We start from the raw sequence: 115,343 nt of genomic DNA, 5'->3' as shown, positions 1-115,343 counted from the left end.
GGTTTTGCAAACAAAGGTATTTTCTTTGTTGTATTTACCGTTTCATCACTAGTAGTACGTTTTATCGCTGGAAAATTTTCTGATCATTATGGAAGGACCAAGGTAATTGTTGTTGGGCTTTTTTTATTGTTTGCAGCTATGCTATGTATAGGGTATTTTAGCACAAAACTAGGCTTACTATTGGGAAGTATTGTTTACGGACTTTCCATGGGTATTGTTTCTCCCGCAGTAAATGCATGGGTCATAGATTTGAGTAAACCGGAACAAAAAGGAAGGGCAATTGCCACTATGTACATTGCTTTAGAGGCAGGAATTGGTCTGGGAGCATTGTTATCTGGCTGGTATTATCAAGAAACCATTTCGAAAATCCCAATTATTATGTACTATTGTGCGATATTTGCAATTCTTGGAATTGGCTACATTTTTCTTTTGGAAAGAAATTATTGGACAAATAATTAAAAAAATATTCCATTCCACATTGTCATTCGCTATCTTTAGTTGAATTTCAATGCATTATCTTTATACTAACTAATACAGCAGGCAAGTACTTTATGGCTAAATCACAACAGACGTATAGCAAATCAGAAAGAGAGAAAAAGCGTTTAAAGAAGAGAGAAGAAAAACAAAAAAAGAAAGAAGCCAGAAAAGCTGAAGCAAAGGAAAGTGGCAAATCTGGAATTCAATTTGCGTACGTGGACTATAATGGAAACTTAACAGATACTCCACCAGACCCTTCACAAAAAATGGCTGTTGAAGCCGAGAGTATTACCTTAGGAATCCCCAAAAAAGAAGAAGGAGACGAAGAGGAATTTGACCCAGTTAGAAACGGAAAGGTTTCGTTCTTTGATACTTCCAAAGGATTTGGGTTTATAATAGATACTGAAACACAGGAAAAATATTTTTGCCATGTAAGTGGTCTAATAGATGAGATTTTTGAAAATGACAAGGTGTCCTTTGAACTTGAAAAGGGCATGAAAGGCATGAATGCCGTTCGCGTTAAGAAAATTTAATACCCAATACTTTTAGTATATCCAATATTTTGACTAGTTCAAGACATCAAATCGATGTGTATATTTTACGGTGAGGATTTGATTGTTCAAGTTATCTAGAACATTGTCGTCTTTTACAATATTAAATACAACAAATAACCCTGTATTTGCATTTTGCAGCCATCCAAAACGAGCATTTACAGATGTTATCTCGTTAACATTATTTCTCTGGATTAAACTTTGCAGGAACATTCTTGGTGTAAAGGAATAGGATAGACGAAGCCCTCCAACCAAAGCGGTCAAGTTGCCAGTATCCAATTGAATATCACTATGACTAAATGTCAATGATGTATTAAACCGGTCACCAAGCCTGTATTTTGCAGTGCCACTATTGGTAATTCTGTGTCCATTAAAATAACCACCAATAATGGTTCTTGTATCAAAAGAAAATGCATTGTTGGGATTTGTAATTACAATAAGCTGTAACTCTTCATTTTTATAATTACCAGCAGGGACGGTTACATTCGAAATAGCAAAATTTTGTAATACCCGTTCACTGGTAAAGTTGATTCCAGTATGTACTTCAAAGCCACTTTTAAATTCCCAATGATTATCAACATGTAAAAAGCCTGTAATAAGCTCATCATCAAAATTCCAATATCCGCGATATGATACATGTGGGCGTATCTCTAAAAGATTACCCATGTTTTTTACCCTATGTGCTTTAAGAATCAGGAACTCAGGTTTACGAAAGGCACTGCGCTGTAAAAAGCCAACTTCGGGGTTAAACCCTTCGCCCACTTCGGTATAACCGGCTCTAAGGTCCCAGCCATTCCAATTATAGTTACCAAGAATTTTAAAGGCATGGTCATTACTTTCAATACCAGGGGTAACACTTTTGGCAACAAAACCGTTGACCTCTGCCTTATTTCCAATTCCCCATTTTCCATCCATGGCATAAACCCGGTTATAATCATCCTCCATATTGCCAAGTCCAGCCCGGTTAATAAAGATTCCTCCCAAAGAAGAACGCGTTCCCTGAAAATCATGATTGACCCGAGCAACGGAAAAATTATTTTTTTCAATTGCAGTTCCATTAACATCATCAGTAAACATGCTTAATAGCCCTACATTGGTTTGACCAACTTTTCCAGATAGTCTAGCTCCTCCAATTATAGGCACTAAACTCCCATCATCTCCAATGCCGATTCTACGGCTAAAAAAAAGGTCAACTTCTCCAGGGCTACCCACGCTAAATTGACCGGCATTTTCCAAAAAGAAGGCTCGCTTTTCTGGAAAAAAGAGATTAAAACGATCCAAGTTTACTTGTTGGTCATCTACCTCAACTTGTGCAAAGTCAGTGTTATATGTTAAATCTAATGTTAGACTTGGAGTAATGCTGTACTTGATATCGGCCCCAACTTCAAAATTGGTATCTGTTTCGTTGGGTGATACAGATTTATCATTCACAAATTGCCCTAGAACATATGGAATAAGTTTTAAATTTCCGGGGTTCTTAAGATTCAGCCCGGTAAGTTTTCCAGCAAGTGATAATCGTTTCATGTCAAAACCCAAAGGAAGAGATGTCCAATATGCTGTTTCAGTGTTCTTACTAATGTTCCGTCTAAAGTTGAGCCCCCATATTTTGTTTTTTCCTGAAGCAAAGCGAAGTGACCTAAAAGGAATGGCAAACTCTGCGCTCCAGCCATAATCTCCTAATTGTGATTTAACTTTCCATGTGGCATCCCAGTTCAAGTTGGTGCCACCAATAACACCACCTTGCTGCCTGTTGGTATTAAAATTACCTTTCCCTTCATTATCAATTTGGGCATCATACTCCATTCCTTGGGCATTTGTGCCAAAAAGAAATCCATTTTGTTGATCATGGTAGGTATCAATTATAAAAAGGAAACTATCCTCGTCATTTAAGTCAGCATCGCGACGAGAATCAGAAACTACAATGCTCCTTGCATCTTTATCATAACACACTACGGACACATAGAAAGTATTTGCCGTATACGCAATTCGGATAGCCGTTTTTTCAGAAACAGCTTGCCCATAATTGGGTCTCAACTGAACCAAATTTTCAATAGCGGGAATATTTTTCCAAATAGGATCATTTAAAACTTCTCCGTCTATAGTGGGTTCCTGCACCAGTTCTGTGGCCATGTATTGGGGGGTAATTTTTGTTGGATCTTTGGATGGGGTCTGCGCTAAAAGTATTTGGACGTTGCATATAGCAAAAAGCACAAAGAACTTGCCAAGTATTTTTTTCATAAAATGAATTACGTTGAACGTTAAATATACTTGATTAATGGGAAATTTTAGCTGGATTCTGTAATTTGTATAATCACCATAGTTTATTGGATATGAAGACACTAAGTAAAATCACAATTATAGTTTTGGCAATAGCTTTATTGTCCTGTGCATCACATTCAAAAAGTAGTGCCACTGTGGCAGAAGTTGATGCATTACAGAAATTGGTTGCAGAAAAGACTTTTATAATCAAGGCCAATTGGGCCATGCCAATGGCAACAGGTAGCCTTAATAGAATTGCCAATACCGGATTGATTCCACCTGGAAGCACTGCAAATAGGATAGATATCACTGGAAATGGAAGTTACCTAAGAGTTTTAGGAGATAGTGTTGCCGCCGATTTACCATATTTTGGAGAAAGACAAATGGGAGGAGGGTATACTAATGATACAGGAATTAAATTTGAAGGTGTTCCTCAAGAACTTACGTTCATTCCTGATGACAAATCTAAAGGGTATACGGTTAACTTTAACATTTCCAAGGGCACAGAAACCTATCAGGTTTCTGCAAAGTTGTTTCCCAATCGTACCAGCTTAATAAATATTATTAGCTCTCAAAGAACCTCTATAAGGTATGATGGAAGGGTAGATAAATATACGAGAGAAGAATAATCCCATTTATCATTCCTTAGTTCAAATTTTGCTTCAGTTTTATGATATGCTGAAAATGAAGAATTCATTCATCAATCTAAATTACTTGAAATGCAGTAGTTTGGTAAACGATTTTGATGTCAACTTTTCGTCTTTTGTTTTTGTGATATTTGACCCATTATTTTTCCGTATTTTCGACAATTGTGACCCTGAAACTTATTAAATAATGAAAGAACCGAAAATGGTTGGTCGTAGAAGCTTTATCAAACAATCAGGCTTCCTACTTTCCAGCGCGCTTATACCTTTAAATGGTTATTCCATGGCAATTATGAAGAAGTATAAGTACAAAATGGGTCTTCAACTGTTCACCATTCGTGATGCCATGAAAAATGACCCAATAGGCAGCTTAAAAACTGTTGCATCTTTGGGGTATCAAGATTTGGAAATCTATGGCTATGATGTGGACAAGGGAACCTATTATGGGTACAAAGCATCAGATTTTAAAACCATTCTTGATGATTTGGGTCTCAGCGCATCAAGTGGTCATTATGGTTTTTCGGATTATTTTGACAAATCTGAGGATCAACTTAAACAATATGTGGATCAGTGTATTGAAGGGTCACATGCGTTGGGTAAAAGTTACATTACTTGGCCTTGGTTGGCCCCGGAGCAACGGACGATTGAAAAATTTAAGTTGTTAACGGATAAGTTGAACAGGATAGGGGAGCAGGTAAATGATTCAGGGTTAGGCTTTGCCTACCATAACCACGGTTTTGAATTTATTGATCACAACGGAAAAAATGGATATGATATCATTCTTAGCGAAACGGATCCTAATTTTGTCAAGCTTCAATTGGATTTATATTGGGTAAAACACTCCTCTAAATTAAGTCCTAAGGAATTGATTGCCAAACAACCCAATAGATTTGTAATGTGGCACATCAAAGATATGGACAAGGTTTCAAGGGATTATTCGGAGCTTGGTAATGGTTCTATAGATTACAAAACAATGCTGGCAAATATTGATCAATCCGGGTTGCAATTCTACTATTTAGAGCAAGGAGGCAATTTTGCAGTAAATTCCATGCAGAGCATTACAGATAGTGCTACCTATTTCAAAAAACACCTTCAAAAATATTTATAGCATAGTAGAAATAAGAAAAATAAAGATGTTAAAGAAAATCACTTTTATATTGATCCTTGCCACATTGATTTTTTCGTGTAAAGGAAAGACGGAAACCAAAGAAAAGGTTGGTGAAGATCAGATGAAACAACCACAAACAAATCTACCATTAGAAAAACTCAATCTTCCAGAAGGTTTTAAAATTGATGTATTTGCAGAAGGCATTGATGGCGCAAGATCTATGGCCATGGGTGATAACGGAACTCTTTTTGTGGGCACTCGCAATGAAAAAACAGTGTATGCACTTCAAGATTTGGATGGGGATTTTAGAGCAGAAAAAATAATGGCATTGGATACGACTTTGGAAGTCCCCAATGGTGTTGCCTTTAAAGACGGAGCACTATATGTGGCAGAAGTGGGCAGATTGCTTAAATATTCAAATATTGAAGATCAGTTAACAAATCCACCACAACCAGAGGTGATTTATGACGATTATCCAACGGAGTTTCACCATGGATGGAAATACATTGCCTTTGGGCCTGATGATAAATTATATGTACCGGTTGGCGCTCCTTGCAATATTTGTGACAGTACGACCGTAGACGAAAGATATGCCACAATTACCCGTATGAATGCCGATGGTAGTAATAGGGAAATTTATGCAAGAGGAGTTCGAAATTCTGTGGGCTTTACTTGGCACCCTGAAACTAATGAGATGTGGTTTACGGATAACGGAAGAGACTTAATGGGAGATGACACCCCACCTTGTGAGTTCAATAGGGTTACTGAAGCAGGACAGCATTTTGGATACCCTTTTTGCCATGGTGGAACTGTGAAAGACCCAGAATTTGGCAATCAATTTCCTTGCTCGGATTTTGTTTCACCAGTACAAGCTATGGGGGCACATGTGGCGCCATTAGGAGTCAAATTTTATACAGGAAATATGTTCCCTGAAAAATATAATGGGCAGGCTTTTATAGCGGAACATGGTTCTTGGAACCGTTCCTCTAAAGTAGGTTATAAGATTTCATTGGTTAAATTACAGGATAACCAGGCCGTGGCTTATGAAACTTTTATTGATGGATGGCTTGATGTAGAAAAACAAGAAGCCTTTGGACGCCCCGTAGATGTGCTCTTTTTAGAAGATGGTTCCCTTTTGATTTCTGATGATTTAGGGGATGTCATTTACAGGGTTTCTTATACAGGTACCTAGTCTCATGATAGTTTTGTTGACCTTTTATTAATAGCAACTAAGACAATGACATTTTCAATGCCCGTTTCTCTTTTTCCAGATAAGTCCATGGACAAATCCAGCCATGTAAACAATTGCTGCTGCTAGTGCCATTGCAATATATTGTAGTTGAATTACAGTGATAAGTGTAGTCATTTATTTACTTTTTAAAGCAAAATATCCTAAAATGATTTAACGTAACACTTCTAATTGACGAATACATGTTTTGACTTGAGCAATTCAAGTGCAGATTTTATATACAAGTCTTTAAAATCCTCAAAATGGTCTTAATGATGTGTAGAATACCTTTGAATATTTTTTTCTTTACAATTAAAAAGGGAAAAGGTGTGAAACTAAAGGAGAACAGTTTTACCTGTTCGGAACGATTCATCCGCGGCCAAAACAATATTTAGACTGTTAATGGCATCTTCAAGATGCTGCGATAAATCTAAATCTTCTTCAATAGCTTTTAATAAGTACTCTTGTTCCAGTTGGCAAAGTTCATCGTGCGAGGGTTCATTTTTAATAGGAATCAATTCATCCTTTTTAAGGAAATCTCCATTTTCATTAATATCACTATAATGTATGTGCAGCGCCCCGGTCTGTGTATGCTCATCAATATTTTGTGATTCGCTATCTGTTTTTTCCGCAATACTCACACTTCCTTTTGGCCCCATGACATCTTTCACAAAAAAAGCAGTTTCACTGATCATAGGCCCCCAGCCAGCTTCGTACCAACCTACAGATCCATCATCAAAGGTTACTTGCAATTGTCCGTAATTGTACATTTGGGCATCAATTTCATCAGATAATCTGGCGCCTATGCCACTGACTTTAATGGGTTTTGCCTGGGTCATTAGACACATGATATCCACATAATGCACACCACAATCCACAATGGGCGACATGGATTTCATTAGATTCTTATGAGTTTCCCATTGAACACCACAACTTTGCTGATTAAGGTTCATGCGCATCACTAAAGGTTTTCCTAAATTCTGGGCAAGGGAGACAAATTTTTTCCAAGCCGGATGTACCCTTAAAATGTAGCCCACCACCAATTTCAAGTTATTGTCCTTCGCCAATTGAACTAGTTCCTTAGAATCCTTAACATTGGTGGCAATAGGTTTTTCAACAAACACATGTGCCTTAGCCTCTAAACTTTTTTTTACGTATTCCGCATGAGTTTCAGGATAGGTGTTGATGGACACGATATCGGGTTGCGTCGCTTCTAATGCCTCATCAAAATCAGAATAGGTAGGTAGTCCGCCCAATTCTTCAGATAAGCTATTTCTACTCCCAGGACTACGGCTTACTAATCCTACAATTTGAAACTGCTCAAGTTTATGATATGCCCTCGCATGGGAGGTACCCATATTTCCACACCCTACTACCAAAACCTTGTACATGACCATCTATTTTGAAGTTATTGTTCTTCAATATTAGGAATTGTACGGTTAATAATGAAAAACTCCTCAAAAACTAAGGATAAAGTAACATTTATAACAGGAGGTAAGGGAAATCTTGACTATTCTATTGAAGTGTTTTCCTCCAGAAAATCAATTACAGTTTCTCCTTTTAAGTCGGAAAGAGTACTTTGAGAAACTTCTCCTGCTCCTAAAAATCGATAACGTATCCCAGCAATTCTACCTATGCTTTCATTATAACTTCCAGAAAAAAGTTGCTCACCTTCCACAAATACATTGAGCTGTTTATTTTTGACATACAGCTTAATGTCTTTTGCTTGTGTTAAATCAACTCCCAATCCTGATAAATCAGTTTCTTTTCCATTTAAATAGGTGTCATTCAGCATTACATATAAATCCGAGGCACAGCCGGGGATGGAAAATGATACTACCATGGCACCTTTTGTCCCTAAAATGATGATATAGGCTTTTTGACATACCGCCCATTTATCTCGATATGTATTTTGAATGGTGGATTGAAGCACAAAATTATCTCCAGGAATTGGGTCAAAATCCTTTACCATGTGGAAAGTGGAAGAGAAGGGTTCTTCTACATCCGCAATCTCGGTTACTATATTAGATGGGAAAGAGAGTTTTCCATCATAGATGGCACCGGATTCAACGTATTTTGGAATTGGTCTATAATCTAGGGTGCCCAACCATCCTTCCGTTTTGATGAATAGATCATGTTGTTTGATGACGTTGCCATCAACTAAAAGCTTGGCTCTAAAATACCCTGGAAAATAGTATTGACCGGTAGCCTGTGTTTGATCAGGGTTTAAATCAATGGTTTTAGTGGGATCCCAATACTGTTGAATATGAATACTGTCCGATTTGATGTACGCTAAATCTAGATTAAAAATAACTGAGTTAGGTAACCCTTTTGCAATGGGTCTGCTTTCAAAAACTATTTTGGAAACATCTATTTGGTCAGAATCGTCCATTGGGCCCTTTAGGGAGAAAAATGAAATAAAGATAACCGTCATCACCGAGGCACTCAACATGATTACCCCCAAATTGGCGCCAATCATTTTTGAAACACGGGAAGTCTTTTTTATGGACGTTTTGCCCTTAAAATCTCTCCAATTTTCAAAACCGGCAAATTGGGCAAGGGTATTCAAGGTGGTAATGCTGGGGGCACTTTGGTAATGAATACGACCCCAAACCCTTTTTAAGGTAACAGGACTCAAAAGCACTTTGGTCTGTTGTTGTATACGCTCGCTCAATTCAATAAATACATCATTGTGCCATGCATCTGAAGGACCCCATTCAAGGGTTTCCTCAATGCGCAACAAACATTTTTTGACCAATTGGTGTTCCGAATACATCTTCTGGATTTGTAAAACAAAGATCACAAAAAAAACGTAGCCTGAATGGGAATGAATCAACTTGAACCAACTTGTTTTTGGATTTTGCCTCGCTTGTTGGAGTTTCGGTATATCAAAAAATATGTAGTCATGAACAAAACAGTTAATTTATCCATTCTTTTTCTCTTCAATCTATTCTTCTCTTTCAGTCAAGATGTTATTTCCTTGGACACGGTTCATCTAAAAATGAATACTTCATCATACATCTTTGAAGATTTCAAAGGACATAAGACCATCTATTTTAAGGGAGGAACAATAGGTTTGAAAGACATATCCTTTTTAAACGGAACCATCGAGTATGATATCTATTTAACCAAAGACCGTGGATTCCCTGGGGTTTATTTTAGAATTAATGGCGATGATTCTGAGCAATTTTACATTCGCCCGCATCAATCTGGAAATCCAGATGCCAACCAAGCGACTCCGGTAACTAATGGACTTGCCAATTGGCAGTTTTACTTTGGCTCTAAATATTCCTTTCCCCATAACTATAACTTTGATAGCTGGACGCATGTAAAAATTATTGTAAAAGGTCGTCAGGCACAAGTGTTTTTGGATTATTCAGAAACACCCCATCTTTCTTGGCAGTTGTTTCATGAGCCCAAAGCAGGAGGCATTAGTTTTTCTGGCGGACTTTTTCGTGGTTTTCACATAGCCAACATTAAGATCAACCAACAAACCCCGATTATTCAAAATTTTAATCCGGGAACTAGGAAACCCATTGAAAATGTTATAGGGGAATGGACGGTATCCAGCAAGTTTGAAGAAAAAGAATTGGAGAACCCACAAACGATAAGTTCTTTGATATCACGCCTTAAATGGAATAAAAAAATCTACGTTGAGGAGGGAGTGGCCTCAAACATTGCACGAGCAATAAAAATTGATGGAGATGTTCCTGGAAATACGGTTTTTGCAAGATTGACCATAACATCGGACAAAGATCAGATCAAACTTTTCGATTTTGGCTATAGTGATAGAGCAATAGTCTTTTTGAACAATAAACCTATTTACAAAGGAACCAATCGCTTTCGAAGTAGGGACTATAGATATTTGGGAACCATTGGCCTTTTTGATGCAGTTTATCTTGATTTGAAGAAAGGAAAGAACGACCTGTTTATTGCAGTATCCGAGGACTTTGGCGGCTGGTTGGTCACCGGAAGATTTGCGAACCCCGAGGGTCTTAAAATCAAGTAATACAAAATAAAAAAAACGAACAATCATGATAAAGAATAGCATATTGCTTTGCATCTATTTTATAGGAATTACAAGCTTTACTTTAAACGCACAAGATATGCTGGTGGCTACCAAGGTAAGTCCTAAGGCTTCTGTTATGCAACGTATAGGAACCACAGATGTCACCGTTACGTACCATAGTCCATCTGCAAAAAAAAGGAAAATATTTGGAGGAATCGTACCGTATGATTTTGTTGTCGATGGTATTGAATATCCTTGGAGGGCAGGTTCCAATCAGAATACTACCATAGAGTTCACCCACAATGTAAAAGTACAGGGGCAACCACTTTCCAAAGGTAAATACGGATTGCACATTTTTGTAAAGGAAAAGAAATGGACGTTTATCTTTTCCAATACATCTGATAGCTGGGGCAGTTTTAGTTATAAAAAAGAGGAAGATGCCCTTCGCGTGACCGCTGTACCTGAACAGGATGCATATCAGGAATGGCTCAACTACCAATTTGTAACCCGTAAACCAGAATCGGCCATTTTGGAGTTACAATGGTCACATATAAAATGTGGTATTAAAATAGAAGTAGATGTAACATCGAATGCGCTATCGGATTTAAAGGCCAAAGAGGAAAAAACGGTTGATGATTATATCAAAATAGCCCAATTGACTGTCGAAAAAGACCCTGCTAATATTGATGAGGCATTGCAGTATGTTGAAAAGTCAATAACATTGAACAAGGAGTTTCGTAATGTGATGTTGAAATCTAATTTGTTGGCCAAAAAGGGAATGGTCAAGGAAAGTGAACAAAACAAGGAACAGGCATTGACTCTGGGCGAAGGCTTTCCATATCATTATTATTACCCTTTGAGCTTTATGCTTCTGGACGGTAATAAATCCAAGACTTTCAAAATTCTTTCAACAATGCTCAAAAAGGACCCTGACAATTGGATCACAAACTTGGCCATGGGAGAATATTATATCAAAGAGGAGAATCAAGAAAAGGCCACTTTCCATTTTGGAAAGGCCTATGAACATGCTGGGGAAAGATCTAAACCGTACACACGCTATATGTTTCTTTCAAACAAATTGGTTTTAGAACAAAATTAACTTCACAGGGATACAGCTATGAACATAGACAGGTTGATTTAAGCATGCAATAAAGTTATTTTAGTATTCATATAGACTGATTTCAAGAATTTGATTGAACTTCCTTTTGGAACATTCTGCGTTTCCCTAGAAAAGAAATCATATTTTTTGTTACATTAGAAGGGGACACAAAACCTCTTCTGAACATTAGCCTTACCAGATATATGAAGCAAAAACTAACTTTACTGTTCTTATTTTTTTCATTGACTTTAGCCTCCCAGACGAACAAAACCTATCGTATTGGGATCCTTGTTGATAAAATAAATCCAGAGCTATCACCATTGCTCGAAAAATTAAAATCCGAGATTGTGGCTGTGGTAGGAGAGGATGCGAATATTTTCTTTCCTAAAGAGAATATTTTGGTCAATAATTTCGATTTAACCAAAGCAAAACAGAACTACGATAAGCTAATTACTAATGATACGGACATTATACTTGCCTTTGGTATAGTCAATAATCAAATCATTAGCCCTGTAAAGACGCATAAAAAACCAACGATTCTGTTTGGAGCTGTAAACAGGGACCTTCATAAGCTTGATTTCACCAATACAACATCAGGCATTGAAAACTTTACATATTTGGTAGAGTCGGAATCTTATGAGGAGGATTTGAAAAAATTCAAGGAGCTTACCAATTTTGAAAACGTTGGTATAGTAATAGATGCTCCATTTTTGGAAGTTTTACCTCTTAAGGAGACTTTTGACAGGGAAATTGGAGCTCTTGGCTCTGAGTATAAATTGATACCATTTACCACTGTTCAGGATATCACTTCAAATCTGGACGGTGTTGATGCCGTATACATAGCTGGAGGCTTTTTCTTGAGCAAGGATGAGAAAAAGCAATTGGCAGATTATTTTATCGAAGCTAAACTTCCCTCTTTTACTGTTAATGGTACAGAAGATGTAGCGGATGGTATACTGGCAACATACCAGTCCGATGATAATCTTGACCAATTTTTCAGGCGTATTGCCCTATCGATTGAAGCATATGTTTCTGGTACACCGTTATCTGAACTTTCTGTTTACATAGACTATACGCCAAGATTGACTATGAACTATAATACGGCGGAGATTATTGGAGTGCCTATCAAATATAGTCTGGTAGGGCAAACAGATTTTGTTGGTGAGTTCAAAAATGTAGTTTCAGAAAAAGATTATGACCTTTTAACGGCTATCAATGATGCCTTAGAGAACAACCTATCCCTTAGTTCCAATAAGAAGGATGTGGAATTGGCAGTACAGGATATAAAATCGGCCAATAGTAATTATCTGCCCAGTTTGACTGCTGCTGGTACGGCCACCTATGTTGATCCTGATGCTGCTGAAGGAAGTGCAGGTCAAAACCCAGAATTCTCTACGGGAGGGAACATCACCTTAAGCCAAACTTTGTTCTCTGAAGCGGCCAATGCTAATATTTCTATACAAAAGAATCTTCAAAAAGCACAAGAGGCAAACTTTAACGCCACAGAACTGGACTTGATTTTTGATGTTTCAAACGCTTATTTCAATGCCCTTATTTTAAAGGTCAACACACAGATCCAATCCAGAAATGTGGACTTGACCAAACGAAACCTGGAAATCGCAAAGCAAAATTTTGAAGCTGGTCAATCGGGAAAATCTGATATGCTTCGATTTCGAAGTGAGATGGCGCAGAACACGCAATCTATGGTAGAAGCTGTAAATCAATTGGAACAGGTTTTTTTGGTGCTTAACCAGCTACTGAACAACCCGGTGGACTTAGAAATAGATGTGGAAGACGTACAGTTCAACGAAGGTATTTTTAAACAATACAATTATGAAGAGTTTTTTGAGCTGTTGGACAATCCAACATTAAGGGAACCGTTTATCGATTTTCTAATAGAGGAGGCTAATAAGAATTCCCCAGAACTGCAATCGTTGAATTATAACCTTCTGGCCACGGAACGGAATATTAAACTCAATAGTTATGGTAGATTCCTACCAACTTTGGCGTTACAAGGTCAATACAACTCTACGTTTAGCAGGTCTGGTGCAGGAAGTACTCCACCGCAGGGCGTTACATTACTGGACAATACATACAATGCAGGTTTTAATTTATCCATTCCCATTGTAAATCAAAATCTATCCAATATCAACCGTCAAACCGCAATAATCCAAAAAGAGCAATTGGAGATCAATAAAGATAATGTGGCATTGGGAATTGAAGTTAACATACGAAATTCTATTTATAACCTTATCAATCAAGTTTCCAACATCCAGCTTTCAACAATATCGGAAGAAACGGCCCAAGAGGCTTTGGAGCTAACTCAAGCCTCGTATTCAAGTGGAGCTGTTAACATTGTACAATTATTGGATGCGCAGAACAACTTTTTGAATGCACAATTGGCAAGGGCCAATGCAACCTATAACTATTTGATCAACTCACTTCAGGTAGAGCGCTTTTTAGGTACTTATTTCCTATTGAATTCAGAAGAAAAAAATAATGAGTTTAGGCAAAGGTTCTTTGAATATTTAAACACTAGAAATTAACTGACAAAAACACTTAGAGATGAGATTCATATTAAAATTAAGTTTGTCCAGTTTGTTTGCAGGATTGCTTTTATCCTGCGGAGGCGAGCAAAAAAAGGAAGAAAAGTTCTTACGACCGGTCAAATATGAAGAAGTAGGATTTCTGGGTGGCGAAAGGGTCAGAATCTTCAGTGGAACCGCACGTACCGATAAAATCATCAATTTAAGTTTCAGAAGCTCCGGTATTATCACCCAATTTGACATGAAACTTGGGCAAAAAGTAAAAAAGGGGCAATTGCTGGGAAAATTGGATAATGTGCAGGCCAGACTAGCCTATGAACAATCCGTTACACAATTGAACAGTGCGGCATCACAAATGAATACCAGCAAATTGAATCTAAATAGGATTCGTTCTTTATATGAAAAAGGAAGCACATCGTTAAGTGATTTTGAGGCAGCGAAGAACTCGTTCAAAAATGCAGAAGAAAGCTATAAATCAGCAAAAAGAGGTGTGGAAATTCAACAAGACCAAATAAACTACGGTTACATTTATGCCCCTGAGGATGGCATCGTTGCATCCATCTCAGCAGAGGTAGATGAAAATATTCAAGCTGGCCAGGCCGTGGCCATTCTTAATTCAGGAACCGATATGGAAATTTCACTGGGTCTGCCTGAAAGTGTCATCAATGGAGTGCAAGAAGGAATGGAGGTTGCAGTGGATTTTTCTTCAATACCGGACCAAACTTTCAAGGCTAAGGTTACGGAGGTAGCTCCGGCCGTAGATTCAAATACCGCTACATATCCCGTAAGAGCTACTGTTGTTGACCCAAGCGAAGCAATTAAAAGTGGTATGGCCGCTAATGTGGCTTTTGACTTTGGTAACCATGAACTAAATGAAAATAGGTTAGTGGTACCTACCCATGCGGTTGGCGAGGATAGTAATGGAAGGTTCGTGTTTTTGATTGAGGAGAGCGGAGATATGACCAAAGTAAAAAAACATCCCGTTGTGATTGGCAATCTATCGGTTGATGGTTTTGAAATAACCACTGGATTGACCAAAGGACAAAAGATTGCCACAGCTGGCCTGCAGACCCTTTTAGATGGCCAAGAGGTAAAATTGCAATAGTGTCCTAACTAAAACCAACCTATGAATTTAGCTAAGTTTTCCATTGAAAAGAACAGGATAACCTTTATGGTGCTGGCAACAATTGTTTTACTGGGAATCTCCATGTATTTTGGGTTGTCCAGGGATAGTATGCCGCCATATACAATACGAGTGGCAACCGTGGTTTCCTCATTTCCGGGGGCCAGTCCTGAACGTGTTGAACAATTGGTCACAGATAAAATTGAAAAAGTGGCCCAGGAACTTCCAGAACTCGATGAGGTCACCAGCACATCAAGAACAGGACTTTCTGTTGTTAGCGTTACCCTAAAAGATGAAGTGCCCAAAGGAAAAATGCAGGCCGTTTGGGATCGGTTGCGTAGAAAACTCGATGCTATTCAAGGACTGCCCAATGGGGTAAAGCCAAATTTGAATGATGATGGGGTTGGGGACGTATATGGAATTGTAGTAGGCTTGACCTCAGATGGGTATTCGTATTCAGAAATGAAAGAATATGCGGATGACATCAAGGATGAGCTTATAAAATTACCTGATGCTGCCAAGGTAGAATTGGGAGGAGTTCAGGAAGAACGGGTTTTTGTGGAATTCGACAATACGAGACTTAAGGAATATGGACTTTCCGCATCCAAACTACAACAGAGTATATCCGTTACCAATATTCTCAATTCAGGAGGTCAGGTAAACGTTGGCGACGAAAGAATCATACTGGAGCCTACAGGAAATTTTGACTCTGTAGAAGCAATCAGAGATATGTTGATAACAGTTGGAGATGGTACCCAATTGGTAAAACTAGGCGATATTACGACTGTTTCCAAAGGTTATATTGACCCTCCCAAACAAATTGTAAGCATCAATGGTAGAGATGCTATTTCGTTACATGTTAATTTGAAAGAAAACAAGAATATTGTGGCACTTGGGGAAGCCGTAAATGGAGTTATGGATAGCTGGGAAAAGCAACTTCCTGTTGGATTGGAATTAACCCGTGTTTCTTCTTTGGACACTTATATAGATGTAAAAGTAAGCGACTTTATCGTAAACCTCTTGCAATCCATTAGCATTGTGTTGCTTGTAATGCTTGTTTTTTTAGGGTTCCGCACAGGGTTTGTCATTGCCAGTCTTATCCCAATTGTTACCATAATGACGTTGATGATTATGGGCCTAATGAATATTGGACTTAACCAAGTTACTCTGGCTGCTTTGATCATGGCCTTGGGTATGTTGGTGGATAATGCCATTGTAGTTGCTGAGACTATCATGGTTAAATTGGAACAAGGTGTTGAAAAAAAGAAAGCGGCAATAGAGGCATTTTCAGAATTGTGGATGCCCTTGCTCATATCAACACTTACCACTTCTGCAGCCTTTTTGGCCTTTTATTTGTCACCCACTACAATGGGCGATATTGTTGGGCCAATTTTCGTGGTGATTACAATTGCACTGACATCTTCATGGATCATTGCCCTTACCGTGATTACCATGTTTTGCTATCTGTTCCTCAAAGTCGCTCCTAAAGGAGAGAAAAAGCCAAGTCTGGTTGATAGAATCATCAACGCATGTAAAAGCTATTATAAAAATTTAATTCTGATGGCCTTGGCAAACAAGTACAAGGTCATCATTGCCATATTCATTGCCTTTTTTATATCACTATATGGTTTTACCAAAATTCCATTTATCTTTTTTCCGGATAGTGACCGAAATATGATCACCATCGATATCAATCTACCAGAAGGCAATAAGATTGAACGCACAACCGAAGTGGTTCAAAGGATCGAGCAATTTATGACCGATTCGCTCAAAACCAATACTGATCGAAGTTTAGGTGTGGTCGATTGGTCTTCCTATATCGGTGAAGGGCCAGAATCTTATGATCTTGGATATTCTCCAGATGAGGCCAACTCCAACTATGCACATATATTGGTCAACACGTCCTCCTTCAATGAAAACAATTTGATGATTGAGAAATTGGACAGATTTACCTTCAATAGTTTTGCCAATGCCGACATCAAAGTAGGAGCGTTGGGAGCCGGTGGTGGCGGAGTACCAATAGAAATAAAAGTTTCAGGTAGTGACCCAGATGAACTATCTAAAATTTCTGAGCGGATAAAACTTAAGCTCGCAAGCATTGTTGGGACCAAAAATGTAAAGGATGATTGGGGTCCGAAGAGCAAAAAATTTCTAATTGAAATTGACCAGAATAGAGCACAAACCGCAGGAGTGACCAGTGAAGACATTGCCACTTCACTTCAAACCGTTTTAGATGGATTTCAAACTGGGGAATACCGGGAAGAAGATAAATCGATACCCATTATTATGCGCAGTGATGCATCACAGCAGCAGTCTCTGGCATCATTGGAAACTTTGAATGTGTATTCGCAAAATTCCGGGAAGACGGTTCCATTGTTGCAAGTGGCATCCATTGTTCCAGCTTGGCAGTATTCCAAAATAAAGCGATTGGACTTACGCCGTACCATAAACATAAACAGTGAATTGCGTGAAGGAGCCAATGCCTCGGCCATTACGGCAGAAATTACCCCATGGTTAGAGCAAGAATCTGCTAGCTGGTCAGATCTCTATTCCTATAAATTTGGAGGGGACGCCGAAAGTACAGCGGAAAGCATGGGCTCTGTAATTGGTTTTCTACCCATATCAGGCTTCATTATTGTTTTGCTATTGATCATTCAATTCAATTCCTTTAGAAAAATGACCATGGTGGTATTGACCATCCCCTTGGCCGTGATCGGGGTTGTTATAGGTTTGTTGGTGTTTCAGGAGGCATTTGGTTTTATGCCATTTTTAGGTGTTATTTCTTTGGCTGGAATCGTAATTAACAATGCCATTGTGCTTATTGACCGAATGGAAATTGAACAGCGGGACTTGGGCCGAACCGAGCAGGATGCCGTCATCGGGGCTTGTCTGCAAAGATTCAGGCCTATTTTGTTGGCCACCTTTACTACAGTATTGGGATTGATTCCGCTTTACCTTAGTGGAGGCGAAATGTGGGAAGGGATGGCTGTCAGCATCATGATCGGATTGCTATTTGGAACCATAATTACCCTATTGTTCATACCAGCTTTGTACAGTGCGCTCTTTAGGGTAAGTTATAAGGAATATAAGTTTAATGAGGCTTTATTGGATGAGTAGTTCATTTGCTATGGGACATAACCTAAAACGCTACCTGAATCTACTATGGCAGTCCATAATCTTTTGGAGTGCTGCTTTAGCCTGTTTTGCCATATTTCGATATTTTGGGCTGGATGAGGAAAACGGGATTACCGTAATGGATGATATAGCTGGGCCGATTGGCTTTTTAAAACCCTTGGCATCCTTTAGTGCCATGGGAGCTGTATTGGGAATGCTTTACGCTTCCATAGATTTTTTATTTGACAAACTTGTTTCAAAACGATTAAGTCTAGGTCTTATGTTGATTGTAAAGACCTTTACGGAATTTGTCTTCACTATTGCAGTCCTCAGCATCACTGCAACCATAGTTTCCAAGGTGTTCCCTTCTATTCAAATTGATGTTGAACTGGGCTGGTGGCTACGAGAAAAAGTGGTCTGGAGCTTGCTTTTTTACATATTGATTGCATCTCTTGTTTTTTCCACTTTAAAAATCGCGGTGGAGCGATTTGGGAGTGGTGTTTTTCTAAAAATGTTAAGAGGTGCCTATAGCAATCCGAAGGAAGAGGACCGTATTTTTATGTTTTTGGATTTAAAAAATTCCACTGCAATAGCGGAACAGTTGGGTCACCATAAGTACAGTCAGTTTATACAAGATTGTTTTTTCGACCTTAATGAAGTGGTGCTAAAATATGAAGCAGAGATTTACCAATACGTTGGGGACGAAGCGGTTTTAAGCTGGTCTTACAAAAGAGGATTGTCCAACAGTAATTGTATAGAGATTTTTTTTGCTTTTGAAGTAAAACGAGCGTCGAGAAACACTTATTATTTGGGAAAATATGGAGTCTTTCCAGAATTTAAGGCCGGAATGCACGGCGGTACATTAATGGCTGCCGAAGTAGGTTTTATAAAGAAAGAATTAGCATACCATGGAGATGTCATCAATACATCGGCACGAATTCAGGCAGAGTGTAATAAACACAACGTGAACTTTTTATTGTCCGAAAAGCTGTTGAAAGATTTGGCAGTAAAAGAAACTTTCTCATCCAAACCCATCGGTGAGGTACTGTTGAAAGGAAAAAAGAAAGAAATTAAGATTTATTCCATCGCGCACTATGGTTAAAGAGCTTTACCGTTACAGATTTGAAATTTTCTTTTTTAGCCAGATCACAATTCTGTTTGGTTCTCTAATTTTTCCTCCTATATTTTTCGAGGCAATTCTGGCTCCGTTGTTTTTTGTTGTAAATCTAGCCGCCGGGATAGTATTGATTTCCAAAAGAAAAAAGCTGACATGGTTTTTCACGGTTCTCTTGGCCGTCACCTTGTTTGCATTTGGTTCAACATTGCTCGAAAAACATGAGACCAAGGTCTATGATTATTTACAAGTGGCCGCTTTTTTCCTATTCTATATTGTGGTGACCTTAGAGATCATAACACAGGTATGGTCCATCAAAAAAATCAATAAAAATGTGATTTTAGGTTTGATAAGTGGTTATATCTCATTGGGTTTTTTGGGTTTCTTTATTTGCTTGAGTATTGAAATGACCTATCCAGAATCCTTCCAAGGTTTGTTTCTTATTGAAAACGGACCAGAGCAACTCACAGAGAGACTACTTTATTATAGTTTTATAACCATTCTTACTATTGGCTATGGAGATATTTTACCCATAACCACACTTGCTCAAAAGGCGGCTGTTCTAATTGGGTTGATGGGACAGTTTTATTTGGTTATCATAACTGCTGCTGTGGTTGGTAAATATATAAGCCAACGTAATGGACGGGAATCCGACAATACTTAAGAGTCCGAAAAAACATTTTAATCCCAGAATAAAGAAGGTTAAGAACTCAGGAGCAATTCATGCTTTTTCCATTTTGGGTAACATTGCATCGTTTTTGTTGTGAAACCGTTCCATGTTGGATAGGATGTTGTTAAGTAATTGCAGCACCTCATTTATATAAGCACCTTTGTTCAACATTACACATTCGGCTTTTAAGGAAGCAGTAGCATCTGTTATCTCAGCTCTAGAGGGGAGTCCCTTTTTTGCGAAATTCTCTAAGACTTGTGTTGCCCAGACTACTGGAACGTGAGCGGCTTCGCATATGGCCAATATCTCCTCCTGAACTTTTCCAATAGAATCCCATCCGGTTTCTACGGCCAAATCGCCCCTAGCTATCATTACACCAATGTATTTCACTTGCATCGCGGTAAGAAGTATTTCTGTCAAATTATCAAATGCAGCTTTTGTCTCTATTTTTAAAATGATGCTCAATTTGTTGGTTACGCCCAATTTTTCAAGTTCTGTCAACAATTCCTCAACGTCTTTTTTGGAATTCACAAAGGAAAAATTTACAATATCTGCATGCTTTGCTATAAACTCCAAATCCACTTTGTCCTTAGCGGTTAGCCCACTAATATTCAAATTTGTATTTGGAAAGTTCATTCCTTTCTCAGCCTTAAGTTTAGACCCTTTTTCTTTTGCTCGAGTTATACGCACTTCAAAACGGTCATTGAATACGTTTTCTATACGACCTTCAATTTTCCCATCATCAAACAGAACCTCCTCATCCTTTTTTATGCCATCAAAAACTTCTGGTAATTGGCAAGAAATATTTGCACTTTCAACTAGTTTCCCATCCTCATCAAATTTGGCAGGATTGCCTTCAACATCCGCTTTGGTTATGGTTAGTAGATCACCAGTTCTAAGTACAATATATTGCTCAATTTGAGGAAGTTCACCTACCTCAACATCCTCTAACGCACCATTTTTACTTCGGATGATAGTCCCAGTTCCGATGTATGAAGTTTCGTAGCAATGAGCATGGACTTGGAGCCCATCCGTTTTTACAATTTTTATTCGCCTTAATTTGTTTCGTGTGTCCGTTAGCCTCAATTCATCTCCCAGATTCAATTTTTTGAGCCATTCCAAAGTAACGGGTACGGTATTGGGCTCAGAATCTTCTGTAATTTCTGGCACGAAAATGAGTTCGGCAGGACTTATGATGTTCCCAGAATCATCACGATCTGGTGCGAACTTTCTAACCTTTGGTCCAGGTGTAATGCTCCCTGTCCTTATTTTAGGGCCAGCAAGGTCCATTGCAATTTTAATCTGTTTCCCATATGCCTTAGAAGCTTTTTTAATATTGGCGATGATCTTCCCCCAAATTTCCGGATCATCATGGGCGCAATTGATTCGTGCACAATTCATACCATTGCTCACCATGTCAGATACCATTTTGTAATCATAAGCCGCTTCTGTGGGTTGGGTTACCATGATTCGAACCCTTCGTCCCTTGGAACGATAACCTAGAAGTTCTTTTGTGTTTCGGGTCAATAACCTTTTGCCATTCTTTATGGAAAGACCAGCCTTGCCATTTGAAGTAGGGGGCTCGCCAAGCAAACTATATAAAATATACCTTGTCTTCAACAAGCTAGATTTTAGATGCCCTCCAGCTTTTGAGAGTCGAGTTAGCGCAATATTTTTTAATCTTTTTTGGGTAGTTCTTAAATCAAATGCTCTAAATGTGGTATAGTGTACAAGATTTCTAGCGCTTTTTACGTATACCGGGTTTACCCGTTCCAAAAAACCTTTATAATTTGGTTCTGATTTGTGAATAGCTTCTAAGATGGCTTCAATCTGGGAGATTATCTCGTTTATTTTTTCTGTTTTTATTTCCATTTATCAAGATTGAAAGAGTAAAATCCTTGTTACGTATAAAAATACATTCTATTTATAGATTCCTTCTATTTGGAATAGCACCAGTATACATAAACCTATTCAACAAAACATGACGTTTGTCATGTTTTGGGTTTCTTTTAAATCGGAAATTCCCAGTCAAGTTATAAACCCTAAATATTTCAACCTTGATGGAATTTTTCTACAAAAATTTTGTAAATTCAAACAAATCATCACAATCTTCAACCTCCAGCCAAATGAAACGTATAAGAATATGTTCGTTTTTGGTTTTGTTTACAGTACTTGCTGCACATGCGCAAGTCAAGGTTGATGCAGAATTACGACCTCGTTTTGAGTTTCGACACGGTTTTCAATCGCTTTTCCCCGATAATGCTGATCCTTCCGCTTTTGTCTCACAGCGTACACGATTAAATGCGGGCTATAAAAATGAATATTTGAATTTCTATTTGAGTGTCCAGGATATTCGGGTATGGGAGATGTCCCACAATTGAATCGGGCTGATCGTAATGGATTTGGCGTACACCAAGCTTGGGGTGAATTATTGTTTTCTCCAGAATTTTCAGTAAAAATGGGAAGACAAGTGCTCAACTATGATGACCAACGAATTTTTGGCGGTGTGGCTTGGGCACAGCAAGCTAGAAGCCATGATGCAGCGGTGTTGAAATACAAAAAAGATGACTTTGGTTTTCATTTGGGGGCAGCTTTCAATCAAGATGGCGAAGCCAACCTAAATAATATACTCACAACCAATACCTATAAGAGCATACAATATGGGTGGTTTCATCAAGACTGGGAAGGGGTATCTGCCAGTTTTCTTTTCTTGAACAATGGGCTACAATTTATTGATGCTCTAAACACAGATAACAGTGAAACAAGATTCAGTCAGACTATCGGAACTCATCTTAAAAGCTCCGAAGAAAAGCTGGGTTGGAGGGCCAGCCTCTATTATCAATTTGGAAAAGATGTTGGCAACAATGACCTAAGTGCTTATTTACTGGCACTGGAAGCTAGTTATAAAGTGGAGCCTAAATGGTCTTTGATTCTTGGGGGTGAACTGATAAGTGGCAATGATAATGGAGCACCATCCAACGGTGAAAATAAGGCCTTTACACCATTTTACGGAACCAACCATAAGTTCAACGGACTCATGGATTACTTTTATGTAGGCAACCACGCCGGTAATGTGGGACTTTTGGATGTATATGTAGGTTCTGTAATTGGATTAGGAGAAAAGACCTCCCTCAGTGGACGTATCCATAATTTTTCTGCTGCTGCTGATTTAGTAACAACCGATTCCAAACAGTTGGGGGTAGAAGCAGATTTCGTCCTCAACTATAATTTCAAAAAGGATGTCAACATCAAAGCCGGATATTCCCATTTATTTGCTTCCGAAGGAATGGAATTCCTAAAGAACAATTTTGACGATAACACCAATTATTGGGGTTGGGTCATGGTGACCATCAAACCGACGTTATTTCAAACAAATCTTGAACAGTAGCCATGCCGATAAAAAGTTATTTAGTACATCCATCAGAAGGAAAAAAAGATCAACTGGCACAAAAACTGTCCAATATGGAGCATTGTGAAGTATTACCTGCAGAAAACGAAGAAGTATTGATCTTGGTCACCGAGACGAACTCAAAACAGGAGGAGGAAATACTTAAGGAAAATTTAGAACAAATAAGTGATATAAAGTTGATGGCCATGGTGTCAGGCTTTGACACTCCAAAAAATACATAGTATGTATCAATCCGTACACACCAATAGGCGCGATTTTATTAAAAAAATGGCCATGTTGTCGGCAATGACAGCTGCCGCTAGCATGTTCCCGGGAATCATCTTTGCCAAGGAACAAGAAAAAGGAATACCAGCTGGAGCCAACCTTGACTGGAAGAAAGCACCTTGCCGTTTCTGTGGTGTAGGCTGCGGTGTGCTCATTGGAACTGAAAATGGAAAAGCAATAGCCGTAAAAGGCGACCCAAAATCACCAGTGAACAAAGGGTTATGCTGTGTAAAGGGCTACCATTCCATTATGGCGATGTATGGGAAGGACCGATTGACAAAACCTTTGGTCAAAAAGAATGGAAGGTACGTACAAACTTCAATGAAAGAAGCATTGGATTTGGTCGCTTCCAAAATGCAAGAAACCATCAAAGACCATGGCAAGGATGCAGTATCCATTTATGGATCTGGTCAGTGGACCATACCAGATGGTTATGTAGCATCAAAACTTTTTAAAGGATGTATCGGAACTAATAATGTTGAAGCCAATGCCCGTTTATGTATGGCAACAGCGGTTACCGGTTTTTTGACCTCCTTCGGATTGGATGAACCCATGGGCTGCTATGAGGATATTGATCATGCCGATACTTTTGTCTTGTGGGGCAATAATATGGCTGAAATGCATCCGGTCTTGTTCTCCAGACTATTGGACCAACGCTTAAAGCGAGGCGTAAAAATCATTGATTTCGCTACACGAACTACAAGAACCAGCATGGCTGCGGATAAGTCCATCATTTTTAATCCGCAGACCGATCTGGCGGTAGCTAATGCTATCTGTTACGAGATCATCAACAATGGTTGGATGAACAAAGCCTTTGTGGAAGAACATTGCAATTTCAGCAAAGGTTTGACCAATATGGGATATGGTCTTGAAGACAATTATAAATTCACGGACAAACCAGAATCCATAAGTTTTGAAGATTACAAAGCATTTTTAGAGGATTATACCCCTGAAAAAGTTTCCAAACTAACAGGAGTTTCAGTAAAAGACATCAAATACCTAGCAGCGCACTTTGGTAATCCCAACAAGAAGGTGATGTCCTTTTGGTGTATGGGAATGAACCAACATTCCAGAGGTACCTGGGTAAACAATTTGGTGTACAATATCCATTTGCTTACAGGAAAAATTTCAAGTCCCGGTAATAGTCCTTTCTCTTTAACAGGCCAACCCAGTGCCTGCGGAACGGTGCGGGAAGTGGGAACTTTGACCCATAAACTACCTCACGGAGTAGTTATGAATAAAGAGCATCGAGAGTTTGCTGCTAAAATCTGGGACGTTCCTGTTGAAAATATTCCATCAAAACCCACTTACCATACTGTAGAAATGTTCCGGGCTTTGGATCGAGGCGATATCCGATTTATGTGGATTCAGGTCACAAATCCCATGGTGACCATGCCCAAACTGAAAAGATACCGTGATGGTGCCAAAAAGGAAGGCCGTTTTATTGTGGTTTCAGACATCTATCCAACTCCAACAACCGATATAGCAGATGTAATTCTACCCTCGGCCATGTGGGTGGAACGAGAAGGTATGTATGGCAATTCGGAACGCCGCACTCAATATTTTGAGCAAATGGTGGAGCCACCCGGTGAAGCCATGAGTGATACCATGCAACTCATTGAAGTGGCAAAACGCATGGGTTACGAAAAACAATTCTATTATAAGGACGAAACCCATATTGAGGAAATTTATACCGAATACAGAAGACATCACGACAACAAAAAGCACAATATGGCCCCTCTGGAAGTGCTGAAATCCCAATCTGGTGCCATGTGGCCGTATGTGGATGGAAAGGAGACCAAATGGCGCTTCAATGCTAAATACGACCCCGCTTGTTCCAATGGAAAGGACTTCCATTTTTATGGAAAGAAAGACGGAAAGGCAATTATTTGGCAACGGCCATACGAACCCGCTGCGGAAGAACCAGATACAGAATTCCCATATTGGTTGGGCACAGGTAGGGTAGTGGAGCATTGGCATACAGGATCTATGACAAGACGGATTCCTGTGTTGCATCAAGCCATGCCACACGCCTATGTAGAATTGCACCCAGATGATGCTAAACGAATGCAGATTCGTACAGGTGACAACGTAAAGCTCACTACGCGAAGAGGTGAAATTACCCTGCCCGCTTCGGTCAATGAAAGGGGCGTACCAGCACCCATGCAGGTGTTTGTGCCCTTTTTTGATGAAAATATGCTCATCAATGATATCACCTTGGATTCATTCTGTCCCATTTCCAAAGAACCGGACTATAAAAAATGTGCTGTAAAAGTTGAAAAAGCCTAGGATGAAAAAAAGAGTCGGCATCTTATTGGTTTTTGCCCTTTTGTTCATTGGGTTTTTGGCAAACTGGACCTATAGCTACTATCAAGGTCTGGAAGAAGCCTACATTCCCATTCATGAGGCTAGTGATATACTTGTTATTCCTTCTGAGAAAAAAGTTTTTGAACGATCTGGGTATGCCTTGGATTATCTCAACATGCCTGTGGATGAAAACCACCAAAGAACTTTGGATACCTATTATAATAATAGGGCATATCCCGGAGCACCTCCCAGTATTCCACATCCAGTGAAGGAAAAACTGGGAATGGGAAGTAATATTTGTTTGCAATGTCATCAAAATGGAGGCTTTGTGGAAAAGTTCAATGCCTACGCACCGGTTACGCCCCATCCTGAAATGATCAATTGCAAGCAGTGCCATGTAGAACAACAAACGAAATCCACCTTTGTGGCTACCAATTTTTATAAGAAACCAGCCCCCGAAGTAGGAGTCAATAATGCTTTGCCGGGAAGTCCCCCGGCCATTCCACATCAATTGCAGATGCGGGAGAACTGCCTTTCATGCCATGCAGGACCTGCAGCCGTAAAAGAACTTTGGATAGATCATCCCGAACGTATCAACTGTAGACAATGTCATGTGCCTAAAGCGCAAGAAGTACAAAATGTAGAACTGTTCGTAAGGGCCAACACCAATTTAAAATGAAGATGCTTAGAATAGTTTTTAGCTTGGTTATACTCTGTGGCATGTTTTCATGTAAGCACAAAGAAGGTGAATACCATAGTTTGAAAGAAAAAATAGTGGAAGAGGGCAAACACTATCAGGACCCTGGAATTTCTTCCGAAGCATATATGGGTGACATCAAAACCGTGGAAATAACGGAGGGAGTACGTACCTTTTTGATTCCAGAGCGCAAAAGTCAGATAAAATCGTATGCCTGTACCGAATGTCATTCCAAATCCGTGGAACAGTTACAGAAGGAATCTTGGGAACAAAAAGACCTCTGGGAACATAAGGCCCATTGGGATATCAAAGTGAATCACGCTAATGAAAATGCGATGAACTGTGCTACCTGTCACAATAACAATGACATGGACAATCTACATAGTTTAACCGGCAATACCATTGATTTTAACCAGAGCTATCAATTGTGTGCACAATGCCATAGTGCTCAATTTGAAGATTGGAAAGGCGGCGCCCACGGTAAGAATATTGGCGGTTGGGCAAAACCAAGGGCAGCAATGACCTGTGTAAATTGTCATAATCCGCATGAGCCGCAGATCGCCTCAAAATGGCCGGCACGGTTCAATACGGAAAAAGTAAAAGAAAGAAAATAGCCATTCAAAAACTATATCATGGGAGATAAAAAGAAATGGTTTCAATTGGATTTAGGCCTCAACAAAAAACAAGTTGTGGCCGGTAGCTGTGGATGCGGTAAAACAAGTGGCGGTTGTGGCTCCCATGCTCCGGAACCTCCAAAAAATGAACACACTATATCTGCCGAAGAGTTTGACACTGCTGTGGAGCAAGAACTTATGGAAGAAACCATGGTAGGGCAGACCCGTAAAGACGGTTTTCAACAGGTTTTCGATGTGAAAATGGATAGGAGGACCGCCTTTCGAAAGCTCACGGCAAGTCTGTTGGTGGGCGCAGGGGCCGTACACACTTCGTGCAGCGTAACCGCCGGGGAAGAAGCCAAAGAAAAAGCACAAATAGATTGGGAGGAACAGTTTAAGGGCAACTACAAACTGATGACCCAGGAAGAAAAACAGGCCACCGTAGATCGTTTGGTACGATCGTACCAACTGCGGAAAAAGGAAAATATTAAGATGTCCGCTACGGATGCATCAAAAGATGTACTCTTTGGCTATGCCTTTAATATTTCCAAATGCCAGGGATATATGGATTGTGTGAGTGCCTGTGTAGAGGAAAACAACCAGGACCGCAATTCGCAGATGCAATATATCCGCATTCATGAAATGAAGGATGGTGAAGGTTTTAAATTCAACGAAGCGGACGATAATTATTACCACGAAGTACCTGCAGAGGGGCATTTTTATATGGGAACACAGTGTTTTCATTGCGATAATCCTCCCTGTGTGAATGTCTGTCCGGTCCAGGCCACATGGCGTGAAGAAGATGGCCTAGTGGTGGTGGATTACGATTGGTGCATTGGATGTCGCTATTGTATGGCGGCCTGCCCATACGACGGCCGACGCTTTAACTGGAGCAAACCGGAGGTGCCTGAGGATGAGATCAATAAAAACCAACATTATTTGGGGAACCGATTACGTAAAAAAGGGGTGATGGAAAAATGTACCTTCTGTGTGCAGCGCTCCAGAGCAGGTAAGGACCCTGCCTGTGTTGAAGCCTGTCCGACCGGAGCTAGAATCTTTGGCAACTTGTTGGATCCCGATAGTACGATCCGATGGGTATTGGAGAACAAGCAAGTATTTCGCTTAAAAGAAGACTTGGGAACCGAGCCCAAGTTCTGGTATTTTATGGATTAAGAATGATGTACTAAGTAATATATGGATGAAAGGTGTCATTCCGAATGAGGAACGAAGAGGAATCTCAATATTAAAAGATTTCTCGTAGCTCTCCCGACGGTTATCGGGATTGCTCTTTCGAAATGACAAATAAAAGCTTGCAGGGTTTCAACCTTTAATAAAAAACAAAATGAATGGGAACATTTAGGGCATTTCGACATATGGTGAAGGACAGTTTGGATTACATCACCCATGGATCCAAAACCTACCATATTTGGATGATATTTTTAACCGTGATCATGCTCATTGGTATGTATTGCTATTCCATTCAGTTGGATGAAGGCCTGAGCGTAACCGGAATGACCGATCGCGTAAGCTGGGGGCTTTACATTTCCAATTTTACCTTTTTGGTGGGGGTGGCCGCCGCTGCCGTAATGCTGGTGATGCCCACCTATGTCCTAAAGGACATTGACTTTAAACAGGCGGTCTTAATCGGGGAAGGATTGGCCGTAGCAGCCCTTGTCATGTGCTTGGCCTTTGTGGTGGCCGATATGGGAGGCCCTTCGGTATTGTGGCATATGATTCCGGGGATTGGGGTCTTTAACTTTCCCAACTCCATGCTGGCGTGGGACGTTATTGTGCTCAATGGTTACCTCTTTATCAACATCACCATTCCGTTGTACATTCTCTTTCGGCATTATCAAGGAAAAGAGGCGCAGTCCAAAATATATATTCCCGGGTCGATCATATCCGTGCTTTGGGCCGTTGCCATTCATTTGGTCACCGCGTTTTTGTACCAAGGACTTCAGGCACGTCCGTTTTGGAACAATGCCCTTTTGGGTCCCCGGTTTTTGGCATCGGCCTTTGCCGCTGGTCCTGCATTGATCATTTTGGTATTGGCCGCTATCCGAAAGTTTTCAGAATTTAAAATAGAGGATAAGACCATCAGTAAAATAGCCATGATCGTCACCGTGGCGGCACAGATCAATTTGATCATGCTCATCTCAGAACTCTTTAAGGAGTTTTATGCGCCTACGCACCATAGTGAAAGTGCCTATTACCTGTTTTTTGGGTTGGAAGGAAAATCGGCTCTCTTGCCTTGGATATGGACCTCCATACCCTTGAATATTTTGGCGACCGTACTATTGACATTCCATAAACTTCGCAATAACTTTAAGGTCTTGTATTTCTGTTGTTTTATCCTCTTTGTGGCCATTTGGATAGAAAAAGGATTCGGCTTGATCGTTCCTGGCTTTATCCCTGGTCCCTATGGAAAAATAGCGGAATACACCCCCACTTGGATTGAAATCTGGGTAACTTTGGGCATATGGGCCATGGGAGCCTTTGTCTTTACCATGTTGGCAAAAACCTCGATTGGTATAGAACTGGGCAAGTTGCGTTATAAGAAAAAGAAAGTACTGGAATCAGAAACAGCTTAATTAAGGTGAGTTTGATTTAAGAAAACAATTGTCAGGTCGAGCGCAGTCGAGACCTAGTGAAATAGTTCAATTTTAAAAGACCTCTCGACTCCGCTCGAGGAGACATTCAATAAGAAATAAAAAAAAATAAACTAATGAAAATAAGAATCAAAGGGAATTCCGTCCGATATCGACTTACACGGAGCGAGGTGGAAACTTTTTGCAATACAGGCCATTTTGCCGAAACTACGGAGTTCAACGGCCGAACCTTTACCTATGCCGTAAAGGTATCGGACACCAAGGCGCATATGGATGCCGAATTTGTGGACGATACCATTACCTTGATCGTGCCCGCAACAACCTGCAAAGGTTGGTACGAGAACGAAGTGGTAGGTTTTGAGCACACCCTGACTCTGAACAATGGCAATGAGCTGTTCTTGTTGGTGGAAAAAGACTTTATCTGCATGGACCGCACCACGGAAGACCAATCTGACAACTACCCCAACCCAAGGGCAATGTAACCGTGGCAGCCATTAAGATCCTTGTTGCCGGAATAGGAGGGGTGGGAGGCTTTTTTGGAGGCCTGCTCGCCAAACAATTTGAGGACAGCAAAGCTGTGGAGGTCCATTTTTTGGCACGAGGGGCGCATTTAGAGCACATCCAAAAATCAGGATTACAGGTTATTGAGGGTGACGAGCGGTTTACGGCCACTCCCACATTGGCCACGGACGATGCCCACCAAATTGGCGAGGCAGACTATATAATAGTCTGTACCAAAAGTTATGACTTGGAGCAGACCATACAGCAATTGACACCCTGCATTGGTCCACAAACGGTGATCTTGCCCCTGCTCAATGGGGTGGACTGCAGGGAGCGTATCCAAAAACTGTTGCCCAACAACTTGGTGTGCGATGGCTGTGTGTACATTATTGCCCGATTGTCTCGACCGGGGGTAGTGGAGAATTTGGGAAACATTAAAAAACTTTTTTTTGGGGTGGAAGGCCTTTCCGATGCCCGATTGGAGGTCTTGGAAAAGCTGTTCCAAGAGGCTGGGGTAGAGGTGACCCTGACCCCGCATATTGAAAAGGCAATCTGGGAAAAGTTTGTCTTTATCTCGGTAACGGCCACGGCCACCACCTATTTTGATGAACCCGTAGGCCCCATAGTTGCAGACACCGATAAACGAAACACCGTGATCGCCCTGGTAAACGAAGTGGCCCAGATTGCAAAGCAAAAAGGCATTGTAATCTTCAAAAATATGGCCGAACAGGTGCTTGCCAAACTGGAAAGTTTACCGCATGCGGCAACCTCTTCGTTACATTCTGATGTTACCAACAAAAAGGCAAATACCGAGGTACAGGCCTTGGTGGGTTATGTGGTAACAGCAGCACAACACTTTAGTGTTAAGGCACCTACCTACCAGCAATTGTTTGCCAAGATTCAAACTGAAACTAGAGGTTCTTAATAATTTTGATGAAAATTTATTTAAATTTAAAAGTTAGGTAAATTTACCTAACTTATGTATATTTGGCTGAATATTTCATGTTTTTAATATGTAAATCAACCTAAAAATGAATGAAGATTCTGATTTTATTGAAGCGTTTAACCGATTGATTGAGCCTTTGCACATCAATGATGATGTGGGTGAAGAACCTTTTAGTGTGCTTTTCAATAAAAGAATTAAAGAATTGGGGATTACACAAAGTAGAGCAGAAGCTATGCTTGGCATTGAAAAGAAAAGTTTAAATAGCATTTTAAATAGAGAAGCTAAACGGGTAGATATTATCACAATAATTAAGCTTGCTCAATTTCTAAATTTGCCAGTTGACGATTTTGTGAAAGTTTATCTTCAAGAATTGCCCTCTGAACAAATTGGGGACTTGGAAAAAGCAAAACGCAATAACTTTATCGTCCAAAACTTTGATTTACCACAACTCCACAAATCAAAGTTTATTTCTTCAAAAACCGATTATGACAACATTGAGAATAGAATAACAAGTTTTTTTGGTTTAGAATCAATTTATGATTTTGCAAAAGAAATTGTTACCCCTGCTTTTAGTAGGACAAAAAGAAGCGCAAGCGACCTAATGCGAGAATTTTGGGTGCAATCGGCACTTTCGCAGTTTAAACTTTTAGAGAACCCTAATGAATATCAAAGAGAAAAATTAATCGATTTAATCCCAAAGATTAGGCCATATACTAGAAATGTAAAAAAAGGTCTGGTCACAGTAGTAAAAGCTCTGTTTTCAATTGGTGTTACGGTAATATACCAAGAATCATTGCCTAACATCTCAGTTAGAGGAGCAACTTTTGTGGTTAATGGGAAGCCTTGTATTGTTATAAATGATTTGTATAAGAGGTATCCCACGTTGTGGTTTTCATTAATGCACGAATTACACCATGTCCTTTATGATTTTGCTGAAATAGAACAAGTAAAATATCATTTAACAGGCGAACCTGATTTATGGCTAAAAGAAGAAAAGGCAAATGATTTTGCTCGAGAATATCTTTTCAGTCATAAAAGGTCAAAATACATTGAACCATTTATCAATGAATCCGTATTGGTCAGGGAGTATGCAGAAAAATCTCAGGTTCACCCCAGTATAATCTATAATTTTTATATGTACGATAATAACAACTGGGCTAAATTCAAAAACATGATGCCTGACATAAGTCTGGCAATAGATAATCTAAATGTCAATATTTGGCGGAGTGAATCTGTGGAAGAAACCGTTGAAAAATTGAAAACAGAAATTTTTAATGTCTAAGATGTATGAGTGATAAAAAGAAAAAACAAGAAAAAGAGTCTGAAAAACTTTCTGAACAACAGGAAATGGAGCGAATGATGCTTATATCCAAAGCTGATGACGTGGTTGGAGAGCAATTGTCCATTGATATAGATGGCTCGATTCAGACTGAAGATGAGCTTAAAAAGTTCGCTTTAGGTGATATTGACGACCCCGAAAGAAAGTACGATGTTTATTATAAGGGTATTGGTAAATTATTAAAGAAACACTTACCTGAAGGAAAGGAGTATAAAAAAGCACGAGACTATATCTTTGAAGAAAAGAACACTTATTTGACCAGAGGCCATAGAATTGATGAGAGAGGCATTCGAGGAGCAGATAGCAGAATGGGTTTTATAGAAGATGCTGAAAAAATATTGGAAATAGTTACTACTTGGATTATTAATAAGGGTAGTATGGTGGATTTATATACAACATTGAGAGATTTGAATGTTCACATGGGCTATGGTAAACCCGACCATGAATAATTAAAAATGCTTTTATAGTGGCTGGAAGTAAAATGTTTGAGTCGTTGGCCCGAACAGTTGTGTAATATATGTTAGATTCAAGAGGAAGAAACTACAACTTCCTCACCACAGCACTGGTCAACCCAGTTAATTCTTTAATGGTGTCATCGTCATAACCTTTGGCCTTCATCTTTTTAGCAATCTCCAATTTGTTTTGCTTAATGGCCCTTTTCTTTTCCGTATCGATCTTCCATTGTTCCAGTTCCTTTTTTTCGGGTCCCATAATCTCAAACAGTCCAGATTTTCTGAGTTTGTCCATGATTCCCTTGTCAGCAAAGCTGGTATAGCCGTCTTCGGTAATGATCAGGTGGTCCACCACTTCAATATTGATCAGCTTGCCCACCTTTGCATACGGTCGGTAAACTCATGATCTCCTTTAGAGGTATCTACTGAGCCACTGGGGTGGTTGTGCACCAAGATCACCTTTACGGCCAGTTTGTAAATGGCCATACGGAAAACATCTGGCGGGTTGGCATTTACCCGGTTTACCGCACCAAGGCCTATCAGCTCAATAAAAAGAACCTTATTCTTATTGTCTAAGCCCACCACCCAAAAATGTTCTTGGTTGCGGCGGATCTTGTTTTCGCGCAGCAATATCTGCTGCATTACAAAGTAGATATCAACAGAATTTAAGACCTTAATTTTCTGTTCTTTGGTAAGACGGACGTTCATATTTCAAATATACAATTTGTGGGCAATAGGGTAGTGGCGACCAAAATAAAATATGACTTTTATGGAGTTGGTCATTTTTTTCCAATAAGTTAAAGTTCTGTGGGTTCTTTGTACTAAAATTTTATCTATGTTTATTGTTGCCTAAATGTAGACATGATCAAAGGGATCTGGGAGTGATAAACTGTTCTTTTAGGCAGTTGCAATGTCCTTATTAGGATGCTATTCAACAAATACCCAATAATTCTTGGCATTTAATACAATGTATTAATCAGAAATAAATATGCAGAACGATCAATTAACAATTGTTGCCAAAATTTGGGCAAAAGAAGGAAAAAGAGATTTCATAAAATCTGAACTCATAAAATTAATTGCCATTACCAAGGCAGAGGAAGGTTGTATCAATTATGATTTGCACGAGGACAATGAAGACCCAAATGTGTTTCTTTTTTATGAAAATTGGACAAGTAGGGAGCTGTGGCAACAACATATGAAGGCCAAACACCTGGAGGAGTATATGGAAGCTACGGAAGGGGCTGTGGAGAAGTTTACTTTGAACGAAATGACGATAGTAGATAACGTATGAATTTTGAGCTAAACAAGGCGATTTCAGTTTTGGAACGTACGCCTTCCACCTTGATCAGTTTGTTGAATGATTTACCAAAGGAATGGACTCAGGAGAACGAAGGGGATTCTACTTGGAGTCCCTTTGATGTTGTTGGACATCTGATTCACGGTGAAAAAACCGATTGGATGGTTAGAACAGAAATAATTTTGGGAGATAGCCCCAATAAAGAGTTTGAACCATTTGATAGGTTTGCCCAATTTGAAAATTCCAAAGGCAAAACACTTAAAGTGTTACTTGAACAGTTTAAGGAGTTAAGAGCAGAAAACCTTAAAACCCTTCGTGTAAAAAATATCTCTGCAGCTGATTATTCGCGTAAAGGAATACACCCAGAATTTGGTGCTATTACGCTCAGCCAACTGCTATCCGCATGGGTGGTCCATGATTTGGGGCATATTGCCCAAATCTCTAGGGTTATGGCCAAACAATATAAGGAAGAGGTAGGCCCATGGCCCAAATATCTTACCATTTTAAATTCTACCCCAAAGGAGTAGGTAATGCGATTAAAAGAGGAGGTACTAAAGTAGCTCGCTATCCATTATTCCAAACTTTGGAAGTGCCAGTTATGGCCGAAACTTCATAGAATTGTTCCTTGATGCCGTTAGGGCCAAGTGTTATGGTGGCAAAGCCATTGAGCACCCTAAACTCCAACAATTTAGTGGGGGGAATGCTATTTGGCATTGGCGTTTGGGAAAAATAGTCTATCTCTGGATTGGTCTTGCCACCGGTGTGCAACGATGTTCCTTTTCCAAATGGTATGGCGCCATGCCCTACACAACGAAGTTTGGGGCTTTCACCCGACGGACATCTATATTTGCCCGCCACAGATTGGTCGTTATACACAATACCATTATGGATATGGCCGTAGTACCAGTAATCCGGAGCGCGCCCAAGAGCATTAATCACTTGGGTGAATAATGGCTTTTTAATGTTGGTACCATCATAGGTTGGTGGGGTAAGGTCTTTTCCATCGGCGGTCATACCCGTATGGTGCGTCATTAAGATGATTTTTTGCGAAGTACCAATGTTCAAACTTTTGATGAAGTTTATTTGATGGGTATCGTATAAAGCACCATCCATATACATTTTACTGCTATCATAAAAGGCTGTGTCCAACCCTATAATGACCCAATTACCAAAGGTAATGGCAAAATAGCTAGTGTTGTTCTGCTCTTTAAGGAACAGGGGGTTTGCCAATGCAACATCAAAATATCCGTTGGCCCCATCATACATTTCATGGTTGGAGTTAAGCGTGAAATTTGCCTTTTTGCTTCTGGGGAAGTGTTTTAGAAGCTTGTTCATTTCTTCTTTGCCCAGGCCTGCGTAATAAACATCGCCAAGGTGGAGGGTTATGTCCGCTTTCTCTTCAGGGGGTAGATTTTTAATGGCATTGCCCACCAAAGAAGAGGGCGATGGAAATCCTTGATCATTATAGATTCCCGTACCCCAATCTCCCATAATTGCAATAGTAAGTTGGTCTTGACCCGTAATCTTGGTGGTCACGGGAGTTGTGCCAAATGTTGCATCAGCTTTTCTGTCCCATCTATAATACAGGTAATACACCAAGGATTCCGTCCAGTGATAGTCCAGCTGTGCGTATAGTGTTTCCAGATAGAGGGTGCCATCAGGAGCTACGACACCAGGGCCATTGGTTACGTTTTTCATCCAAATGTCCCAATCTGTTTTATGGATGTCGGTATTGGGCATTCCCATCCATTTTAGAATGTCCACAACACCCTTTGGAAATTGATGTAAAAGATAGAGTGCGGGGCCATATTCAAGATTACCATCCTGCGGTAGTGGTCTGTCTTTCATAAAATCTATAAATCGAATCTCACTTTCCTTAAGAAAGGTCCAATCGGATTGAAGCGGATTATTAGTAATTGGAGCTGTTCGATCTATGCTCAAAAGATCTTTGGTGAGCTGGTCAGATAATTCAGTAACGCTGGACATAAAGTGTTGTTAGGAGTTAATTGTCAGTAAGTTAACAATAATTACGAATTATCTCTTAAAATTGTAAGAAAAGTAATTATATTATACTTCGATTTCTGTTGAATTCTAAGCAAAATACTTTCTTAAGCCTTTTACCCTATATCTTGTGTGCTGATAAGATATTTATTATCTTGATAGTGAATCCAATAGCTCCAAATTTTTCAACAACTCCTCTTTAAATTGGCAGCGCTTTTTATTTCAGATAAAGAGGTGCTAAATGTCATGTTTTAAGAATAAAGAAATTGAGATTTTTATATCCTAAACACTAATGGTTATGAAAGTATACGATGACAAACACATAAAGAACATTGTATTTGTAGGTGCCCACAACAGCGGTAAGACTACTTTGGCCGAAACTATGCTTTTTGAGGCTGGCCTGATCAATAGGCGCGGTACCGTGGAAGGTAAGAATACCGTATCTGATTATCATGAAATAGAGCACCAGAGAGGTGCTTCTGTTTTTGCTACCCCATTGCACACCGAATGGCGCAATTATAAAATCAACATTATAGACACTCCGGGTCTAGATGATTTTATTGGCGAGATACTTTCTTCCATAAGGGTGGCTGATACCATTGTTTCCGTTGTAAATGCCCGTCATGGCGTGGAGATAGGCACGCAAATCATCTGGAACCATATTGACCATTACAATAAGCCCACATTATTTGTCGTAAACCAGATAGACCATAAAAGTGCCAATTTTGAGGATAGTTTTAAGGAAATCAAGGAATTGGTGGGCAATAATGCGGTGAAGATTCAATATCCCTTGGTCATTGATGGAGCGCAGTGCATTTTGGATGTATTGAAAATGAAACTATACAAGTTTCCTCCGCAAGGCGGAAAGCCCGAAAAATTGCCGATACCAGATGATCAAAAGGCACTGGCAGACCAGCTGCACAATGAACTGGTGGAAAAAGCAGCAGAGAACGATGAGGATTTAATGGAACTGTTCTTTGAAAAAGGTACCTTGAGCGAGGATGAAATGCGACAGGGCATAAAAGCAGGTATGTTGAACCATGAACTTTTTCCCGTTTTCTGCGTATCCGCACTTCAAGATATGGGCAGCGGCAGGTTAATGGGCTTTATTGACAATGTGGCCCCCGCCGCCGCGGATTTAAAACCTGAGCAGAGTTTAGAGGACAAAACCGTTTTACGTACTAAAGAGGCTCCAACGACCTTGTTTGTCTTTAAGACCGTACACATGCCCAACTTGGGGCAGCTGACATTCTTTAAAGTAAAATCTGGTGAGGTTAATGCCAATGATAAACTGGTGAATTCCAGAACTGGAGAGACCGAAATCCTGCACCAGCTTTTTATTATGGATGGAAAAAAGCGGGAACCCGTTTCAAAATTGATGGTAGGGGATATAGGAGCTACTTTAAAACTTAAATATACCGAGACCAATGATACATTGTACATGCAAGGACATCAGGTGACTATAAGGCCCATAATATATCCAGAATCCAGAACCAGTAAATCCGTAGTGGCATTAAAGCAGGCAGATGATGAAAAATTGAGTGATGCTTTGAAGAAAATCCATAGTCAAGACCCTACAGTGGTGATTACCTACTCCAAAGAACTGAAACAGCAGATTTTGGGCTGTCAGGGCGAATTGCACTTGGCTACTATTGGCTGGATTCTTGAAAATGGTTATGGGGTAAAAGCCAAATTTGAACAACCAAAAATTGCTTACAGGGAAACCATAAAACGTTCCTCAACGGCCAATTATCGTCATAAAAAGCAATCGGGCGGAGCAGGACAATTTGCCCAAGTGCACCTAAAAATAGAGCCTTGGTTTGAAGGCATGCCCGAACCCGAAGGGTTCAATATTAGGGGCAAGGAAGAGGTATCACTTCCCTGGGGTGGTAAACTACTTTTCTATAACTGTATTGTGGGAGGGGTGATAGACCTCCGGTATTTGCCTTCCATTAGAAAAGGGATTTTGGAGGTGATGGAATCGGGCCCACTAACGGGTTCTTACATACGGGATGTACGCGTCATGGTCTACGACGGCAGGATGCATTCCGTAGATTCGAATGACATTGCATTTAAAATTGCCGGCGCTCATGCCTTTAAGGCCGCATTTTTGAATGCCAAACCCAAGCTGTTGGAACCTATTTGTGAATTAACGGTAAAAGTGCCCGAAGAAATGGTGGGCAGTGTTATGACCGATCTGCAATCGCGTAGGTCAGTCATCCTAGGGATTGACAATGCAGACCGGTATCAAATTTTAAAATGTACCACACCAGAGGTGGAGCTTTATGGTTATTCTACCAATTTGCGCTCATTAACACAGGGCAAGGCTACTTTTAACTCGGTGTTCTCTTCTTTTGAAGCTGTTCCCGATAATATTCAGCAAAATTTGGTTAGAGCTTAACAGGGTAGAACTATATCCACAGAAGTAAAACTATATACCTTTTTAAAAAGGTAACAGATTACTTTTCGCTTCCCGAATGATTTTTTGTTCTGACGGAATTATCATTTCGACAGCTTTTGTAGGTTTCCAGCCCTTATTTAGCCCCAACTTTAAATAAAAAATCATGTTTAAAAAATATCGGGTGCTGAAATGGACATCCCTTTTTATTGTCAGTGTTATTGTTTTTGTGGTGTGCTTTTGGTTTTGGTTCAAAAGTTTGATACCACCATTTGATAAAGGCTTGGAGCTGACCCAAGTAAAAGACCTTCCCTACATATCGGAAAACATAGTTCCCCAAAGGGGAAAGATACTGGCTGTGGTAACAAGTACGGATATCATGGGAAACAGTGATAAAACTACGGGTTATGAACTTACCGAACTGGCGCGTGCCTATTACGTATTTAAAGCCAATGGTTTTGAAGTAGATATTGCAAGCCCATTGGGAGGGGAGCCGCCAGTGGTTATTGACGATGAAGACATGGGCGCTTTTGATCATGCATTTTTAAATGATTCGATTGCTCAGTATAAGACGAGCCACACCATTCCTATGAAGGATGTTGTTGCAGAAGATTATGAAGCTGTGTTTTTTGCGGGGGGTAAAGGGGCCATGTTCGATTTTCCCGATAATAAGGCCATTCAATCCTTGGTGAAAAACTATTACCAAACCAATAAGGTAATTGGAGCGGTTTGCCATGGGCCTTCAGCCTTGGTCAATATAACTTTGGACAATGGGCACCCACTTTTGAAAAACAAAACCGTCAGTGGATTTACCAACAAAGAGGAATTGCTCTTGATTTCCGACGCAAAAACAATATTCCCCTTTCTTCTTCAAGATAAGATGGTGGAACAAGGCGCCAATTTTAATGAGGGCGCTATGTATTTGGATAATATCAGCCATGATAATAATCTGATAACCGGACAAAACCCCTGGTCAACATGGAGTATGGCCGAAGGTATGATCAAACAAATGGGCTACACGCCAAAGCACCGGGAATTGACAGGCGAAGAAAATGCAATGAAAGTATTGTTGGCCTACCAGAAACATGGCAAGAAACAGGCCAAGCAAGTGATTGAGACCCTGCAAAAAGAAAAGAAAGCGATGGACAGAATATTATTGGCAAAGCATAGTGTAATGGCTGTAATGAAAGGTGAACTAAGTCACTTTCCCAATCTTATTGGTTTGGTCTCTTACGCCGAAAAGTGCGAGTCTAAAAGCGAAAAAATATAGGTAAATTTGAGAAAACAATTACTTGGGGCTTTCAGATATATTTCTTGTTATTGTTAGCAGTGCCGGCCTTTTACATGGAATAGCATTTGCTATCTATCTATGCTTTATTAAAAAGAAAAAAAAGCTCGCCAATTACTTATTGGCACTAATTCTGGTCTTTATGGCCTTTAGAATTGGCAAGTCTGTACTGTTGAATTTTGGCAACGACCTGGAACCACTGTTCATTTTTGCAGGCTTGGCTTTTCTGTTATTGATAGGCCCCTTAATACGATGGTATTACATGGCAATGACCCATGCAAGCTTTAAACTACCTCGTTATTATCTTTTGGAATTACTACCATTTTCCATCATCTTTTTGGGGAGCTTTTTTGTGACCAAAGATTGGTTCGAGACCAATAATCAACAGGTTGTTATCGTATTTGGAAGTATTCTTATTTTCATTTACCTCCATTTTGCTTTTTACATTTTTTTGGCTGCAAGCATGCTAAAAAAGACAAGGAAAAGCTATTCCAAAGAACCGCAGACAAAATCGCAAAGAGCAATATTTTCTTGGCTGAGTTTATTAATTGTTGGTTTTATTGTTATTTGGATATCCTACTTCTTGAATATTATAGAAGATACCGTTCCATATATCATTGGTCCTATAATGTATTCTGTAGTAGTATATTTTTTAAGCATTAAGGCGTTTCAACTTAAAGTAACCGATATTGATGGCAATACGTTCAAAAAGAATGATGATATGGCATTCTTCAACGAAATCTCTAAACTGATTGTAGAAGATAAGTTGGGCCTTGAACCAGATGTGTCCCTTTCCAGTGTTAGTAAGCTGATGGGTAAAAGCACTCAAAAGGTTTCTGAGGTAATTAATCAATATGCCAAGCGGAATTTTAATGATTTTGTAAATTTCCATAGGGTTCAAGAGGCAAAAAAAATGCTTTTGGATGATGAAAATGATAAGTACACCATATCAGCCATAGCTTTTGATTCTGGTTTTAGCAGTTTATCTTCATTCAATGGTGCTTTTAAGAAGTTCGAAGGGATAACCCCATCTGCTTTCAGGAAAAGTGTTCGCACATAAAACCAAATCATTTCGGTAAATAATTTTTGTAACTTACACAATGAAAACTCACTACTGCTAGCTATTTTGTCTTTAAAACCTATACGCCAATCTAAGTATTTTGCAGAGGATGTGCATAGTAAGCATACTTCTAAACCTACGCAAGAGGCAAAAATTGAAGATTCCCAACTTTGGCAAGAATTTCAATCCGGCAGTGAAGTTGCTTTTGCAAGAATATACAGAGATAATGTCTCTTTGCTTTACAATTATGGTTTGAAATTGGTGAAAGATAAAAACCTGATTAAAGATTGTATTCAAAACTTATTCATTGAAATATGGGATACCAAGCATAAGTTAAGTAGCGTGAAATCAATAAAATCTTACCTCTTTAAATCACTTAGAAGAAAATTGATTTCAGAAGTGGTATTAAGAAGAACTACTTTCAACGAAACAATAAAAGCCAGTACAACGCACAATATTGTCCATTCCATAGAACATAGTTTGGCTGAGAAACAAGCGTTTGACCAACAACAATTGAGACTGAAGGAAGCCATAAAAAAACTTACCGATAGGCAAAGAGAAGTAGTCTACCTAAAATACTACGCCCAACTTAGTTATGTTGAAATAGGCGAAATTATGTGTCTAAGCAAGAAGGGCACTTATAAATTGATGGGTAGGTCCATACATTTTCTTAGAAAACACATGGGGACTTTTACATTTTTGGCCCTATCTCTTATCCCTGATTAATCTTTACATAGTTTGGCAGGTCTTGTCTGGTATTATTTTTAAAATACCCCGATCTTGCCTATTTACTTATATTTTTTACTTTACATAATAGATTTTAATCAATTGAAAATCAAATTATTATATATTCTGTTTAAAAAAAGTGAATTTAACATGGGGTAAAAAATGGTTTTCTTCCTCTTATTAAGAAAATAGGGTTTCTGCCCTGTTACATATAGAGCTAAATGAAGTACGCCAATTATAAGGAAGAGGATTTTATAAAGGATGAGTATTTTCAAAAATGGGTTTTGAACCCGGATGAAATGACCGCAAATTTTTGGGATAATTGGGTTGCTTCAAATCCTGAAAAAAGAGAGATCATTCAAAATGCTTTGCGTTTTATACAATTAATGGACTTTGACATTCACGAACTTCCCGATGAAGATTTTGATGCCATGTGGCAAAATGTGATTCAACGCAGAAAAGGTGTAGAGAATAAAATTTATGGTGCCAAAAGGCCACACCGACTAAAAAGAAGCTATATCTTAAAAGTAGCAGCTCTTTTTGTTGGAATAGTAGGGATGGCTTATATAATATATCTAACAGGAGCACCTAATAACCGCGAGGATACAACTGTAGTTAGTGAACCAAGCATAACCTTGGAATTGGAAGATGGTACTATAAAAATACTGGATGATACATCTTCAGGAATCATTACCAACAATAAAGGGCATCAAATAGTAAATCAGAAGCAGAATACCTTGTTGTATGAGGCAGAAAGCATTGCTGCAACGGAGAATGTATCCTATAATCAATTGTCGGTTCCATATGGAAAGAAGTTTGAATTGATACTTTCTGACGGCTCACATGTCTTCCTAAATTCAGGATCCAAACTTAGATATCCAGTAGTTTTTTTAAGGGGAAAGCCAAGGGATGTTTATTTGGAAGGAGAGGCATATTTTTCTGTTGAAAAGGATAAAACTAGACCTTTTACTGTAATCACTGATGATATGAATACTAGTGTATATGGTACAGAGTTTAATGTTTCCAGCTACAAAAATGAAAACAACACTTCTACAGTGTTGGTTGAAGGTAGTGTTGGCGTGTATAAATCTAACAACGCGGAAGGTCAACAACCCATTACATTAACCTCTGGTGACCGTGCAGTTTTTAAAGAAGGCGCAATTGCTGTAGATCAGGTAAATGTATCTAAATACACCGCCTGGACAAAAGGAGAGCTATTTTTTGTGGATGATCGATTTGAGTTGATTTTAAAGGAATTGGAAAGGCACTTCAATGTAACTATTAACAATGATTTTCATCAACTGAATGATAAAAAGTTCACAGGAACTTTTTCGAAAGAATCTTTAGATCAAATTTTAAGGATATGCCAAGAACATACACCTTTTAGCTATATGGCAAACAACGATAGTATAACCATTGTAAACAACCAACAATGAAAAATAAATATAACCCAGCTTTCATATCATAGCTATGGAAGTAACCAAAACAAATAAAATATGAACTGAACACAACTGAAAACTAAAAATCGGAAAGTGTTCCAGCACTTTCCGATTACAAATTTGATCTAAGTCGTACGAATCAACAAAAATCAAAACAAAATTATGAAAAAACTAATGAACTCATTGGTTAGGTGTTCCAGCATCTTTCCAGAATTTGATTTAAAAATGAAATTTTTACTCTTGTTTTTCATGGTAGCCCTCTTCCAGTTAAAGGCAGAACCGGGGTATGCGCAAAAAATCAAGATTGATCTGAATATAAAAGACGGCTCTATATCCAAAATTATTGAGGAAATAGAATCAAAAACCGAATTCAAATTCTTCTACAGCAAAGAGGAATTGGATTTGGAACGCAAAGTTAGCATTCAAGTTAAAAAACAAGAAATCCGAAAGGTTCTTAAAAAACTGTTTCCCGATGGTAGCATCAAATACAAAATAATTGATCGCCAAATTGTATTAACATTAAATAGAGCAGATGCACCTATAGAAGAAACCTCTTTGGATGATATTATAATCCAGGAGTCTTTTAATATTTCAGGAAGAATCATCGATGAAATTGGAGAACCTCTACCAGGTGTAACAGTTCAAATTAAAGGTACTAACCAAGGTGTCATTTCCGATTTTGAAGGTAATTATTTATTACAGACAACTATTGATGCAGGGGATTATGTGCTTGTTTTCAGGTCGCTAGGCTTTACTACCCAAGAAGTTGCCATAACCCTTGGAACGCAAGCTGAAGTTGTAAGCAATGTTACCATGGGCACCGATATTCTGGGATTGGATCAGGTTGTAGTAACTGGAGTTGGAGCATTAACAGCTAAAAAACAAATAGGAAATACCATTTCTAGTGTCACTGGGGCTGAGATAGCTGAATCTGGAGCTGTTGATATTACAGGAGCGCTCTCTGGTAAATTGGCTGGGATTCAAGTATCACAAAACTCGGGAGATCCCGCTGGAGGTATTAGTGTTAGGTTAAGGAGTGCTAGTACGGTCAACGGAAGCTCTGATCCGTTGTATATTATTGATGGGGTAATAGTAAACAATAACTCCACTAACGTGCTGGATGTGACCAGTGTGGTCCAAAATCGCTTGTCGGACATTAATCCACAAGATATTGATAGGGTAGAAGTTATTAAAGGTGCGGCAGCTGCAGCAATATATGGATCACGAGCAAGTAATGGAGTAGTACAGATTTTTACAAAAAAAGGACGATCTGGAAAACCGGTAATTACGGTATCCTCCAGTGTAAATTTCAATTTCCTAAGAAAAAAACGGGATTTCAATGAAGAGCCATTGGATTGGACTTCTACAGACATTACAGTTCTTGATACGGAACCTGTTACGCGATATGATTATCAGGATATGGTTTTTCAGAATTCAGCTGGAACGGATAATTATGTTTCAATTTCTGGGGGAACCGAAAACACGGACTATTTTGCTTCACTCTCTTATTTGAAAAACGAAGGGATAATGAAATCCACCGATTATGAGAGAAAAGGGGGTAGAATAAGGGTTAATCAGAAAATCAATGACTGGGCATCAGCTTCAGCTGGTATGTATTTTTCTACAAGTCACAGTAATGATGTCCCCAATGGAGGATATGGATTTGGGGTCTTACAGACCATTTTGTTTACCAACAATAAAATTGACCCCGCTCCAGATGAGAACGGTAATTACCCACAAATGACCTTTTATCCAAACATTCTGGAATACATTGAAACATTTGATTTTCAGCAAAACAACAATAGGACAATCAGTGACCTTCAGATAAATTTATCCCCAACCAATAATCTAAAGATTAATTATACCCTAGGGTATGACAATGCAGAATCAAGAGGGACCAGATATGTTCCAATAGGAACTACCACGGTGCCATTGGGCAGTGCAAGTACCACTACTATAAGCGCAAAATTGTTCAATAGCGATTTGAATGCCTCTTTTGATAAAATGTTAAGTGAAAACTTAAAATCTACCACAACAGCTGGGTTTTCTTGGCAAGCTGATGAAAATATAGTTCGGTCCATTTCTGGCACTGGATTGGCATTGGGTGTTAAAACCACAAATGGGGCAGCTTCAATAACCACAAATGAAAGTAGGAGCGAGAGGACTTTTTGGGGAGGATTTTTACAGCAGACGTTTGGTCTAGACAATAAACTTTTCCTCACTGGTGCAATTCGGTTGGATGGATCTTCGGTATTTGGAAAGGATGAAAGAAATCAATTTTACCCCAAGGCAAGTACATCATATCTTCTTTCAGAAGAGGATTTTTGGCAAGAGAATATAGGTGATGTCATCAATAGTTTTAAACTTAGGGCAGCTTGGGGGCAGGCCGGTAACCTTACGGCTATTGGGCCTTTTGATAGGCTATCTAATTATGCAGCCATAAGTATTGATGGAAATTCAGGTTTGATAGCACCCACGCGACTAGGAAATGCCAATTTGAAACCTGAAAGACAAACCGAATTGGAGTTTGGAGTTGATATGGCCCTGTTTGATAATAGATTAGGACTTGAACTGACCTATTACTCGCAAGATATAGAAGATCTTTTGCTTGCACGTACACTATCTCCGAGTACAGGTGCCGGATCTAGAGTGGAAAATATAGGAACAATGACCAATAAAGGGTTTGAAGCGATGATAACAGCAACTCCAATTCAAACAAATAACTTTAGTTGGTCGATTACAGGAACCTATTCATCCAATAGAAATGAGGTAAATGATATTGCGGGTGAACAGTTTGGAATTGGAAATTTCAATTTTTCTGTTGCTAAAAATGGAGAACCTTTAGGTGTATTTTACCAAGGGTATTATGCCAGAAATCCTGACGGAAGCTTACTCTTGACTCCCGGTGGACTTCCACAAAGAGAAAAGGGTTCGGTGGATGCCAATGGTAATCCCGTGCCAGAAAGAGATGGTTCAGGACAGCCTAGTGGAGCTAACTTGAGCAAGGTTATTGGAGACCCCAATCCTGATTTTATAGCTTCATTGATCAACGAATTAAAGTACAAGGATTTTTCATTTAGAATGCAGTTGGACGCTGTTCAAGGCGTTGATATTTTAAGCTGGGACAAACGGATGTTCTATCGTTTTGGCGGTGGCCCTGCAACAGCAAGCGAATTACGAGGAGATGATGTTAGAGGAACAGGTAGGGCAAATTTTGGTATTGCTGAGGCCTACATTGAAGATGGTTCCTATGTTAAACTTCGCGAAATATCATTGGGATATTTGTTACGAGAACCGCTTAAAGGAGTAGAAAGTTTCAAATTCTCTTTAACGGGACGTAACCTATTCTCAATTGACAACTTTTCAAGCTATGACCCGGAAGTAAACATTGATGCACAAAGCAATGGATCACGGGGAGGTATTATGGGGCTGATTCCCATTCCAGCAACAATTAAGTTTGGTGTAACAGCTACATTTTAAATTAAAAAATTGAAAGATGAAAAATATAAAAATATACAGCATAATAACCATTTTTCTTATTATAAACAGCGTGTTTGTCGCATGTGATACAGAGTTTGAAAACCCTAATAATCCAACAGAGCAGGTTGTTTTGGAAACAAAAGATGGACTCTTTGCTTTGGCAACAGGAATAAGGCAATATTATTCGGTAAATGTATTGAGACAGGTAGTGGAAGCTCCAGGAATTACCACTAGAGAACTAGGGGTGACCAACACCTTTTTAAATATAAATGAACTGGCCAAGGGTGGAGCCGAATTACCACCAGAAAGCGGTGGTATTACCAACCCGTGGGTTAACCTTTTGAGAGCCAAAGGAATGGCCGAATCGTTAATTGAGGGAGCCAATACGGTGGAACTCACTGCTGGCACACGTAGTGGGCTTTTGGCCTATGGCCATTTGTTCAAAGCAATGTGTTTGGGAGCTATGATCCAGATGTTTGAACAAGCACCTATCAATAATTCCGCTGATGGAGAAGCTCCGTTTAGTGAACGTGCATTAGTGTTGGCAGAATGCATATCTCTTTTAGAAGGTGCACGTGATGTACTGGCAGCTACACCTATGTCTGATGAGTTTAAATCAACCGTTTTATGGGCAGATGTTAGCCTCCCAAAAACAATCAATGCCTTTTTATCAAGATATCAATTATGGTCAGGGAACTATTCAGAAGCAATTTCTGCTGCAGATGCAGTTCTTAATGACAGTGATGCTACCAATTCAATGTGGATTTATGATGCTAATAATCAAAACCCCATTTGGAATAGGACTGTTAATTCAACAGATTTAAAGCCTCAAACCAATTTTGGTCTACTAGGGACATTTGTTCCAGAGGCAGGCGATGGCCGTATAGCTTTTTATCTAGGTGCTGATGCTGGATTTGCCAATGCAGATGCTGGAGGCCAGGCAATTAGTGAAATGTTGGGTTTTGCAGCTACAGGCACAACCTCTGTTCCCATTTATCTCCCAGGTGAAATGATGTTGAACAAAGCAGAAGCTTATGCTAGGCAAGATCAATTGGACAATGCAGTTACTCAAATTGATTTGGTGCGGCAAAAGAATGATGACCCTCTTGGAGTCAATGCAAACCTGGCTGCATGGACTGGCAATGCATCAAGTCAAACAGAAATTTTGGATGAAATCTATAAGAACAGATCCATTGAACTGTTTCTCACTGGATTGCGATGGGGAGATAACAAACGGTTTTTTCCAAATTTCTCAGTTCCTGTAGAGGCCAATACAACCAATCAAAGGAACAGAGAGTTTTACCCATATCCAACAGTGGAAAGGGAAAACAATCCAAATACACCGGCAAATCCTTCCATTTAAAAAGGTTTTGAGTTGTTTAGTTATGTATGGGGGCGGCGGCGCGGTTGCCCCTATACTTTTAACAACTGACCTTCAATTCTAAAAAAAGAACAAAATGAATGTCTATACAGGTTTGGATGTTTTAGTTAAGGATAAAACACTTCAAAAAAAGTTTAATGGAAATGTGGCCTTGTTGTGCCATAATGGATCCATAGATCATACATATACGCATGCAGCAATAAGGTTTAAAGAAATGTTTGGGTCAAAGTTTATAAAATTATTTGGGCCGCAGCATGGTTTTTCTACAGATGTACAAGATAATATGGTTGAAACCGATCATGTCATACACCCATATTTTGGTATACCGGTATATTCCCTGTATTCTGAAACGCGTATACCCACTGATGAAATGTTAACAGAAATTGACCACTTTTTTGTTGATTTACAAGATGTTGGGTGTAGAATATACACCTATATTTATACACTTACCCTTTTGTTGGAAAAATGCTCCAATAAAGATATTCAAGTAGTTGTTCTAGATCGTCCAAATCCAATAAATGGCATTGATATGGAAGGTAATTTGGTAGAACCGGAATTTGAATCATTTGTTGGGCTGCATCCACTTCCTATTAGATATGCCATGACCATTGGTGAAGTTGCCCTGATGCATCAAAAACTATGGGTTAAGGAGAAAACAAAACTTGAAGTCATAAAAATGCAACACTGGAAAAGGGAAATGTACTATGAAGATACTGGGCTACCATGGTTCTTACCCTCACCTAATTTGGCAAGATCTGAAAGTACCATTACTTTTCCAGCAACTGTTTTTTTTGAGGGAACACTCTTAAGCGAAGGTAGAGGGACTTCACAACCTTTGGAAATTGTAGGACACCCCAAGATTGAACCTTTTTCCTTTTACATGGACTATTTAGTTCCAAGAATTAAGTCGTCAAAACTTGAAGGTTTTGTTTTAAGACCTATCACTTTTCTTCCCACTTTTCAAAAACATGGGAATACAGTTTGTGGAGGGGTTCAGATTCATGTGACCAATAAGGCACTGTTTAAACCATGGAGGGTAGGACAGTTCATTATGCGTGAGCTATACCATTTTTTAGGAGATGATTTCAAATGGAAAACACCCCCTTATGAATACAATTACACGCAAAACCCCATTGATATCATTAATGGTACTGACAAATTAAGGCACTGGATAGAGCACAATGAATCCGTAGAAGCCCTTGATTCCTTAGAAAATTTGGATGAATACAAACGAGCCTTTAATAGTATAAAAGTGTATTAAATTGCTTATTGATGAGAATGGTTTATTGAAAATCTCCTTGGCCCTAGATTGGAACACTATAATTAAAGCCACTTTGACTTTATATCTTTGTACCTTGTTCTTCCAATAGGAATAAGTTCCCCATTTTTTAGGACTGCCATGTATTTACTGCCGGATTTCACAACAATTTCGCTTACTTCGGACATTTTCACCAGGTATGATTTATGAATACGCTCAAAGGTATGTGATAACAGCTGTTCCAGCTTTTCGAGTGATTTATCGTGCAATTCTTTTTTTCCATCGTCTAAAAAAAGTTCCGTATACGTACCAGCCCCTTTTATGTAAAGTAAATCCTCAATAGGTATGAGCTGTATTCTATTCCTTTTCTTAATCGCTAAAAGTTTTATTTTATCGTTTTCTGTATTTTCTTTGGTAATGGTTCTATTTAAAGCCTGCTCTAATCGGGCTCTATTAAAAGGTTTGGGAACAAAATCTAAAACCCCATATTCAAATGCTGTAATTGCCTGATTTTTGTATGCAGAAATAACAATAGTGTGAAAAGATTTAGAAACTGCTGTTGCCAAAAGATCAAAACCATTGTCCCCGTTAAGGTTTAAATCTAAAAGAACAAGGTCCAGTTTGTTGTTCTCAATAAACAACAATGCTTCATGGAGTGTATTTATATGCTTTAGTGATTGTAAGGCGTTTCCAAAAATATCCCGGGTCATACGCTCTATTCTTTTGGCAATCCTCAATTCATCTTCAACAATTAAAATGTTCATCTCTTAAGAATATAGTTTTATAATACTTTTCCAACCGTGATGTACAGGTTCTGAAGTAAAATCCCATTGCTCATGGTAACTCTCTGTTAACCGCGCCTTTATGTATTTTAGTCCCGTACCTTCTTTATTGATATTTGCTTCTTGTCTTACGGCTGCAGCAAAAGTTAAAAATGTATAACTTTTGTAATCACTGTTGGATTCAAAAACAAGCTTAAATTTGATGCTGTTGTCATCTAGGGGCAAACTATGCGTAATACCATTTTCCAATAAAGTATGGAGAATTCCTGGGGGTATTTTTTGCTTATTATCTATGCCTTCTTCTTCCCAGTTATAGTTCACTTCTTTGCGGTACTCCATAATCTCCAAATGTGTACGGCAAAGTGCTATTTCCTGTTCTATGAGAATCAACGTTTTGTTTTCTATCTGATTTAAAAGATCAAATTCTTTGGCCAGAGCTTCTATGAACAAAACACCTTTTTTAGGGCTTTCCTCTATCCAATCTATTAATGAGGTAAGCGTGTTCATTATAAAATGGGGTTGAATATTCTTTTTAAGCAATTCTAAACGCAGGCGCGTGGATTGGAGCAAAGAATTTTCAAAGGCCAATCGTTGTTCTTTTATTCGTAAAGAAAGTAAATACAGCATGTTAAGCAGAATTAAACTAAAACCGATGAAAAGACTAAGATTAAATGAAACGGAATGACGAATGAATATGCAGAGAAGTAGGGTGAGAAGCACTAAAAAGGCCCCTTTGGCTTTTTTGTATACACCATAAACCGCTACACCCATAGAAAATATCAATAGGCTAAGCGCCATATTTAAGATGGTATAATCAAATAAATGGTGTTCAATAGAAAATATAAACAAAAGAATAATGGTGTAAATACCTAAGAAGAATTTCCGTTTGGGGTAGGGGAACTGCATGGAAAAATAAAGTGGTATTAAAAACGAAATACCGAACATTAGGCTGGTGATAACTTCTAAGCGGACAACATGCAAACTGTAATGGATTGGTATGGTTGTTCTCACAAAGTGGGTCATTGTTAAGCCAAAAAAGAGCAAACAACTGATGCTGAAAATAAGGGTGGGATACTCTTTCTTGTTTCCTAAGAATAGAAAAAGAAAATATATGGCGGCAATTAGAAAGGCACCTGCAAAAACATGCATATAGGAATTTTGAATGAGTCGGTCGTTAAGTAGATTATCATAATCATCAATCTTTAAATCGTAGTTGCCTATATGGTCCGGATAATAGTAATTGCTTAAGCGTAATGCCACTACATGCTCTCCTACATTGGTCAAGTAGGTAGGGACAATAAATGTGGTCCACAATTTACCTTCCGGAGACATCTCGGCTTCCTGCCCAGGGTTTCCATTCTTACCGATCGGAACCCCGTCCCAAAATACTTCATACTCACCATAGACCTCTAATCGGAGGCCATAGGGCTGTATTGCTTCTGGTGCCTTTATTATATCAACTTTGGTCCTAGACCAGAAAACCTGGCCATCTGGAACCAATGCCATACGTTTTTCCCAATACGGATCCTCCAGGTTTTTGGATGCCCACTCTTGCCGATCTCCTATTTTGAATACCGTCTGGTATTCTTGGAAAACGGGTTTTGAATTTTGAGAGCAAGAAGTTGCAAATAGCATGAAGCACACTAAAAGGAAATATGATGAAATTCTCAACTTCATTTTGATTTGGTTTTACCGATGCAAACTAACCATTATAAAATAGCTTCTTGGAGCAGTTCATAAGAGTATAGAGCTGTTGGCAAGATTTTGATTGAATACCAAGGGGAAAAATACATCTTTTGTATGATAATTGAGTATAACCTGAAGGGTTAAAAACCCATTGATAAGGAACAACTTAAATGATACTTTTTGGTTACCTGAAAATTTCAATTTTAACATGCAATCAGTAAAAAAGAAAACGAGAACCACCAAATTTTTAATTGTAACGACCCTTTTGTTGTATAATACAATTTTTGCTCAAGAAATTACGGAAAGTGATTTCAATTTTCCGCTTATAGAAGGGCCATACATGGGACAAGAACCACCTGGAATGATTGCAGAACCATTTGCACCGGGAATCATTTCCAAAGAAGGTTGGGAAATTGAGGGTGTCTTTGCTCCCGGCATGAAAGAATTTTATTTTACCACGCGCAATGGTAAAGGAGCTCCCATCACCGTTATTGGCTTTAGACAGCAGAACAATGTGTGGAAGAAATACATTGAATTCAAGCGTAATGGTGAAATTGGTTTTTCACCTGATGGTAAACGTATGCATATGGCAGAAGGGTACAAGGACCGTATTGGAGATGGTTGGTCAGAGCGTAAAAGTCTTGATCCCATGTTTGAACGTGAAGACTGGGGTATTATGCGCCTGACAGCATCAGCTAAAAGCACTTATGTTTTTGACGATTATAAAAGTGGAGACGTGATTCGCATATCCACAATCAAAAATGGAACGCGCCAAGCACCAAAAAAGATGGGACCAATGGTGAATACTGGTAAATGGACAGCCCATCCTTTTATCGCACCAGATGAAAGCTATCTTATTTGGGATAGCGAGCGAGAGGGTGGTTACGGAGGTTCCGATCTTTATATCAGTTTCCGCCAAAAAGACAATTCATGGGGTCCTGCCATTAACATGGGAGACAATGTAAACTCAGATAAATGGGATGCCTACGCCAGTGTTACCCCAGATGGAAAATACATACTCTTCAATAGGAACGTAGGTTCAGACAAGTATGAAAATGTAGATATATATTGGGTAGATGCCCAGATTATCGAGAACCTCAAACCCAGATAGGGACGCAACATATAGAAGATAATAGTTAACAAACATTTGTAAATAATAAAAATCATGAAAAACAAAACAACTATTAAAAAAAGCAGGGTTGTTTTATTTATATTAATAGGATTTATTTTTTCAGGAGTATATGCTCAAAAAATAGAATGGAAGGAAAAGGCAAAGCTTCCACAGCCTATGAGAGGAGCAGCAGTAAGCTGCAATAATAATATCTATTTTATGGAGGCACATTCTAAAGTTTCAGGAGTTTATGAATATAATATTGCTGAGGATACATGGAGGAAAACAACAAATATGATTACTCGAGGATGGAATGTGAATTTAGTGGAAATAGATGGATTAATTTATGCTATTGGAGGAGCAGGAGGACCAGAGGGACCACTAGACAGACTAGAAGCCTACAACCCTTTAAACAACACGTGGAAAGCATTGGCACCAATGCCAACAGGAAGACAACACAACACTTCATGCGTAGTTAATGATAAAATCTACGTTATGGGCGGTATAACTAAGTCTAGCAGGACGAATAAAATTGTAAAAACCGAAAATAACGAAGTTTATAATCCAAAATCAAACTCATGGCAAACCTTATCCCCTCTACCCATGCCTTATGGAGATCCAATAATTTCTGCTGTTGGGAATAATATTTATGTGCTTTGTGGCAATGCTTTATGGATGTATGATACACTTTCTGATACATGGGAAACAAAAAAGAATTGTCCTGTGTGGATTTCTATTTTGCTTGGGAGTGCGGTAATAAAGGATAGAATTATTTTTCCCGGTGGGCAGAATAAAGACGAAAAAGCTGTTTCGAGTGTATATATCTATGATACAACTAACGATACATGGATTAAATCAACCAATTTACCCAAACCAATACAAATAGGGGGTATTACCACATTCAATGATAAGATTTATATGATTGGAGGGAATGATACTGATTACAACAAGTATGATACTGTATACGCAGGAACATTGGTAGATTAAGAACCAGCAAATGACAAAGAAGTCTGTTATAAAAAGATAAAATTTTGATAATCAACTAAAAAAAAGAATTTGAAACAAGTAAAAATCGTATTTCTTTTAACTTTTCTATTTTGTTTTAGTACTCATTGTCAGGAAAGTGACAAATCTAAATCAACATCTTATACAATTGCCTATACTTCAAAGGGAGTAGCAAAAATTTATTCAAGCGATAAAGAAGGTAAATCAAATATTAAAAGTATAAATACGAAGGGTGATTACTTAGCGTTGTCTCCTGATGGAAAAACATTTGCTTTTCGAGTATATCATGATGACGGAAAGACTTGGTCTATTCATACAATGAACAGTGATGGTACAAATAGCAAACGATTAACTCATGCAAAAAACAAATGGGATAGTGCTCCTGAATGGACTCCCGATGGAAAAAAAATTGCTTTTGCAAGAGAATATAAAGATTCGGAAGACGTTTGGCAGGCAGAAATTTGGGTTATGAATCAAGATGGTAGCGAAAGGACTCAAATAGAATCACTGAAAGGCAGTAACCCTTATTTTACTCCAGATGGAAGAATAGTATTTACTTCAGAATACAAAGATAAAAAAGGTGAGATAAGCATAGCAGATATTGATGGTACCAACATTATCCATTTGACAGATAATGAAGCTGAAGAATGGCATCCTGAGGTTTCTACTGATGGTAAGCAAATCGTTTTCATGTCTAATAGAGATGGAAATTTTGAAATTTATGTGATGAATATTGATGGTTCTAATCAAAAACGATTAACATTTAATAATGTTGGTAATTGGCACCCATCCTGGTCCCCTGACGGTTCTAAAATAATTTTTTCATCAACCGACGATGATAAAAAATCACATATTTATATTATGAATAAGGATGGTTCTTCAGTAAAAAAGATTCTCTCTCATGGTAGAAAAGCGACATTTCTGCGTTAGCCAGGACCAAACAATGAAGCCCTACGATTTCACCTAATGACAAGCAAATAGCTTTTATTTTGATATGAACTGGAAATATGAAATCTATAGATGGGTCTAATCAAAAACGATTAGCAAATAATGATTTTGATGATTGGTATCCATCATGGCCCCCTAATGGTCCTCAACTAATTTTTTCATCACTTAGGGATGGAGAAAAAGGTATTTACATTATGAACAAGGATGGTTCTTCAGTAAAAAAAATATCTAATGCTACAAGTCCTGCATGGCTAAAAATAGTTAATGGACACCTCAAAAAATGAAGTTATCTCAACGCTTGGAAATTTCAAACGTAATAACCATTAAATAAAATAGAAAATGAGAACTACCCAATTTCTAATACTCATAATTTTTCTCTCGTGTAACACTGTCTTTGCACAACAAAATGGTCATCGCGCACCGGAAGCTACAGCTGCCGAAGTCAAAGGATCGTTCTGGGATATTCCTAAACTCACAAAAGCATACATGGAAGCAGCACCAATAGATAAAAATGATGGCATTCCCGTGGGAGAGTTAGGCGTTGATGGGGGGGATAAAGAGATGATTCTTAGGCTGGCTAGACACATTGCTATAAATCTATATGGTAATTATGACAGCTTTCTGATTGCTCATAAGGGAAAACTCTTGTTTGAATCTTATTATACACGTGGTCGCATCAACTTAGCTCATCCACAAGCATCCGCAACAAAAACGTATACAGGTCTTTTACTTGGCCGTGCAATCCAGCTAGGTTATTTAACTATGGCTGATTTGGACAAGCCTTTGGGCAGTTTCTTGAAAGATTTGGATCCGTCAAAATTTATTGAAGATGTGGAGAAAACAACATTACATCAGGCATTAACCATGACCACAGGTATTCACGTCAGCGATGAAAATCGTGAAAAAATGCAAAAAAATCCAGTAAAATTAAAAGGCCAGGGAGAAGTTCAAGCACTTTTTGAGTATAGTGACCCTATCACTCCAGAATCAAAGGTGTTTCGTTATAGTGCCGGACCTGCATTAGTGATGCAAGTAATTGATGCTGTCGTGCCTGGGACGGCTAAAGATTTTATAAAAAATGAATTTCTCGACAAAATGGGTATCGTTAACTATGATTGGCAGACTGCCCCTAGCGGACTACCGCAATCCGGGTGGAAAATAAGTATAACATCCCGAGATATGGTCAAAATTGGAATATTGGCCATGAATAAAGGTAAGTGGAAAGGTGAACAACTGATTCCGGAGGCATTTATTGCAAAAGCGACCAGCAAGCTTGTCGATACCGGTGATAATGCTGTCTACTATGGTGGTTCTATAGGCGTCTCTAATGAAGGATACGGTTATTTATGTTGGAACGCAGATCTGAAAGTTGGCAATAAAAGCTATTTCAGCACGTCAGCTCAAGGTGGTGGTGGCCAGTTCATCATTTTAATTAAAGACCTTGATCTGGTAGTTGTGACTACTGGTCATAATAATCGCTATCCCAGCACTCTGAGAATGACAGCAGAGGAAATTTTGCCAGCTTTTCTTAAGTGATAAAAATCAAAATTGGATTAATGAGAAGTATATATCTTATTTTAATGTTCATTGGGGCACTATTCTTAAATGCTTGCAATCCCAAAAAACAGAACTTGAAACATAGTAGAACGTCAACTAAAGCAAGCCCCTATCTTGGTCAAAAACCACCAGGCTTAATTCCAGAAGTTTTTGCTCCAGGAATTGTTTCTACAAAAGATTGGCAAACATTTGGTGTATTCACACCCGATCTAAAAGAATTTTATTTCATCAGAGAGGTTGGAGAAACTGATGAGGATAAAAAAATGGAATTTGTTGTTATTCAAAACAAGAATGACCAGTGGCACAAATCAGTAGTTTCACCAAGAGTGGGTGAACCTTTTATCTCTCCCGACGGGAAGACCATGCATTTGGGCACTAGATATAAGGAACGTACAGAAACTGGTGATTGGTCAGAGATAAAAAGCCTTGGCGCTCCATTTAAAGACTTCCCAATCATGCTACTTACAACTTCATCGAAAGGAACCTATGTTTTTGATTCAATGGGTGAAGGTCTCCTTCGTTATTCAAGATTAGTTGATGGAAAACGTAAGGAACCAAAACCGTTTGGTAAAGAAATTAATACCGGAAAATTTAATGCTCATCCATTCATTGCGCCAGATGAATCTTATCTTCTTTGGGATGGCAGAAGAGATAGCGGTTACGGTAAGGCTGATATTTATGTAAGTTTTAGACAGCTGGATGGTTCTTGGGGTGAAGCCATTAACCTGGGAGACAAAATCAACACCGAAACTTCAGAATTTGGTGCGATTGTTACTCCAGATGGAAAATATATAATCTTCAATAGAGATGTGGGTAAAATAAAACCAACAGATAAATACGAAGATGTCGATATATTCTGGGTAGATGCTCAAATTATTGAGAATCTTAGACCAAAGCAATAATTCATGTCAAAAGGTAGAAAATATGAAAACTATTAAATTATCATTATTGATTTGCCTTGTATCGTTAAGCACGGTATTTGCTCAAGAAAATAGCTCAGTAAAATTAGAACCGTCTAATTTAGTGTTGCCACGAATACAGGTAATTCCATTAAAGGATACGCAAGCTGATAGGCAATACGAGCTCTATATAAAGTTACCTGAAGGGTATTCGAAAGACACAAACCCCAAATACCCTGTGCTTTATACGACAGACGCCATGTGGCATCTCGAAATGCTGTCTGGTACTACAGAATACATGTTAGAAGATATTATTCTAGTTGGAATTTCCTGGCAATTAGATATCAATGAAGACCTAAAAAACGAAAGAGGAGCGCATGTGAGCAGGTTTCGTGATTACTCCATAAACAAACACAGCAATCCGGAAATTCAAAAAAAATTTCAATTAGGCCAAGCCAATAATCATCTGGATTTTTTTCGCAATGATGTCATTACCTATGTTGATAAAACGTACCGCACAGACCCAAACAATCGTACTTATTTTGGATACTCACTTGGGGGTTTATTTGGTGCTTACATATTACAGGCTAGACCGGATACCTTTAAAAACTATATTCTTGGAAGCCCTGCTTTGGAAGGTGATATTCCAATGCTCTCTAAACTTGACTCAAAGCCAATTACAAACCATAAGGTATCGAAAACGAACGTCTTTCTTTCATATGGTTCCTTAGAAAAGGAATTGGGAGAAAATGCTGGAGAATTTATAGCCATCCTAAAAAATAACAATGATGGGCATTTAGTGTTGCACCGTGAAGTGATTGAAGGTACCCATCAAACAGCCTTTCCCTTGACAGTTTTGCGCAGTGTGGTTTGGTTGTTACAGATCAAGGATTAATTCTATAATAGATTGGAATCAATTTGTACAACTTCATGTTTCATGTGGTTATAGTGTAGATTGAATAAAATCAATAGTTTAACTTATATATAAAACCCAAATACGTTCTTTATGAGCAATACTATGTCGTTCAGATAAAAAGTGATTGGACTATATTTTGAAAATAGTATTTTCAAAATCTGTTAACCATGGTATTCAACAACATTTTCTACTATTCCCGGAATATTATCATTCTGCTTTTTGCTATGGGCTTTGGGAGCTTTTTGGGCAATGCCCAAAAAAAGAACGAAGGCTTCCAATATCATATTCGAAAAACGGGTCAGCCAATTTTTATTGATGGGGTAGTGGACGAACAAGCCTGGCAGGAAACCGATGTGGCCGATGATTTTTTTATGGTTTTGCCCATGGATACAGGAAGGGCAAATGAAACTTCCGAGATAAGGATGACCTATGATGATAAAAATATTTACTTGGCCGCCATTTTTTTTAATAGCGTTCCCGATGAGTATTATGTAGAATCACTAAGGCGAGATTTTTCCTTTGGAAAAAATGACAATTTTTTATTATTCATAGACCCATTCAACAATCAGACTACAGGATTTTCTTTTGGCTCCAATGCTGCTGGAGCACAATGGGACGGTACCATGTACGGAGGAGGAAAAGTAGATTTGAATTGGGATACCAAATGGGTTTCCAAAGTCAAACAAGATCCAGATAAATGGGTGGTAGAAATGGCTATTCCCTTTAAATCCATTCGGTATAAGGGTGGCGTAACGGAATGGGGCATCAATTTTAGTAGGTTGGACCTCAAATCCAGTGAAAAATCCAGTTGGACACCCATACCTAGGCAATTCCCAACAGCATCCTTGGCCTATACTGGTGTTTTGATTTGGGATGCACCCCCGCCTGCGCCAAAAACTAATATTTCAGTAATCCCATATGTATTGGGAGGGTTTAACCAAGATTTTGATGAGAAAAATACCTTTCAAAAAAGGGTAGGGGGAGATGTAAAAATAAGTCTTAGTTCTTCCCTTAACCTAGATTTGACCGTTAATCCAGATTTTTCGCAGGTAGAGGTTGATCGCCAAGTCACCAATTTGGACAGATTTGAACTGTTTTTTCCTGAAAAAAGACAGTTTTTTTTAGAAAATGGAGATTTGTTCGCCAATTTTGGATATCCCACAATTCGCCCTTTTTTTTCCCGAAGAATTGGGTTGGGTGTACCCATACGGGCGGGAGCAAGATTAAGTGGTAATTTAAACGAAAAATGGCGTTTGGGTGTAATGGATATGCAAACCGCCAGTGTGGACAACATTGGACGCCCAAACCAGAATTTTGCCGTATTCTCCTTGCAACGTAAAGTGTTCAGTCGGTCCAGTATTGGGTTGATGTTTGTGGATAAGGAATCGCTTCGCTATCCTCAGGATACGGATTCTTTACGAACCTTATTTCCTAAGTTCAATCGTAATTTGGGTATAGAGTACAATTTGGCCTCTTCCAACAACCTATGGACTGGCAAGGCCTTTGTGCTCAAATCTTTTTCACCTAGCCAAATTAATGGAAATGGAGTAACACAAGCTGCTCATTTGGAATACAAAAGCCGCAAATGGAACTGGGGAATACAAGAACAATCAGTAGCTGATAATTATACGGCTGAAGTGGGGTTTGTACCTCGTAAGGATTATGTTAATATAAATTCTTTTGTAGGACGCACATTTTTTCCCAGAAATACGGAAAGTAAAGTGTTGAGTCATGGTCCAAAATTGATTAGTAGCTATTTTTTAAATAAAAGACTTGAACGGACCGATAATTTGAACGAACTGGAATACCTACTAAGTTTCAGAAACCGCAGCAGTTTTGAAATAGGCCTTGTGAATGAGTATGTTGAATTGTTGGCCCCTTTTGATCCTACACGATCAGGTAAGGATTCTTTGGCAACAGGCACCAAACACCATTGGAATGCCTTACGTTTTAGTTACAATTCTAAACCTCAAAGCATGTTCACATATACAGCAGGTGGACATTACGGTGGTTACTACTTGGGTGGTAAACGCATTAATTTAAATGGAGAGCTAGGATATCGCTTTCAACCCTATGTAAGTTTAAATGCAAATCTGAGCTATAACCATATAAGCTTACCTGCTCCCTGGAACGATACTGAATTTTGGTTGATAGGTTCTGAGGTAGATATCACCTTTACCAATAAATTGTTTTTTGCCACTTTGTTCCAGTATAATGAGCAATCAAAGAATTTCAATCTCAACTCCCGTTTTCAATGGAGGTACAAACCAGCTTCGGATTTGTTCTTGGTATATACAAATACCCAACTGTTAGATCCTAATATTGGAAAAAGTTGGTCCCTTACCTTAAAGTTCACACATTGGTTTAATTGGTAGCAACGCCAACAATTTTGAAAGTAAAGCATGGCTTTAAAATAAATTACTATTTGTACAAAACAAAAAATAGTGGTGCAAAGGAGTTTAGGGGAATTGATTTTAATCAAAAAAAGGTTATTTTGGGTTGTATCCAATAACAACCTATGCTATCTTTCGATTGGTCTTCTCTATTAATATTTAGTGGTGTTTTTAATACTGTTGTTGCAATTATTGTTTTAGTGGCAAAAAGAAATTTGAACAAACCAAAAACATCAATTTGGATTATACTTTTCTTAGTGTCGGTTGGGTTAATTCTCTTTGAAAGAATCTTAAGATTTTCAGGTTTGGAAACTAATTACCCTGAATTACTTTTTGCCACAAGTCCGTTGTTCTTTTTCATTCTTCCATTGCTATATATTTTTCAAAATAGATTGAACAATAAGAAAACCAATTGGCTCTATCATTTTATCATCCCCATTTTAATTTTTTTCATGCTTTTACCAACAATTAGAATGGACAGTGTGGATAAGCTAGCGATGTACAATAGGGAAGGAATAAATGATCCTGTGTGGATTGTTCTGATCTATTTTCTGTTTGCTACTTTTTATGCTATGAAAACATTTATGGTAAACAGGCAACATAAAGTTAATTTGTTGAGCACATTATCAAATAATGACGTTGAGCTTCAGTTGTTTTCAAATAAGTTGATATATTTTTCAAGCATTCTTATCATTGTTATTCCCATTTCATTATCCATCCAATATTTCAGTTTTGAGACTTTGATTATTGATAAGCTTCTTTTTATAATTTTTTCTTTAATACCTCATTTTGTACTCTTCTCCATGCTTAAGATGAGAACTTTCAGTATTACCAATGAGCTTAAAATTCAACCAAAACAGATTAGCGGTATTAATTTGGAAAAACTAGAAGTATTAAAATCTGAATTGACAACCTTCATGGTTAATAACCAACCCTATCTAAATCAATATTTAAACTTGCAAACCTTAGCAAATTTGATAAGCTGGAATAGATCTAATCTCTCTATGGTCATAAATAAAGGTTTTGGAAAAAATTTCTATGACTACATAAATGAATACCGTCTTGAAGTGGTAATGGAAAAATTGAAGGATGGGGCCCACAAAGAATATTCACTGGATTACATTGTTTGTGAATCTGGATTCAAAAACTATGTGTCTTTTTATAGGATCTTTAAAAGAATAGAGAAAAAATCTCCACAGGAGTATTTGAATCAATTAAAATAGCGTAAATGCATTACAGAAGATCCAATGTAATACATAAACATCTGGAATGATCAACAGTGTTTATAGGTTTGTGATAAATCAATTATGAACTTATGCGCTTATCTATTTTAACCTTACTATTGGTTATTAACTTCAATGGAGTTTACTCTCAAAATATCAATGGGAGTGTTTTAGATGAAATTAAACTACAAGCCAAAGAAACTCACTCCGATGCTGTGATCATAATCAAGGATGGTAAAATTGTATATGAAGATTATTTTGAAAAAAAAGAAAAACCAATATACATAGCTTCAGCTGGAAAATCATTGGTAAGTCTCGCCATAGGGAAACTTATGGATCATAAATTGATAGATTCCTTGGATCAACCGGTTTATTCGTTTTTTCCAGAATGGAAGCAAGGAAAGAAACAGCAGGTAACAATCCGCATGCTTTTAAATCATACTTCAGGCCTGCAAAACTATCCAAATGCAAGTATAGAATTAGAACCGGCACCTACTTACAAAGTAAAAAATGTAGTTAAGTTGGCACTTGCAGCCGAACTTTCTAGCGTGCCAGGTAAAAAATTTGATTATAATAACAAGGCCGTAGCTTTGTTAGGAGGTATTGTTGAAAAAACATCCGGTAAACGTTTTGATTATTTCTTTATTGATGAATTTTATAAGGCTATGAACATTGCAAACTATGGGTGGGTACAAGATGAATCTGGAAATCCAACGGCACATGGGGCTTTTGTCATCAAACCATCAGACTTTATAAAATTTGGTGAATTGATACTGAATAAAGGAATGTATAATAATAAACGTTTAATTAGCGAATCGTGGATTGAAGAATCCTTTAAGCAAGGGCAAGAGTTTGACCCAAGGTTCGGTCTACTTTGGTGGCGCTATTTAAAAAACAATACCGAAGATGTTGAGGTATATTATGCGGATGGGTACAGGGGTAATTATTTAGTAATCATACCCAACAAAGGAATCGTTGCTGTCCGATGCGCTGATCATGAAAACTTTAATTACCCTGCCGATTTCTTTACTGATTTTGTAAAATTGATAACTAAACTATAAATAATAATAATAACCTTGAATATGAAACATATTATATCAGTTCTGCTATTGACCTTTGTTCCTCTTTTGCTATCTGCCCAAGAAACCAATCCAAAAGAACATTCCTTTTTTACACCATTAATTGATAAAGAATGGACAGGTAATGGTATTTTGATGGGAAAGGATGCAACATTTATAATGAATTGGGAAAGATTATGGGAAGGAAAATTTATTAAACTTCAATTTCAGAATAATCAAAAATTAGAAGACAATAATGAGATTATATTTATGGCAACTGCTTATTATCAAATTGTGAATGAAATGGATGTTAGGGGGCATTGGTTTGACAGCAGAGGCATTTCTTTTCCGCTAAGGGGTACCATAGACAAAAACACAATGACCATTTTATGGGGAAATGAAGATACAGAGCAAGGTAAAACTGTATATCATCACCAAAGGGATAGTGACAATGTAACCGTTGAAGATTTCATTTTAAATAAAGGCGAATATTTTAAATTTGGTAGTGCAACCTATACCATAAATAAAGGTTAGGGAAAGTTATTGGTGTTATTGCGAACAATTGCCATCAACAATATCCTGTAGACTTGGATTGTACAAGTTATCACGGATGGAAAAATTATCCCCTATTTCATCATTGAAATCGATGGCAAGTTGTGTAATTCCGCATAGGTCGGTAAGGCTGGTGTTCTCTCTAATATTGATGTTGCCAGATGGTATGCTATAATTTATCAATGGATCCAAATTTGTTATGAGCGGACTGTCTGTAATGGCCAAATGATAATAGTTCCTACTATTATTTTTAAATTCTACTTTCTCTATTCCTTCCAATGACTTTAGCCCTTTGTTTCCGCTTAATCGTAACGCATCTGTTACTTCACGCAAGTTTTCAAGGCCAGTAAGGCTTTCCAATAAGGGACTCCCCGTTATTTCAAATGATCGTACTGACTCTAGACTGGTCAGATCACTTATTGATGTTAAATTGGGATTCCTGTCAAAATTTACGGAGCCTCCTATTTTTAAATTATCAAGACCCTTGGCGGATACCAATTGCTCGTTCTGAAAAATGTAAACACCTTGGGTAACGGAAACAAGATTTTCAAGCCCACTCAAATCGGAAATCTTGTCGTTATTGGAAATTTCTACTTCTGGAGTATACTTAAGGTTTCGTAAACCTTTAATGTCAACCAATCCATCATTAGCCGAAATAGTACATTCCTTTTGGGTTCCGGTCACATTAGATAAGCCATCTATATTCTGCAATTTTGAGTTATAGTTGATATAAATGTAATAAGGCCTCACAAATCCGGAGAGTCCATCAATATTGAGTAACTCTTGATTGTCAACAATCTTTATTTCAGTAAAAATCCAATGATCACTAATATTTTCCAATCCATTAAGGTTTTGGCATCTGGTTCTATAAACACTAAGATTGCCCCTGATATAGGATATTGAGGATAAAGGAGTCAAATCGTTAATATCGGTGAGGTTCAAGTTGGAACCTATGTAAATATCTCCTTCAATACGGTTATAGCCTTTTTCGCCAAACTCATCCAATTCCATTTGATTTTCAAATCTTATGTCATTTTCAAATACCTTGGTCAGAGTGGTCCAACTCAGTTCGGCAGAAGAAGAATTTCCATCCTCATCCGAAGCTGTTACCACTAAGGTATAATTGGTTAATCCCTTCAATTCTGGTAAAAGAAATTCCAAGTTTCTATGATCTTCGACAAGGATAGAACCGTTCAGAGCAACTTTATAAACTACTTCAGAGCTCTCTGGGTCTTTTGATTCAGTCCATTTTGCCCTTGAATAAGTATGATTCCCTGGGTCTACTTGCACATTAAAAGCCGAAGGAGTCCCGTTTTCCAAAGTCGTAAAACCAAACTCCTGGGATACTTCATTCCCTTCTGGGTCTGAAGCGACCACTTTCCCTTTATATTCACTAGCTTCATTAAGATTGGAAAAACTGTAGCTAAGTTCCCGCGTATTGTCCACCAGCTTTTCACCATCTAGGAACAGGTCATAAAATACGGTACTCCCTTCCGGGTCTGTTGATTTGGTCCAATTTAAATCCGCAGACTTTTGCTGTACACCCGAAATATTAATTGTAAAGCTGGAAGGCGCTTGGTTTTTTGCACTTACAGGTTCCTCATTCCCCGAATCGGAGCATGATAACAGTAGGGTAGAGGCGATTAAAAAAAGTTCGAATCCTCTTTTAAGGTTTACACTGTCCATTGGCTATTTGTTCTATGGTAGGGTTGTATTGATTGTTGACGATACGGTAAATGGCAGAAGGCACAAACCCTTGCATGGCATTGGTAAGGCCACAAAAATCAGAAAGTAGGGTATTGCTTCCAATACTCAGGGTAGCTCCAATCGTATGTAAATTTTCAAAAGCATTCAGGTTTGTAATTTTAGGATTGCTGGATATCTCAAGATTCCCGTATGTAATTTCCTCAAGAGCGGCCAATCCGTCTATATGCTCAAGTTCTGAGTTAGAACCAATAGCCAAAACACCACGTACTTTTATTAAGGAAGAAAACATATCAATATCAACAACTTTGGTATTCAGCACATAAAACCTTCCTACACTTTGTAAATTATGAAAAGCGTCTATGGTGTGGAGCTCAAAATTATCTTTAAATCTTAGGTCATCTTCTAAATTGATTAATTGCTGAAACCCACTTATTTGCTCTAGAATTACATTGTTGAAAAAATCAACACCGCCCGCTAGGCTTAGTTTATTAAAGCCTGAAACTTGGGTAACCTTATAATTGGATTTTATACTTAGATAGTTTCCAATGATTTCCAAATTGTCAAGATGCTCAATCAATTTTAGTTCGCTATTGGCATCCAGCTCAAAAGTGCCCAGCACTATCTTAAGATTATCTAATCCTTTCAGACTTTCTATTGAATAATTATTGTTGATTCTTAGGCTCTTTCCTATTTTTTCGATAGTAAGACCAGAAAGATCTATGAGATTTCGCATAAAATTGATATCAACATAACCATTGATTTCTTTAAGAGTACCCAGGGGTGACAAATCCGAAATATTGGAGGAACCACCTAAACCTGAAATACTAAGGTTCCCGGTAATTTGGACATAACCCTCACCCCCAAACTCCTCAATGGACCGTTGGGTAGACAACCTTACATCACCCTCGTAGATTCCGTTGGCAGTGGAAAAGGTAAAATCAAGGTTAGTTTGATTATCATTACTATCTGAGGCCACAATTTGCATAGTATATTCCGTAGCTGCTTTTAAACCCGAAACCTGAAAGGTTTCTCCTGCATGATCACTTCCCAATATTTCCCCCTCCAATGAAATTGTGTATTTTACTTCTTCCTCTTCAGGATCTATAGCTTTGGTCCATTTAATAACTGCAGAGACATTATCAGCGGTTATAGATACAAGCTCAAACGCCAAAGGAGCTTGGTTCGCTGTACTTGCAAAGGAAAACTGGGCCGATGTGATATTACCCTCCGTATCTTTGGCATCTACACGTCCAGAATAGGTGGTGGAAGCCTCTAACTCTGTAAACTCATAAGTACGAACTGATAGATCACTTTGCACCAGCTCATTTTCAAAATAAAGGTCATAGGTCACCGACTGATTCTGAGGGTCAAATGATTCGCTCCAACTTATATGAGCACTGTTATAATTTGAAGATTCAACTTTAACTTCAAAATTTGAAGGAACTTCCACAATAGTTGTAGGTTCGTTTTCTTGGGTATTTTCGCTGCAACCCAAAACGACCATAAAAAAAGCTAGATAAAATGGGATGAAATTTTTCCTTTGGATAATCACTAGTGCTGCGTTAGTTTGGTTAACAGGGTGCTAAAACCAACAATTAACCAGATAATTGCCAGTTTTAGCGTGTAATTTAGTTCTTGTCTTCTAAATTAAAAAATATATAAAAGGGTTTTCGTCAGTAGGTATTTTTTCTGGGTTACGTTACTTATTGGCACTTGTACTGTAATGTTCTTGTGTTATGTAATTTGAACTTTGGTACGGCCGAATGAAAAAGGTGTAGACCTTTTGAAGTAGGAGCGAGGTGGTGCACTGGCCAATTTTGTACCACATTTCCTTAAAAATTTCTTCTAAAAACTCCTTTAAGAAGGCAATGGAATACTGTTTTGCCAAACCGCAAACGAATCCTTCGAAGCTCTTTGAGCGGAGTAGGAGAGTGGGGGAGGTGAAAGTGTATGGAATGGGTTAAAACCTTTTTTGTGAATAAAAACTAAGAAAAAACACCCAAAATTGGAGAAAATCCCTAGAATTTCTAAGGTTTTTCTGCAACGATTTTTTGTTTTCATTTTATATATTGAAATGCTCCAAGTTATTGACTTCCTACTACTTAACTCCCCCGTAAAATCATCTGGTTTAGAAGAACTAGTAGCCAAACGATTGCAGTAGGCAATAAATAATCGATCATCCAATATTAGAACAAATGAAAACTTTTACATGCCTTTTTTTTATTTTATGTTGTATTAGTCTAGAAGGACAAACGATAGTTAAGTTTGAAAAACCAAATCAGGTTTATGACTTTGCTGAAGATTATCTATTAATGAAATTAATTGTCAAAAATGAGACTAAGGAAAAAATACTGCCATTCAGTTTGACAATATATACAGATGAAAAAAAGGATATATTGTTATACCCAAAAACTTCATCAAAAGGAATTGATATTATGATTAATGGTTCCAAGAATGAAGAAATTGTTCAGATTCCGATAAACAAGAAAGAAGCATCAAAAATTAATCATCTTACCTTGAGATTATCTCTAAATAACAAGAATCAAAATGTCAATCTAACAGAATCTACTCATACTATTGTTTTCAAAAAGCCTCGTGAAACTACATTTCAATTCAAAAAGATTCATGAAACCACTAGTATTAAAAGGCCTACTCAAGGCAAGCTTTATTTACCGTATACCGTTGAATCTTCCACTATTGCACCCAAAAAAAATGATAGTGTAAAGTTGATTATGAAAATTAACGGAATCAATAGTAAACTATTGGTCAGCCCCAAAACAGATACTATTCCAATTCGTGATATGACCACTAAGGGAAAATTCCTCATCAAATTTTTAAAGAATGAAGATACCTCTTTTGGACAATCAATGGATAGCTTATTAGAAAATGATAAAGTGGAACTAGAACTTATTGATGTGAAACATGCTTCTACAATAAAAGCGCATGTTTCAAAAGAACGAAAAACAAAAAAAATCAGTTTTAAGGATTCTATACTTACAACTTCATTTGGAAGTAATCGATATAATTTCTTTATAGGAACTAATTTCGACCTACGAGACAGATTTGAAGCAAATAGTTTTTACTCGGAAATTGATGTTTTCCTTCCGGATTTATCAAACAAAGGTGCGGGAAAAATAGGGATTAGAGCAGGCATTTACAAAAACAATAGTGTCTCAACACTTGCTGAATATGCCAGAAATGCTGAGGTTTTAGAAATTGTTGAAGGACAAACAACATCGGATACAATTGCATTTGAGAGAAATCGGGTAAGAAGCGTTCCGAATGTAAGCATTGAGAACCTGGGACTATACTTTCAGGCTTTCTTTACTTTAAAAGAAAAAAAGAATAAAAATTTTAATTTCAGATTAATGTTGGGAGGTCATGTAGAAGTTATCGAAAGGACGGAAACGACGAATTTGTCAAATGAAAACCTTTTTTCTTTTGGAACTGAAAAAATAGCTACAAGTTCGTTAATTCAAAACGATACTTTACAAGCTAAACTAGCCGCCTCAAGTACTAGAACCATTAAATTTTATGATAGTCACTATGGTATAACGTTACCAATGTTTTTTCAAAGCAAAGAAATTGAGGTTTTCCTTAATCCAATTTTAGGTATTGGAAATCCCGGTAATCGAGAACGTTTGAACACAACATCGGTAAAAACTTTTGGAGTTGCTCAATTTTATCTACTAGAAAGAAAATATGGAGTAAAATTAAGTGGAGATGTTCGTAAGTATTTTGCATCAGGCCAAACTCCAATTATTACAATAAGTCTATCAAAAACTATAAATCTTTCTAGTCTATTTAGCTCGAATAACTAAAGGTTGATTTATAAAAGTATAGTGGAATGGATTAAGTTTTGCGTAACTTTTTTGAAAATGAAGGTTTTTATGGAACCGATGACTAAATTAATTACCTTTTTCGTTGTTTAAGTAGATTGTGCGAGGCATTTAAACATAATGGCAAATTTATAGATACAAATGATAGACTGTGCGTAGCACACCGCTTAAAAAGTTTAATGACCCCAGCAGGATGTTTCTTTAGTAGTTCTACATATTCTGGGATATTTTACATAATAGAATTATAGCTTACGAATACGGCAAGGAAACAAACTTAATCAGCAATTTGCTTTGACATAAAATCGGTGTCGTTATAACGCTAAAGCATTAGAACTGATTTTATATCAAATAGCACAGCTATGCGCAAATTGCTACCCATAAGCATTTGTACTATAATGTTCTGCGTTATGTAACTTTGCTTTGGTAAAAGCGAAGTTCTTTAACCCAATTTTCTTTGATTTTTTTCTTTCTAAAAGTTTCTTTAAAAATGTAATGGAATACTCTTTTTGCCGAAAGGGCAGAGGAGTAGCGGCAAAATGTGTATGGAATGGGATTATTTCTTGCATGTTGAATAATTAACCCTCTTTTTGAAATCTATAATCTCATCTTTGAGTTTCTTATTCGCGTTTTCTATGAGCTCATTTTGAAGTTTCATAACTCTAAGTAAATCGTGAATGGCATTCAAATTATCTAATTGAGTGTAAACAACACGTTCTAAATCTGCTTTTGTATATCTTGAATTACCCATAAGTTATATGTTTTTAAGATTAAATATTCCGTTTTTCGGAACAAATATATCAAAAAACGGACAAAATAAAAATTAACTGTTTAGAAAATCGGAATAAACTGTCTTAATTTTTAGATTTATAATCTAAAAAACGGACAAAAATGACTGATTTAGGACTTTATTTATCAAGAAAATCTGTAAACAGGTCTGATGTATCTCGGAAAACTGGAATCAGTAAAACGAGATTGAGTGAATTGTCAAATAATAAAAGGACAAAACTTAGAGCTAGCGAATTGTATTTAATAGCATTGGCTATTGATGTAGAGCCTTGTGAAATATTTGAAGAAGTCTGCAAAGAATTAAAGCTTGTCGAGAAATAACTATGGATATTTTAATTGAAGATAAATTACAATTAAGTACTAACTTAAATGATACTTCTAGAAATATTCTAGGATGCGATATTTTTAGTGGGGCAGGAGGGATGAGTCTCGGTGCAGAGATGGCTGGAATTAATATTTCTTTTGCTGTTGAAAATGATAAATATGCAGCAGATACTTTTATTAGAAATCATCAATCATCAAAAGTTATAGTAGAGGACATAAGAAAAGTTAATCCAACAAAGTTAATTTCTAAAAACCCATTTGTTTTATTTGGAGGACCTCCTTGTCAAGGTTTTTCTTTATCCAATACTGTTACCAGAAATTCTAAAAACGAAAAGAATAGTTTATTTGAGGAGTTTTTAAGATTTATTGAGGAACTCGAACCTCAATGGTGTGTTTTCGAAAATGTTGAAGGTTTTAGAAGTTTTCAGAAAGGTAAAGTAGTCAATATTTTAAAGAAGCGACTTGAAGACTTAGGATATACTGTGAATTTTGATGTTTTATTGGCATCTGATTACGGTGTTCCTCAGGATAGAAAACGCTTTTTTATGGTTGGAAATAAAAAAGGAATAAAATTTAATTTTCCTGAACCGTTGACCAATAAGTTTACAGTCGCAGATGCAATATTGGATTTACCAAGTTTGCAAAATGGTGATTTTTTAGAATCGTTACCATATAAGAGTTTAGCAAATAATGAGTTTGCAGAAGCTATGAGAGCAAATTCTAACTTTTCAACACAAAACTATGTTTCAAAAAATAGAGATTATGTTTTAGAAAGGTATAGGCATATTAAACAAGGTCAAAACTGGAAGGCAATTCCAGACGAATTAATGAAAAATTATGCCGATAAAAATAATTGCCATTCAGGTATTTACAAACGTCTAGATTCGGAAAAACCATCTGTAGTAATTTCAAATTATAGAAAAAATATGTTAATACATCCTTTTGAAAATAGAGGTTTATCAGTGAGAGAAGCAGCTAGACTGCAAAGTTTTCCTGATGATTTTATATTTAAAGGAACATTAATGTATATGCAACAACAAATTGGTAATGCTGTTCCTCCGTTACTAGCAAAAGCTTTATTTGAACAAATTATTAAACAGTCAAATTAATATGGGGAAAACCAAAAATTTGAAATTTAATTTTGATATCAGTTCATATCGACTACTCGGTAGAGAATTAATTACAGATAGAATAACAGCTCTTTTTGAGATTGTTAAAAATAGTTATGATGCCAATGCAGAGAACGTATTTGTAGAATTTCACGATGTAAATACAAGAAAAGATATTAGTAAAATCATCATTTCGGATGATGGTATTGGTATGAGTTATTCCGATTTGCAGAATAAATGGATGGTAATTGGTACCATGAGTAAAAGAGAAACTAGGATGTCTCCCTCTCCTTACAATAGGAAATTAGTTGGTAAAAAAGGAATTGGCAGGTTTGCAGTTGATAAATTGGGTTCTCATGTGATATTAAAAACTACAGTTAAGGGGTCAAAAGTATTACATTGTTTAAAAACTGATTGGCGAGATTATGAAGAGTTAGAAAATCAACAACTTCAACTAAAGTTCGATGATGATAGCTTTCAATATTTCACAGATATAGAAAATGAATATTGGGAAGAAGAAGTTCCTCCAATTAAGCAAGGCACACGTATAGAAATATACAATGTTACTGACCCTTGGTCAGAGCTAGATGTAAAAAAAGCAACCAGTGAATTATCTAAATTAATTTCACCAATACAAACTTTTCAATATCCTTTTAACATATATATATCATCAAATGAGTACGACGATTTTCAAGATAGATTAGTTGAAAATAATTCTATAGGTTTTGCTTCTTTGGATACTGAAATTAGCTTTGATTTAAAAAAAGGAACTCAGCAAGTTCTCCATTTTGATGAAAATACAGGTAATCTGAATATAATAGATGTTCCTATTAGTGATTCTAATAATGGTGGCATGGGGCCAATTAAAATGCGATTATTCTATTTTAATCAAAATGACAAAAGGAGGTTTAAGAGAAGTTATGCTGGAGCAATAATAGATGGTGTAAAAATATATAGGGACGGTCTTATTACAACGCCTTTTGCAGAACATGCTATTGAAAGAGATAAAGAAAGAGATATTTTAGGAATAGATAAAAGACGATATTCTGGATTTTTCGATAAAATTAGTTCAAGAGATTTATTAGGTTTTGTAGAAATTTCTGATAGTCTAAATCCAATGATTATTGAAGCAACTAATAGACAAAATTTTGTAGATAATGACGAATATAGAGAGCTAAGAAACTTTATAATTAATCAAATTGAAGAGTTAGAAAAAAGACTTTCTGCACAAAAAAGAGAGGAGAGAGAGCAAACAAAATCTAATTTAAGAATTGCTCGCAACGACCTTAAAGAAACTAGTACAATAATAAAAGCAATTAAGAATATTGCAACGCCTGAAGTAAAATCAGAACTTGGATTAGTAGAAAGAAATGTTAGAGAAATTGAAGTTCAAATTAAAAGAGGTATCAATGAGTTCAATGAACTTGAAAAGGAACAAAATAAGCAAAGAGACCTATTCCTGAGTTTGATGTCTTTACAAGAATATGCAGCCGAAATATCTCATGTTGTAAGAACTGCTGTTGCAAATATTGCTGATAGTGCAAAGTTCTTTAATGTGTACTTTCCAAATCCAAAATATTCAGAACAATATTTACTACATGCTTCACATATTGAAGCAGAAATGAACAAACTCGCTTTAGCAATTGATTTTATGTTAAGTTATGCTAAATCGAATATTGGATTTAAAGAAATTGATTTAGGAGCTACTTTGGGTAATTTATTTAATAAAACTTATCGCGATAGGTTTATTAAAGCGGATATTCATTATACAATTGAAATTAGAGATTCTTTTGTATTCACTCATAATGTCAAGTTTTTTGAAGATATTTTTGAAAACTTAATTTCAAATTCTATGAAGGCCTTAAAGGCTGTTAAAGGACCAAAACATATAAAATGTTCTGGAAGTTTAAAAGGAGATATGTATGAAATTTTATTTTCTGATAATGGCCCTGGTATTCCTGAAAAACTAAGAAGAAAAGTTTTTAATATTTATTTTACTACAACAGAAGAAGATGGGGGAGCAGGCATGGGGCTTTATATTGTTCAAACTAGAATAAAAGCTATGAAGGGTACCGTATCGATAATTGATAGTGAATTTAAACCAAGTGGGACTACTTTAAAAATATGTTTACCTATAAAAAGTGATGAATAAAATGAAATCAAATATCGATATAGTAGTAATTCATGATAACGTCAAACGGGAATCTTATTTGATTACAGAACTACAAGAACAATATAATAATGTTAAGCTAATTGATGATGCAGATGATGGTATTGAATACATATCCCACAATTTTTCACATAAAACAATTGTAGTTTTAGATATGGATTTTGGAAATGGCACTAATGGGTTTGATGTGCTCAAGGCAATAAGACAATACTCCTTTTTAATTGAAGTAATTATATTATCTGCTAATGAACCTTCTGATGCCAGAAATGCTCTAACTAATAATATTCCTGAATTACCTGGATTAAGAGTTTTTGATTATGTAATAAGAGGTAATCCAAACTGGCAAGAAAAAGTTATTGAAAAAGTAAATAAAGCTGAAATTAATATTAATGGAAGTATAATGAACGCTATAGACAGTTGGATAGAAATTCAATCAAAGGATAGAAGAAAAAAACCTTTCGTTATAACTAATGATGGAGTTCAATACAGTTTAGACCAACTTAAAAAAGCTATTCAACAAAATGATGATACAAGTCGTAAGTTAGAAGAAAAAATATTAATGATGGCAATTAAGTTGATGTCAAAAACTCCTAAAGAATAGTTTTTCCATATGAATATATTAATTTGTTATGATGAACAAGATGGGGAAGTAGGTCATTTTGTTGAAAGGTGTATGGAAAGAACGGTTGAAATTTTAGACGATTTAGGTTTTAATTTGGAATGTCTAGATTCAGCACAATTAAACCCATTAAGAGTTAGTGAAATAGCAAATCAAAATGGAGATAATCCTTTTGTTTCAATAGCATATTCGCATGGTCGTGAAGAAGCTCTTATTGTTAAATCAAGAAATGAGGCTTATATTTCTACTACAGTTAATCAGAATTCTTTTAGAAATGCTTTTTTTTATACTTGGGCTTGTCAAAGTGGGAATATTTTAGGGGAAGAATTATGTAGAAATTATGGTTGTGTTACTTATATAGGTTATGACGATAACGTTGTTACAGTTGGACCGTTAGACCCAGCTTTAGAAATATTTGTTGATTGTGCTGTTCATGGCTTAGAACGATTTTATGTAGAGGACATTACTGCGATTGAAGCATTAAATAGTATGAAAGATGCTTATGATGAGGCATGGGAAGAATTAATAGAAACAGACCAATTTGCAGCTATTCAAATTCAAGACCTTTCAAATGCTCTTGTAATTTCTGGAAATGAAGAATTAAAATTCAATGAATTATTAGATGCTGTTTAAACGAACATAAAGGTTTAGTTTTAAAACATTATGTAAAATAGACTTGCATTTTTACCTAGATGATGCGGAGGGAAAACGGCCTCATAAAACTTTGGCTAAAACAATAGGTGAATGAGCGTACATATTTTAGAGGGCTAGCAATACATATTCTTAATAATAACAGAATTTTTAAGCTAGTTCTAAGCAATCTTAATGAGTTACAATGTTTTCTAAAATATAGCGATTGAGCCGTACATTGTTTCCAAAGGTTTATGCAGCCTTGATTTTTTTGTTTCTTTTTGTATCAAGACAAAAAGATATGCAAACACTTAAAAGTTTAAATATAAGCACAATTAGAACAAGTGTATAGAAATTTTAGAGCGTAGATTTGAGCCAGGGAAAATTTTATACTCTTGTGGCTAGCTTACGAGAATGTCGTAGAAAAAAATTTTGCAGGATTTTCCTCGAATACGGGAATTATAATTAATAGCAAAAGGTTTAGCTTTTTTTGGTGTGGCCAAGCGGTGGCAAATTGTGTTTAAAAATAAATGCCATAAAGCATTTAAATTTTTAAAAAGCAATCTAGCGGTTGGGCGCGGCAATTTTACATAGCGACTAATTATAGTACAAACAGCAAGATGTTTCTTATTTAGTACTAAAGCCAAGAGCCTAATGTTTAATGACCCCAGTACAACAGTTTATTGTACGTTCAAGACTTTCTGGGATATTTTACATAATATGGAATTATAGCTTACAAATGGCATAACAACAATATATAATCGAAATATGATATTTGTACTATAATTTACATTATGTAAAATAGAATGTTTAACAGCACCATCCATGTTAAAATATGCCTATCCCCGGTAATTATCCTTATTGAACCTAACAATATAATGGTTAAAGAAAATATTATCTTCTTTGCTATTCCTACTACTGGTAAAAATCAGAAATTTACCATCTTCCGTAACATACGGACTTCCATCATATCCATCGGAATTAATTTCTCTTCCCAAAGATCTTGGATTGCTCCACTTGTTCTTGCCAAGGTTAAACGCAATGTACAAGTCTGAAAATCCTATATTATCATCTCTATTAAAGCCAGCAAAAATTAGATATTCCTTATTTGGTGCAACAAAGGCATCTCCTTCAAACTTGTCCGAGTTTATGTTTGCAGGAAGTGCAACCGGCTTCCCATATTCCCCATTCTTATATGGAGCGTAATAAATGTTAGAATTTCTGGTGCCATCTGAAGGTTGCATGGCATAAAAAAGCGTTCCGTCTTGTGTTCTCCATGGATATCCAATCCCATTTTTATTAAGAAATACGGTTTCTGGTTTGCTCCATCCCTTCGCTAACTTATACGACTGCCATAATTGGAAGTTTGTGGTAAGGCTGTCCTTATTTACCTTATATGGTAGGTTGGACATAAAAATCAGGTGGTCACCTTTTGCATTTACATAGGGATCCGAATAATTATAAATAGTATCAAACGGAATGGGTTCTGGTTTTGAAAAGCGCATACCATCAAACTCCTGGACCACCAATCTTGAACGTGTAGGTAACTGCTGGCAATAATATATTTTTTGATTGTTCTGTGTGAATGTGTTGTTCCATTGCAAGGCATCCACAGATATTTCCCCAGGGAATAATTGTACTGGAGAATTTGCATCTTCATATTTGGTAAATGGATTATTCTTATCTCCTTGTTGCCCGTAAGAATTGACAATAAAACAGTATGTAACTAACAAAAGGGTTTGGTAGGTATTTCTTTTTTGGTTTCTCATATACCCAAGATAATAATCACCTCTCCCTTTTTTGATAAGGCTTTGTTAAACCAAATTGAAATCTTGTTAAATAACACAAAATGTATGGCTTAGAAACAAAAAAACGCTGATTTTCACCAGCGTTTAAATCTATACTTTAGGAGCAATTTTATAATGTAATCTCTTCTTTTGTACCATCAGGGTATGTAAGTGTGGCCGTATCATCACATTCGCCATCACCAAAATCCACGTTCACCTTTAGCCCATTTTTAGAAACATCCATGCTTCCATCTACCAAATGTTCGCACGCCAGACTACCTTGTAGATCTTCTTTGGTTTCTACACTATAGGTATTTCCATCAGCAGTTATGGTCCAATCACCAGCTATACTAAAGGTGAAAGTTTCCAAATTATCACCAAAAGCAAAACTAAAGGTCTTTGTGCCATTTTCAGTGACAACACTTTCGTCTTCCATTTCAACGGACATATCACTAATCACTGTAAAAGAAATGGAATTATCATTTACACTACTGGTAACCGTATACTTTCTAGTACCACTTATTTTAATCGTTCCAACATAAAAATCCGTATACGTCGCTGTAAAAGCCGTGGATTCATTACCTACTTCATAAGTTACGGTCAAAGTACCGTTAATATTTTCTGTACCATTGATCACACAATTATTGAAAGTGGCCACAAAACCAGTCTGTGAATACTCAGCAGAATAACACTCATTAGAGTTATTGGCATTCTTACCGGCCAAAGCATTATTGGCAAAAAGCTCAGCCAGGGCATTATCTACAACACCCGCCGTTTCATCAGTTTCCAAAATAGTCTTTAGTTCACTTTGCGCCAAGATCTCCTGATTATCCAAAGACTCCGCATCTTCGCTACAGGCTTGAAGGCACAGTGCGGAAACACACAGTAAAAGTAATTTGCAGGTTACTTTAGTTAGTTTGTTCATAGTATTTGTTTATGGGGTTACGTCGCAAAAACTAACGTAAAATATGAATGTTTAGTATGAATTTTTAACCTTTATAGATTAAGAGAGTATACAGCCTATTTGTATTTTTTATGGACTTGATACCTTCTTATCTTAATTATGATGGCTATTTTTGTTGAATTGTCTTACTTTTTTATAAATAGACCATTAGAAAGATTTTATGATTAGAATTTTACTTTTTTTGTTTTGTAATTGTTTCTTCCAATCCTATGGACAGCAGAATCCCATTAAAATTGTTGAAAAAACATCTAATAATAGAATTGCTTTTTATGCCGTAAATGAAACCCGGACGGATTATGATGTTCTTTTTGAAGTTAAAGGAAAGAACTTTAGACAAAGTGCCGCAAAACCAAGACTGATAAGAGTTCCTGCCACCTCAAAAGTACATTTAAAAACCATTATTGTGTTTAGGGACAAGAAGCCAGTCTATTCAAAAAGTCTAAAAGTCAATGATAGCTTGTCTAAACGAGCTTTGAAAAAGGAGTTTGAAGTTTTAGACATTCCACCTCCAAAAATCAACCCCAAAAAGCAGATTACCATTTATACTTCTGCCAATTGTGTAGCATGTGATAGTATTGTAAATCAACTTACAAGCAAAAACTACGTTTTTAGAAACGTTTTGCTCTCTGAAAAACTTGAGGTGAAAGAACAATTGGGCAAGTTTTTGGCAAAATCTCCCAAACAAATGGATTCCATATCAAATCCTATTATCAGTTTGGGAGGAAAACTGTATAGTTGGATTGCATCTTATGACCAATTATTATTGGAATTGGATAAAGAGTAACCAATTTGGTCATTTTTGTTTTTGAGCCAAAATCACCCACATTTGTTTACTTGATTCCCTCTCCCATTTTCCATGATCTTCAATCTCAGAAATTATGGTAAAGCCGGCCTGTTTTAATTCCTTTCGCACATATTCTGGCCCCAAAGAATGAGCACTGATCTGCACTTCTCTGGATTTACCTTTTACATGTGTTTTTAGCTTTTCAAGAATCACGACCTTGCCATTTGGTTTTAGTGATTTTTTTACATGTTGAAGGATTTTTTCATAGGATTCCATTTCGTGATAAGTATCAATAATAAAAATCAGGTCTAACTCCCTTTCCGGTAATTTTGGATTATCATAATCCCCTAAAATGGTAATGATGTTTTTTCTATTTCTACTATTGGCATTCTCCCTAAGTGTCTTCAACCGATCTTCACGGACGTCAACGGCATATACCCTTCCATTTTCCAAAACCCTTTTGGACAAGTGCATGCTCAAGTAGCCTTCATGACATCCAATATCTGCAACTTTATCCCCTTCCTTTATTCCTGAGAAGTTGAGTAAGTCGGCAGTTTTCATCCAAGTATCCCTATCCTTCCAATCCTCCTCGGTATATTGGGCGTGTATCCCTGATACCGAGAAGAAGAGGATGATAAGGTTATAAAAAATACTCTTCATCAAACATTTAGTCTTCAAGAAGTCCCTGCCCTTCTATCCAAGGAGCCCCTGCCGCTTTGAGGGCTGCTTCAATTGCGGGTAAAGTACTTTTTGTTAGTGTTCGAAGCTCGTTTTTAACGCTTTTTAGTTGTGTTTTGGCACGTTGCATGGCTGCTTTATGATTTCCTGTTGGTCCATAGGTGTTTCCAAGGGCAACATAGCCAACAAAACTTCCATCTCCTGGTGATGGAGGGGTCTTCTCCCCTACTTCATTTTTGGCCGGACTACCCCCCATTTGCTTTTTAAGGGATTGTAACTGGGATTTTGCCGTATAGATTCTAGAAGCTAATTCAGCGCTTGGTTTTTCAGCTTCATCCAAAGCGCGTTTCATTGCGTTTATCTTTGTAATGCCTTTATCCAAAACTGAATTGGTGGCGGTCAAATCTTGCTGGTAATCTTGATATATCTTCCTAAACGCATCAATCTCCGAAGTTGGCTTGGCCGGCAATGCTCCTTTGCCCAATGGTTTAACCTCAAAATTTTGAGCGTCGGAAAGTTGTTTTAGCTTCCCGTCCACCCGCTGATACAATTCAACTGAATAATTGCCGGGAGTAGCTAAATATGGAGATCCAAAAAAATCATCATCGTCATCACTTTTTGGATTTTTTAGTTTGATACCGCTTCTATCCGCATGGGTAAGATTCCATGACACCCTATTGAAACCTTTCTTATTTGTTCCAGCAACAGTATTGACTACATTACCTTGTGCATCTTTTATCAAAAGAACAAGGGCAGGTTTTTCTTGGTTTTTCTCTTTGTCCAATGCATCCCATCCCGGAAAGGAAACATTGCTATTTTGCTTGTTCAGCGCTTTTTCCTTTTTACTTCTGGTTTCTTTTAGGGTTTTTAATTTTTCAGGCAAGAAATAAGTGAAAGTAGCTCCATACGGAGGGTTCTTAGCTGCATATTCTGAATTTCCTTGACCGTACACACCATCTTTCTGAATGTACCAATAAGCAGGTTTTACTTTGTAAAGTGTTGCTTCCGCCATCTTAGATGCGTCAAAATCCCTTAAAGCAGAAATATCGTCCAAAACATAAAATCCACGTCCAAAGGAAGCTCCCACTAAGTCGTCTTCTCTTCTTTGAATGGTAATGTCCCTAAAAGATATGGTAGGCAAACCACCTTCTAACTGCCACCAGTTACTACCTCCATTACTGGTAAAGTAAATTCCGAATTCGGTAGCGGCAAATAAAAGCCCTTTCTTTTTATGGTCCTGGACAATTCTCCATGTAACCAATCTTTTAGGAAGATTACCGTTTATAAATGTCCAACTATTTCCTTTATCTGTACTTTTTAAAAGGTAGGGCTTGTAGTCACCTTCTTTATGGTTATCCAATACCAAATAAACAGTATTGGCATCATAAAGGTCTGCACGTACATCATTTACGAAGGCTCTATTGGGTACACCTTTAATATTTCCTAGTGCAATTTTTCTCCAGCTGTTTCCCCCATCTTCTGTAACCTGCAGAATTCCATCATCCGTTCCTGCATAAATAAGCCCTTCTTGTATAGGGGACTCAGCCAAAGATGTAATGGTATTATAGTTGGACATGGCTCCAACATCCCAAGGATTGTCCCAACTTTGTTGTCTGCCCATAATAGGCAACGCCAAACGTTCTTCGTTTCTTGTTAAATCGTTAGAGATTGCAGTCCAGTCATCCCCTCTATTTTCAGATTTCCATACCCGATATGAAGCAAAATATAAGCGTGTTGGATTGTGCGGACTAACTAATATAGGTGCATCCCAATTAAATCGTTCGTGGGGTTCACCTGTGGAAGGCTGTGGTTGAATAAAAACGGTTTCCCCAGTTGTTTGGTCTATTCTCCATAACCAACCTTGTTGGAATTCTCCGTAGGTGATATCGGGATTTCCAGGCTCTATAGCCGATTGGTGCCCATCTGCCCCTAAGGTAATCCACCAATCCGAATTTAAGATTCCTACGCTGTTTTTTGTTCTGGATGGTCCGCCGTGCGAACCATTGTCCTGCGTTCCACCATATATATTATAGAAAGGAGCTGAATCATCCACAGCAACTTTATAATATTGGGTTATTGGGAGGTTGGCAAAATATTTCCAAGTTTTGGTCAGGTCATACGATTCATAAAGACCTCCGTCCGTTCCAAAAAGCACATAGTTAGGGTCAGAACTCTTGAACGCCATGGCATGACTGTCGACGTGTTTTTTCTTTTCGTTCATTTGAACAAAGTGCTTACCATGGTCATCAGATATCTGTACATAATTGCTCATTAAATACAATTTTCCTTCTTGATGTGGCGAGGCGTAAAGCTCTTGATAATAATGTGGGCCTGTTCCGCCAGAAACTGCATCTGACTGCTTGCTCCAAGAAGCACCTTGATTTTTAGAAATATAAACACCTCCTTTTTTTCGGTCCAACTCAATGGCAGCATATAGCGTTTCATTATTAAATGGTGAAATTGCCAATCCAATTTTTCCAAGGTTTGATGTTGGAATACCATTGGTCAATTTTGTCCAAGTTTCTCCTCCGTCAATACTTTTATGAATTCCAGAACCAGGGCCACCGCCCATATATGCAGCTACCGTTCTGTGTCTGTCCCAAGTGGCAGCATATAAAATATCAGGATTGGTGTGGTCAATTACAATGTCCGTAACCCCAGTCCATTCACTGTCTCCTAAAGTCCTCTTCCATGTTTTACCTCCATCAATAGATTTATAAAAACCTCGTTGTCCTCCTTTGCTCCAAAGGGGGCCCTGGGCAGCTGCCCAAATAATATTGGAGTTCTTAGGGTGAACTACTATCTTGGAAAGGTGTTCGGACGCCTTAAGTCCCATGTTTTTCCATGTTTTACCTTCATCATGGCTCACGTATATTCCGTCACCGAAACCAACGTGCCTCCCTCCCACATTTTCTCCCGAGCCTACCCAAATTGTACTGGGATTATTGGGGTCAATGGTAATACAACCGATGGAATAACTCTTCTCATTGTCAAAAATTGGTTTCCAAGTAGTTCCCGCATTGGTGGTTTTCCATACACCCCCAGAGCCTACGGCCACATACCAGACACTTTCGTTTTTTGGGTGAATGGCAATATCAGCAATACGACCTGATGTAAAGGCCGGCCCCAAACTCCTAAATTCCAGTCCATTGAAGGTGGTTGAATCGGGTTTTTGCGAAAAAGATTGAAAGGAAAAAAGAATACATGCCAATACGGCATAACAGATTTTTAAGTTAGGTATCATATGAAGAATGTTAGATTGAATTAGCACTGTAAGATAACCAAAAGCACCAGCCTTAAATCTAAAAAAAATGTGAAAAAAATGAGTTTATAAAAAAAGGCGGGTCAATTCCTATCCTTTAACCTATATACAAATTTTAAACCCCTCCAATCTTTATCTATAGCAGCTACTTTTACATCTACCAGTCCAATGGAAAGCAGATGTTCTTGAATAGGTTCTCGTTTTAAGTCTGTTTTGATACTTGAAGAGCCTTTAGGCCAGCTTACCCCAAAGTAGACCATCCTTCTTCAAGGCCATTTTGCTTTTGTTTGCAATCTCCATCAACTCCTGAAATGATGTACAAAAAATATGGATGAAGTCAACGTTTTTCACTCCTATATTTTTAAGGATGGAAAGATTATCTGGCAAATCAGTAAATAAATCAAAATAATGCTTTGGTGTGTTATGTAGCAAAACAAAGGAGCCTTCTTTATTACGAGTTTCTTTTGCAAGTGGTATTCCTGAGTACCCTGCCGACATGTGGCTTAATCTTTTAATTCTTGAGGAAGATCTGTTTCCGAAGTAATGCGCCACTTATCATCGTATATGGAACGATAATAAATTTCAAAATAGAATCCGTTCGAATTCAACTCTTCATAAACTTCTGAAAAAGCTTTGTATGTTTTTTTGTTTCCTCCAACGGTTAAAAAATTACGCTCACCTCCTGCCGGAATAGCCAATCCTTTTGTCACGGTGGAACGATTGAGTATTGGTATGCTATCTATTTCTCTAATTTCAGCTTTAAGAAAATCAACAAATTCCATATTATGGTGTATTCTTTCTTTATAGAATATAAGCGTACTATCTATAATTGCTGGTCCCACCCCGTAGTTGATGAGTGCGAAAGAATGTGTGTTTTCTGAACCTATATCAGATTTTGAAATCATTAAATATGGCATCACAGATAACCTACTTTGCTTCTCCATGATATTGGTCTGCCTCACAAAAATGATTAAAGTGATTAGACTTATTAGGATTGCTACTAGACCTACCAGTTTATCTGAAGTCCAAAATTTTTTCTTCATTGTCCATTGTTCTTAATATCAAATATAGCAAAGCACTTTTCATAAAAAGCAACCAAAAAGTTGCATATAAAATATCATTTTGTATATTAGCAACCTAATAGTTGCATAACTTAAATTCAAAATACGAACATTATGAAAGATGTAATTACCAAAGAGCATGTATTTGCCCACCCAATTCAAAAAGTTTGGAATGCTATTTCCGTAGGTGAAGAAATTTCAACTTGGTTTATTAAAGCCGATTTTAAAGCAGAGGAAGGTTATAATTATACCTTTACTTCCAGCGAGGAACACGGATGCCTGAATATTACTGGAAAAGTTAAGAGCGCGAGTCCCTATACTTTAATTTATACATGGGTAGTAGAAAACACAACTACAGAAACTGTTGTAAAGTGGGATTTACAGGAAACCGAAGCTGGAACCAGGCTGTACTTGGAGCATTCAGGAATTTCCAATTACTCTGGTGATTCTGCAGTTACATATTTTAACAATTATAATGGTGGTTGGAACGAATGTATAGAAAAACTAACTGAATTTTTAACCAAAGAAGTCCATGCAGGATAACATAACCAAAATTTTAAAGGCTATAGCTGACCCAAAAAGGCGTGAAATTTTTCACGCCTTGGTCATTGCCTCCTCTGCCCTGTCCATTACTCAGATATCTGGTCAATTTGACATAAGCAGGCAAGGTGTTACCAAACATATCAAGACCTTAGAGACAGCAGGGTTGGTAGGAATCACTTCCAAAGGAAGGGAACGATTTTGTACAGCAGATGCCAAACCCTTAAAGCAAATAACGGAATGGGTACGCTTTTATGAACAATTCTGGGATACTACGTTGAAAGATTTAGGAGATTATCTGGATTCAAAATAATCCAATCTGTCTGGTTAGGACATATTTTCAACAAAATGCAATAGCCCGGTCATAGCTTTTTCTATATTCTTTCGGAATATTTTTTTCCCAACTAGCGCTACAACTATTTTTTTTATGGGTGATTTTGCTTTCCAAAATGCTTCAATTTCCAATTCACAGCTGTTCTCACCAGTTGGAGTAAAATGATAAAACTGATAGTATCCATCCAGTATTGATGGACTGTCTGTAAATTCTCCATAGATAAGACTTCCGGGTTTTGGTTCTTTGGTAATTGTTATAAAGTTCAAATGTTTACCATTGACCACACAGGTATGCTCCGACCCTACCCTTGTCACTTCATTTTCATTATAATCCAACTGATCTATTCCTTCTGTCCAATAATGTCTATAAGAGTAGTTGGTAATATATTCAAGCAATTCTCCAGCAGAAACAGGATATTGTTTTGTTATGGTAATCGGAGCAGGTTTTTCAAAAGTTACCCTTTTAGGTTCAGAGAAACTTCGAAGTTTAAGCTCTTTCGGGTCAATGACCGAATAGATGTATTCCATTTCCCTGTCATCATACAAATCAGAACCTTGTCTAAATCTATAAATCTTACTTGAGTAATAAGGGGATAACATAACATCCAATGCCAATGTTCTACTGATCAGGACATAATTATCGCTATCCACAGAATTCTTCAATAATCTGTGTGCCTCTATAACTTGTTCGCCAAAAGGTTTTCGATTTCCCTGTACTTCTATATGCTGAAGGTTACCGCTATGGGCTATTATCTTTAACTCTAGATCAGGAGCTGTAGCACATGCATTACAGGGACATACCCTGTTCTTCTCCAACATTTTCAAATGACTATAGAAGGCGGTAAACATAGATTCTACTTGTGCCAAAAGGTTTTCCTGCGAAGGAATTTCATTTTCTTTATAAAAGAACAATGCATCTCCTTCAATTTCTGCCAACTTTAAGTTTTGGGTATTCGCATTGACCAATACTTCCAGTAATTCTGAGATTACATGTTGACTATGTTCCACCTCGGTACTTTGAATAAATTTGGTGTATCCTGATATATCCGGTATGAATAAAAGAGACTTTGACATTTTAGGTTGATGAAGTGTACCACATTGGTCTTTATATTATTTCTAAACTTACCAACTTATGCTCAGAGATTTATTCTTTTCCCATGATTTTTAAACACTTTCAATTTAATTGAGAGGGCATTGTAATGCATTTTTCCTGTATTCATGCAACTAATTGTCTAAAACCGTATACGATTTGTATCTTCATACCATGCATCAACAGGTTTTACGAAATCAGGTTAAGGCACACTTGCTTAATCAAATACATGAAGGTGAATTGGCCATGGGCAAAACCATTAATCTTGCTGCCCTTTCAAGAAAAATAGGTATCAGCGTTACTCCAATTAGAGAAGCTTTAAGTCAGTTAGAGCAAGCAAGAATAATAAAGGCCGTTCCCAATAGAGGATTTGTTGTGGCCGGATTGACCAAAAAAGAAGCCAAAAACTTGTATGAGACCATTGCACAGTTGGAAATAATGGCTTTAGAGGATACCAATTTCTCCAAAGAAGACGTAGAACGACTCCAAAATCAGCAAGTTAAGCTCAAACGGACAAATACCCATCTAAATAGGTTAAAAGCCAGATTCGAATTTCATGATCTTTTGGTGAGAAAATGTGCGAACACCGTTTTGCTTCAAATTTTAGATGACCTTAAGGCTAGATTACTTTTTTATGAACAAGGTTTTGGGCAGGATATTTCCTTTTATGAAAATGTGGACAATCAAAATGAGGCCATTATTCAGGCCATTGCTGAAGATAATGTACCCACTGCTGCACTTATTCTTAAAATGAATTGGATGGTAGTATTGGAATATATAGAAAAACAGCTTGTTTAGGTCAAAATAAAGCTAAAGATGACTCGTTAAGTATAAAAATACTTCCTCATGAAATTCTTGAATAAAGAGATTGAAACCTTGGTTAAGAACAAAAAATCCAAATCTTTGGTAAAACGACAAATCTCTTGTGGAATTTTCCAAGATTTGGAAAATTATAAACAAGAACGTAAAAACACTTTCACAAAGTCCTAGTTCAAATTACTTTTCAAATAAGGATTTATCTAATCCAGGAATTAAGTTCAAAGCATTTTTATAGTATACTTTTTCCAATACTTCATGTGGAAGATCCAAACCATACATGGCCCAAAATGCATGGTATTTTTTATAATATGGAAAATATTCATCTGAAGTCTCCAAAACCCTAAAATAGGTAGGGAACTCTTCAGGCTTCCAACTATCCTTGCCAAATAGAATCCTGTCTTGGTATTTTATAAAAAACTGCTTGGCCCTTCTGGGTTGCCTCCCAAGTTCAGCAATAATGGCACCTATACCTACGGACATATTGGGAATCTCATCCATTAACTCCCCTAGCCTATCCAAATTATTGGCATACCATCCCATATGCGCATTAATAAATTTAGTCTTTGCATGTTTCTTGAACATTCTATGTTGTTCATCAATAATTTGTTGCCAAGGAGCAGGATTTGTGGCAGAACGTTTTCTTCTTGGTCTGGTTTTCAGTTCCAACCATCTTTCATTGTCTTTATCCATAGGGTCCCAAAACGATTTTGGGTCGGCAGCATGAATTAAAACTGGAATTCCAAGCTCTCCGCATTTCTTCCAAACTGGATCCAATCTAGAATCATCAATTGCAATTCTTTTGCCGTGGATATCTTTATTCCTAAGACCTAGGCTCTTATATATTTTCAGACCCCTGGCACCACTTTTAACATCCAATTCTAATTGAGCGGCGGCTTGCTCTCCCCAATTTGGATTGCCAACTCCGCTAAAATCAACATTGGCAAAAATGACAAATCTGTTTGGATAATGGTCATTTACATTCTTTAGCATAGCTCGAAGACCTTCACCCGACCCTCCACTCAAATTTACCATAACACCCATATTGAGCTTGTCCATATCGGAAACTAGTTGGGACAAATCTTGTGTAGCCATTCTAAATTGATGACTATGAACGTCGATAAAGGTGAATTTTGCTTTAGCAATGGGGTTTTGAGGTACGACCAAAGTGGATTTTGGGTTGTATTCTTCAAATCCCATTTCTTGGGAATTGACTTTGACAGTTACTGAGAAACATAAAATAGCTAAAGTAATAGTTAATCTATACATGTTTAATATTTTGTTTTTTAAGTATTTGAATATATTCATCTTTAATATCGACATCAACTTCTCTTCCCTTTGGATCCACCAACAAAGTTTGCTCTTGGTTATTAGCAATTACATTTCTTGCTCCAAAGTCTTGGTGGAGACTCGCCAACTCTTCAAACAAACAATTATCAAAAATTGCAGGCACACCAGCTTTATCCTGATATGCAGTTGCCACAATTTTATGTTTCCCTTTGACGAACTCTTGAATAAGGCTTTTTAAATAATATGAATCCATCAATGGCTGATCTGCCAACATGATGAGAAGTGCTTCTACATTTTCCATGTCCATAATATGTTGCACCCCTATTGAAATAGAGCTTCCCATACCTGATTTCCAACTTTTGTTTTTAATGATATGGGCTTTCAAAGTTGTTGATTGCAATATTTTTTCGGAATTGGCTCCCAATACAACATGGACACTGGAAGAAATGCGCTTTGCTTGGTTTATGGCATTTTCCAGCAGCGTTGTTTTTCCCCAGGGAAGCAGCTGTTTAATTTCACCTTCCATTCTGGTGGAGGAACCTGCAGCTAAGATTAAGATTGGAATAGAATTAGACATATTAACTGTGAATACTCCCCATCTTGTGCCGCAACAAAAGAGGTTCCTTTTTGTTTACAACCGCCAAGATTTCACTTAAAATGGAGATGGCTATTTCTTGAGGAGTCTCAGCTCCGATATCAATTCCTGCTGGTCCATGAATTTGTTCAATAAATTCTTCTGAAGTGTCAGGGTGTCGTTCCAAAAGTTCATCAAACAGCTTTTCACGTCGCTTCAAAGGCCCTAAAAGTCCAATGTAAGCTCCTACCTCTTGTTTAAGGGCTATTAAAAATTGAAGATCCTTCACAAAACTATGGGTCATGACAACTACAGCTGTCTCTTTATCCAGATTCAATTGAAAGGCTTCCGGTTCTACGGTTATAATTTTGTGTATTCCAGGGAAATCCCTTGCTGTTTTCTCTTCCCTTGGATTGGCCACAATCGTAACTTCCCAACCAGTTGCAGAAGCATATTTACAAAGCTGTACAGCATCATGCTCTGCCCCAATAATCACGAGTTGAAAACATGGGCGCATTTCCTGTTCAAAAACAGCCAATTCTTTTTCGGTATTTACAGCATTCTGATTTACAGGCAGTGGCCCGTCCTCAAAATGAAAACATGTCAAATAATCTTGGCCATCGCTCTGATTCTTTTCGTAAAAGGACCTAATAGGGAATGAAAGTCGTTTTTTGACCGTATCCCAAAAGCGGGATAAAAAAATTTTACTTGGATTAAAGATTTCCAGTAGGATGTAAAGAACCCCTTCACATCCCAGCCGGTATCTACCGTCATACACCATGATTCTTGATGTGTTGGTGCCAAAAACCGATTGAGCTTGTCGCAGCACCTCTTTTTCCACACATCCCCCGCTCACAGCTCCGACCATATCGCCATTTTCAAAAATCAACATACGAACTCCGGGCCTTCTGTAAGAAGATCCGTCCAAGGCGACAACGGTGGCCAAAACAGTTTTTTCACCCTCTGATGGTCTTTTTTCGTAATGTTGAACAATGGTCTTTAACTCGTGCGTCATAATTACAGAATCCTTCTTGCCGGAATAAATGAAATCAATTTGTTGGCTCCCAGAGATTCCCTCGGATTCAATTTAACAAATCCGCCAGCCTTTGATAAACTCAATAAATCTCCGGAACCTGTAGAGGAAATTTTTCTTGCCATCAACTTCCCATCATCCAAGCCGATTTCAACTCCTATAAATAAGGTCAAATCCGTCTTGTTTTCCATAGGCTCTTTTAAAAATACGGTAAATTGTGATGTGGGTACTCCTAAAGTTTTGTTAAGCCAGGGCAAAAAATATGTGTGGTAATTCACAAAGGTGGAAACCGGATTTCCGGGAAATGAAAAAATAATTGTTTTTTGGGATTGGTGTTTTCCAAACCAAAAAGGCTTTCCGGGACGTTGCATAACCTTATGAAAAACCTTGTCTACACCCAATGCATCAAAAGTTGATGGCAAAAAATCAAATTTTCCTTTGGAAACCCCTCCACTTAGCAACAAAACATCATACCTATTTAAAAGTTCATCAAGCTTCTTTTTTAAAACAATGGGTTCGTCCACTAAATGGTACATGTTTGCCTCAAGATGCTCACTTTGAAGTAAAGCTATCAGTGTGTGAGAATTCGATTTTCTGATTTGATATGGTAACGGTTGTTGACCAACATCGACCAGTTCATTTCCAGTAGATATGACGGCAACCTTTGGTAATTTTTTAACCAAAACTTCAAACTTTCCAACAGTGGCCAATACTCCAATCTCTGCTGATGTAATAGTTGTTCCGCGCAAGAGCAATTTATCCTCCATTGCCGTATCACTGCCTTTGTAATGGATATTTTGCCCTTTTTTAATAGGTTCTGTGATACTAAAACCATCATTTTCTTTCCGAGTATGCTCATACATTACAACAGCATCGGCATTCTTTGGGACCATGGCCCCAGTCATAATCTCGATACAGGTCGATTCATCTTCCAAGGTCAATTGCGGGCTTCCCGCTTGCGCTATTCCAGCTATTTTAAATGATGTGTCTGAACCAATATCTGAATTATACTTTATGGCGATACCATCCTTGGTCGACCGGTCAAAAGGCGGGAAATCCCTGTCAGCAATAATAGTTTCTGCAAGAGTGCGCCCTTGAGATGATTGAAGCTCAACCAATTCACTTCCGTAATCTTCGGTAAACTCTAAAACTTTAAGCAATGCAGTTTCAAAAGAAATCATGAAAATAAATTTAATTGAAGCCCATTTTTCAACAGCACACGAACTCCAACAAACAACACCAAAAAAGCAGTAAGCAATCGAATCCGTTTTGCTGAGAGTTTTCCTAAGCTAATTCTTACACCAAGCTGTCCTCCCAACAAAACCGCAAACAACAACCCAATAATTTCTGGCCAAAAAACTTGGAATGAATTGCTCCAAATTAGACCTCCCAAGCCAGAAACGGAATTGACCAAAATAAAAAAGCTAGCCAACGTTGCAATTGCAATTGGTTTGTCCCATTTCATATGGTTAAGCACAGGTGCTAAAAATATACCTCCTCCAATTCCCACCAATCCGGATAAAAGACCAATCCCTCCTCCAAGTAAATAGGAAAGATACGTTGGATATTTTCTTAAATTATTATTTGACTTAACAGTTGTAGCCTGGTAAATCAGAGCCAGTGCAGAAATTATGAGCGCCAAGGCCAGAATAATAAAAAACATACGCTCTTCAAGTCGAAAGGAAGCCCCTAAAAAAGCGAGAGGAATGCTAGTAATAACAAAGGGCAAAAACTTTCTGAAATTTAAATGTCCGCTCTTATAAAATAAAATACAACTTCCTGTAACCACAACAAGGTTGCAAAGTAATGCAGTGCTTCGTATGGTTAAAAAGCTAGTTATTACCAATGCTAAAATAGCCAAGTAACTTGATCCTCCACCAAAACCTACAGCAGAATACAATATAGCCACAACAAAAAAGGAGATAAGCAACAAAATAAAATCGCCAGAGGCTACGGACATAAAACCATCATTTTATTCATCCCTCCTAAAATATTATAAAAAGTTATGCTAGGATACGCTTCTTGGAGTTGTTTAGCGGCTTTTTTACTTCGCTGGCCAGATTGACAAATAACATATATCACCTTATTTATCTCATCTATAGGTTTTTGTGACAATTCATTTAAAGGAATATTTAAAGCTTCTTTCAAGTGATTGTCATTGAATTCCTTTATAGTACGCACATCTATAAGTGTAATTTTATCTCCAGATTCTCGAATAGATTGAAAATCTTTTGCGCTAATGGACAGAATGGCTTCACAATCCATAGGCTCATAAAACTCCTGCAACTTACTAATGTTTTTGTTGGTCAGGTTAGACTTGAAAGCAATTTTGCCAACATGTTGATTCAACCCATTAAATAGCAAAAGCTTTCCTGAAAGCACCTCTCCCATTCCTGTTAAAATCTTAACCACTTCAAGCGCTTGCATTGTTCCTATTATACCTGGGATAACTCCTAGGACTCCATTTTCATTACAATTGGGCACTTCATCAGAAGATGGCATATTTGGATATATACAACGGTACGTTGGCCCATCTTTATAATTAAAGACACTAACATGACCTTCAAACCCATGCAAAGCCCCATAAACAAATGGTTTGTTCAGAATAACACACGTGTCATTAATAAGGTAACGAGTTGGGAAATTATCAGTTGCATCTACAATAACATCGTAATTCTGGATAACATCCAATGCATTTTCCTTAGTCAAGAATGTATCGTGGGTTTTTAATATCGTAGACGAGTTCTGTTCATGAAGTTTCTCATGGACAACATCCAATTTCTGTTTACCCAAATCCCTTTCAGCATACAAAATCTGTCGCTGAAGATTATGCAGCTCCACCACATCTTGGTCCATTAAACCCAATGTACCTACACCCATTGCATTGAGATACTGCAATACGGGAAGTCCCAGACCACCAAGGCCAATAACCAACACCTTACCTTTGGTAAGTTTAGCCTGCCCAGCTTCTCCAAAATCTCTTAAAACTGTTTGTCGCGAATACCTATGCTCCATTGGACAATTCGATTTTGGATTTTACAAACTCATAATCTTCAAGAGAATTGGCATTATAAAGGATTTCATCGCGCTCTGGATACACCAAGGCTATTTCTGAATTAATCAAGAATTTACGCGGGCAACTGCTATCGGTCGATTTTAAATGGGAAATTGCTTTTACAAGACCCAATGGCTCCCATATGGTAATTAAAGGTTCTGGCAAGCCAGATTTTCTTGTGGAGAAAGATGTCGCCAACTTTTTTGAATCTCGGTTTTCCGCAAGCTGTTTTAATGAAGACAAATCTATCAAGGGAAGATCACAAGCCAAAACCAGCCAAGCTACGTTGGGATGTGCTTTGTGAGCACTCAAAATTCCATTAAATGGTCCTCGATATTCGTTTTGATCAACAATTATCTTCAGATTATCCGTCAAATCCTCTTCTTGTTCTTGGCGCATACTCAGATAAACAGTATCACATACATCTTCCAATAAGTTATAAAGATATTCTTGCTGAGGAACCGAGTGGTATTTGAGTAATCCTTTATCTGAACCCATGCGGGTACTTCTACCACCAGCTAAAACCAATCCATATAATTTTGGAATACCCTGCTTCATTTTCTTTTCTTGATTTATCACCCTCCTATTGAGGTCATAGAATTTTTAAAAATGGTTGTGGAGTGTTCTCCTTGCGCTTCAAATCCTGTTTTTGCACGACTTCCCACAGCTTTTAAAATTTCATTTTGAATTTCTTCAATTTCCTTTTTTTCCCTAACTATTTCCCTGAGATTGGCTTTGGGCTTTCCGTATAGACATGTAATCACATCACCCGTAGCAGTAACTCGAAGTCTATTACAACTTCCACAAAAGGTTCTACTAAAGGAAGGAATAAGACCAAAAGTACCTTTATGTCCATCTATTTTATAATTGATGGATGTTGAAGTCGGTGGAGATTGGAGCTTTTCAAAATTTGGATATGTTTTTGAAATATGCTCCAGAATTGCTTTGTAGTCCCATTTGATACCTGTAAAGTTTTTGGTTCCCCCATTAAATGGCATTTCCTCTAGAAACCGGACAGAAACATTGTAATGTTTCATCAATTCCAAAATGGGAATGATATCCTGTTCGTTTTGACCTTCCAGCACTATAAAATTAATACGCACATTGAATCCTTCCGTAATTAAACGAATGAGGTTATTATGCACCGTATCAAATTGATTGCGTCGTGTAATGCGTTCAAAAGTTTCCCTGTTGATGGCATCCAGACTCACATTAACGTTTTTAATACCCAATGCTTTGAGTTCATCAATGTAAGGTCCTATCAAAGTTGCGTTGGTGGTCACTGAAATATCGTTGAGACCATCCAGAGCACTCAGTTTTTGCAATAATACCATCAAATCCTTACGAACAAAGGGCTCACCTCCCGTTATGCGAATTTTGTCGATTCCCTGTCCTACCAAAACCTCACTGATTTTGGAGAGCTCGTCTATAGTAAGGAGCTTATTGTTCTTAACAAATTCAATTCCCTCAGAGGGCATGCAATAGTTACACCGGAGGTTACATCTGTCCGTAACCGCAAGCCTTAAATAATTTATTTTTCTATTGTGATTGTCAACCAACATACACTATCATGAAAGTATTCGAAAGATACTACTTCTGCACCTATTATCCCCCACTTACAGGGGGAATAAGTGCAATTTCATCATAAGAATTAATAGCTTCATCATCAGTAGCATAGCTATTGTTCACAGCCACTGCCAAAGAAGATAGTTTATTGAGTTCTGGGTAGGTTTCACCCAAAAACTGCTTTAATTCTTTTACTGTTCTTGGAATTCTGCGGCCAGTGGCACTAGATGTGGGAACGGACAATGTGGAGCTTCCCACAATGTCCTTGGTAATCCCAAACAATAATATCGTCATAAAATCAACCTATAATTTCCTTTTCAGGTACTTTTAATAATTCTGGTGTTTTGGTGAACGGTTGTTTATATAGCCTATTTCCGGTTGCAGCTTTAAAAGCATTTGCAATGGCACCACCGGCAGGAGGAAGTGTTGGCTCTCCTAAACCGGTCGGGGAAAGATCATTTTGTATGAAATGAGTTTCAACTATTGGTGCTTCTTTCATCCGAATCAAACGATATCCATCAAAATTGTTAGCTGTTGGCCTACCATCTTTAAACTGTAACTCTCCATACATGGAATGTCCTACTCCATCAATAACTCCTCCTTCAATTTGATTAAGCGCCCCCATAGGGTTGACCACTATTCCGCAATCCACGACACAAGTAATCTTTTTAACCACGGGTTCACCATTTTCAATCTCTACATCAGCAACTTCAGCTACATGGGTATTATGGCAATAATAATTTACAAATCCTTGATAAACGTCTTTGGATTTGGTTCCCCAACCTGATTTCTCCACAGCAGTTTTGATTACTTCCTTCATCCGCTCTGGGGAATACTGGATACGTTCATCCTCTTCGGGTTTTACATTATCCAGCAAGTCCAATCGTAATTGAATTTTATCTACATTCATCAACTCCGCCAGTTCATCAAAAAAGCTTTGCTCGGCATAAGCCAAGAAGTTAGTGTAAGGTGCTCTCCATGCTCCAGTTGTGATATTACTTTCATAATTGGCAGCATCTACTTGATAATTTTCAATGGCGCCTGCGGGGAAGAAATTAGGAATGAGCCCATACATATTAGAGTTGACCGCCGCTTCTTTCAAATAATAACCAGTTATCTTCCCATCTTTTATTCCTGCTTTGATTCTGTATTTGATGGCCATTCTATATATACCATCTTCCATATCATCTTCCCTAGAGTAGACAACTTTTACCGGTTTTCTAATTTTATCTGAAATTTCTGCAGCTTCAATAACAAAGTCGCCATATAATCTTCTTCCAAAACCACCACCCATTCTAGTCATTTCAAGGTGAATGTCTTTCTCTTCTCTTCCTAACATTTTTGATACCAACCCTGCTTTCCAAGCCGGAGTTTGAATTGGACCAACCAAATGCACTTTTTCATCGGTCACATTTGCAAAGAAATTCATGGGTTCCATACAATTGTGTGGTAAAAAAGGAGATTCGTAGGTGCGCTCTAGAATTTCATCTGCCTCGGCAAAGGCTTTTTTGACATTACCATCAGATCGCATAGTTTCAAACTTGTTGCCATCTAGCAAGTCATTTAAAATTTTATCATGTTCTTCTGTACTTTCAACTTTGGAGTCATCTTCCCAAATCGCCTTAATAGCTTCCTTGGCTTTCATTGCTTGCCAAGTAGACTCAGCAATGACAACCACCTTATCACTTGAAGAAATCTTACTTCCAAAGCTTGGGTCCTCTGCCAAAAGCCCACGCACTTTTTCACCAATGGAGACGACATCAATCACTCCAGACATGGCACGAGCCTCCGAGTCATCATAGGAAACTAATTTCTTACCAAAGGCAGGTGGGCGTAACACAGCAGCATAGACCATACCATCAGTCTTATAATCCAATCCAAACAGGGGCTTTCCAGTGACAATCTTGTTGATGTCTACGTTGGAAGCATCTTTTCCCATGATTTTATATTCACTGGGTTCCTTTAAAGGAACCTCTTCTGGCACTTCCAAAAGCGCAGCTTCATTAACAACATCTCCATAACCTAAAGTTTCTCCTGCTGCATTGGTGATTACTCCTTCACTTACAGAACATTCGGAAGGGTTGACTCCCCAACGAGCTGCAGCAGCACTGACCAGCATATGTTTTGCCTTGGCTCCAGTTTGTCTTAATGCATCCCATCCAAATCTAATGGATTGGCTACCCCCTGCAACTTGACGCTGATAATTTTCAGTGTCCAAGATGCCCTGTTCAACGCAGACATCTTTCCATGCTACATCTAGCTCTTCGGCTATGATCATTGGCATTGAGGTTTTTACACCTTGGCCAATTTCTGGGTTTGGAGAAAATATGGTTACTGCTCCGTTGTCCGCTATTTTAATGAAAGCATTGAAATCGTTGTAATCTAAACTGGCCAAATCTATCGCTGGTTCGGCTATAACTTTTGGTTTACAAGCTTGGAACAGGTTAAAACCAATTACCATACCTCCTCCTGCTATGGAAGAATTACGGATAAAGGCCCTTCTACTTAATGCATTGGGTTTATTTGTTGACATTTTTTAGTTTTTAGGTGTAAAACAAGAATGATTAATCCATATTCTCGGCAGCAATCATGACTGCCTTGCGAATTCTGGAATACGATGAACAACGGCAAATATTTCCGTGCATGGCATTTTTCACATCCTCCTCGGAAGGATTGGAATTGGTTTCCAAGAATGCTGAAGCCGTCATGATTTGTCCAGCTTGGCAATAACCACATTGCGGTACATCAACTTCTTTCCAAGCTTCTTGTACAGGATGGGTACCATCCTCTGAAAGTCCTTCAATAGTAGTAATTGACTTTCCATCAATCTGTGATAAGGTCAGAGAACAGCTTCGCATGGCAGTACCATCAACATGAACAGTACATGCACCACATTGTCCTATTCCACAACCATATTTAGTACCTACAAGGTCTAAATGATCTCGTAGCACCCATAAAACAGGAGTATCCTCAGCCACATCGACTGTCTTGGAAGCTCCATTTACTTTGATTTGATACGTTGGCATAGTTTTTTGAATTGAGTTGTTGTTTGCTTGAAGTTACCAAAATTTGGGTTGACTGTTTCTTTTTTAACAAAGACATACTTTTTTTAACTTTTCTTTAAATCTATTGTCCGTAATCAAAATAATTTTAATTGAAATTGAACGTTTTGCAAACAGAACCTCAATTTTTAGAAAATGAAAAACATACTTGACTATTTTTCACATGCTTTAATAGTACTCCTTCTTTTTTCATGTGGTAACGCCGATGATGATGTGAGTTTTGATATCAATCAGGAAAAACTTGGGCAAGGAAAAGAACCCGACACATGTTTGGGTTTTGAAGAAAATGAGTTATTACTTTCCATTCAAGATCAGTTTACCACATTGCCTAGCAAGGTTTCTATTCTTTTTAAGGTGTCTGATGTATCTGGAAATCCAATCTCAGGTTTGAACGCAGAACAATTTACTATTTATGAACAAGGAAGAAATGATGCTTGTTTCAACACTATTTCGGCATCAGAGTCGCTGGCTAGAATATCATCAAACTCACAAGTATTTAGTAACAATACCATACTGGTCCTAGATTTGAGCAATAGCGTGCTTCAAAGTAGCCTGGAAGAATTAAAGACAGCTTCCACTAGTTTTATAACCAATGTAATGCCTTCTCCTGGAATAGATTCTTTTAAAATGGCTATTTATTGGTTTGATGGTGAAGATGAACTTCATCTTTTAAATGACCTTACATCATCAACCACCGAACTAACCGCTGCAATTAATGGAATTACTTCAGATATCAGCAATGATCCTTCAACAGATCTGTATGGTGCGGTAATTAAATCAACAAATGTTGCTGAAGATTTAATCAAAAAAAATAATGAGGAAAAAATAATTGGTGCAGCCTCTGTTGTCATATTCACAGATGGTACTGACCAAGCATCAAGGTATACAAAGGACGCCGCTTTACAAGCGGTAAGTCAAGCCAATCTTAATATTTCTTTATTTACCATTGGACTTGGTTCAGAAATTGATACCGATATTTTGAAGGATATAGGTAAAACCGCAAGTGTCTTTGCTAGCAACAAAGAAGAATTGGAGACTACGTTCACTCAAATTTCCCAAGAGGTATCTGAACAGGCCAATAGCTTCTATTTATTTGAATACTGCACACCAAAAAGAGATGGAAGTGGGGAAAATAACTTGGTTATTCAATTAACCAATAATAGTTTAAAAGGTGCCGTACAGACCAGTTTTAGTGCAAATGGTTTTATTGGTGGGTGCGAATAGCCCATTTACCCCTCTGTATTTCTTTAATAAAAGTATGTGTTTGAGTTTTGCATAATCATTATCTTGGCAGCTAAACTAAATGAACTTTTATATGATTTTTGGCAGAAAACACTTTTATCTTTTAATTCTAAATATTGTCCTATTAGGCTCCTTTCAAGCAAGTTCTCAAAAGTTTCACTCCTTAGAAGGTAGATGGGACTTGGAAATGGAATTTGAAGGCAAAACAGAGCCATCATGGTTGGAAGTGCGCCATTCTGGCCATGAAACCTTGATAGGACGCTTTGTTTTTGCATTTGGTAGCGCTAGACCTGTTTCCGAAATAAAGATAGATGATAACAACTTTTCTTTTAGTATTCCTAAGCAATGGGAGCCTGCCGGAAAGCATATGTTGTTTGAAGGGAGTATAGAAGGGGATATATTAAAAGGAACAATGAACTATACTGATGGTTCTATAGTAAAATGGAGAGGAACTCGTGCCCCAAAACTTTCCCATACTGAAAATCCTGACTGGGGAGAGCCTATTTCACTTTTTAATGGAAAAGACCTAACAGGTTGGCATGCGGATGGTGAAAATCAATGGCTTGTTAAAAATGGTATCTTAACAAGTCCCAAACAAGGTGCAAACCTTATCAGCACTGAAAAATTTTCTGACTTTAAGTTACATGTTGAATTCCGTTACCCCGAAGGAAGCAACAGTGGTATTTATTTAAGAGGTCGCTATGAAGTACAGATTGCAGACAATAAGGGCTTGGAGCCCATGGATATCTATTTTGGAGGTATTTATGGTTTTTTGGAACCCAATCAAAACGCAGCTAAAAATGCTGGAGAATGGCAATCCTATGATATCACTCTTATTGGCCGAAGAGTAACTATTGTTGCCAACGGCAAGACTATAATCAATGATCAAACAATTCCAGGAATCACTGGTGGAGCTTTGGATAGTAAAGAGGGTGAGCCAGGTTCATTCATGATTCAAGGTGATCATGGTCCAGTAGAGTTTCGAAAGTTTGAGGTTACTACTACAAAATATTAGAGTAAAAAAAGGCACATCATTTATTTTTGATGTGCCTTTCCCATGTTTTTAAGCGTTTTATTAGTCCTGATAAATTGGTCTTAGCTTTATATTTCTCCATTTAACGCGAATTCCACCACCATCATGTATCTGTAGTGCAATAGCGCCTTTTCCCTTACCGATTATTTCATCAACCAAATGAACCATTTTAACTCCATTCAACCAAGTTGTAATAGTTGAACCATTGACCAATATTTTCATGGTGTTCCACTCCCCCATCTTAAGAGCCTTGTCCTTTTCAGCATCTGGTTGAATCAACCAACCACGACCATAAGATTCATAAATACCGCCGGTATGTTTGGTTGGCGGTGCAACTTCTACCTGCCAACCAGATACTTTTGTGCCTTCAACCGTAGAACGGATAAAAACACCACTGTTACCGTTGTTTTCTTGTTTAAACTCCAACGTTAGTTCAAAATCATCATAAAACTCTTTTGTACTTAAGTACCCATATCCAGCTTTGGGGCCACTTTCACAGATTAGTTCTCTGTTTTCAACAAACCATTTTTCTTCTCCATGGTTCACCCAACCCTCCAAATTCTTTCCATTGAATAAATTAATAGTTTCCTGGGCATATCCAAGTTGCATTAAGCAGAATGCCATTACAAATAAGGCAAATTTTGTCTTCATTTTTTGATTTTATGTTGTTTGTATTAGGGAATCAAGGTAATGATTTCACAATAAAATGAACTGGTCTAGTATAGCTTTTGGTAGGGTTTTTAGACCAATGATTGTTTTTAAAGTATAGACAACAACTGATTGCATCCTAAAGACCAATAAAAATTCAACTCAAAAAAGAAATGTTATGGATGTAGTAAAAGAAATAATTAAGAACAGCGCAATAGGTCCTCTATCTAGAGGATATAAAGGTTTGGTACTTTCTTTGTTTACTTCAATAGTAGGAATTCTCATGACCATGCTCATTATTTTGCTTAAACATGGGACAAATATGAATATCCAATTTGGGTATTAACGATAAATCAATGCATTACCAAAGTTTTGATCTCCGATTGGTTTATTTAAATCAATCAGGAATCCATTAATAACGGCATGGGTCAATTTTCCTTCTTTTTCCAAAAAGAAAGTGGGATTAACTCCCGGAGCAAGGCTAAAATCATTCAATTTGAAATCCTGTCCAACTAGGTGAATTGGTTCATTACTGTAAGCAGGTTCAAAAAAAGATTCGCTTTTAACATATGCAACCCCCACTTGCAAACATGATTGCGCATTTTTTCTTTTACAATCTAATTGTTCATTGGTTCTTGGAGCCACAATTTTATACCCCGATGCATCAAAAGTTTCATATCCATAGAAAGTTGATAAATCTCCTTGATCTACAATTGTACTTTTATAGTAGAATGTTTCATGGTTTTCATCATCCACTTCTTGGCGGTAAACACCTAAGTCCAAAATATAATCTTCCCCTAAAAGCTCATAGGTGACATTTTCAATTTTTAAATCAAAAAGCTTTCTGTCGTTTCTAGGGATTTTCTCATAATCCTCAATAGGAATATTTTGATAACTATTTTTTGCAATAGTGTACAATGCAGATAAAATAGAAACATAGTTCAGTTTCCTAATTTCTTGCTTTTCAACATCATTGGCATACCCTCCAGATTCAATTAAAATAAGACTTGTGCCCCATTTGGCAATATTGTCGCCAAAGGCTCTCGGCTCAAAATCATCACTGTAACGCCCAACTTGGCCTGGAGCATATTTTTGGATGATGTTGTTCATGTAAACTATCACCTTCATGGCATTGGAACGCACCTCATTGATATCCTTTTCATAATTGTAAGCTGTGGCCAGATAGGAAATGGTAGCCGGTTTATTGGTCAGTTCAGCATTATAATAAGTGCTTTGGTCATGTAGGTTAAAACCAAATTTTGCATCCAGACTGTCTCGAATTCTTTTCAACGTTCTTCCTTCTGGAGATTGTAGCCTTAGGGCATCTCTGTTGATGTCAATCCCCAATGCATTACGACGTTGGTACACCTCTGCCCCATCTGGGTTGAGCATAGGCAAAAAGTGTAGTTTGAGTTTTGATAGGATTTCCCTTTTTTCTTTTTTGAAATTAGGAGCATCTAAAAAGTTCAGGATATCGAAAATTGCCTGGGTCGCCGTGGGTTCATTTCCATGCATTTGCGACCAAAGAAAAATATTGGTTGTACCAGAACCGATACTGACCAAGTTCAAATCTCGCCCTTCAATGGATTTTCCAACTTTCTGCACCTTAAACTTTGGATTGGCATCAAACCTTTGAATCAAGGGTTGAAGTTGATCATGCTTTATTCGTCTTTTGTCTAAAGAAGGCTCTTTAAACTGCTCATAAGTCTCATACAATTTGGAAGTAATGGCCTCTTGGGAATATGTAGCTATGCTAAAACACCCAACTAGGAAAAGTAATATTCTGTACTGCATTATATTATTTTGAAGGTACGGGTTTAAAATTAAATCTTTTTGTTGCTTTTCTCACCTTTTTCATGAAATCTGTTCCCGGATCGGTTTTTTTGGTTCGATAACCATCATCAACTTCCAGCCATAGTGGATGCCCTTCAAAGTTAGTATACTCATAATGACCGATCAGATAATCAATCTGATATTTCTCTGCCAAATACTTGACCAGCCAAATATTTGCCTTTAATTGTTTCTTAGTCAACGGCGATTCATCTGTACCACCCACATTTTCAACTCCAATTGCACAATGGTTAAGTCCAATAACATGCCTACCCATATAATTTTCTGGCATTAACCTATAAATGGTTCCATCCCTGTCGATCAAAAAATGGGTTGAAACATTCAGGCCGCTCACATTTTTAATATCTGGACGCCAATTGGGAAGCGTAATGTTGTGGAAGGCATCAAAAGAACCTTCAAAAGTAGGAATGGCTGTCCAATGTAACACAACCATTTTAGGTTCAATTTCAGGGGTGTCCTGCTCTAAATTATATCGTTGCAACAAATATTCCTTGGTAAGGGCAATGCGCTCATCATCAAAGATAATGGGCTTATCAACAATATTCTTCTGTACTTGGCAAGACCAAAGTATGTTCAATAAAATTAACGTCAGTAGTGTTTTTTTCATTTTAAATTGGTGTTGGATGTACTATCAACGGGAATTGCATAGCAGATAAATAGTTTTTTTCTTCCCCATTCACGGGCCTTTTTTACATCCACCCCCATGTAAAGATCAATTCTATTTTTCCAACGTCTATGCATTTTATCTTTTACATAAAAAGTATCAGGAAAGGTATCAATTTTTACCATTGTATTATGATTAAATCCCATTTTCAATAAATCCCGTGAAATCGCAATGCTTTTCATGCCCGGTTTTAAGGTATCTCCCCAAGCGGCTATAGTTGGATCTCCCTGAGTTTGCCATGAAACAGAATTATAGGCAGAAACTGTTACTTCATGGCCATACCATGTATGCTGTTCAAGAGTTTGCACTGCTTCCTTGCAAGAGATTAATATGATAAAAAAAAGAAACAGTTTCTTCAAACTAGTTAATCTAGGTGTTGCTTTAAAGTTAATGATTCCAAAAAGATTTGGTTTTAATCTAGATTAAAAAATTACGTCTATATGAAATCAAATGTTAGTGGCCTTTTTGAAATACTTATTTTAGTATCCATAAATTTTCAAACCAAATCCATGAAACTAGTTAAACGTATTTTACTCCTACTTATCTTGATAATAGGAGTGGTCGTATATCTGAACTTTCCTAAATTGAATATTATCTCAGGTTACGCTGCTAAAAATATGGCTTCAGGAGTCTTTGTTGCCAATAGGACGGCAGCTTCTCTTGCCGAAAATGATAATAATGTCCCCTTGATAGAGTTGGCAGAAACGGAAGTTGATGTAAAGCAGAAATGGGCTTCTGCCTCAGTTTATGGGTTAATGAACCGCAAAGCTTTATATAGGGAAGGTTTGGGAACGGTATTGGTAAATGATGATTATGATGAGAGTAAATCTATCACATCGCCAGTTCGCAATCAACTTACAGACACCATCCCATATCCTTACGGTCAAGCCAGTCCAAAGGATTCTACTTTTTCCGAAATAGACACCCAACAATTGGACAAGGCAATTGCAACCGCTTTTGGCAACCCGGAGGTCCAAAAAACCAGAACACTTTTAATTCTTTATAAAGGGCATTTGTTGGTAGAGAAGTATGCGGATGGATTTACCAAGGATACACGCATTTTGGGTTGGTCCATGACCAAAAGTGTTTTGGCTACCTGTTTTGGCATTCTAGAACACCAAGGAAAATTAGAAATGGAATGGCCGGCTCCAATCACTGAATGGAAAAAAGATGACCGAAAGGAAATCACTTTGAACCATTTGTTGCGTATGCAAAGTGGATTGGAATGGGATGAAGATTATTCAAAAATATCAGATGTCACCCGTATGCTTTTCTTGGATTCGGATATGAGCAGACCCCAAAAGGAAAAGGCACTCATTGCCAAACCCACTGAAATTTGGAACTATTCATCAGGTACAACCAATTTATTGTCGGGTATTTTACGTCAACAGTTTCGTTCGCATCAAGAGTATTTGGATTTTCCCTATGCTACTTTTATTGATAAAATAGGGATGTATTCTATGGTTTTGGAGGCCGATATTGTGGGCAATTATGTTGGTTCATCCTACGCTTGGGCAAGCACTAGGGATTGGGCTCGTTTTGGTCAATTGTATTTAGATAAGGGCAAATGGAACGGGGAGCAGATTTTTGATTCCAAATGGGTAAATTATATTACAAAACCAACACAGCATTCGGATGGTACCTACGGAGCCCACTTTTGGTTGAATGCCAATGGAAAATATCCAGATGTACCCAGAGATTTATTTTCATGCAATGGCTATCAAGGACAGTATGTTTTCGTAATTCCTTCCAAAGATTTGGTAGTTGTGCGCACAGGACTGGCCGAAAACCCAGAATTTGACGTGAACAAATTCTTGTCAGAGGTCGTAAAATCTGTACAATAAGTCGATGTCATAACTTAAAATCCGTGGCAAACCACAATAAAATGCAGCTTCACAACAATAATTTCATTTGCGGGGACACCTGTGGTACATTTACAATGTAATAATAACGAAAGTAAATTTTTTCATTTTCATATAGTGTTCTCGTAAAAGAGTCTTGACCATAACGGCAAGGCTCTTTTTAGTTTATAGAAGTTATTTACTCCTCCTTAGACAAGCTCTGGATAATAGTTTAAACTGTTTAACATCAACTGAACGTTGACTCAAGGAATCCACTTGTCTTCACCAAAATCAGGTTTTCTTTTTTCCAAAAAAGCATTTCTTCCTTCTTTGGCCTCATCTGTCATATACGCCAAGCGAGTAGCTTCACCCGCAAAAACCTGTTGGCCAACCATCCCATCATCAGTAAGGTTCATAGCGAACTTGAGCATTTTAATGGACGTTGGGGATTTCTCCAATACTTCTTGTGCCCATTGGTATGCGGTATCTTCTAATTGATCATGGGGAACAACAGCATTTACCATTCCCATTTCAAAAGCATCTTGGGCTGAATAGTTTCTTCCCAAAAAGAAAATTTCACGAGCTTTTTTCTGTCCAACCATTTTAGCCAAATAGGCGGAGCCATAACCACCATCAAAACTAGTAACATCGGCATCGGTCTGCTTAAAAATAGCATGTTCTTTACTGGCCAAGGTCATATCACAAACTACATGAAGACTATGCCCACCACCAACGGCCCAGCCGGGCACTACCGCTATCACAACTTTGGGCATAAAACGAATCATCCGCTGTACTTCTAAAATATTCAATCTGTGTTGACCATCTTGACCGACATAGCCTTGGTGACCCCTAGCCTTTTGATCTCCGCCACTACAAAAGGAGTACACCCCATCTTTTGTTGAAGGACCTTCTGCTGAAAGCAGCACAACTCCTATTGATGTATCTTCCTGAGCATTATAAAAAGCTTTTATTAACTCACTTGTAGTTTGTGGCCTAAAGGCATTACGTACATTGGGCCTATTAAAGGCAATACGGGCAACCCCATTACATTTTTTATAGGTAATATCCTTAAATTCTATGGCAGTTTTCCAGTTGGGAGATTTCATACATTGATTTTGTGAGCTACAAAATAAAGGAATTTTAAGAACGCTTGCTCCTAATTCTGAGGTAAACATTTAAAATGTGTTTCCAATTCTCAAAACTAACTATCCCTCTTTCAAATATATTCACCCGTTAAGGAATGGCAACAGATTTTACTTTACTTTTTGACTTCCATTTCATCCCAAACAATACACGAGTAACCATGGTTTTACGAACAATGAAATGATAAAGGAACCAAATCACTGTGATACAAATCAACACCAATGCACTCAATTTCGCCATCACACTTACCTCCCATTGCAAAATATAGTAGCCTGATGCTACAATAACGGCTTGGTGCATAATATAAAAAGGGTAAACAGCAGTATTCAAATAACTTAAATAGGTGTTTGAAAAATTGAGATACTTCATGGTATACCCAAGGGCAGATAAGATAACCGTCCATATATGAAAGCTATTAAGAAATCCATACAAATACAAGTCGCTGCCTTGTTTTGCTGGTTTATCAAATTCCCAGTTCCAATAATATTTCCATATTAAAACTGTTGCCATTAAAACTGCAATATATAAGAACAACCTTCTGTACTTCTTGCAGTTTTCCCAAAAAAAGGGGATTGCACTCAATATATAACCAAAAAGGTAGAACGCAATAGAACTAACAAATACAAACCAATCATTTATTAAACTGCCTTGCTCTGGCCAATCAATATATAACCCATAAAAACACAGCACAACTGGGAGAGCCATTAACAAATGGGCAATAGGCAAGGAAAATATTTTATTAAAAACAGTTTTAAAGCGATTGAACCATTTAACTTTTGACAATGAAAAGATAGGAAGTAAAAGAATGGTAAAAACAAACAAATAAGCCACAAACCACATATGGCTCCATGTAAATGAACCGTCAGGATAAGGTATTATTTCATAAACGGAAGGGTAAAATTCCAAATATCCGGGATTGATTCTACCTTTCTGTAGCCATTCAAAATACACTTGTATTGGGGTAATAAAGAAAATTGCAAAAACTAGGGGAATGAATAAACGAACAAACCGTTCTCCAAAGAAAGTTAGGACAGCTCTTCTTCTCAATGAAAATCGAACACCTACCCCCGCAATAAAAAATAACAAGGGTAGTCTCCATTGATGAAGCCACCAAATTATCCTGGTTATCCATCGAGATGTTTCGTCATTGTTAATTTCCCAAGTGTAATGTTCCACAAATGGAACCGCGCAATGGAATAAAATAAGTGTAATAAATGCCAATACTCTTAACCAATCAATATAATGAAGTCTCCCATCCATGTTCCTTTAAATTGTTGATAGTCCTTAATATAGAGACATCATGATTCGAAGAATGGTTGCCTGACCATGAAAAACCAATTACTGTTAAGGGCCGACAGACATAATTTGCATAATAAAATGGTCTGATAGGTTTTAGTATCTTTAAAAACACCGTAAACATTAAGAAATGAATTTGGATGTTCTTTATGAACCTTATGTTTTAAGCGATAAACAACTTGATTTTTATGGAAAGAATTCATTCATAAAAATTAAGGAAGTGCTATCCCCTAAGATAATCGACTATTTCAACACTGTGATATCTGCTAAGGTTGATGAAATGAATACACAAACCCTTCCTTTGGAAAAACGCGACACCTATGGCAAGGCTTTTTTGCAAATCTTCAACTTATGGACCCAAGATGAAAGAATCAGGGAACTACTGTTCAGTAAAAGATTGGCACAACTAGCTTCAGATCTGATGAAAGTTGATGGGGTAAGAATGTATCACGACCAAGCACTTTTTAAAGAAGGCGGTGGAGGCATTACGCCTTGGCATGTAGATCAATATTATTGGCCGTTGACAACTGACAAAACCATTACGGCTTGGATTCCATTACAAGCGGTTCCTTTACAAATGGGTCCGTTGGAATTTGCCGCTGGCAGTCAACATATAAAAACAGGGAGGGATTTATCTATTGGCGATGAAAGTGAAACAATAATTGGCAAAAAATTGCGATTGACCAATTGTCCAAAAATAGTAGAACCTTTTGATGTTGGTGAAATCAGTTTTCATTCTGGCTGGATTTTTCATAGAGCGGGAGCCAATTCTACCCAGCAAACCAGAAAAGTCATGACCATTATTTATATGGATAAGGATATGATCCTAAAGAAACCTGAAAATGATGGGCAACTGAACGATTGGAATACTTGGTGCCCCAATGTTGAAATTGGCAATGTAATAGACTCTCCTTTGAATCCGGTATTATTTGATAGAACTAGCGATAACTATAGCTAGTTTTAGACTAAAAAGGTTAGATTTTACTCAGAGATTCGGATATTCGAATCAACAATGAAACCTCCCTAACTCCTATTCTTTTCTTCAATCCATTTGGCCATATATTTAGTACTGGCCGTGGTCTGTTGCTGTAGCATTTTGCCCATAAAATTTCTATTCCGATGAGTTTCTAGGTTTTCTTGAACTTCCTTTATCTTTTTGACCAGCGCATTCTGCAACTGTCCTTTATTATACAATTGGTTGACAATTGTTGCCCCATTTATCCGAGCTTCCTCCCATTTTTCTTGGTTCTCATATAGTTCCACTGCCGCTTCAGCAAAAGACACCCAATCATTAACTACGGTTCCATTCCAAGGTAAATGGCCATACATGCCTTCTGCACCTATTGATGTGGTGACACTTGGTGTTCCATTTTTCATGGCATCTATTAATTTTCCTTTTATTCCTGCACCAAACCAGAGGGGAGCTAAGCAAACTCGAGCCTTTTGGATTTCTTCATTCAGATTTCCCACCCATCCCAATACATAAAATCCCCTTTTTGGATTGTGTAATTGTTGAATTTGTTCTGGCAAATAAGCTCCATAGATTTTCAAGTTCGCATTGGGCAATTTTTCCCGGATCAATGGCCAAATGGATTCCTTAAGGCATTTGATGGAATCAATATTGGGAGCGTGTTTCCCATTTCCATAGGAAATGAAATCTTTTCGTTCTTCAAAACTGGGCCAGGCGGCTGTCTCTTTTGAGGTCAGTTGATCTAACATAAAAGGTAGATAAACCAATAAATCTCCTGAAATTTCCAGTTCCTTTTGAAGGATTTCCATTTCATACGAAGAAATCATCAGGGTAAGATCAGATCTATAGATACTTGCGGCTTCACGTAAGGTCATGGGGTGGTTCTTCCAAGCAGAGAGGCTAAACCCCTCCCCTTTTTTATGACTTTCTTCCCTTGTCTTTCTCAATGAATGCAAATCCTCCGTATTTAAAATCCTTAATGCACTTGGAGCAAATTCAGCCACACGCCAACCAAATTGTTCTTCCATCATAAATCGGTCAAAAACAACAATATCAGGATTCAAATCTTGTACAAATGCATCAAAACTGGGGTGGTTCAGCTGTATGGTTGCATATTCAACGCCTATTGAGTTTAAATCGAAACTAAATTCTGATTTAGCCGCGGTAGTACCAAAGGTTATGTGATAGCCAAAGCTTTTAAAAGTATGTATAAGTTGTAACATACGATGCCCAGCTGCCGTAGTGCTTGGCTCTGGCCATACGTAACCGATTATTAAAAGAGTCTTGTCCATTGAAGAGATTCACATATAAATTTAAGAACCTATTCCGTAGAATAAATCTCAAAACACAAATACCAAGTTCCAACTAATCAAGTACTCCAAGAACCCGAAAAACTTTCCGACTACATTAGCGCCGCGAATTTTTTGGAAATGCTGGAACGCAACTTACGTTCATAATCCTCCTCTAACCACTCCTTGTAGTTTTTCGTATTGTTCATAATACAATACGAATATTGACGCACACGATACGCAATTTCTTCTTTGAGTTCCTTGGCCAGAATTCTTGCATCAAAAACATCCTCACTATTTTCCACACAGATCTGGGCGTGTTGTTCAATACTCATTTCTAAAACTTGTTTAGATTTTCCACCTTTGGCAAACACCTTTTTGTACTCCTCTTTAATATCAAAAGTGATGTTTTCCGACTTGCTGAATTTTGCTTTAAGCTCGTCTGACATGACATAAACAAATTCACGCTCAATATCTTCATCATTTTTGATGTTCTCAAGATAGAAATCTGGAAAATGGAATATCTCTTGCCAGTCTACAGGGGAATCCCAAGGCCCAAAGCGGGCCAGATTATTTCCAAGATCAATAACCGTGAACTCATCCTTGTTGGGAAGCACACGTGACCCCCTACCAATCATTTGGAAATATAGGGTAAGTGATCTTGTGGCCCTATTGAGTATTATGGATTGTACACTGGGTTCATCAAAACCCGTTGTAAGAATACTCACTGATGTAAGAATAGCATCTGGGGTATTGGCAAACCAATCCAATATTTCCTTACGTTCAGTGGCAGTATTTTTATTATCCAAATGGCGAACGGGGTATCCAGCCTTTTTAAAGGTTTCATAAACGTAAAGCGAAGTGTTTATCCCATTATTGAAGATAAGTGTCTTGGTGCCTTTAGCCGTTTCTTCATAAGCGGTCAGCAATTTACCCAACATGCTGTGATTGCCATAGAATTCATCTGAGGATTTCACGGTATAATCGCCGTGTATTCCCAATTTTAGGGTTCTCAAGCTCACATCATAGTTGTAGAGCTTGGCTTTTGCCAAAAATCGCTTTTCAATCAAAGATTTGATAGACTCACCAATAATCAAATTTTTATAATGATCTTTCATTGGGAGTTTAATATTGGAACTCAACGGTGTGGCCGTAACTCCAAGAATCGTGGATTCTTCAAAATATTTGAACAGTTTCCGGAAAGAATTGTAATGGGCTTCATCAATAATTACCAGACCAACATTCTTAAGGGTAACTTTTTCTTCCTGTAGCCTATTGTTCAAGGTTTCCACCATGGCAACGAAGCACATGTATTCATCTTGGTCGTGAAGCTCTTTTACCTCGCTATTGATAATTTTATTTGCTACTCCAAAGCCATGCAACATTTTGGAAGTCTGCCTACTCAATTCTATCCTGTGGGTAAGTACGATGACCTTTTTGCCCGTGTCCTGGATGAATTTTCGGGTTATTTCGGAAAAAACTACTGTCTTGCCACCACCTGTGGGCAACTGGTACAGGATATTGGTGCCAGGCGGCAACTCATTGATATGTTTGAAGATTTTTTTTAAATCTTCTAATTGGTAATCGTATAACGTTTTTTTACTTACTTCTCTTTCTACCTCCAATGGAAAAATGGATTAAATGTTCCAAACTAACAAACCTTACAAAATTAGGAGTTTTTTGTACTTCAGCTAGGGTTTGTTTCTGGATTTCTTTTAAGATACTATCAACAATTGTGCAAACTTGGTTTTTTTGGTAGTTGAAAAGGAATGCTCATAACATTTTGATAATAATAGCTATTGCCACTTGGAAAATAGGGTTTAATGATGTATAATGTAAGCTATATTCAAAATTGAAATCCAACATATCATATGAGGCAGCTCAAGATCATTAAGCAAGTTACCAATAGAGAATCCAAATCCTTAGACAAATATCTTCAGGATATTAGTAAGATTGATTTGATTACTGCCCAAGAGGAGGTGGAACTTGCCCAACGGATTAGAGCTGGTGATCAAGCTGCACTTGAGAAGCTTACCAATGCCAACTTAAGGTTTGTAGTATCCGTGGCCAAGCAATACCAGAATCAAGGATTAAAACTTCCAGATTTAATCAATGAAGGAAACGTGGGTCTTGTAAAAGCAGCCAAACGTTTTGATGAGACAAGAGGATTTAAATTTATCTCTTATGCTGTATGGTGGATCAGGCAATCTATTCTTCAAGCTCTGGCCGAACAATCCAGAGTTGTGCGTCTTCCACTAAATAAGATTGGATCTATCAATAAAATAAAAAAGACATTTTCCTATTTGGAACAGGCGCATGAACGCCCACCATCTGCCGAGGAGATAGCAAAGGAACTGGATATGACCGTTTCTGAAGTTAAACAGTCGCTCAAGAATACGGGAAGGCACGTTTCAATGGATGCACCATTAAAAGAAGGTGAAACATCCAGTTTATATGATGTTCTAAATTCTGCAGAGTCTCCCAAACCTGACAAGGATTTGATGCATCAGTCCTTATATACAGAGATAAACAGGGCCTTGGAGACTTTATCACCCCGTGAAGCGGATGTAGTTCGTTTGTATTACGGAATAGGAGACCAACAATCCATGACTTTAGAAGAGATTGGAAGCACTTTTGATTTAACTCGGGAACGTGTTAGACAAATTCGTGAAAAGGCTATTAGAAAGTTAAGACATACCTCAAAAAGTAAGATTCTAAAATCTTATTTGGGTTAGTACCGTATATAAAATAAAAAAGGGGATGTTCTAAAAGCATCCCCTTTTTCATAATATCCACTTTAAACTATTACGGACGACTCAATTGACTGATATTAAAATCAGTCAACATTTCATTTAAATCTTTAATAAAATTTAAGTAAGCTGTATTTTCTTGGTTTTGATTTTTCATGGAATCTTATTTTGGGGAGGTATTAACTATAGGTAATCCAATTCTGTAAGTTCGTTAATGCTCAAAATTTCGTTTAATTCTTGAAGGAACGCCAAGTATTCTTCTCCGTAGGTATCGTACAACATAGTATTAACTGGTTTAATATTTGGGTTGTAGTTATAACGTAAACCTATACGAAAGATTATATAAAGCCAATAAATTGTGGTGAAATTCTTTGTATTTGTTGTGAAATATATATTGAATGAGGAATGTAAGAAAAATCACCCAAATAATTTAAGCTCTATGGTAATACAAAGCATTAATCTGACTCGAAAATATCTAACGTAACGCCAAAATCGAGGTCTTTGTCAACTTTAGCAGGGCTAATGCTGAACTCATCATATAAAAAACAAAGGTTCATGGGAAGCAAAGGATTTTCTACCTCTTGAGGTTTCCCAAGCTTATATAGCAGTTTAGACTTTACTTGAGAAGCTTTTTCGCTAATCTTCGGGTCTGTATGATTCTCCAGTTCTTTAAGTAAAGAAATCTCTTTGGAATCGCCCAGTTCTAATATTTGCTCAAGCAGAAGAAGCTTGCAGTCTAGATCAGAAGCGTGTTCTAACAACTGATGAAAGATACTTTGATGGTATTCAGGAAGACTACTATCTTTCATATGTTATTGTTTTTTCTACATAGTTCTCAGTACATCAATTTCAAAATCCACCAATTCTTCAACCTTGGGATGTTCTACTAAGAATTGATCGTATAAAAAATTGAGATATTTAATGTCATTGTCTGTTTTACAGACTGTTATCATTTGTTCGGTTATTTCTAACAAACTTACAGTTTTCATCATTCTGAGACATGGTTGAATCTTTTGACAAGCAAAATCAACCCCCCTAAAGTTCTTTGTTTGTAAATGCACTTTCAAACTGCCGATGAATTCCAAAATATTTAACTTATAGAGCCTAATTAATTCTTCCAAAAGCTCCATTTGCCCCATGCATTCAGTTAACACGGGTTTCAAATTCACTTTTTGTGTTGAAAGAACAGATTCCATGTTTTTTTCAATTAACAAAGCATTGGAAACTATTTTCCCATTCTTTTCAGTAGTTTCAACCCTATCTTGAATTTGTTTGCTTGTAGATTTTAAGGTTTTGACTATTTCTTTTTGCTTTTTCGTCAATTCAGTTTTCTCTAATAAGTCTACTAGAGAAAGTAATTGATTCACATCTTGTGTTTCGTTTTTTATCAAATCGTTGGAAGGAGTCATGGAAGACCGAATACCCACATGATCATAGATTACTTCAAGCTGTTCTATTTCTGGGGCACCAAAAACTTTATCTTCCAACCCTGTTTTAAAGTCATCAAATGATTTTTTCAGCTTTCCCGCTTCCACAGTTCCCAATTCTTCATAAGAAAAACTGCTCAATCCAATTTCCAGTTTTTCCAAATACGTTAGTAGTTCCCTTGTTCCCAAACTATCAAGTGATTAATGGTTATCTCATTAAAAATCTAGAAATGATCATGATATCCCAACTTATTGTTCTATAACTGGAGCATTTTGTTGTCAAATTGCTTTATTTGTATGTGTAAAAAAAAATCATGAGATATTTCTACCTATTGTGCAGCATAACATTGATAATTTCTTGTGCTGAAAAAAAACAAAAAACAACGGAAACCTTGGAGGAAAAAGCAAAGCGAATACATAAGGAGGTAATTACCATTGATACGCATGATGACTTCAATGTGAAGAATTTTACGGATAGTATCAACTACTCCCAAAATCTTGATACTCAAGTGAATTTGCCAAAAATGATAGCTGGAGGTTTAGATGTTGCATGGTTGATTGTGTATACGGGGCAAGATTCACTAACTGTTGACGGCTATGCAAAGGCCTCTGAAAATGCAATTTCAAAATTTGAAGCCATTCATAGGCTTTGTAATACCTATGCTCCAGACCAGATAGAGTTGGCACTGACCTCTGAAGATGTTAGGCGCATAAGCGCAGCTGGTAAAAAAGTGGCCATGATAGGTGTTGAAAATGCGTATCCTATTGGCGAGGATCTTTCCAAATTTGAGGAGTACCAAAAAAGAGGTGCACGTTATATTTCTTTGAGTCATAATGGGCATAGTCAGTTTTGTGATTCCAATACAGGGGAAAAGGATAGTTTATGGCTACATAATGGTTTAAGTGACCTTGGTGAAAAAGCTGTTTATGAGATGAATAGACTCGGAATGATGATAGATATCTCCCATCCGTCAAAAGAATCCATGAAACAGATGGTTCAGCTATCAAAAGCACCTATTATTGCCTCTCATTCATCAGCACGTGCACTTTGTGACCACAGCCGTAATTTGGATGATGAGCAATTGTTGTTGTTAAAAGAAAATGGTGGTGTGGTACAAACGGTTGCTTTTAGTTCTTACCTAAATACAGAAAAGCATGAAGCTAGGGCAGCTTATATGAAAGAAATAAACCAAAAAGCAGCCGACTCTTTGGGATTAAACTGGTATGAACGCTCTCAATTTTCTTCTTTGTCCGAAGCACAACAAAAAGAACTGATGGAAAATTATCCTAAAGTGACCAAAATGGCAGATAACATTGCTGGCATGGATGAAAATGCCCCACAAGCGGTAGGTGTATCAGATTTAGTGGATCATATAGATTATATGGTTAAACTTATTGGAATAGACCATGTTGGTATCAGCTCTGATTTTGATGGTGGTGGTGGAATTGAAGGCTGGACGGACGCCTCTGAAACGTTTAATGTAACCCTGGAATTAGTAAAGAGGGGATACACACAAGAAGAAATTGCCAAGTTATGGGGTGAAAACCTTCTAAGAGTACTGGATAAGGTGCAAAAAACAGCCTTAACCATTAAATAAAATTACCGACCTTGAATTGAAGCTAAGGTTTCAATTCAAGGTCATACGATTACTGCTCAGGTACTAAGCGTATGAGCCTGCCAGGTTCTTGTACAATTACATATAGGTAACCATCTTTGCCCATATGTGCATCACGTACCCTACCTATACCTTCTAACAACTTTTCGTGCCCCACAACTGCATTGCCATTCATCTTTAAACGATGTAAGTATTCAAACTTTAATGAGCTTACAAATAAGTCATTCTTCCAATTTCCATAAAAATCCCCCGAGACAAAAGTCATTCCGCATGGTGCTATGGAAGGTCTCCAATAGTGAATAGGCTGTTCCATCCCATCCATTTCAGTAATGTCTGTAAATGTGGTTCCATCATAATTGATTCCATACGATATTACAGGCCACCCATAATTATTTCCTGCTTCTAGAATATTGATTTCATCACCGCCCTGGGGTCCATGCTCTCCCTCCCATATGGCTCCAGTTTCAGGATGTAAGCTTAAGCCCTGAGGGTTACGCGTTCCATAGGTGAAGACTGAACCAACTGCTCCCTGAGTATTGTTAAAAGGGTTGTCACTGGGAATTTTACCATCATCATGGATGCGATGTATCTTTCCAAGATGGTTGTCCAATTTCTGTGGATAGGAGTCCCTGTGCCCACGATCACCAACAGAAATATATAAGTAACCATTCCTGTCAAATAATAGTCTTGAGCCATAATGGTGACTGGTACTAAGGTATGGAAGTGCTGTAAATATCTTTTCCACCTGATCCAATGTATTTCCTGAAAGCTTGGCTCTTGCAACTGCGGTAGTCTGTTCGGAAGAATTGTTAGGGTTGGCGACGCTATAAGACAGGTAGATAAATGAATTGTTTTCGAAATCTGGATGTATGAGTACATCCAACAATCCGCCTTGGCCGGCAGAAACAACATTTGGTACGCCTGTAACTTCTACCAATTCTTTATTGTTTTTAACC

At 37.7% G+C, this 115,343-nt stretch carries 101 protein-coding genes and 1 pseudogene (2 of these 102 cut by a window edge); 62 read left to right on the top strand and 40 right to left on the bottom strand.

Features of this window, described 5'->3' with window-relative positions:
- Both CRO15_RS08845 and CRO15_RS08840 read left to right on the top strand, forming a co-directional pair.
- A protein-coding gene (locus tag CRO15_RS08845; RefSeq protein ID WP_097045431.1) for an MFS transporter crosses the window boundary here: on the top strand, window positions 1-459 show its 3' end. The gene continues 744 nt to the left of window position 1, outside the view; 459 of the gene's 1,203 nt are visible here — the last part of the coding sequence; its start codon lies beyond the left edge, outside the window; it ends in the stop codon at window positions 457-459.
- 92 nt (window positions 460-551) lie between these two features.
- Window positions 552-1,010: a cold-shock protein gene (locus CRO15_RS08840; RefSeq protein WP_097045430.1), complete on the top strand. Its 459-nt coding sequence runs from the start codon at window positions 552-554 to the stop codon at window positions 1,008-1,010.
- A 33-nt stretch (window positions 1,011-1,043) separates the two neighbouring features.
- On the opposite strand, the gene CRO15_RS08835 is transcribed toward CRO15_RS08840, so the two are convergent.
- A complete protein-coding gene (locus CRO15_RS08835; protein ID WP_207763848.1) occupies window positions 1,044-3,266 on the bottom strand; it encodes a carbohydrate binding family 9 domain-containing protein in 2,223 nt (740 codons plus the stop codon).
- 92 nt (window positions 3,267-3,358) lie between these two features.
- Here CRO15_RS08835 and CRO15_RS08830 point away from each other — a divergent pair, with 92 nt between their 5' ends.
- From CRO15_RS08830 to CRO15_RS08820, 3 genes are all read left to right on the top strand, one after another.
- Window positions 3,359-3,916, top strand: coding sequence for a DUF4251 domain-containing protein (locus CRO15_RS08830; RefSeq protein WP_097045429.1), 558 nt, complete (start codon window positions 3,359-3,361; stop codon window positions 3,914-3,916).
- Window positions 3,917-4,121: 205 nt separating this feature from the next.
- Window positions 4,122-5,039, top strand: coding sequence for a sugar phosphate isomerase/epimerase family protein (locus CRO15_RS08825; RefSeq protein ID WP_243396936.1), 918 nt, complete (start codon window positions 4,122-4,124; stop codon window positions 5,037-5,039).
- A gap of 25 nt (window positions 5,040-5,064) precedes the next feature.
- Window positions 5,065-6,231, top strand: coding sequence for a PQQ-dependent sugar dehydrogenase (locus CRO15_RS08820; protein WP_097045633.1), 1,167 nt, complete (start codon window positions 5,065-5,067; stop codon window positions 6,229-6,231).
- 371 nt (window positions 6,232-6,602) lie between these two features.
- Here the strand turns inward: CRO15_RS08820 and CRO15_RS08815 are convergent, their stop codons facing one another.
- A complete protein-coding gene (locus CRO15_RS08815) occupies window positions 6,603-7,658 on the bottom strand; it encodes a Gfo/Idh/MocA family protein (RefSeq protein ID WP_313788460.1) in 1,056 nt (351 codons plus the stop codon).
- A 119-nt stretch (window positions 7,659-7,777) separates the two neighbouring features.
- On the bottom strand, window positions 7,778-9,043 hold the full coding sequence (locus CRO15_RS08810; RefSeq protein ID WP_097045427.1) for a hypothetical protein: 1,266 nt from the start codon (window positions 9,041-9,043) through the stop codon (window positions 7,778-7,780).
- A 129-nt stretch (window positions 9,044-9,172) separates the two neighbouring features.
- On the opposite strand from CRO15_RS08810, the gene CRO15_RS08805 reads away from it, so the two are divergent.
- The 7 genes from CRO15_RS08805 to CRO15_RS08775 all read left to right on the top strand — a co-directional run bounded on the left by CRO15_RS08805 (window position 9,173) and on the right by CRO15_RS08775 (window position 19,936).
- Complete coding sequence (locus tag CRO15_RS08805; protein ID WP_133067239.1) at window positions 9,173-10,276, top strand: hypothetical protein; 1,104 nt, start codon at window positions 9,173-9,175, stop codon at window positions 10,274-10,276.
- 25 nt (window positions 10,277-10,301) lie between these two features.
- Window positions 10,302-11,375, top strand: coding sequence for a DUF2911 domain-containing protein (locus tag CRO15_RS08800; RefSeq protein ID WP_097045425.1), 1,074 nt, complete (start codon window positions 10,302-10,304; stop codon window positions 11,373-11,375).
- 203 nt (window positions 11,376-11,578) lie between these two features.
- Window positions 11,579-13,921 carry a TolC family protein gene (locus tag CRO15_RS08795; protein ID WP_097045424.1) on the top strand — a complete coding sequence of 781 codons (2,343 nt, stop codon included), beginning with the start codon at window positions 11,579-11,581 and terminating at the stop codon, window positions 13,919-13,921.
- A 19-nt stretch (window positions 13,922-13,940) separates the two neighbouring features.
- Window positions 13,941-15,026, top strand: a complete 1,086-nt coding sequence (locus tag CRO15_RS08790) for an efflux RND transporter periplasmic adaptor subunit (RefSeq protein ID WP_097045423.1) — start codon at window positions 13,941-13,943, stop codon at window positions 15,024-15,026.
- Between the two features lie 21 nt (window positions 15,027-15,047).
- Complete coding sequence (locus tag CRO15_RS08785; RefSeq protein ID WP_097045422.1) at window positions 15,048-18,161, top strand: efflux RND transporter permease subunit; 3,114 nt, start codon at window positions 15,048-15,050, stop codon at window positions 18,159-18,161.
- Window positions 18,154-19,260, top strand: a complete 1,107-nt coding sequence (locus CRO15_RS08780) for an adenylate/guanylate cyclase domain-containing protein (protein WP_243396935.1) — start codon at window positions 18,154-18,156, stop codon at window positions 19,258-19,260. The genes CRO15_RS08785 and CRO15_RS08780 overlap by 8 nt, the downstream gene beginning before the upstream one ends.
- A complete protein-coding gene (locus tag CRO15_RS08775) occupies window positions 19,253-19,936 on the top strand; it encodes an ion channel (protein WP_097045421.1) in 684 nt (227 codons plus the stop codon). Before CRO15_RS08780 ends, CRO15_RS08775 begins: the two co-directional genes overlap by 8 nt.
- A 57-nt stretch (window positions 19,937-19,993) precedes the next feature.
- Here the strand turns inward: CRO15_RS08775 and CRO15_RS08770 are convergent, their stop codons facing one another.
- Window positions 19,994-21,814 (bottom strand): pyruvate kinase, encoded by a 1,821-nt coding sequence (locus CRO15_RS08770; protein WP_097045420.1) that lies wholly within the window; start codon window positions 21,812-21,814, stop codon window positions 19,994-19,996.
- Window positions 21,815-22,068: 254 nt separating this feature from the next.
- Between CRO15_RS08770 and CRO15_RS08765 the strand changes: the two genes are divergently transcribed.
- From CRO15_RS08765 to CRO15_RS08710, 12 genes are all read left to right on the top strand, one after another.
- Complete coding sequence (locus CRO15_RS08765; protein ID WP_133067238.1) at window positions 22,069-22,323, top strand: hypothetical protein; 255 nt, start codon at window positions 22,069-22,071, stop codon at window positions 22,321-22,323.
- Window positions 22,302-23,330 carry an alginate export family protein gene (locus CRO15_RS08760; protein ID WP_097045418.1) on the top strand — a complete coding sequence of 343 codons (1,029 nt, stop codon included), beginning with the start codon at window positions 22,302-22,304 and terminating at the stop codon, window positions 23,328-23,330. Before CRO15_RS08765 ends, CRO15_RS08760 begins: the two co-directional genes overlap by 22 nt.
- Before the next feature lie 2 nt (window positions 23,331-23,332).
- A complete protein-coding gene (locus CRO15_RS08755; RefSeq protein ID WP_097045417.1) occupies window positions 23,333-23,572 on the top strand; it encodes a chaperone NapD in 240 nt (79 codons plus the stop codon).
- 1 nt (window position 23,573) lies between these two features.
- The gene (locus CRO15_RS08750; RefSeq protein WP_097045416.1) at window positions 23,574-25,904 is read left to right on the top strand and encodes a molybdopterin-dependent oxidoreductase; all 2,331 of its coding nucleotides are present in this window, start codon (window positions 23,574-23,576) and stop codon (window positions 25,902-25,904) included.
- Window position 25,905: 1 nt separating this feature from the next.
- On the top strand, window positions 25,906-26,601 hold the full coding sequence (locus CRO15_RS08745) for a nitrate reductase cytochrome c-type subunit (protein ID WP_097045415.1): 696 nt from the start codon (window positions 25,906-25,908) through the stop codon (window positions 26,599-26,601).
- Window positions 26,602-26,603: 2 nt separating this feature from the next.
- On the top strand, window positions 26,604-27,233 hold the full coding sequence (locus CRO15_RS08740; RefSeq protein WP_243396934.1) for a multiheme c-type cytochrome: 630 nt from the start codon (window positions 26,604-26,606) through the stop codon (window positions 27,231-27,233).
- Between the two features lie 18 nt (window positions 27,234-27,251).
- Window positions 27,252-28,406, top strand: coding sequence for a 4Fe-4S dicluster domain-containing protein (locus CRO15_RS08735; protein ID WP_097045413.1), 1,155 nt, complete (start codon window positions 27,252-27,254; stop codon window positions 28,404-28,406).
- Window positions 28,407-28,579: 173 nt separating this feature from the next.
- Window positions 28,580-29,824, top strand: coding sequence for a sulfate reduction electron transfer complex DsrMKJOP subunit DsrP (gene dsrP / locus CRO15_RS08730; RefSeq protein ID WP_097045412.1), 1,245 nt, complete (start codon window positions 28,580-28,582; stop codon window positions 29,822-29,824).
- Between the two features lie 134 nt (window positions 29,825-29,958).
- Window positions 29,959-30,324, top strand: coding sequence for a DUF7009 family protein (locus CRO15_RS08725; protein WP_097045411.1), 366 nt, complete (start codon window positions 29,959-29,961; stop codon window positions 30,322-30,324).
- A 2-nt stretch (window positions 30,325-30,326) separates the two neighbouring features.
- Entirely contained in the window at window positions 30,327-31,268 is a 942-nt protein-coding gene (locus CRO15_RS08720) for a ketopantoate reductase family protein (protein WP_097045410.1), read from the top strand.
- 106 nt (window positions 31,269-31,374) lie between these two features.
- The gene (locus CRO15_RS08715; RefSeq protein ID WP_097045409.1) at window positions 31,375-32,571 is read left to right on the top strand and encodes a helix-turn-helix domain-containing protein; all 1,197 of its coding nucleotides are present in this window, start codon (window positions 31,375-31,377) and stop codon (window positions 32,569-32,571) included.
- A 5-nt stretch (window positions 32,572-32,576) separates the two neighbouring features.
- Window positions 32,577-33,077, top strand: coding sequence for a hypothetical protein (locus CRO15_RS08710; RefSeq protein ID WP_097045408.1), 501 nt, complete (start codon window positions 32,577-32,579; stop codon window positions 33,075-33,077).
- Window positions 33,078-33,168: 91 nt separating this feature from the next.
- Here CRO15_RS08710 and CRO15_RS08705 read toward each other — a convergent pair.
- Window positions 33,169-33,722, bottom strand: a pseudogene (locus CRO15_RS08705) (JAB domain-containing protein).
- A gap of 346 nt (window positions 33,723-34,068) precedes the next feature.
- Between CRO15_RS08705 and CRO15_RS08700 the strand changes: the two are divergent.
- Window positions 34,069-34,371 carry a putative quinol monooxygenase gene (locus CRO15_RS08700; RefSeq protein WP_097045407.1) on the top strand — a complete coding sequence of 101 codons (303 nt, stop codon included), beginning with the start codon at window positions 34,069-34,071 and terminating at the stop codon, window positions 34,369-34,371.
- Window positions 34,368-34,904 (top strand): DinB family protein, encoded by a 537-nt coding sequence (locus CRO15_RS08695; protein WP_097045406.1) that lies wholly within the window; start codon window positions 34,368-34,370, stop codon window positions 34,902-34,904. Before CRO15_RS08700 ends, CRO15_RS08695 begins: the two co-directional genes overlap by 4 nt.
- Before the next feature lie 37 nt (window positions 34,905-34,941).
- Here CRO15_RS08695 and CRO15_RS08690 read toward each other — a convergent pair whose 3' ends face one another.
- Window positions 34,942-36,363: a metallophosphoesterase family protein gene (locus CRO15_RS08690; RefSeq protein WP_097045405.1), complete on the bottom strand. Its 1,422-nt coding sequence runs from the start codon at window positions 36,361-36,363 to the stop codon at window positions 34,942-34,944.
- Window positions 36,364-36,676: 313 nt separating this feature from the next.
- On the opposite strand from CRO15_RS08690, the gene CRO15_RS08685 reads away from it, so the two are divergent.
- The 8 genes from CRO15_RS08685 (at window position 36,677) to CRO15_RS08650 (ending at window position 49,411) form a co-directional block, all read left to right on the top strand.
- On the top strand, window positions 36,677-38,779 hold the full coding sequence (locus CRO15_RS08685; RefSeq protein WP_097045404.1) for an elongation factor G: 2,103 nt from the start codon (window positions 36,677-36,679) through the stop codon (window positions 38,777-38,779).
- 163 nt (window positions 38,780-38,942) lie between these two features.
- Entirely contained in the window at window positions 38,943-40,046 is a 1,104-nt protein-coding gene (locus CRO15_RS08680; RefSeq protein ID WP_097045403.1) for a type 1 glutamine amidotransferase domain-containing protein, read from the top strand.
- Between the two features lie 160 nt (window positions 40,047-40,206).
- Window positions 40,207-41,124, top strand: a complete 918-nt coding sequence (locus tag CRO15_RS08675) for a helix-turn-helix domain-containing protein (protein ID WP_133067237.1) — start codon at window positions 40,207-40,209, stop codon at window positions 41,122-41,124.
- Window positions 41,125-41,235: 111 nt separating this feature from the next.
- Window positions 41,236-41,850: an RNA polymerase sigma factor gene (locus CRO15_RS08670; protein ID WP_165769937.1), complete on the top strand. Its 615-nt coding sequence runs from the start codon at window positions 41,236-41,238 to the stop codon at window positions 41,848-41,850.
- A 221-nt stretch (window positions 41,851-42,071) separates the two neighbouring features.
- Window positions 42,072-43,286, top strand: a complete 1,215-nt coding sequence (locus tag CRO15_RS08665) for a FecR family protein (RefSeq protein WP_097045400.1) — start codon at window positions 42,072-42,074, stop codon at window positions 43,284-43,286.
- 165 nt (window positions 43,287-43,451) lie between these two features.
- Window positions 43,452-46,769, top strand: coding sequence for a SusC/RagA family TonB-linked outer membrane protein (locus tag CRO15_RS08660; protein WP_097045399.1), 3,318 nt, complete (start codon window positions 43,452-43,454; stop codon window positions 46,767-46,769).
- A gap of 16 nt (window positions 46,770-46,785) precedes the next feature.
- Window positions 46,786-48,132: a RagB/SusD family nutrient uptake outer membrane protein gene (locus tag CRO15_RS08655; RefSeq protein ID WP_097045398.1), complete on the top strand. Its 1,347-nt coding sequence runs from the start codon at window positions 46,786-46,788 to the stop codon at window positions 48,130-48,132.
- Window positions 48,133-48,226: 94 nt separating this feature from the next.
- Window positions 48,227-49,411 (top strand): exo-beta-N-acetylmuramidase NamZ family protein, encoded by a 1,185-nt coding sequence (locus CRO15_RS08650; RefSeq protein ID WP_097045397.1) that lies wholly within the window; start codon window positions 48,227-48,229, stop codon window positions 49,409-49,411.
- A 62-nt stretch (window positions 49,412-49,473) separates the two neighbouring features.
- Here CRO15_RS08650 and CRO15_RS08645 read toward each other — a convergent pair whose 3' ends face one another.
- Together CRO15_RS08645 and CRO15_RS08640 are read right to left on the bottom strand one after the other, a co-directional pair.
- A complete protein-coding gene (locus CRO15_RS08645) occupies window positions 49,474-50,172 on the bottom strand; it encodes a LytR/AlgR family response regulator transcription factor (RefSeq protein ID WP_097045396.1) in 699 nt (232 codons plus the stop codon).
- Between the two features lie 3 nt (window positions 50,173-50,175).
- On the bottom strand, window positions 50,176-51,867 hold the full coding sequence (locus tag CRO15_RS08640) for a histidine kinase (RefSeq protein WP_097045395.1): 1,692 nt from the start codon (window positions 51,865-51,867) through the stop codon (window positions 50,176-50,178).
- Between the two features lie 217 nt (window positions 51,868-52,084).
- Here CRO15_RS08640 and CRO15_RS08635 point away from each other — a divergent pair, with 217 nt between their 5' ends.
- From CRO15_RS08635 to CRO15_RS08585, 11 genes are all read left to right on the top strand, one after another.
- Entirely contained in the window at window positions 52,085-52,987 is a 903-nt protein-coding gene (locus tag CRO15_RS08635) for a TolB family protein (RefSeq protein WP_097045394.1), read from the top strand.
- A 54-nt stretch (window positions 52,988-53,041) separates the two neighbouring features.
- Window positions 53,042-53,974 (top strand): Kelch repeat-containing protein, encoded by a 933-nt coding sequence (locus CRO15_RS08630; protein ID WP_097045393.1) that lies wholly within the window; start codon window positions 53,042-53,044, stop codon window positions 53,972-53,974.
- A gap of 69 nt (window positions 53,975-54,043) precedes the next feature.
- On the top strand, window positions 54,044-54,922 hold the full coding sequence (locus tag CRO15_RS08625) for a TolB family protein (RefSeq protein WP_097045392.1): 879 nt from the start codon (window positions 54,044-54,046) through the stop codon (window positions 54,920-54,922).
- 77 nt (window positions 54,923-54,999) lie between these two features.
- Entirely contained in the window at window positions 55,000-55,224 is a 225-nt protein-coding gene (locus CRO15_RS08620) for a TolB family protein (protein ID WP_097045391.1), read from the top strand.
- 55 nt (window positions 55,225-55,279) lie between these two features.
- Window positions 55,280-56,476 (top strand): serine hydrolase domain-containing protein, encoded by a 1,197-nt coding sequence (locus tag CRO15_RS08615; protein WP_097045390.1) that lies wholly within the window; start codon window positions 55,280-55,282, stop codon window positions 56,474-56,476.
- Window positions 56,473-57,399, top strand: coding sequence for a TolB-like translocation protein (locus CRO15_RS08610; RefSeq protein WP_207763846.1), 927 nt, complete (start codon window positions 56,473-56,475; stop codon window positions 57,397-57,399). The genes CRO15_RS08615 and CRO15_RS08610 overlap by 4 nt, the downstream gene beginning before the upstream one ends.
- A 22-nt stretch (window positions 57,400-57,421) precedes the next feature.
- A complete protein-coding gene (locus CRO15_RS08605) occupies window positions 57,422-58,291 on the top strand; it encodes an alpha/beta hydrolase (protein ID WP_097045630.1) in 870 nt (289 codons plus the stop codon).
- Window positions 58,292-58,479: 188 nt separating this feature from the next.
- On the top strand, window positions 58,480-60,687 hold the full coding sequence (locus CRO15_RS08600; protein ID WP_243396933.1) for a carbohydrate binding family 9 domain-containing protein: 2,208 nt from the start codon (window positions 58,480-58,482) through the stop codon (window positions 60,685-60,687).
- A gap of 323 nt (window positions 60,688-61,010) precedes the next feature.
- Window positions 61,011-61,928, top strand: a complete 918-nt coding sequence (locus CRO15_RS08595; protein ID WP_207763844.1) for a helix-turn-helix domain-containing protein — start codon at window positions 61,011-61,013, stop codon at window positions 61,926-61,928.
- Between the two features lie 92 nt (window positions 61,929-62,020).
- Window positions 62,021-62,989 carry a serine hydrolase domain-containing protein gene (locus tag CRO15_RS08590; RefSeq protein ID WP_097045388.1) on the top strand — a complete coding sequence of 323 codons (969 nt, stop codon included), beginning with the start codon at window positions 62,021-62,023 and terminating at the stop codon, window positions 62,987-62,989.
- A 21-nt stretch (window positions 62,990-63,010) separates the two neighbouring features.
- The gene (locus tag CRO15_RS08585) at window positions 63,011-63,520 is read left to right on the top strand and encodes a hypothetical protein (RefSeq protein WP_097045387.1); all 510 of its coding nucleotides are present in this window, start codon (window positions 63,011-63,013) and stop codon (window positions 63,518-63,520) included.
- Between the two features lie 15 nt (window positions 63,521-63,535).
- On the opposite strand, the gene CRO15_RS08580 is transcribed toward CRO15_RS08585, so the two are convergent.
- Window positions 63,536-65,224, bottom strand: a complete 1,689-nt coding sequence (locus CRO15_RS08580; protein WP_133067236.1) for a hypothetical protein — start codon at window positions 65,222-65,224, stop codon at window positions 63,536-63,538.
- Complete coding sequence (locus CRO15_RS08575; RefSeq protein ID WP_133067235.1) at window positions 65,205-66,797, bottom strand: fibronectin type III domain-containing protein; 1,593 nt, start codon at window positions 66,795-66,797, stop codon at window positions 65,205-65,207. Before CRO15_RS08575 ends, CRO15_RS08580 begins: the two co-directional genes overlap by 20 nt.
- A gap of 643 nt (window positions 66,798-67,440) precedes the next feature.
- Between CRO15_RS08575 and CRO15_RS08565 the strand changes: the two genes are divergently transcribed.
- Window positions 67,441-69,066, top strand: coding sequence for a hypothetical protein (locus CRO15_RS08565; protein WP_133067234.1), 1,626 nt, complete (start codon window positions 67,441-67,443; stop codon window positions 69,064-69,066).
- A 571-nt stretch (window positions 69,067-69,637) separates the two neighbouring features.
- Here CRO15_RS08565 and CRO15_RS08555 read toward each other — a convergent pair.
- Entirely contained in the window at window positions 69,638-69,832 is a 195-nt protein-coding gene (locus CRO15_RS08555) for a hypothetical protein (RefSeq protein ID WP_097045381.1), read from the bottom strand.
- 140 nt (window positions 69,833-69,972) lie between these two features.
- On the opposite strand from CRO15_RS08555, the gene CRO15_RS08550 reads away from it, so the two are divergent.
- Genes CRO15_RS08550 through CRO15_RS08530 form a run of 5 tightly spaced genes read left to right on the top strand, consistent with a single transcriptional unit; the run spans window position 69,973 to window position 74,725 of the window.
- Window positions 69,973-70,191 carry a helix-turn-helix domain-containing protein gene (locus CRO15_RS08550; protein ID WP_097045380.1) on the top strand — a complete coding sequence of 73 codons (219 nt, stop codon included), beginning with the start codon at window positions 69,973-69,975 and terminating at the stop codon, window positions 70,189-70,191.
- A gap of 2 nt (window positions 70,192-70,193) precedes the next feature.
- Window positions 70,194-71,303, top strand: coding sequence for a DNA cytosine methyltransferase (locus CRO15_RS08545; RefSeq protein WP_097045379.1), 1,110 nt, complete (start codon window positions 70,194-70,196; stop codon window positions 71,301-71,303).
- 1 nt (window position 71,304) lies between these two features.
- Complete coding sequence (locus CRO15_RS08540) at window positions 71,305-73,455, top strand: sensor histidine kinase (protein ID WP_097045378.1); 2,151 nt, start codon at window positions 71,305-71,307, stop codon at window positions 73,453-73,455.
- Between the two features lies 1 nt (window position 73,456).
- The gene (locus CRO15_RS08535; protein WP_165769936.1) at window positions 73,457-74,074 is read left to right on the top strand and encodes a response regulator; all 618 of its coding nucleotides are present in this window, start codon (window positions 73,457-73,459) and stop codon (window positions 74,072-74,074) included.
- A gap of 9 nt (window positions 74,075-74,083) precedes the next feature.
- Complete coding sequence (locus tag CRO15_RS08530; protein ID WP_097045376.1) at window positions 74,084-74,725, top strand: hypothetical protein; 642 nt, start codon at window positions 74,084-74,086, stop codon at window positions 74,723-74,725.
- Window positions 74,726-75,561: 836 nt separating this feature from the next.
- On the opposite strand, the gene CRO15_RS08525 is transcribed toward CRO15_RS08530, so the two are convergent.
- Window positions 75,562-76,491 (bottom strand): TolB-like translocation protein, encoded by a 930-nt coding sequence (locus tag CRO15_RS08525; protein WP_097045375.1) that lies wholly within the window; start codon window positions 76,489-76,491, stop codon window positions 75,562-75,564.
- A 148-nt stretch (window positions 76,492-76,639) separates the two neighbouring features.
- Window positions 76,640-77,434 (bottom strand): hypothetical protein, encoded by a 795-nt coding sequence (locus tag CRO15_RS08520; RefSeq protein WP_097045374.1) that lies wholly within the window; start codon window positions 77,432-77,434, stop codon window positions 76,640-76,642.
- A gap of 199 nt (window positions 77,435-77,633) precedes the next feature.
- On the opposite strand from CRO15_RS08520, the gene CRO15_RS08515 reads away from it, so the two are divergent.
- Window positions 77,634-78,257 (top strand): hypothetical protein, encoded by a 624-nt coding sequence (locus tag CRO15_RS08515; protein WP_097045373.1) that lies wholly within the window; start codon window positions 77,634-77,636, stop codon window positions 78,255-78,257.
- A gap of 9 nt (window positions 78,258-78,266) precedes the next feature.
- On the opposite strand, the gene CRO15_RS08510 is transcribed toward CRO15_RS08515, so the two are convergent.
- The 4 genes from CRO15_RS08510 to CRO15_RS08495 all read right to left on the bottom strand — a co-directional run bounded on the left by CRO15_RS08510 (window position 78,267) and on the right by CRO15_RS08495 (window position 83,240).
- Entirely contained in the window at window positions 78,267-78,917 is a 651-nt protein-coding gene (locus CRO15_RS08510; RefSeq protein WP_097045372.1) for a class I SAM-dependent methyltransferase, read from the bottom strand.
- A gap of 7 nt (window positions 78,918-78,924) precedes the next feature.
- A complete protein-coding gene (locus CRO15_RS08505; RefSeq protein ID WP_097045371.1) occupies window positions 78,925-82,179 on the bottom strand; it encodes a sialidase family protein in 3,255 nt (1,084 codons plus the stop codon).
- Window positions 82,180-82,428: 249 nt separating this feature from the next.
- Window positions 82,429-82,695, bottom strand: coding sequence for a hypothetical protein (locus CRO15_RS08500; RefSeq protein ID WP_097045370.1), 267 nt, complete (start codon window positions 82,693-82,695; stop codon window positions 82,429-82,431).
- A 5-nt stretch (window positions 82,696-82,700) separates the two neighbouring features.
- Window positions 82,701-83,240 (bottom strand): hypothetical protein, encoded by a 540-nt coding sequence (locus CRO15_RS08495; RefSeq protein ID WP_097045369.1) that lies wholly within the window; start codon window positions 83,238-83,240, stop codon window positions 82,701-82,703.
- Between the two features lie 132 nt (window positions 83,241-83,372).
- Here CRO15_RS08495 and CRO15_RS08490 point away from each other — a divergent pair, with 132 nt between their 5' ends.
- Together CRO15_RS08490 and CRO15_RS08485 are read left to right on the top strand one after the other, a co-directional pair.
- Complete coding sequence (locus CRO15_RS08490) at window positions 83,373-83,801, top strand: SRPBCC family protein (RefSeq protein ID WP_097045368.1); 429 nt, start codon at window positions 83,373-83,375, stop codon at window positions 83,799-83,801.
- Window positions 83,791-84,111, top strand: coding sequence for an ArsR/SmtB family transcription factor (locus CRO15_RS08485; RefSeq protein WP_097045367.1), 321 nt, complete (start codon window positions 83,791-83,793; stop codon window positions 84,109-84,111). The genes CRO15_RS08490 and CRO15_RS08485 overlap by 11 nt, the downstream gene beginning before the upstream one ends.
- A 14-nt stretch (window positions 84,112-84,125) precedes the next feature.
- On the opposite strand, the gene CRO15_RS08480 is transcribed toward CRO15_RS08485, so the two are convergent.
- Window positions 84,126-85,205 (bottom strand): DUF2652 domain-containing protein, encoded by a 1,080-nt coding sequence (locus CRO15_RS08480; RefSeq protein WP_097045366.1) that lies wholly within the window; start codon window positions 85,203-85,205, stop codon window positions 84,126-84,128.
- A gap of 175 nt (window positions 85,206-85,380) precedes the next feature.
- Between CRO15_RS08480 and CRO15_RS08475 the strand changes: the two genes are divergently transcribed.
- Both CRO15_RS08475 and CRO15_RS19760 read left to right on the top strand, forming a co-directional pair.
- The gene (locus CRO15_RS08475; protein ID WP_243396932.1) at window positions 85,381-86,019 is read left to right on the top strand and encodes a GntR family transcriptional regulator; all 639 of its coding nucleotides are present in this window, start codon (window positions 85,381-85,383) and stop codon (window positions 86,017-86,019) included.
- Window positions 86,020-86,067: 48 nt separating this feature from the next.
- Window positions 86,068-86,211, top strand: coding sequence for a hypothetical protein (locus CRO15_RS19760; protein WP_165769935.1), 144 nt, complete (start codon window positions 86,068-86,070; stop codon window positions 86,209-86,211).
- A gap of 6 nt (window positions 86,212-86,217) precedes the next feature.
- On the opposite strand, the gene CRO15_RS08470 is transcribed toward CRO15_RS19760, so the two are convergent.
- Genes CRO15_RS08470 through CRO15_RS08420 form a run of 11 tightly spaced genes read right to left on the bottom strand, consistent with a single transcriptional unit; the run spans window position 86,218 to window position 96,581 of the window.
- A complete protein-coding gene (locus CRO15_RS08470) occupies window positions 86,218-87,306 on the bottom strand; it encodes an amidohydrolase family protein (RefSeq protein WP_097045628.1) in 1,089 nt (362 codons plus the stop codon).
- Complete coding sequence (locus CRO15_RS08465; protein WP_097045364.1) at window positions 87,299-87,904, bottom strand: nucleotidyltransferase family protein; 606 nt, start codon at window positions 87,902-87,904, stop codon at window positions 87,299-87,301. The genes CRO15_RS08470 and CRO15_RS08465 overlap by 8 nt, the downstream gene beginning before the upstream one ends.
- Before the next feature lies 1 nt (window position 87,905).
- Complete coding sequence (locus CRO15_RS08460; protein WP_097045363.1) at window positions 87,906-88,916, bottom strand: XdhC family protein; 1,011 nt, start codon at window positions 88,914-88,916, stop codon at window positions 87,906-87,908.
- Window positions 88,917-88,918: 2 nt separating this feature from the next.
- Window positions 88,919-90,115, bottom strand: coding sequence for a molybdopterin molybdotransferase MoeA (locus CRO15_RS08455; RefSeq protein WP_097045362.1), 1,197 nt, complete (start codon window positions 90,113-90,115; stop codon window positions 88,919-88,921).
- Window positions 90,112-90,894 carry a sulfite exporter TauE/SafE family protein gene (locus tag CRO15_RS08450; protein ID WP_097045361.1) on the bottom strand — a complete coding sequence of 261 codons (783 nt, stop codon included), beginning with the start codon at window positions 90,892-90,894 and terminating at the stop codon, window positions 90,112-90,114. The genes CRO15_RS08455 and CRO15_RS08450 overlap by 4 nt, the downstream gene beginning before the upstream one ends.
- The gene (locus CRO15_RS08445) at window positions 90,885-91,949 is read right to left on the bottom strand and encodes a HesA/MoeB/ThiF family protein (protein WP_097045360.1); all 1,065 of its coding nucleotides are present in this window, start codon (window positions 91,947-91,949) and stop codon (window positions 90,885-90,887) included. The genes CRO15_RS08450 and CRO15_RS08445 overlap by 10 nt, the downstream gene beginning before the upstream one ends.
- Entirely contained in the window at window positions 91,939-92,547 is a 609-nt protein-coding gene (locus tag CRO15_RS08440) for an NTP transferase domain-containing protein (protein ID WP_097045627.1), read from the bottom strand. Before CRO15_RS08440 ends, CRO15_RS08445 begins: the two co-directional genes overlap by 11 nt.
- Window positions 92,548-92,564: 17 nt before the next feature.
- On the bottom strand, window positions 92,565-93,551 hold the full coding sequence (gene moaA / locus CRO15_RS08435; protein ID WP_097045359.1) for a GTP 3',8-cyclase MoaA: 987 nt from the start codon (window positions 93,549-93,551) through the stop codon (window positions 92,565-92,567).
- A gap of 43 nt (window positions 93,552-93,594) precedes the next feature.
- Window positions 93,595-93,849: a MoaD/ThiS family protein gene (locus CRO15_RS08430; protein ID WP_097045358.1), complete on the bottom strand. Its 255-nt coding sequence runs from the start codon at window positions 93,847-93,849 to the stop codon at window positions 93,595-93,597.
- Window positions 93,850-93,853: 4 nt separating this feature from the next.
- A complete protein-coding gene (locus CRO15_RS08425; RefSeq protein WP_097045357.1) occupies window positions 93,854-96,088 on the bottom strand; it encodes a xanthine dehydrogenase family protein molybdopterin-binding subunit in 2,235 nt (744 codons plus the stop codon).
- Window positions 96,089-96,119: 31 nt separating this feature from the next.
- Entirely contained in the window at window positions 96,120-96,581 is a 462-nt protein-coding gene (locus CRO15_RS08420) for a (2Fe-2S)-binding protein (protein ID WP_097045356.1), read from the bottom strand.
- Window positions 96,582-96,752: 171 nt separating this feature from the next.
- On the opposite strand from CRO15_RS08420, the gene CRO15_RS08415 reads away from it, so the two are divergent.
- Together CRO15_RS08415 and CRO15_RS08410 are read left to right on the top strand one after the other, a co-directional pair.
- Entirely contained in the window at window positions 96,753-97,841 is a 1,089-nt protein-coding gene (locus CRO15_RS08415) for a vWA domain-containing protein (RefSeq protein ID WP_097045355.1), read from the top strand.
- Window positions 97,842-97,920: 79 nt separating this feature from the next.
- A complete protein-coding gene (locus tag CRO15_RS08410; RefSeq protein WP_243396931.1) occupies window positions 97,921-98,874 on the top strand; it encodes a 3-keto-disaccharide hydrolase in 954 nt (317 codons plus the stop codon).
- Between the two features lie 60 nt (window positions 98,875-98,934).
- Here the strand turns inward: CRO15_RS08410 and CRO15_RS08405 are convergent, their stop codons facing one another.
- The 4 genes from CRO15_RS08405 to CRO15_RS08390 all read right to left on the bottom strand — a co-directional run bounded on the left by CRO15_RS08405 (window position 98,935) and on the right by CRO15_RS08390 (window position 102,414).
- Complete coding sequence (locus tag CRO15_RS08405; protein WP_097045354.1) at window positions 98,935-99,543, bottom strand: 3-keto-disaccharide hydrolase; 609 nt, start codon at window positions 99,541-99,543, stop codon at window positions 98,935-98,937.
- Window positions 99,544-99,882: 339 nt separating this feature from the next.
- The gene (locus tag CRO15_RS08400; protein ID WP_097045353.1) at window positions 99,883-101,334 is read right to left on the bottom strand and encodes a M14 family zinc carboxypeptidase; all 1,452 of its coding nucleotides are present in this window, start codon (window positions 101,332-101,334) and stop codon (window positions 99,883-99,885) included.
- Window positions 101,335-101,338: 4 nt separating this feature from the next.
- On the bottom strand, window positions 101,339-101,998 hold the full coding sequence (locus CRO15_RS08395; protein ID WP_097045352.1) for a peptidoglycan recognition protein family protein: 660 nt from the start codon (window positions 101,996-101,998) through the stop codon (window positions 101,339-101,341).
- Window positions 101,995-102,414 carry a 3D domain-containing protein gene (locus tag CRO15_RS08390; RefSeq protein ID WP_417935204.1) on the bottom strand — a complete coding sequence of 140 codons (420 nt, stop codon included), beginning with the start codon at window positions 102,412-102,414 and terminating at the stop codon, window positions 101,995-101,997. The genes CRO15_RS08395 and CRO15_RS08390 overlap by 4 nt, the downstream gene beginning before the upstream one ends.
- Before the next feature lie 150 nt (window positions 102,415-102,564).
- Here CRO15_RS08390 and CRO15_RS08385 point away from each other — a divergent pair, with 150 nt between their 5' ends.
- On the top strand, window positions 102,565-103,899 hold the full coding sequence (locus CRO15_RS08385) for a serine hydrolase domain-containing protein (RefSeq protein ID WP_097045624.1): 1,335 nt from the start codon (window positions 102,565-102,567) through the stop codon (window positions 103,897-103,899).
- Between the two features lie 260 nt (window positions 103,900-104,159).
- Here CRO15_RS08385 and CRO15_RS08380 read toward each other — a convergent pair whose 3' ends face one another.
- On the bottom strand, window positions 104,160-105,002 hold the full coding sequence (locus CRO15_RS08380) for a 1,4-dihydroxy-2-naphthoyl-CoA synthase (protein ID WP_097045351.1): 843 nt from the start codon (window positions 105,000-105,002) through the stop codon (window positions 104,160-104,162).
- Between the two features lie 127 nt (window positions 105,003-105,129).
- Window positions 105,130-106,299: an acyltransferase family protein gene (locus tag CRO15_RS08375; protein WP_097045350.1), complete on the bottom strand. Its 1,170-nt coding sequence runs from the start codon at window positions 106,297-106,299 to the stop codon at window positions 105,130-105,132.
- A 166-nt stretch (window positions 106,300-106,465) separates the two neighbouring features.
- Between CRO15_RS08375 and CRO15_RS08370 the strand changes: the two genes are divergently transcribed.
- Complete coding sequence (locus CRO15_RS08370; RefSeq protein ID WP_097045349.1) at window positions 106,466-107,293, top strand: phytanoyl-CoA dioxygenase family protein; 828 nt, start codon at window positions 106,466-106,468, stop codon at window positions 107,291-107,293.
- Window positions 107,294-107,358: 65 nt separating this feature from the next.
- Here the strand turns inward: CRO15_RS08370 and CRO15_RS08365 are convergent, their stop codons facing one another.
- The gene (locus CRO15_RS08365; protein ID WP_097045348.1) at window positions 107,359-108,597 is read right to left on the bottom strand and encodes a glycosyltransferase; all 1,239 of its coding nucleotides are present in this window, start codon (window positions 108,595-108,597) and stop codon (window positions 107,359-107,361) included.
- Between the two features lie 110 nt (window positions 108,598-108,707).
- Window positions 108,708-110,219 carry a DEAD/DEAH box helicase gene (locus CRO15_RS08360; protein WP_097045347.1) on the bottom strand — a complete coding sequence of 504 codons (1,512 nt, stop codon included), beginning with the start codon at window positions 110,217-110,219 and terminating at the stop codon, window positions 108,708-108,710.
- Window positions 110,220-110,465: 246 nt separating this feature from the next.
- Here CRO15_RS08360 and CRO15_RS08355 point away from each other — a divergent pair, with 246 nt between their 5' ends.
- The gene (locus CRO15_RS08355; RefSeq protein ID WP_097045346.1) at window positions 110,466-111,329 is read left to right on the top strand and encodes a sigma-70 family RNA polymerase sigma factor; all 864 of its coding nucleotides are present in this window, start codon (window positions 110,466-110,468) and stop codon (window positions 111,327-111,329) included.
- Window positions 111,330-111,799: 470 nt separating this feature from the next.
- On the opposite strand, the gene CRO15_RS08350 is transcribed toward CRO15_RS08355, so the two are convergent.
- Window positions 111,800-112,153, bottom strand: coding sequence for a hypothetical protein (locus CRO15_RS08350; RefSeq protein WP_097045345.1), 354 nt, complete (start codon window positions 112,151-112,153; stop codon window positions 111,800-111,802).
- A 15-nt stretch (window positions 112,154-112,168) separates the two neighbouring features.
- Complete coding sequence (locus CRO15_RS08345; protein ID WP_097045344.1) at window positions 112,169-112,960, bottom strand: hypothetical protein; 792 nt, start codon at window positions 112,958-112,960, stop codon at window positions 112,169-112,171.
- A 125-nt stretch (window positions 112,961-113,085) separates the two neighbouring features.
- Between CRO15_RS08345 and CRO15_RS08340 the strand changes: the two genes are divergently transcribed.
- Window positions 113,086-114,369, top strand: a complete 1,284-nt coding sequence (locus tag CRO15_RS08340; RefSeq protein ID WP_097045343.1) for a dipeptidase — start codon at window positions 113,086-113,088, stop codon at window positions 114,367-114,369.
- A 49-nt stretch (window positions 114,370-114,418) separates the two neighbouring features.
- Here CRO15_RS08340 and CRO15_RS08335 read toward each other — a convergent pair whose 3' ends face one another.
- Window positions 114,419-115,343 carry the 3' portion of a PQQ-dependent sugar dehydrogenase gene (locus tag CRO15_RS08335; RefSeq protein WP_097045342.1) on the bottom strand. It continues 605 nt past the right edge of the window, so 925 of the gene's 1,530 nt are visible here — the last part of the coding sequence; its start codon lies beyond the right edge, outside the window; its stop codon occupies window positions 114,419-114,421.

It is taken from the genome of Flagellimonas pacifica (genome assembly GCF_900215465.1).
Lineage (GTDB): Bacteria > Bacteroidota > Bacteroidia > Flavobacteriales > Flavobacteriaceae > Flagellimonas > Flagellimonas pacifica.
This window is presented reverse-complemented; position numbering and strand designations above follow the sequence as displayed.

What these genes read in the sequence shown, in the direction of transcription:
- CRO15_RS08840 (WP_097045430.1), top strand. Translation starts at nt 552, where the DNA reads ATGGCTAAATCACAACAGACGTATAGCAAATCAGAAAGAGAGAAAAAG.
- CRO15_RS08835 (WP_207763848.1), bottom strand. Translation starts at nt 3,266, where the DNA reads ATGAAAAAAATACTTGGCAAGTTCTTTGTGCTTTTTGCTATATGCAAC.
- CRO15_RS08830 (WP_097045429.1), top strand. Translation starts at nt 3,359, where the DNA reads ATGAAGACACTAAGTAAAATCACAATTATAGTTTTGGCAATAGCTTTA.
- CRO15_RS08825 (WP_243396936.1), top strand. Translation starts at nt 4,122, where the DNA reads ATGAAAGAACCGAAAATGGTTGGTCGTAGAAGCTTTATCAAACAATCA.
- CRO15_RS08820 (WP_097045633.1), top strand. Translation starts at nt 5,065, where the DNA reads ATGTTAAAGAAAATCACTTTTATATTGATCCTTGCCACATTGATTTTT.
- CRO15_RS08815 (WP_313788460.1), bottom strand. Translation starts at nt 7,658, where the DNA reads ATGTACAAGGTTTTGGTAGTAGGGTGTGGAAATATGGGTACCTCCCAT.
- CRO15_RS08810 (WP_097045427.1), bottom strand. Translation starts at nt 9,043, where the DNA reads ATGTATTCGGAACACCAATTGGTCAAAAAATGTTTGTTGCGCATTGAG.
- CRO15_RS08805 (WP_133067239.1), top strand. Translation starts at nt 9,173, where the DNA reads ATGAACAAAACAGTTAATTTATCCATTCTTTTTCTCTTCAATCTATTC.
- CRO15_RS08800 (WP_097045425.1), top strand. Translation starts at nt 10,302, where the DNA reads ATGATAAAGAATAGCATATTGCTTTGCATCTATTTTATAGGAATTACA.
- CRO15_RS08795 (WP_097045424.1), top strand. Translation starts at nt 11,579, where the DNA reads ATGAAGCAAAAACTAACTTTACTGTTCTTATTTTTTTCATTGACTTTA.
- CRO15_RS08790 (WP_097045423.1), top strand. Translation starts at nt 13,941, where the DNA reads ATGAGATTCATATTAAAATTAAGTTTGTCCAGTTTGTTTGCAGGATTG.
- CRO15_RS08785 (WP_097045422.1), top strand. Translation starts at nt 15,048, where the DNA reads ATGAATTTAGCTAAGTTTTCCATTGAAAAGAACAGGATAACCTTTATG.
- CRO15_RS08780 (WP_243396935.1), top strand. Translation starts at nt 18,154, where the DNA reads ATGAGTAGTTCATTTGCTATGGGACATAACCTAAAACGCTACCTGAAT.
- CRO15_RS08775 (WP_097045421.1), top strand. Translation starts at nt 19,253, where the DNA reads ATGGTTAAAGAGCTTTACCGTTACAGATTTGAAATTTTCTTTTTTAGC.
- CRO15_RS08770 (WP_097045420.1), bottom strand. Translation starts at nt 21,814, where the DNA reads ATGGAAATAAAAACAGAAAAAATAAACGAGATAATCTCCCAGATTGAA.
- CRO15_RS08765 (WP_133067238.1), top strand. Translation starts at nt 22,069, where the DNA reads ATGAAACGTATAAGAATATGTTCGTTTTTGGTTTTGTTTACAGTACTT.
- CRO15_RS08760 (WP_097045418.1), top strand. Translation starts at nt 22,302, where the DNA reads ATGGGAGATGTCCCACAATTGAATCGGGCTGATCGTAATGGATTTGGC.
- CRO15_RS08755 (WP_097045417.1), top strand. Translation starts at nt 23,333, where the DNA reads ATGCCGATAAAAAGTTATTTAGTACATCCATCAGAAGGAAAAAAAGAT.
- CRO15_RS08750 (WP_097045416.1), top strand. Translation starts at nt 23,574, where the DNA reads ATGTATCAATCCGTACACACCAATAGGCGCGATTTTATTAAAAAAATG.
- CRO15_RS08745 (WP_097045415.1), top strand. Translation starts at nt 25,906, where the DNA reads ATGAAAAAAAGAGTCGGCATCTTATTGGTTTTTGCCCTTTTGTTCATT.
- CRO15_RS08740 (WP_243396934.1), top strand. Translation starts at nt 26,604, where the DNA reads ATGCTTAGAATAGTTTTTAGCTTGGTTATACTCTGTGGCATGTTTTCA.
- CRO15_RS08735 (WP_097045413.1), top strand. Translation starts at nt 27,252, where the DNA reads ATGGGAGATAAAAAGAAATGGTTTCAATTGGATTTAGGCCTCAACAAA.
- dsrP (WP_097045412.1), top strand. Translation starts at nt 28,580, where the DNA reads ATGGGAACATTTAGGGCATTTCGACATATGGTGAAGGACAGTTTGGAT.
- CRO15_RS08725 (WP_097045411.1), top strand. Translation starts at nt 29,959, where the DNA reads ATGAAAATAAGAATCAAAGGGAATTCCGTCCGATATCGACTTACACGG.
- CRO15_RS08715 (WP_097045409.1), top strand. Translation starts at nt 31,375, where the DNA reads ATGAATGAAGATTCTGATTTTATTGAAGCGTTTAACCGATTGATTGAG.
- CRO15_RS08710 (WP_097045408.1), top strand. Translation starts at nt 32,577, where the DNA reads ATGAGTGATAAAAAGAAAAAACAAGAAAAAGAGTCTGAAAAACTTTCT.
- CRO15_RS08700 (WP_097045407.1), top strand. Translation starts at nt 34,069, where the DNA reads ATGCAGAACGATCAATTAACAATTGTTGCCAAAATTTGGGCAAAAGAA.
- CRO15_RS08695 (WP_097045406.1), top strand. Translation starts at nt 34,368, where the DNA reads ATGAATTTTGAGCTAAACAAGGCGATTTCAGTTTTGGAACGTACGCCT.
- CRO15_RS08690 (WP_097045405.1), bottom strand. Translation starts at nt 36,363, where the DNA reads ATGTCCAGCGTTACTGAATTATCTGACCAGCTCACCAAAGATCTTTTG.
- CRO15_RS08685 (WP_097045404.1), top strand. Translation starts at nt 36,677, where the DNA reads ATGAAAGTATACGATGACAAACACATAAAGAACATTGTATTTGTAGGT.
- CRO15_RS08680 (WP_097045403.1), top strand. Translation starts at nt 38,943, where the DNA reads ATGTTTAAAAAATATCGGGTGCTGAAATGGACATCCCTTTTTATTGTC.
- CRO15_RS08675 (WP_133067237.1), top strand. Translation starts at nt 40,207, where the DNA reads ATGGCCTTTAGAATTGGCAAGTCTGTACTGTTGAATTTTGGCAACGAC.
- CRO15_RS08665 (WP_097045400.1), top strand. Translation starts at nt 42,072, where the DNA reads ATGAAGTACGCCAATTATAAGGAAGAGGATTTTATAAAGGATGAGTAT.
- CRO15_RS08660 (WP_097045399.1), top strand. Translation starts at nt 43,452, where the DNA reads ATGAAAAAACTAATGAACTCATTGGTTAGGTGTTCCAGCATCTTTCCA.
- CRO15_RS08655 (WP_097045398.1), top strand. Translation starts at nt 46,786, where the DNA reads ATGAAAAATATAAAAATATACAGCATAATAACCATTTTTCTTATTATA.
- CRO15_RS08650 (WP_097045397.1), top strand. Translation starts at nt 48,227, where the DNA reads ATGAATGTCTATACAGGTTTGGATGTTTTAGTTAAGGATAAAACACTT.
- CRO15_RS08645 (WP_097045396.1), bottom strand. Translation starts at nt 50,172, where the DNA reads ATGAACATTTTAATTGTTGAAGATGAATTGAGGATTGCCAAAAGAATA.
- CRO15_RS08640 (WP_097045395.1), bottom strand. Translation starts at nt 51,867, where the DNA reads ATGAAGTTGAGAATTTCATCATATTTCCTTTTAGTGTGCTTCATGCTA.
- CRO15_RS08635 (WP_097045394.1), top strand. Translation starts at nt 52,085, where the DNA reads ATGCAATCAGTAAAAAAGAAAACGAGAACCACCAAATTTTTAATTGTA.
- CRO15_RS08630 (WP_097045393.1), top strand. Translation starts at nt 53,042, where the DNA reads ATGAAAAACAAAACAACTATTAAAAAAAGCAGGGTTGTTTTATTTATA.
- CRO15_RS08620 (WP_097045391.1), top strand. Translation starts at nt 55,000, where the DNA reads ATGAAATCTATAGATGGGTCTAATCAAAAACGATTAGCAAATAATGAT.
- CRO15_RS08615 (WP_097045390.1), top strand. Translation starts at nt 55,280, where the DNA reads ATGAGAACTACCCAATTTCTAATACTCATAATTTTTCTCTCGTGTAAC.
- CRO15_RS08605 (WP_097045630.1), top strand. Translation starts at nt 57,422, where the DNA reads ATGAAAACTATTAAATTATCATTATTGATTTGCCTTGTATCGTTAAGC.
- CRO15_RS08600 (WP_243396933.1), top strand. Translation starts at nt 58,480, where the DNA reads ATGGTATTCAACAACATTTTCTACTATTCCCGGAATATTATCATTCTG.
- CRO15_RS08590 (WP_097045388.1), top strand. Translation starts at nt 62,021, where the DNA reads ATGCGCTTATCTATTTTAACCTTACTATTGGTTATTAACTTCAATGGA.
- CRO15_RS08585 (WP_097045387.1), top strand. Translation starts at nt 63,011, where the DNA reads ATGAAACATATTATATCAGTTCTGCTATTGACCTTTGTTCCTCTTTTG.
- CRO15_RS08580 (WP_133067236.1), bottom strand. Translation starts at nt 65,224, where the DNA reads ATGGACAGTGTAAACCTTAAAAGAGGATTCGAACTTTTTTTAATCGCC.
- CRO15_RS08565 (WP_133067234.1), top strand. Translation starts at nt 67,441, where the DNA reads ATGAAAACTTTTACATGCCTTTTTTTTATTTTATGTTGTATTAGTCTA.
- CRO15_RS08555 (WP_097045381.1), bottom strand. Translation starts at nt 69,832, where the DNA reads ATGGGTAATTCAAGATATACAAAAGCAGATTTAGAACGTGTTGTTTAC.
- CRO15_RS08550 (WP_097045380.1), top strand. Translation starts at nt 69,973, where the DNA reads ATGACTGATTTAGGACTTTATTTATCAAGAAAATCTGTAAACAGGTCT.
- CRO15_RS08545 (WP_097045379.1), top strand. Translation starts at nt 70,194, where the DNA reads ATGGATATTTTAATTGAAGATAAATTACAATTAAGTACTAACTTAAAT.
- CRO15_RS08540 (WP_097045378.1), top strand. Translation starts at nt 71,305, where the DNA reads ATGGGGAAAACCAAAAATTTGAAATTTAATTTTGATATCAGTTCATAT.
- CRO15_RS08535 (WP_165769936.1), top strand. Translation starts at nt 73,457, where the DNA reads ATGAAATCAAATATCGATATAGTAGTAATTCATGATAACGTCAAACGG.
- CRO15_RS08530 (WP_097045376.1), top strand. Translation starts at nt 74,084, where the DNA reads ATGAATATATTAATTTGTTATGATGAACAAGATGGGGAAGTAGGTCAT.
- CRO15_RS08525 (WP_097045375.1), bottom strand. Translation starts at nt 76,491, where the DNA reads ATGAGAAACCAAAAAAGAAATACCTACCAAACCCTTTTGTTAGTTACA.
- CRO15_RS08520 (WP_097045374.1), bottom strand. Translation starts at nt 77,434, where the DNA reads ATGAACAAACTAACTAAAGTAACCTGCAAATTACTTTTACTGTGTGTT.
- CRO15_RS08515 (WP_097045373.1), top strand. Translation starts at nt 77,634, where the DNA reads ATGATTAGAATTTTACTTTTTTTGTTTTGTAATTGTTTCTTCCAATCC.
- CRO15_RS08510 (WP_097045372.1), bottom strand. Translation starts at nt 78,917, where the DNA reads ATGAAGAGTATTTTTTATAACCTTATCATCCTCTTCTTCTCGGTATCA.
- CRO15_RS08505 (WP_097045371.1), bottom strand. Translation starts at nt 82,179, where the DNA reads ATGATACCTAACTTAAAAATCTGTTATGCCGTATTGGCATGTATTCTT.
- CRO15_RS08500 (WP_097045370.1), bottom strand. Translation starts at nt 82,695, where the DNA reads ATGTCGGCAGGGTACTCAGGAATACCACTTGCAAAAGAAACTCGTAAT.
- CRO15_RS08495 (WP_097045369.1), bottom strand. Translation starts at nt 83,240, where the DNA reads ATGAAGAAAAAATTTTGGACTTCAGATAAACTGGTAGGTCTAGTAGCA.
- CRO15_RS08490 (WP_097045368.1), top strand. Translation starts at nt 83,373, where the DNA reads ATGAAAGATGTAATTACCAAAGAGCATGTATTTGCCCACCCAATTCAA.
- CRO15_RS08485 (WP_097045367.1), top strand. Translation starts at nt 83,791, where the DNA reads ATGCAGGATAACATAACCAAAATTTTAAAGGCTATAGCTGACCCAAAA.
- CRO15_RS08480 (WP_097045366.1), bottom strand. Translation starts at nt 85,205, where the DNA reads ATGTCAAAGTCTCTTTTATTCATACCGGATATATCAGGATACACCAAA.
- CRO15_RS19760 (WP_165769935.1), top strand. Translation starts at nt 86,068, where the DNA reads ATGAAATTCTTGAATAAAGAGATTGAAACCTTGGTTAAGAACAAAAAA.
- CRO15_RS08470 (WP_097045628.1), bottom strand. Translation starts at nt 87,306, where the DNA reads ATGTATAGATTAACTATTACTTTAGCTATTTTATGTTTCTCAGTAACT.
- CRO15_RS08465 (WP_097045364.1), bottom strand. Translation starts at nt 87,904, where the DNA reads ATGTCTAATTCTATTCCAATCTTAATCTTAGCTGCAGGTTCCTCCACC.
- CRO15_RS08460 (WP_097045363.1), bottom strand. Translation starts at nt 88,916, where the DNA reads ATGACGCACGAGTTAAAGACCATTGTTCAACATTACGAAAAAAGACCA.
- CRO15_RS08455 (WP_097045362.1), bottom strand. Translation starts at nt 90,115, where the DNA reads ATGATTTCTTTTGAAACTGCATTGCTTAAAGTTTTAGAGTTTACCGAA.
- CRO15_RS08450 (WP_097045361.1), bottom strand. Translation starts at nt 90,894, where the DNA reads ATGTCCGTAGCCTCTGGCGATTTTATTTTGTTGCTTATCTCCTTTTTT.
- CRO15_RS08445 (WP_097045360.1), bottom strand. Translation starts at nt 91,949, where the DNA reads ATGGAGCATAGGTATTCGCGACAAACAGTTTTAAGAGATTTTGGAGAA.
- CRO15_RS08440 (WP_097045627.1), bottom strand. Translation starts at nt 92,547, where the DNA reads ATGAAGCAGGGTATTCCAAAATTATATGGATTGGTTTTAGCTGGTGGT.
- moaA (WP_097045359.1), bottom strand. Translation starts at nt 93,551, where the DNA reads ATGTTGGTTGACAATCACAATAGAAAAATAAATTATTTAAGGCTTGCG.
- CRO15_RS08430 (WP_097045358.1), bottom strand. Translation starts at nt 93,849, where the DNA reads ATGACGATATTATTGTTTGGGATTACCAAGGACATTGTGGGAAGCTCC.
- CRO15_RS08425 (WP_097045357.1), bottom strand. Translation starts at nt 96,088, where the DNA reads ATGTCAACAAATAAACCCAATGCATTAAGTAGAAGGGCCTTTATCCGT.
- CRO15_RS08420 (WP_097045356.1), bottom strand. Translation starts at nt 96,581, where the DNA reads ATGCCAACGTATCAAATCAAAGTAAATGGAGCTTCCAAGACAGTCGAT.
- CRO15_RS08415 (WP_097045355.1), top strand. Translation starts at nt 96,753, where the DNA reads ATGAAAAACATACTTGACTATTTTTCACATGCTTTAATAGTACTCCTT.
- CRO15_RS08410 (WP_243396931.1), top strand. Translation starts at nt 97,921, where the DNA reads ATGAACTTTTATATGATTTTTGGCAGAAAACACTTTTATCTTTTAATT.
- CRO15_RS08405 (WP_097045354.1), bottom strand. Translation starts at nt 99,543, where the DNA reads ATGAAGACAAAATTTGCCTTATTTGTAATGGCATTCTGCTTAATGCAA.
- CRO15_RS08400 (WP_097045353.1), bottom strand. Translation starts at nt 101,334, where the DNA reads ATGCAGTACAGAATATTACTTTTCCTAGTTGGGTGTTTTAGCATAGCT.
- CRO15_RS08395 (WP_097045352.1), bottom strand. Translation starts at nt 101,998, where the DNA reads ATGAAAAAAACACTACTGACGTTAATTTTATTGAACATACTTTGGTCT.
- CRO15_RS08385 (WP_097045624.1), top strand. Translation starts at nt 102,565, where the DNA reads ATGAAACTAGTTAAACGTATTTTACTCCTACTTATCTTGATAATAGGA.
- CRO15_RS08380 (WP_097045351.1), bottom strand. Translation starts at nt 105,002, where the DNA reads ATGAAATCTCCCAACTGGAAAACTGCCATAGAATTTAAGGATATTACC.
- CRO15_RS08375 (WP_097045350.1), bottom strand. Translation starts at nt 106,299, where the DNA reads ATGGATGGGAGACTTCATTATATTGATTGGTTAAGAGTATTGGCATTT.
- CRO15_RS08370 (WP_097045349.1), top strand. Translation starts at nt 106,466, where the DNA reads ATGAATTTGGATGTTCTTTATGAACCTTATGTTTTAAGCGATAAACAA.
- CRO15_RS08365 (WP_097045348.1), bottom strand. Translation starts at nt 108,597, where the DNA reads ATGGACAAGACTCTTTTAATAATCGGTTACGTATGGCCAGAGCCAAGC.
- CRO15_RS08355 (WP_097045346.1), top strand. Translation starts at nt 110,466, where the DNA reads ATGAGGCAGCTCAAGATCATTAAGCAAGTTACCAATAGAGAATCCAAA.
- CRO15_RS08350 (WP_097045345.1), bottom strand. Translation starts at nt 112,153, where the DNA reads ATGAAAGATAGTAGTCTTCCTGAATACCATCAAAGTATCTTTCATCAG.
- CRO15_RS08340 (WP_097045343.1), top strand. Translation starts at nt 113,086, where the DNA reads ATGAGATATTTCTACCTATTGTGCAGCATAACATTGATAATTTCTTGT.